This window comes from Stutzerimonas stutzeri, assembly GCF_018138085.1.
In the GTDB taxonomy this organism is placed as follows: domain Bacteria; phylum Pseudomonadota; class Gammaproteobacteria; order Pseudomonadales; family Pseudomonadaceae; genus Stutzerimonas; species Stutzerimonas stutzeri_AI.
Window position 1 is genome coordinate 1240306 of the sequence record NZ_CP073105.1, and the last position, 112503, is coordinate 1352808.

General features: G+C 63.2%; 107 protein-coding genes, 1 tRNA gene and 2 pseudogenes (2 of these 110 cut by a window edge). 65 read left to right on the top strand and 45 right to left on the bottom strand.

Annotated elements, in window-relative coordinates; genetic code table 11:
- Together pulA and KCX70_RS05890 are read right to left on the bottom strand one after the other, a co-directional pair.
- Nucleotides 1-885 carry the start of a pullulanase-type alpha-1,6-glucosidase gene (pulA, locus tag KCX70_RS05885; protein WP_102847480.1) on the bottom strand. It extends 2235 nt beyond the left edge of the window, so only the first 885 of its 3120 coding nucleotides appear in the window; it begins with the start codon at nt 883-885; its stop codon lies off the left edge, out of view.
- A gap of 256 nt (nt 886-1141) precedes the next feature.
- A complete protein-coding gene (locus tag KCX70_RS05890; RefSeq protein ID WP_021209571.1) occupies nt 1142-1612 on the bottom strand; it encodes a MaoC family dehydratase in 471 nt (156 codons plus the stop codon).
- Nucleotides 1613-1877: 265 nt separating this feature from the next.
- Between KCX70_RS05890 and fadD2 the strand changes: the two genes are divergently transcribed.
- From fadD2 to hrpA (KCX70_RS23460), 6 genes and pseudogenes are all read left to right on the top strand, one after another.
- Nucleotides 1878-3566: a long-chain-fatty-acid--CoA ligase FadD2 gene (gene fadD2, locus KCX70_RS05895; RefSeq protein ID WP_212619567.1), complete on the top strand. Its 1689-nt coding sequence runs from the start codon at nt 1878-1880 to the stop codon at nt 3564-3566.
- Between the two features lie 217 nt (nt 3567-3783).
- Complete coding sequence (gene fadD1 / locus KCX70_RS05900) at nt 3784-5472, top strand: long-chain-fatty-acid--CoA ligase FadD1 (RefSeq protein ID WP_102847422.1); 1689 nt, start codon at nt 3784-3786, stop codon at nt 5470-5472.
- A gap of 160 nt (nt 5473-5632) precedes the next feature.
- Nucleotides 5633-7318: a methyl-accepting chemotaxis protein gene (locus tag KCX70_RS05905; protein WP_212619568.1), complete on the top strand. Its 1686-nt coding sequence runs from the start codon at nt 5633-5635 to the stop codon at nt 7316-7318.
- A gap of 225 nt (nt 7319-7543) precedes the next feature.
- Nucleotides 7544-9148, top strand: coding sequence for a M28 family metallopeptidase (locus tag KCX70_RS05910; RefSeq protein WP_212619569.1), 1605 nt, complete (start codon nt 7544-7546; stop codon nt 9146-9148).
- 116 nt (nt 9149-9264) lie between these two features.
- Nucleotides 9265-11151: pseudogene (gene hrpA / locus KCX70_RS23455) on the top strand (ATP-dependent RNA helicase HrpA); the annotation flags it as partial.
- A 513-nt stretch (nt 11152-11664) separates the two neighbouring features.
- Nucleotides 11665-13785 (top strand): annotated as a pseudogene (hrpA, locus tag KCX70_RS23460) (ATP-dependent RNA helicase HrpA); the annotation flags it as partial.
- 114 nt (nt 13786-13899) lie between these two features.
- On the opposite strand, the gene KCX70_RS05920 reads toward hrpA (KCX70_RS23460), so the two are convergent.
- Nucleotides 13900-14496: a 2-hydroxychromene-2-carboxylate isomerase gene (locus KCX70_RS05920; RefSeq protein WP_212619571.1), complete on the bottom strand. Its 597-nt coding sequence runs from the start codon at nt 14494-14496 to the stop codon at nt 13900-13902.
- Between the two features lie 20 nt (nt 14497-14516).
- The gene (locus KCX70_RS05925; RefSeq protein WP_212619572.1) at nt 14517-15248 is read right to left on the bottom strand and encodes an SDR family oxidoreductase; all 732 of its coding nucleotides are present in this window, start codon (nt 15246-15248) and stop codon (nt 14517-14519) included.
- Between the two features lie 89 nt (nt 15249-15337).
- Between KCX70_RS05925 and KCX70_RS05930 the strand changes: the two genes are divergently transcribed.
- Complete coding sequence (locus KCX70_RS05930; RefSeq protein ID WP_102851363.1) at nt 15338-15892, top strand: TetR/AcrR family transcriptional regulator; 555 nt, start codon at nt 15338-15340, stop codon at nt 15890-15892.
- Nucleotides 15893-15981: 89 nt separating this feature from the next.
- On the opposite strand, the gene KCX70_RS05935 is transcribed toward KCX70_RS05930, so the two are convergent.
- Together KCX70_RS05935 and KCX70_RS05940 are read right to left on the bottom strand one after the other, a co-directional pair.
- Nucleotides 15982-18099: a TonB-dependent receptor gene (locus KCX70_RS05935; protein ID WP_212619573.1), complete on the bottom strand. Its 2118-nt coding sequence runs from the start codon at nt 18097-18099 to the stop codon at nt 15982-15984.
- A gap of 93 nt (nt 18100-18192) precedes the next feature.
- Complete coding sequence (locus KCX70_RS05940; protein ID WP_212619574.1) at nt 18193-19218, bottom strand: ribonuclease Z; 1026 nt, start codon at nt 19216-19218, stop codon at nt 18193-18195.
- Nucleotides 19219-19420: 202 nt separating this feature from the next.
- On the opposite strand from KCX70_RS05940, the gene KCX70_RS05945 reads away from it, so the two are divergent.
- From KCX70_RS05945 to KCX70_RS05955, 3 genes are all read left to right on the top strand, one after another.
- Entirely contained in the window at nt 19421-20203 is a 783-nt protein-coding gene (locus KCX70_RS05945) for a sulfite exporter TauE/SafE family protein (RefSeq protein WP_102851360.1), read from the top strand.
- A gap of 77 nt (nt 20204-20280) precedes the next feature.
- Entirely contained in the window at nt 20281-21024 is a 744-nt protein-coding gene (locus tag KCX70_RS05950) for a Mut7-C ubiquitin/RNAse domain-containing protein (RefSeq protein WP_212619575.1), read from the top strand.
- A gap of 50 nt (nt 21025-21074) precedes the next feature.
- Nucleotides 21075-21251, top strand: a complete 177-nt coding sequence (locus KCX70_RS05955) for a hypothetical protein (protein ID WP_021209556.1) — start codon at nt 21075-21077, stop codon at nt 21249-21251.
- Between the two features lie 13 nt (nt 21252-21264).
- Here KCX70_RS05955 and KCX70_RS05960 read toward each other — a convergent pair whose 3' ends face one another.
- Nucleotides 21265-21900, bottom strand: coding sequence for a cysteine hydrolase family protein (locus KCX70_RS05960; protein ID WP_212619576.1), 636 nt, complete (start codon nt 21898-21900; stop codon nt 21265-21267).
- 118 nt (nt 21901-22018) lie between these two features.
- Between KCX70_RS05960 and KCX70_RS05965 the strand changes: the two genes are divergently transcribed.
- Both KCX70_RS05965 and KCX70_RS05970 read left to right on the top strand, forming a co-directional pair.
- Complete coding sequence (locus KCX70_RS05965) at nt 22019-22966, top strand: helix-turn-helix domain-containing protein (RefSeq protein WP_212619577.1); 948 nt, start codon at nt 22019-22021, stop codon at nt 22964-22966.
- A 111-nt stretch (nt 22967-23077) separates the two neighbouring features.
- Nucleotides 23078-24670 (top strand): putative bifunctional diguanylate cyclase/phosphodiesterase, encoded by a 1593-nt coding sequence (locus tag KCX70_RS05970; protein WP_212619578.1) that lies wholly within the window; start codon nt 23078-23080, stop codon nt 24668-24670.
- Between the two features lie 53 nt (nt 24671-24723).
- On the opposite strand, the gene KCX70_RS05975 is transcribed toward KCX70_RS05970, so the two are convergent.
- From KCX70_RS05975 to KCX70_RS05995, 5 genes are all read right to left on the bottom strand, one after another.
- Nucleotides 24724-25158 (bottom strand): VOC family protein, encoded by a 435-nt coding sequence (locus KCX70_RS05975; protein ID WP_021209552.1) that lies wholly within the window; start codon nt 25156-25158, stop codon nt 24724-24726.
- Between the two features lie 19 nt (nt 25159-25177).
- Entirely contained in the window at nt 25178-25597 is a 420-nt protein-coding gene (locus KCX70_RS05980) for a YciI family protein (RefSeq protein ID WP_212619579.1), read from the bottom strand.
- A 113-nt stretch (nt 25598-25710) separates the two neighbouring features.
- The gene (locus tag KCX70_RS05985; RefSeq protein ID WP_249121702.1) at nt 25711-27231 is read right to left on the bottom strand and encodes a serine hydrolase domain-containing protein; all 1521 of its coding nucleotides are present in this window, start codon (nt 27229-27231) and stop codon (nt 25711-25713) included.
- 67 nt (nt 27232-27298) lie between these two features.
- Entirely contained in the window at nt 27299-28003 is a 705-nt protein-coding gene (locus KCX70_RS05990; RefSeq protein WP_021209550.1) for a glutathione S-transferase N-terminal domain-containing protein, read from the bottom strand.
- A gap of 113 nt (nt 28004-28116) precedes the next feature.
- Complete coding sequence (locus KCX70_RS05995; RefSeq protein WP_212619580.1) at nt 28117-29355, bottom strand: M20/M25/M40 family metallo-hydrolase; 1239 nt, start codon at nt 29353-29355, stop codon at nt 28117-28119.
- A gap of 186 nt (nt 29356-29541) precedes the next feature.
- On the opposite strand from KCX70_RS05995, the gene KCX70_RS06000 reads away from it, so the two are divergent.
- The 4 genes from KCX70_RS06000 (at nt 29542) to KCX70_RS06015 (ending at nt 32513) form a co-directional block, all read left to right on the top strand.
- Nucleotides 29542-29988 carry an HIT family protein gene (locus KCX70_RS06000; protein ID WP_212619581.1) on the top strand — a complete coding sequence of 149 codons (447 nt, stop codon included), beginning with the start codon at nt 29542-29544 and terminating at the stop codon, nt 29986-29988.
- Nucleotides 29989-30095: 107 nt separating this feature from the next.
- On the top strand, nt 30096-31103 hold the full coding sequence (locus KCX70_RS06005; RefSeq protein ID WP_392603547.1) for an ABC transporter substrate-binding protein: 1008 nt from the start codon (nt 30096-30098) through the stop codon (nt 31101-31103).
- Complete coding sequence (locus KCX70_RS06010) at nt 31100-31861, top strand: ABC transporter permease (protein ID WP_212619582.1); 762 nt, start codon at nt 31100-31102, stop codon at nt 31859-31861. Before KCX70_RS06005 ends, KCX70_RS06010 begins: the two co-directional genes overlap by 4 nt.
- On the top strand, nt 31854-32513 hold the full coding sequence (locus KCX70_RS06015) for an ABC transporter ATP-binding protein (protein WP_212619583.1): 660 nt from the start codon (nt 31854-31856) through the stop codon (nt 32511-32513). Before KCX70_RS06010 ends, KCX70_RS06015 begins: the two co-directional genes overlap by 8 nt.
- 788 nt (nt 32514-33301) lie before the next feature.
- On the opposite strand, the gene KCX70_RS06020 is transcribed toward KCX70_RS06015, so the two are convergent.
- Both KCX70_RS06020 and KCX70_RS06025 read right to left on the bottom strand, forming a co-directional pair.
- The gene (locus KCX70_RS06020; protein ID WP_212619584.1) at nt 33302-34567 is read right to left on the bottom strand and encodes a DUF445 domain-containing protein; all 1266 of its coding nucleotides are present in this window, start codon (nt 34565-34567) and stop codon (nt 33302-33304) included.
- Between the two features lie 115 nt (nt 34568-34682).
- Nucleotides 34683-35078 carry a hypothetical protein gene (locus KCX70_RS06025; RefSeq protein ID WP_212619585.1) on the bottom strand — a complete coding sequence of 132 codons (396 nt, stop codon included), beginning with the start codon at nt 35076-35078 and terminating at the stop codon, nt 34683-34685.
- A gap of 183 nt (nt 35079-35261) precedes the next feature.
- Between KCX70_RS06025 and KCX70_RS06030 the strand changes: the two genes are divergently transcribed.
- From KCX70_RS06030 to KCX70_RS06040, 3 genes are all read left to right on the top strand, one after another.
- Nucleotides 35262-35411, top strand: coding sequence for a hypothetical protein (locus tag KCX70_RS06030; protein WP_021209542.1), 150 nt, complete (start codon nt 35262-35264; stop codon nt 35409-35411).
- A 95-nt stretch (nt 35412-35506) separates the two neighbouring features.
- On the top strand, nt 35507-35728 hold the full coding sequence (locus KCX70_RS06035; protein WP_021209541.1) for a hypothetical protein: 222 nt from the start codon (nt 35507-35509) through the stop codon (nt 35726-35728).
- Nucleotides 35729-35798: 70 nt separating this feature from the next.
- Entirely contained in the window at nt 35799-36227 is a 429-nt protein-coding gene (locus tag KCX70_RS06040; protein WP_021209540.1) for a 3-isopropylmalate dehydratase large subunit, read from the top strand.
- Between the two features lie 39 nt (nt 36228-36266).
- Here KCX70_RS06040 and KCX70_RS06045 read toward each other — a convergent pair whose 3' ends face one another.
- Entirely contained in the window at nt 36267-38126 is a 1860-nt protein-coding gene (locus tag KCX70_RS06045; protein WP_212619586.1) for an SLC13 family permease, read from the bottom strand.
- Nucleotides 38127-38401: 275 nt separating this feature from the next.
- Here KCX70_RS06045 and KCX70_RS06050 point away from each other — a divergent pair, with 275 nt between their 5' ends.
- The 3 genes from KCX70_RS06050 (at nt 38402) to KCX70_RS06060 (ending at nt 41363) form a co-directional block, all read left to right on the top strand.
- Nucleotides 38402-39304, top strand: coding sequence for an alpha/beta fold hydrolase (locus tag KCX70_RS06050; protein WP_212619587.1), 903 nt, complete (start codon nt 38402-38404; stop codon nt 39302-39304).
- Between the two features lie 179 nt (nt 39305-39483).
- Nucleotides 39484-40209, top strand: a complete 726-nt coding sequence (locus tag KCX70_RS06055; protein ID WP_212619588.1) for an SIMPL domain-containing protein — start codon at nt 39484-39486, stop codon at nt 40207-40209.
- Nucleotides 40210-40340: 131 nt separating this feature from the next.
- Entirely contained in the window at nt 40341-41363 is a 1023-nt protein-coding gene (locus tag KCX70_RS06060) for a MerR family transcriptional regulator (RefSeq protein WP_212619589.1), read from the top strand.
- A gap of 90 nt (nt 41364-41453) precedes the next feature.
- On the opposite strand, the gene KCX70_RS06065 is transcribed toward KCX70_RS06060, so the two are convergent.
- From KCX70_RS06065 to KCX70_RS06075, 3 genes are all read right to left on the bottom strand, one after another.
- The gene (locus KCX70_RS06065) at nt 41454-42674 is read right to left on the bottom strand and encodes an MFS transporter (RefSeq protein ID WP_212619590.1); all 1221 of its coding nucleotides are present in this window, start codon (nt 42672-42674) and stop codon (nt 41454-41456) included.
- An 89-nt stretch (nt 42675-42763) separates the two neighbouring features.
- The gene (locus tag KCX70_RS06070) at nt 42764-43753 is read right to left on the bottom strand and encodes an aldo/keto reductase (protein ID WP_212619591.1); all 990 of its coding nucleotides are present in this window, start codon (nt 43751-43753) and stop codon (nt 42764-42766) included.
- 150 nt (nt 43754-43903) lie between these two features.
- A complete protein-coding gene (locus KCX70_RS06075; protein WP_021209532.1) occupies nt 43904-44434 on the bottom strand; it encodes an ankyrin repeat domain-containing protein in 531 nt (176 codons plus the stop codon).
- Between the two features lie 167 nt (nt 44435-44601).
- On the opposite strand from KCX70_RS06075, the gene KCX70_RS06080 reads away from it, so the two are divergent.
- Nucleotides 44602-44814, top strand: a complete 213-nt coding sequence (locus KCX70_RS06080) for a DUF3820 family protein (protein ID WP_212619592.1) — start codon at nt 44602-44604, stop codon at nt 44812-44814.
- A gap of 1 nt (nt 44815) precedes the next feature.
- Here KCX70_RS06080 and KCX70_RS06085 read toward each other — a convergent pair whose 3' ends face one another.
- A complete protein-coding gene (locus tag KCX70_RS06085; RefSeq protein ID WP_021209530.1) occupies nt 44816-45346 on the bottom strand; it encodes a hypothetical protein in 531 nt (176 codons plus the stop codon).
- A gap of 294 nt (nt 45347-45640) precedes the next feature.
- On the opposite strand from KCX70_RS06085, the gene KCX70_RS06090 reads away from it, so the two are divergent.
- The 3 genes from KCX70_RS06090 to KCX70_RS06100 all read left to right on the top strand — a co-directional run bounded on the left by KCX70_RS06090 (nt 45641) and on the right by KCX70_RS06100 (nt 49518).
- Nucleotides 45641-46762, top strand: coding sequence for a beta-ketoacyl-ACP synthase III (locus tag KCX70_RS06090; RefSeq protein ID WP_212619593.1), 1122 nt, complete (start codon nt 45641-45643; stop codon nt 46760-46762).
- 244 nt (nt 46763-47006) lie between these two features.
- Nucleotides 47007-48305, top strand: coding sequence for an OprO/OprP family phosphate-selective porin (locus KCX70_RS06095; protein WP_212619594.1), 1299 nt, complete (start codon nt 47007-47009; stop codon nt 48303-48305).
- A gap of 82 nt (nt 48306-48387) precedes the next feature.
- Nucleotides 48388-49518: a GNAT family N-acetyltransferase gene (locus KCX70_RS06100; protein ID WP_212619595.1), complete on the top strand. Its 1131-nt coding sequence runs from the start codon at nt 48388-48390 to the stop codon at nt 49516-49518.
- Between the two features lie 7 nt (nt 49519-49525).
- On the opposite strand, the gene metR is transcribed toward KCX70_RS06100, so the two are convergent.
- Entirely contained in the window at nt 49526-50452 is a 927-nt protein-coding gene (gene metR, locus KCX70_RS06105) for a transcriptional regulator MetR (RefSeq protein ID WP_102851334.1), read from the bottom strand.
- Between the two features lie 216 nt (nt 50453-50668).
- Nucleotides 50669-51259, bottom strand: coding sequence for an exopolysaccharide biosynthesis protein (locus tag KCX70_RS06110; RefSeq protein ID WP_212619596.1), 591 nt, complete (start codon nt 51257-51259; stop codon nt 50669-50671).
- Between the two features lie 157 nt (nt 51260-51416).
- On the opposite strand from KCX70_RS06110, the gene metE reads away from it, so the two are divergent.
- Together metE and ybaK are read left to right on the top strand one after the other, a co-directional pair.
- On the top strand, nt 51417-53717 hold the full coding sequence (metE, locus tag KCX70_RS06115; RefSeq protein WP_212619597.1) for a 5-methyltetrahydropteroyltriglutamate--homocysteine S-methyltransferase: 2301 nt from the start codon (nt 51417-51419) through the stop codon (nt 53715-53717).
- 116 nt (nt 53718-53833) lie between these two features.
- Nucleotides 53834-54304 carry a Cys-tRNA(Pro) deacylase gene (gene ybaK / locus KCX70_RS06120; protein WP_212619598.1) on the top strand — a complete coding sequence of 157 codons (471 nt, stop codon included), beginning with the start codon at nt 53834-53836 and terminating at the stop codon, nt 54302-54304.
- A 21-nt stretch (nt 54305-54325) separates the two neighbouring features.
- Here the strand turns inward: ybaK and mltF are convergent, their stop codons facing one another.
- Nucleotides 54326-55786 carry a membrane-bound lytic murein transglycosylase MltF gene (gene mltF, locus KCX70_RS06125; RefSeq protein WP_212619599.1) on the bottom strand — a complete coding sequence of 487 codons (1461 nt, stop codon included), beginning with the start codon at nt 55784-55786 and terminating at the stop codon, nt 54326-54328.
- A 267-nt stretch (nt 55787-56053) separates the two neighbouring features.
- On the opposite strand from mltF, the gene KCX70_RS06130 reads away from it, so the two are divergent.
- Together KCX70_RS06130 and KCX70_RS06135 are read left to right on the top strand one after the other, a co-directional pair.
- On the top strand, nt 56054-56350 hold the full coding sequence (locus tag KCX70_RS06130) for a GIY-YIG nuclease family protein (protein WP_021209521.1): 297 nt from the start codon (nt 56054-56056) through the stop codon (nt 56348-56350).
- Nucleotides 56351-56417: 67 nt separating this feature from the next.
- On the top strand, nt 56418-57356 hold the full coding sequence (locus KCX70_RS06135) for a glutathione S-transferase family protein (RefSeq protein ID WP_021209520.1): 939 nt from the start codon (nt 56418-56420) through the stop codon (nt 57354-57356).
- A 49-nt stretch (nt 57357-57405) separates the two neighbouring features.
- Here KCX70_RS06135 and KCX70_RS06140 read toward each other — a convergent pair whose 3' ends face one another.
- The gene (locus tag KCX70_RS06140; protein ID WP_212619600.1) at nt 57406-58203 is read right to left on the bottom strand and encodes an undecaprenyl-diphosphate phosphatase; all 798 of its coding nucleotides are present in this window, start codon (nt 58201-58203) and stop codon (nt 57406-57408) included.
- Between the two features lie 231 nt (nt 58204-58434).
- Nucleotides 58435-59442 carry a nucleoid-associated protein YejK gene (yejK, locus tag KCX70_RS06145; RefSeq protein WP_021209518.1) on the bottom strand — a complete coding sequence of 336 codons (1008 nt, stop codon included), beginning with the start codon at nt 59440-59442 and terminating at the stop codon, nt 58435-58437.
- Between the two features lie 142 nt (nt 59443-59584).
- Between yejK and KCX70_RS06150 the strand changes: the two genes are divergently transcribed.
- The 4 genes from KCX70_RS06150 to KCX70_RS06160 all read left to right on the top strand — a co-directional run bounded on the left by KCX70_RS06150 (nt 59585) and on the right by KCX70_RS06160 (nt 61691).
- Entirely contained in the window at nt 59585-60796 is a 1212-nt protein-coding gene (locus KCX70_RS06150; RefSeq protein WP_256437934.1) for an MFS transporter, read from the top strand.
- Nucleotides 60793-60918, top strand: coding sequence for a hypothetical protein (locus KCX70_RS23405; RefSeq protein ID WP_256066941.1), 126 nt, complete (start codon nt 60793-60795; stop codon nt 60916-60918). Before KCX70_RS06150 ends, KCX70_RS23405 begins: the two co-directional genes overlap by 4 nt.
- A 146-nt stretch (nt 60919-61064) precedes the next feature.
- Nucleotides 61065-61256 (top strand): hypothetical protein, encoded by a 192-nt coding sequence (locus KCX70_RS06155; protein ID WP_212619601.1) that lies wholly within the window; start codon nt 61065-61067, stop codon nt 61254-61256.
- Nucleotides 61257-61259: 3 nt separating this feature from the next.
- Nucleotides 61260-61691: a GNAT family N-acetyltransferase gene (locus KCX70_RS06160; protein WP_212619602.1), complete on the top strand. Its 432-nt coding sequence runs from the start codon at nt 61260-61262 to the stop codon at nt 61689-61691.
- Between the two features lies 1 nt (nt 61692).
- Here KCX70_RS06160 and rlmF read toward each other — a convergent pair whose 3' ends face one another.
- The 8 genes from rlmF to KCX70_RS06200 all read right to left on the bottom strand — a co-directional run bounded on the left by rlmF (nt 61693) and on the right by KCX70_RS06200 (nt 71495).
- Nucleotides 61693-62697 carry a 23S rRNA (adenine(1618)-N(6))-methyltransferase RlmF gene (gene rlmF, locus KCX70_RS06165; RefSeq protein ID WP_212619603.1) on the bottom strand — a complete coding sequence of 335 codons (1005 nt, stop codon included), beginning with the start codon at nt 62695-62697 and terminating at the stop codon, nt 61693-61695.
- 45 nt (nt 62698-62742) lie between these two features.
- The gene (locus KCX70_RS06170; protein WP_212619604.1) at nt 62743-63912 is read right to left on the bottom strand and encodes a YbfB/YjiJ family MFS transporter; all 1170 of its coding nucleotides are present in this window, start codon (nt 63910-63912) and stop codon (nt 62743-62745) included.
- Between the two features lie 115 nt (nt 63913-64027).
- A complete protein-coding gene (locus KCX70_RS06175; protein ID WP_212619605.1) occupies nt 64028-64324 on the bottom strand; it encodes a winged helix-turn-helix domain-containing protein in 297 nt (98 codons plus the stop codon).
- Nucleotides 64325-64383: 59 nt separating this feature from the next.
- The gene (gene nhaD / locus KCX70_RS06180) at nt 64384-65763 is read right to left on the bottom strand and encodes a sodium:proton antiporter NhaD (RefSeq protein WP_021209510.1); all 1380 of its coding nucleotides are present in this window, start codon (nt 65761-65763) and stop codon (nt 64384-64386) included.
- Nucleotides 65764-66080: 317 nt separating this feature from the next.
- Nucleotides 66081-68915 carry a valine--tRNA ligase gene (locus KCX70_RS06185; RefSeq protein ID WP_212619606.1) on the bottom strand — a complete coding sequence of 945 codons (2835 nt, stop codon included), beginning with the start codon at nt 68913-68915 and terminating at the stop codon, nt 66081-66083.
- 162 nt (nt 68916-69077) lie between these two features.
- Nucleotides 69078-69440: a DNA polymerase III subunit chi gene (locus KCX70_RS06190; protein ID WP_102847382.1), complete on the bottom strand. Its 363-nt coding sequence runs from the start codon at nt 69438-69440 to the stop codon at nt 69078-69080.
- A gap of 119 nt (nt 69441-69559) precedes the next feature.
- Nucleotides 69560-69979 carry a DNA polymerase III subunit chi gene (locus KCX70_RS06195; protein ID WP_102847478.1) on the bottom strand — a complete coding sequence of 140 codons (420 nt, stop codon included), beginning with the start codon at nt 69977-69979 and terminating at the stop codon, nt 69560-69562.
- Nucleotides 69980-70001: 22 nt separating this feature from the next.
- Nucleotides 70002-71495, bottom strand: coding sequence for a leucyl aminopeptidase (locus tag KCX70_RS06200; protein ID WP_102847381.1), 1494 nt, complete (start codon nt 71493-71495; stop codon nt 70002-70004).
- A gap of 187 nt (nt 71496-71682) precedes the next feature.
- On the opposite strand from KCX70_RS06200, the gene lptF reads away from it, so the two are divergent.
- Both lptF and lptG read left to right on the top strand, forming a co-directional pair.
- Nucleotides 71683-72804: an LPS export ABC transporter permease LptF gene (lptF, locus tag KCX70_RS06205; RefSeq protein WP_102847380.1), complete on the top strand. Its 1122-nt coding sequence runs from the start codon at nt 71683-71685 to the stop codon at nt 72802-72804.
- Entirely contained in the window at nt 72797-73858 is a 1062-nt protein-coding gene (gene lptG / locus KCX70_RS06210) for an LPS export ABC transporter permease LptG (RefSeq protein WP_102851321.1), read from the top strand. The genes lptF and lptG overlap by 8 nt, the downstream gene beginning before the upstream one ends.
- Before the next feature lie 40 nt (nt 73859-73898).
- Here lptG and KCX70_RS06215 read toward each other — a convergent pair whose 3' ends face one another.
- The 3 genes from KCX70_RS06215 to KCX70_RS06225 all read right to left on the bottom strand — a co-directional run bounded on the left by KCX70_RS06215 (nt 73899) and on the right by KCX70_RS06225 (nt 75228).
- The gene (locus tag KCX70_RS06215; RefSeq protein WP_102847378.1) at nt 73899-74396 is read right to left on the bottom strand and encodes an RDD family protein; all 498 of its coding nucleotides are present in this window, start codon (nt 74394-74396) and stop codon (nt 73899-73901) included.
- Between the two features lie 97 nt (nt 74397-74493).
- The gene (locus KCX70_RS06220) at nt 74494-74706 is read right to left on the bottom strand and encodes a cold-shock protein (RefSeq protein ID WP_014853413.1); all 213 of its coding nucleotides are present in this window, start codon (nt 74704-74706) and stop codon (nt 74494-74496) included.
- A 435-nt stretch (nt 74707-75141) separates the two neighbouring features.
- Nucleotides 75142-75228 (bottom strand) — tRNA-Leu (locus tag KCX70_RS06225).
- Between the two features lie 115 nt (nt 75229-75343).
- On the opposite strand from KCX70_RS06225, the gene queA reads away from it, so the two are divergent.
- The 6 genes from queA (at nt 75344) to KCX70_RS06255 (ending at nt 81360) form a co-directional block, all read left to right on the top strand.
- A complete protein-coding gene (queA, locus tag KCX70_RS06230) occupies nt 75344-76393 on the top strand; it encodes a tRNA preQ1(34) S-adenosylmethionine ribosyltransferase-isomerase QueA (RefSeq protein WP_102847377.1) in 1050 nt (349 codons plus the stop codon).
- Between the two features lie 14 nt (nt 76394-76407).
- Nucleotides 76408-77523: a tRNA guanosine(34) transglycosylase Tgt gene (gene tgt, locus KCX70_RS06235; RefSeq protein WP_180984070.1), complete on the top strand. Its 1116-nt coding sequence runs from the start codon at nt 76408-76410 to the stop codon at nt 77521-77523.
- 42 nt (nt 77524-77565) lie between these two features.
- On the top strand, nt 77566-77895 hold the full coding sequence (gene yajC, locus KCX70_RS06240; protein ID WP_021209500.1) for a preprotein translocase subunit YajC: 330 nt from the start codon (nt 77566-77568) through the stop codon (nt 77893-77895).
- A gap of 67 nt (nt 77896-77962) precedes the next feature.
- Nucleotides 77963-79831, top strand: coding sequence for a protein translocase subunit SecD (gene secD / locus KCX70_RS06245; protein WP_212619607.1), 1869 nt, complete (start codon nt 77963-77965; stop codon nt 79829-79831).
- A gap of 12 nt (nt 79832-79843) precedes the next feature.
- The gene (gene secF, locus KCX70_RS06250; RefSeq protein ID WP_102851316.1) at nt 79844-80752 is read left to right on the top strand and encodes a protein translocase subunit SecF; all 909 of its coding nucleotides are present in this window, start codon (nt 79844-79846) and stop codon (nt 80750-80752) included.
- A gap of 74 nt (nt 80753-80826) precedes the next feature.
- Nucleotides 80827-81360, top strand: a complete 534-nt coding sequence (locus KCX70_RS06255) for a glycine zipper 2TM domain-containing protein (RefSeq protein WP_102847373.1) — start codon at nt 80827-80829, stop codon at nt 81358-81360.
- Nucleotides 81361-81420: 60 nt separating this feature from the next.
- Here KCX70_RS06255 and suhB read toward each other — a convergent pair whose 3' ends face one another.
- Nucleotides 81421-82236: an inositol-phosphate phosphatase gene (gene suhB / locus KCX70_RS06260; RefSeq protein ID WP_021209496.1), complete on the bottom strand. Its 816-nt coding sequence runs from the start codon at nt 82234-82236 to the stop codon at nt 81421-81423.
- A 150-nt stretch (nt 82237-82386) separates the two neighbouring features.
- Here suhB and trmJ point away from each other — a divergent pair, with 150 nt between their 5' ends.
- The 19 genes from trmJ to der all read left to right on the top strand — a co-directional run bounded on the left by trmJ (nt 82387) and on the right by der (nt 98971).
- Nucleotides 82387-83163, top strand: coding sequence for a tRNA (cytosine(32)/uridine(32)-2'-O)-methyltransferase TrmJ (gene trmJ, locus KCX70_RS06265; RefSeq protein ID WP_031311191.1), 777 nt, complete (start codon nt 82387-82389; stop codon nt 83161-83163).
- Entirely contained in the window at nt 83163-83939 is a 777-nt protein-coding gene (cysE, locus tag KCX70_RS06270) for a serine O-acetyltransferase (RefSeq protein WP_021209494.1), read from the top strand. The genes trmJ and cysE (KCX70_RS06270) overlap by 1 nt, the downstream gene beginning before the upstream one ends.
- Nucleotides 83940-84117: 178 nt before the next feature.
- Nucleotides 84118-84609, top strand: coding sequence for a Fe-S cluster assembly transcriptional regulator IscR (gene iscR, locus KCX70_RS06275; protein WP_021209493.1), 492 nt, complete (start codon nt 84118-84120; stop codon nt 84607-84609).
- Nucleotides 84610-84639: 30 nt separating this feature from the next.
- Complete coding sequence (locus KCX70_RS06280) at nt 84640-85854, top strand: IscS subfamily cysteine desulfurase (protein ID WP_212619608.1); 1215 nt, start codon at nt 84640-84642, stop codon at nt 85852-85854.
- Nucleotides 85855-85895: 41 nt separating this feature from the next.
- Entirely contained in the window at nt 85896-86288 is a 393-nt protein-coding gene (gene iscU, locus KCX70_RS06285) for a Fe-S cluster assembly scaffold IscU (protein WP_021209491.1), read from the top strand.
- Between the two features lie 10 nt (nt 86289-86298).
- Nucleotides 86299-86622, top strand: coding sequence for an iron-sulfur cluster assembly protein IscA (iscA, locus tag KCX70_RS06290; protein WP_021209490.1), 324 nt, complete (start codon nt 86299-86301; stop codon nt 86620-86622).
- 7 nt (nt 86623-86629) lie between these two features.
- The gene (gene hscB, locus KCX70_RS06295) at nt 86630-87151 is read left to right on the top strand and encodes a co-chaperone HscB (protein WP_212619609.1); all 522 of its coding nucleotides are present in this window, start codon (nt 86630-86632) and stop codon (nt 87149-87151) included.
- A gap of 41 nt (nt 87152-87192) precedes the next feature.
- Entirely contained in the window at nt 87193-89055 is a 1863-nt protein-coding gene (hscA, locus tag KCX70_RS06300; RefSeq protein WP_102851313.1) for a Fe-S protein assembly chaperone HscA, read from the top strand.
- Nucleotides 89056-89060: 5 nt separating this feature from the next.
- Entirely contained in the window at nt 89061-89399 is a 339-nt protein-coding gene (gene fdx / locus KCX70_RS06305) for an ISC system 2Fe-2S type ferredoxin (protein ID WP_212619610.1), read from the top strand.
- A gap of 14 nt (nt 89400-89413) precedes the next feature.
- A complete protein-coding gene (gene iscX, locus KCX70_RS06310) occupies nt 89414-89611 on the top strand; it encodes a Fe-S cluster assembly protein IscX (RefSeq protein WP_021209486.1) in 198 nt (65 codons plus the stop codon).
- 157 nt (nt 89612-89768) lie between these two features.
- The gene (gene ndk / locus KCX70_RS06315) at nt 89769-90200 is read left to right on the top strand and encodes a nucleoside-diphosphate kinase (protein WP_021209485.1); all 432 of its coding nucleotides are present in this window, start codon (nt 89769-89771) and stop codon (nt 90198-90200) included.
- Nucleotides 90201-90220: 20 nt separating this feature from the next.
- Complete coding sequence (rlmN, locus tag KCX70_RS06320; RefSeq protein ID WP_021209484.1) at nt 90221-91369, top strand: 23S rRNA (adenine(2503)-C(2))-methyltransferase RlmN; 1149 nt, start codon at nt 90221-90223, stop codon at nt 91367-91369.
- A gap of 14 nt (nt 91370-91383) precedes the next feature.
- Nucleotides 91384-92142 carry a type IV pilus biogenesis/stability protein PilW gene (gene pilW / locus KCX70_RS06325; protein ID WP_031311190.1) on the top strand — a complete coding sequence of 253 codons (759 nt, stop codon included), beginning with the start codon at nt 91384-91386 and terminating at the stop codon, nt 92140-92142.
- Nucleotides 92139-93125 (top strand): RodZ domain-containing protein, encoded by a 987-nt coding sequence (locus KCX70_RS06330; RefSeq protein WP_212619611.1) that lies wholly within the window; start codon nt 92139-92141, stop codon nt 93123-93125. The genes pilW and KCX70_RS06330 overlap by 4 nt, the downstream gene beginning before the upstream one ends.
- Before the next feature lie 2 nt (nt 93126-93127).
- Entirely contained in the window at nt 93128-94240 is a 1113-nt protein-coding gene (gene ispG, locus KCX70_RS06335) for a flavodoxin-dependent (E)-4-hydroxy-3-methylbut-2-enyl-diphosphate synthase (RefSeq protein ID WP_021209481.1), read from the top strand.
- A 13-nt stretch (nt 94241-94253) separates the two neighbouring features.
- The gene (gene hisS / locus KCX70_RS06340) at nt 94254-95537 is read left to right on the top strand and encodes a histidine--tRNA ligase (RefSeq protein WP_212619612.1); all 1284 of its coding nucleotides are present in this window, start codon (nt 94254-94256) and stop codon (nt 95535-95537) included.
- A 40-nt stretch (nt 95538-95577) separates the two neighbouring features.
- Nucleotides 95578-96219 (top strand): YfgM family protein, encoded by a 642-nt coding sequence (locus tag KCX70_RS06345; RefSeq protein WP_021209479.1) that lies wholly within the window; start codon nt 95578-95580, stop codon nt 96217-96219.
- A 4-nt stretch (nt 96220-96223) separates the two neighbouring features.
- Nucleotides 96224-97372, top strand: a complete 1149-nt coding sequence (bamB, locus tag KCX70_RS06350) for an outer membrane protein assembly factor BamB (protein WP_212619613.1) — start codon at nt 96224-96226, stop codon at nt 97370-97372.
- A 105-nt stretch (nt 97373-97477) separates the two neighbouring features.
- The gene (der, locus tag KCX70_RS06355; protein WP_212619614.1) at nt 97478-98971 is read left to right on the top strand and encodes a ribosome biogenesis GTPase Der; all 1494 of its coding nucleotides are present in this window, start codon (nt 97478-97480) and stop codon (nt 98969-98971) included.
- A 6-nt stretch (nt 98972-98977) separates the two neighbouring features.
- On the opposite strand, the gene cysE (KCX70_RS06360) is transcribed toward der, so the two are convergent.
- Nucleotides 98978-99769, bottom strand: coding sequence for a serine O-acetyltransferase (gene cysE / locus KCX70_RS06360; protein ID WP_212619615.1), 792 nt, complete (start codon nt 99767-99769; stop codon nt 98978-98980).
- Between the two features lie 167 nt (nt 99770-99936).
- On the opposite strand from cysE (KCX70_RS06360), the gene KCX70_RS06365 reads away from it, so the two are divergent.
- On the top strand, nt 99937-101082 hold the full coding sequence (locus KCX70_RS06365) for a pyridoxal phosphate-dependent aminotransferase (RefSeq protein WP_212619616.1): 1146 nt from the start codon (nt 99937-99939) through the stop codon (nt 101080-101082).
- On the top strand, nt 101070-101864 hold the full coding sequence (locus KCX70_RS06370) for an amidohydrolase (protein ID WP_212619617.1): 795 nt from the start codon (nt 101070-101072) through the stop codon (nt 101862-101864). Before KCX70_RS06365 ends, KCX70_RS06370 begins: the two co-directional genes overlap by 13 nt.
- A gap of 28 nt (nt 101865-101892) precedes the next feature.
- On the opposite strand, the gene KCX70_RS06375 is transcribed toward KCX70_RS06370, so the two are convergent.
- From KCX70_RS06375 to leuA, 5 genes are all read right to left on the bottom strand, one after another.
- Complete coding sequence (locus KCX70_RS06375; protein ID WP_212619618.1) at nt 101893-102519, bottom strand: DUF2238 domain-containing protein; 627 nt, start codon at nt 102517-102519, stop codon at nt 101893-101895.
- A gap of 201 nt (nt 102520-102720) precedes the next feature.
- Entirely contained in the window at nt 102721-103452 is a 732-nt protein-coding gene (locus KCX70_RS06380; protein WP_102847630.1) for an endonuclease, read from the bottom strand.
- Nucleotides 103453-103557: 105 nt separating this feature from the next.
- Complete coding sequence (locus tag KCX70_RS06385; RefSeq protein ID WP_212619619.1) at nt 103558-104412, bottom strand: carboxylate/amino acid/amine transporter; 855 nt, start codon at nt 104410-104412, stop codon at nt 103558-103560.
- A 92-nt stretch (nt 104413-104504) separates the two neighbouring features.
- Nucleotides 104505-105563, bottom strand: a complete 1059-nt coding sequence (locus KCX70_RS06390) for an NAD(P)-dependent alcohol dehydrogenase (protein ID WP_249121703.1) — start codon at nt 105561-105563, stop codon at nt 104505-104507.
- Between the two features lie 225 nt (nt 105564-105788).
- A complete protein-coding gene (leuA, locus tag KCX70_RS06395; RefSeq protein WP_212619620.1) occupies nt 105789-107459 on the bottom strand; it encodes a 2-isopropylmalate synthase in 1671 nt (556 codons plus the stop codon).
- A gap of 288 nt (nt 107460-107747) precedes the next feature.
- On the opposite strand from leuA, the gene KCX70_RS06400 reads away from it, so the two are divergent.
- Nucleotides 107748-108152: a DUF2946 family protein gene (locus KCX70_RS06400; protein ID WP_336604813.1), complete on the top strand. Its 405-nt coding sequence runs from the start codon at nt 107748-107750 to the stop codon at nt 108150-108152.
- A 185-nt stretch (nt 108153-108337) separates the two neighbouring features.
- The gene (locus KCX70_RS06405) at nt 108338-110446 is read left to right on the top strand and encodes a TonB-dependent copper receptor (protein ID WP_212619622.1); all 2109 of its coding nucleotides are present in this window, start codon (nt 108338-108340) and stop codon (nt 110444-110446) included.
- A gap of 96 nt (nt 110447-110542) precedes the next feature.
- Here the strand turns inward: KCX70_RS06405 and KCX70_RS06410 are convergent, their stop codons facing one another.
- The 3 genes in view from KCX70_RS06410 to KCX70_RS06420 are tightly spaced (at most 41 nt apart) and all read right to left on the bottom strand, a layout consistent with a single transcriptional unit that may run on beyond the window.
- Nucleotides 110543-111847 carry a mechanosensitive ion channel family protein gene (locus KCX70_RS06410; RefSeq protein WP_212619623.1) on the bottom strand — a complete coding sequence of 435 codons (1305 nt, stop codon included), beginning with the start codon at nt 111845-111847 and terminating at the stop codon, nt 110543-110545.
- Nucleotides 111848-111888: 41 nt separating this feature from the next.
- On the bottom strand, nt 111889-112431 hold the full coding sequence (locus KCX70_RS06415) for a hydrolase (protein WP_212619624.1): 543 nt from the start codon (nt 112429-112431) through the stop codon (nt 111889-111891).
- Between the two features lie 20 nt (nt 112432-112451).
- On the bottom strand, nt 112452-112503 hold the final stretch of the coding sequence (locus tag KCX70_RS06420; protein WP_212619625.1) for a M23 family metallopeptidase. It continues 767 nt past the right edge of the window; 52 of the gene's 819 nt are visible here — the last part of the coding sequence; the start codon falls outside the window, past its right edge; its stop codon occupies nt 112452-112454.

Genomic DNA, 112503 nt, shown 5'->3' on the forward strand with positions numbered 1-112503 from the left:
CAGACGCACGCGCTGCGCCGTGGGCGCCCAGAGCTTGAAGGCGACGCCACGCGGGCCGACCTTCGCACCCAGTTCGCCGTCGTAGGCGAACAGCATGTCGAGTATGCCGGCGGTCTGTACCTGCGTCGCATCGATCACCTGATCGTCCGCATCGTAGGCGACCACCACCAGTTGGCTCGTCACTGCGCGGCGCAGGTCACGCGCTCCTGCCGCGACCTTGAACGCCGCGGCGCTGGCCAGGTGCGGATGCGTGCGCTTGAGCCCTTCGCGCAGGGCTCCCGGACGCAGGGGCAGCACGGTGCCGCCGCTGACCGTGCGCGCGTCGCCATCGATCCTGATGCTGGCGTCGGGTGAATAGCGCAACTCGACCCGACTGGCCCCGGGCATACCATCGACCAATGCGAGCGTAAACGGGTCCAGCCAATGCGCCCGTGCGCCCTTGATCGCCACGGCGGCGCCTTTCAGTGGTGTGCTGGATAGTTGCGCATTGCCGCTGAGGGAGAAGACGCGACGACCCAGCTGGTCGAAACGCCAGGTCAGGTCGGCGCCGCCCAGGTCCTTCTCGTCGCCCCTGTGCATGATCAGGTTCAGGCAACTGGCGTCGGCGGTCAGCGGGATACGGTAGAAAGCGCCATATTCCGGGTCGGTACCGGCCGCGGGCAGCGGCTGGTCCCAGCTCGTCTCGTTCAGGCTGCCGCTGCACGCCGCGGTGTTCCACAGGTGCGGTCCCCAGCCGTTGTAGTCGCCGTCGGCACGCTGGTAGTAGAGCAAGGCTTCGTCAGGGCCTGGGTCCAGCGGAGCCGCCGAAGCGGGTTGAAGGGTCAGCGAAAAGCCGCCGAGGACGAGCGCCGCCAGGCGCCGGTAAGCGATCGAGCGTGTGAGCATGGTGAGGTCCCGGTGTTGTTCTTGTTGTACCGCGAGCTCGATGGTCGGTGCATGGTGGGTGATGTGCATCCTCCATCGGCGCGGGAGGCGGGGCGTAGTCGAGGGCCGTAATAGCCTTGTGCTGGCAAGCCTTAACGGTGCACGCGCGGGATGGCAAAGCGGGTTGCGTTGACGCAAGGAGACAAGGTGCCGGAGGCGGCACCTTGATTTTGGTCAGTCCGTGAGGACTGACAAGTGTCGATCCGGCTGTCGCTGTTCAGCCGAAGGTGATGGGCGGCAGGTCTTTCAGTTCGACGGTCTCCTCGCGGCGCGGCGCCAGCACTTCGGCTTCGCCATCAACCACCTGTTCGTCGTTCTGATTGAAGACTCGGGTGGCGATGCGTACGCGGTTCTTCGGCATCTTCTCCAGGATCTCCAGGCGTACGGTGAGGGTGTCGCCCAGCTTCACCGGGCGGGTGAATTTCATCGTCTGGCCCAGATAGATGGTGCCCGGCCCGGGTAACGTGCAGGCGACCGCCGCGCTGATCAGGGCGCCGCTGAACATGCCATGGGCGATGCGCTCCTTGAAAGGCGTGCCGGCAGCGAATTCCGCGTCGAGATGGACCGGGTTGCGATCACCCGACATGGCGGCGAACAGCTGGATGTCGCGCTCCTCGACCCGCTTCTCGAAGCTTGCGGTCTGGCCAACCTCGAGGGCGGAGTAGGGCGTGTTGCTCAGCGTGCTCATGAGTAAACCTCTGGTGCGGATACGAACGAAGGACCGCTGCGGCGGTGCCCAGCCAGTCATGAATGGCGACCGTGGAGTCGCGACGTGACCGCATTCTAGAGCGCGGCGGGGCGATTGTCCCGGCTGGCGCTCATTTGCCGCCGTGGGGCGAGATTCACGTCGCTGATTTCGTGGTCGAGCTATTGCGTGGCAATGCGGAGCTGCTAAGTTCGCCACAGCCCGTCGAGCGCGGGTCAGACACTCTCAGGTAACGAGGCCAATAATAATGCAACCTGACTTCTGGAACGACAAACGTCCCGCTGGTGTGCCCAACGACATCGACATGGGGGGCTTCCGCTCGGTCGTGGAAGTATTCGAGCGCTCCTGCAAGAGCCATGCGAATCGCCCGGCCTTCAGCAACATGGGCGTGACCCTGACCTACGCCGACCTGGAGCGGTACTCGGCGGCCTTCGCGGCCTGGCTACAGAATCATACCGATCTGCAACCGGGTGACCGTATCGCCGTGCAGATGCCGAACCTGCTGCAGTACCCGATCGCTGTCTTCGGCGCCCTGCGGGCCGGGCTGATCGTGGTCAATACCAATCCGCTCTATACCGCACGGGAGATGCGTCACCAGTTCAAGGATTCCGGGGTGCGGGGGCTGGTTTACCTGAATACGTTCGGCAAGCTGGTGCAGGAGGTCCTACCCGATACCAGCATCGAGGTGCTCGTGGAGGCGCGCATCGGTGACATGCTGCCTTCGCTCAAGGGGCTGCTGGTCAACACCGCGGTCAAGCACCTGAAGAAGATGGTGCCCGAGTACAGCTTGCCGCAGGCCGTTTCTTTCAAGCAGGTGCTGCGTAGCGGCGGCCACCACAGCCTCAAGCCGGTGTCGCTGACGCTGAACGACACCGCGGTTCTGCAATACACCGGCGGCACCACTGGTGTGGCCAAGGGCGCGATGCTCAGCCACGGCAATCTCGTGGCCAACATGCAGCAAGTCCGGGCAAACATGCAGCAGCTGGACGAGCAGGGGCAGACCCTTATCAAGGAAGGGCAGGAGATCATGATCGCGCCCTTGCCGCTGTATCACATCTACGCCTTCACGGTTAACTGCATGTGCATGATGGTGACCGGCAACCACAACGTGCTGATCACCAATCCTCGCGACATCGATGGCTTCGTCAAGGAGCTGCAGAAGTGGCGGTTCACGGCCTTTCTCGGGCTCAACACGCTGTTCGTCGCGCTGATGGCGCATCGGGACTTCAACAAAATCGACTTCTCAGCGCTCAAGGGCACCAATTCAGGCGGCACGGCCCTAGTGTCCGCGGTAGCCGAGCGCTGGAAGAGCATGACCGGAGTCACCGTGACCGAGGGCTACGGGCTGACTGAAACCTCGCCGGTGGTCTGCGCCAACCCACAGGGCGACAAGTCGCGCATGGGTACCGTCGGGTTGCCGGTACCGGGGACGACGCTGAAGGTGATCGACGACGAGGGCAACGAGCTGCCGTTGGGCGAGCGCGGTGAGCTTTGCGTCAAGGGCCCACAGGTCATGAAGGGTTACTGGCATCGTCCGGACGCCACCGCCGAGGTGCTCGACGCCGAGGGTTGGCTGAAGACCGGCGACATCGCGGTGATCGATCCGGACGGATTCGTGCGGATCGTCGACCGCAAGAAGGACATGATCATCGTCTCCGGATTCAACGTGTATCCCAACGAAATCGAAGACGTGGTCATGGCTCACCCGAAGGTGGCGGCGTGCGCGGCGGTCGGCGTCCCGGATGAAAAATCGGGCGAAGCGGTGAAACTGTTCGTGGTGCGCAGCGACGCCAGCCTCACCGTAGAGGAGCTGCAAGCCTACTGTCGGGAAAACTTCACCGGCTACAAGGTCCCGCGACATTTCGTGTTCCGCGATTCCTTGCCGATGACGCCGGTCGGCAAGATCCTCCGCCGAGAGCTGCGCGATCAGGCCTGATCGACGCAGACTCCCGCATTCCGCCGAAAGCACAAGTGACTGAGCGGCGACTGTCAGTCACTTTGTGGTCTTTGTTCAGGTCTGAGCCCCTGTTCGGGCTGTTTCAAAACTGCTAACCTCGCCCCGCCTTTTGACCGGAATTGCCGTACAAAAGTTAACAAAACACAACAAAACAGCTGCTATATGCAGTAAAGCTGTCGCTTAGGAGTGGGGTTCAATGACCGATAACTTCTGGAAGGATAAATATCCTGTCGGGGTCGAAAGCGAGATCAATCCCGACGAGTACCGGAACGTCCAGGCTGTGCTCAAGGCCTCCTGCGAGCGGTTCGCGGACAAGCCAGCCTTCAGCAATCTCGGCAGAACCCTGACCTACGGCGAGCTCTACGAGCTGTCCGGCGAGTTTGCCGCCTATCTACAGCACCATACCGACCTCCAGCCAGGCGATCGAATCGCGGTACAGCTGCCCAACCTGCTCCAGTATCCGGTCGTCGTATTCGGCGCCCTGCGCGCCGGCCTGATCGTGGTCAACACCAACCCGCTGTACACCGCGCGGGAGATGGAACACCAGTTCAACGATTCCGGTGCCAAGGCTCTCGTCTGCCTGGCCAACATGGCGCACCTCGCCGAAGAAGTCGTGCCGAAAACCGGCATCCGGCATGTAGTCATCACCGAAGTCGGCGACATGCTGCCGACCGTCAAGCGCTTGCTGGTCAACGCAGTGATCAAGCATGTGAAGAAGATGGTGCCCAGCTACGACCTGCCCAAGGCCGTCAAACTGAACGATGCCTTGGCGCAAGGGCGCAACAAGCGGCCCAGCGAGGCCGATCCCGAGAGTGACGACATTGCCGTGCTGCAATACACCGGTGGCACCACCGGCGTTGCCAAGGGGGCCATGCTGACCCACCGCAACCTCGTCTCCAACATGCTCCAGTGTCGTGGGCTGATGGGGACCGAGCTGGGCAGTGGCTGCGAGACCATGGTCGCTCCGCTGCCGCTCTACCACATCTACGCGTTTACCTTTCATTGCATGACGATGATGCTGATCGGCGCACACAACGTGCTGATCACCAACCCGCGCGATCTGCCTGCCTTCGTCAAGGATCTGCGCAAGTACCGCTTCACCGGCTTTGTCGGGCTCAACACCCTGTTCGTTGCGCTGTGCAACAACGAGGAGTTCCGCAAGCTGGACTTCTCCGGGCTGAAGGCGACCTTCTCGGGCGGAATGGCGCTGCAGCTGGCCGCGGCAGAGCGCTGGCAGCAGGTGACCGGTTGTTCGATCTGCGAAGGTTTCGGCATGACCGAAACCAGCCCGGTCGTTTCGGTCAATCCGTTCAGCGGTATCCAGATCGGCACCATCGGCATTCCGATGCCGTCGACGCAATGCAAGGTCATCGACGATGAAGGCAACGAGTTGCCGATCGGCGCGACCGGCGAGCTTTGCGTGAAGGGGCCGCAGGTGATGAAGGGCTACTGGCAACGGCCGGAAGCCACCGCCGAAGTGCTCGACGGGCAGGGCTGGTTGAAGACCGGTGACATCGGCATCATCCAGGACGACGGCTACATGCGCATCGTCGATCGTAAGAAGGACATGATCCTGGTGTCCGGTTTCAACGTCTATCCCAACGAACTCGAAGACGTGCTCGCCACCCTGCCGGGTGTGCTGCAATGCGCGGCGATCGGCATTCCGGACGAGAAATCCGGCGAGGCGATCAAGCTGTTCGTGGTCGTCAAGCCGGGCGAAAGCCTGACCAAGGAGCAGGTCATGCAGCACATGCATGACAATGTCACCGGCTACAAGCGGCCCAAGACCGTCGAGTTCCGCGACAGCCTGCCGACCACCAACGTCGGCAAGATATTGCGCCGTGAGCTACGCGATGAAGAGCTGAGAAAGCTCGGAAAGAAATAGCAGCCGCGGCTGTACGAGAGCCCCGCTTCGGCGGGGCTTTTTCGTTGTTTCGGCGCCGTTTATTTCTTATAGCTGCTGCGGCGTTCGGGCTGTTCCCGTTGCGCTGGGGAGCTGACACAATGCTGGTATTAATCCGCACAAAAAATGGGGTTTTGCCGAAATGTTGTCGAAGCTGCGTTTGCGAGGAAAGTTGCTGTTACTGGGAATGGCGCCGACGTTACTTCTCGCCGTTCTGCTCAGCGGGATTGCCGTCTACGAACTGCGAGACCTGGCGATCCGGCAGGAGGCTCAGACGCGCGAAAGCCTGACCCGAGATCGCCGCGCCGAACTCAAGCATTACGTCGAGGTGGCGCGCACCGCGATCGGGCCGCTTTACGACCGCTCCGCCGACGGCGACATGGCGGCGCGCGCCGAGGCGGTGCGGCTGCTCGAAGCGCTTTCCTATGGCGAGGGTGGCTATTTCTGGGGTTACGACGAGCAGGCGGTGCGGGTGCTGCAAGGCAACACGCACGACAAGATCGGCCAGAGTTTCTACAGCTATCAGGACCCCAACGGGGTCTACGCGATTCGTGATCTGGTCAAGGCCGGCCAGGACGGGACTCACTACGTCCAGTACAGCTTCGAGACGCCGGGCAGCAAGGCGCTCGTGCCGAAGATCGGTTACGCCGAGTACCTGCCGAAGTGGAAGCTGGCTTTCGGCAGCTCTTTGAACCTCGATGGTGTGGAGCGTGATGTCCAGGCGGCGCGCGAGGTGTTCCAGCAACGCATCGATCGGCTGACAGGCATCATGATCGGCTCTGCCGCCGCGCTGTTGGCACTGGTCGTCGGGCTTGCCCTGTTCATGAGCAGTGCGATTCTGCGGCCACTGTTGCAGGTCAAGCACAACCTCGATGACATGGGGGCCGGCGACGGTGACCTGACCCAGCGGCTGCCAGTGGCCAGCCGCGACGAGCTGGGTGAACTGGCCGCATCGTTCAACCGCTTCGTCGAGAAGATTCACTCACTGGTGCAGCAGGTCGCCGGCACCACCACGCAGCTCACCGGACTGGTGGGCGCGGTGGCCGGTCAAGCGCAACGCTCCGAACAGGCGATGGCCGATCAGCGCCACGAGACCGATCAGGTCGCCACCGCGATCAACGAGATGTCCGCCGCTGCCCACGAGGTGGCCATGAGTGCCCAGCGCGCCGCGGAAGCCGCTCAACAGACCGACCAGCAGGGCTTGGCAGCCAAGCAGGTGGTGGATCGCAGTATCGAGCAGATCCATGAGCTGGTAGGCGAGCTGCGGGAAAGCGGTACGTCGCTCGCCGGGCTGCAGCAGGACGTACACGGCATCGTCGGCGTCCTCGACGTGATTCGCGCAATTGCCGAGCAAACCAACCTGCTGGCGCTCAACGCCGCAATCGAAGCGGCTCGTGCCGGGGAAGCTGGACGAGGTTTCGCCGTGGTCGCCGACGAAGTGCGGGCTCTGGCCAGCCGTACCCAGCAGAGCACCGGCGAAATCCAGAGCATGATCGATCGCCTGCAAACGGCCACCTCGCACACCGTGGCGACCATGTTGCGTGCCGGCGAGAAAGGCGAAGCGACCCGCCGGCAGGCCAATCAGGCGGGCGAATCGCTGGACGCCATCGCGGCGTTGATCGGCACGATCAATTCGATGAACGCCCAGATCGCCAGCGCCGCCGAGGAGCAGACCGCGGTGGCCGAAGAGATAAACCGCAGCGTGCAGCACATCGCCGATGCGGTCGACGGCGTGGCTAATGATGCGGCCGAGGGCGCCCAGACCGCGCGCGAACTCAATGGACTGGGCGAACGTCTGCAACGGCTGGTCGGGCAGTTCCGCGTTTGAGCACATGGGGCGCCCGGGCGCCCCGCAGCTAGGTTCGGCTGAAGTGCTCGTACGGCGCTTCAGGCCGAGCGACCAACGGTAGAGCAACCGTCGTCCGACAGCGAACCCCTGAGCAGGCGCAGCGGTCTAGTCCCCTATGGCCGCGTCCACTTTGTGCAGTAGGGGACGATGGCGCATGCCATTTCGCGGCCTGCCCATCAATCTCGTTGCAAGGATGAGTTACCCATGCAGAAGAAAAACAATGCACGTCGGGTAGTTGCTTCTTTCGCTTTATTCGCCTCGACCGCAGCCCTGGCTGCACCTGCCGCCGAGCCCGCCGCGTTCAACGAATACTGGTCTCCCGGCAAGCCCGATTCCCGCATCTGCAAATCACCGCTGCTGGTCGGGACGCCACTCGGACTGCCTCGTTGTATGCAGGCGAGCAATATCGTGACGCACCTGCAGAACCTGCAGGACATCGCCTCCCTGAATCAGGGCAATCGAGCGTCCGGCCTGTCGGGTTATCAAGCCTCGGTGGGCTACGTGCGCAGCACGCTCGAGCGCGCCGGTTACCGGGTCAGGGTCCAGGCATTCCCGTTCCTGGCGTTCTATCCCGCAGGACCGGGCACGCTGGCGGCGGTGACGCCGCAGCCGGTGCAGTACACCTTGGAAGAGGATTTCACCTACGCCGACCAGACCGATCCGGGCAACGTCACCGCGCCGGTGGTGCCCGTCGATCTGGCGCTGGGGTTGGGAAACACCTCGACCAGCGGCTGTGAGGCGTCGGATTTCGCCGGCTTCCCGGCAGGTGCCATTGCGTTGATGCAGCGCGGCACCTGTCCATTTGGCGACAAGGCCACCAACGCGGCGGCAGCCGGCGCGGCGGGGGCGATCATCTTCAACCAGGGTGACACCGAGGACCGCAAGGGTCTGCTGGTCGCCACCCTGGGCGAGGACTATCAGGGCGGCATTCCGGTGATGTTCGCGACCTACGATAACGGCGTTTCCTGGTCGCAGACCGATGGGCTGCAACTGAGCATGAGCGTCGATGTCGTCCGCAAGCAGTCGGAAACCTACAACGTGCTGGCCGAAACCCGTCGGGGCAATCCGAACAACGTGGTGATGGTCGGTGCGCACCTGGATTCGGTCTTCGAAGGGCCGGGTATCAACGACAACGGCTCCGGCAGCGCCGCCCTGCTGGAAATGGCCACACTGATGAGCAAGGCCCATCCGTTGAACAAGGTACGCTTCGCGTGGTGGGGCGCGGAGGAGTCGGGGCTTGTGGGTTCGACTTACTACGTCAACCAGTTGCCGGAGGAGGAGAAGCGGCAGATCAAGGCCTATCTGAACGTCGACATGATCGGCTCGCCGAATTACGCCAACTTCATCTACGACGGCGACGGCTCCGACTTCGGTCTGCAAGGCCCGCCCGGCTCGGGTGCCATCGAGCGTCTGCTGCGCACCTACTTCCAGCTGCGCAACGCGCCATCCGAAGGCACCGAGATCGACTTCCGCTCCGACTATGCCCAGTTCTTCGACGACGGCATCGCCTTTGGCGGGCTGTTCACCGGCGCCGAGGACATCAAGAGCGTGGAGCAGGCGCAGCGTTATGGCGGTACGGCCGGGGAGGCGTATGACCCGTGCTACCACAGCGCCTGCGACAACCTCGGCAACATCTCCACCGAGGCGTTGGAACTGCACGGCGATGCCTTGGCCTTCGCCACCAGCTGGCTGTCCCTGTCGACCAAGATGGTTGACGATGAGATAGCGGCAGCAGCCGAGCAAAGCATCGGCACACTGCGCGTCCAGAAGGTACAGGAGAAGTCCCGCTGGGGTCATTGGATCCGTTGATCGCCTGATCGCCGCGCCGGTTCGCCGGCGCGGTCCTTCCGCCAATCCCTTTCCTTACGGCCAGCCGGGCAAATCTGCGACAATCGCGCCCTTCACGAAATCGCATACGGCTGTCCATGACCGACGCAACGCCCTCGTTTGAACAACTCCTGAAAAACCTCGACCAGGCGATGTTCGCTGACCGCCATCGCTTGCGTCGTCAGCTGCACGACCTGCGCAAGAAGGCCGGCGATGCGCCGATCGACGCCGAACGCCTCGCCCAGTGGCTTGAGCGTTTCCAGGCATCGGTGGCCAAGGTCGAGGCGCGGCGCCAGAGTGTGCCGGTCATGCGCTACGACGACAGCCTGCCGATTGCCGCCAAGCGCGACGAGATCAAGGCCGCGCTGGAAAAGCATCAGGTGCTGGTGATCGCCGGTGAAACCGGCTCGGGCAAGACCACGCAGTTGCCGAAGATCTGCCTGGAAATCGGACGGGGTGTGCACGGGCTGATCGGCCACACCCAGCCGCGCCGGTTGGCGGCGCGCAGCGTCGCCACGCGCGTGGCCGAGGAGATCGGCACGCCGCTGGGTGAGCTGGTGGGTTATCAGGTGCGCTTCGAGGACCAGAGCAAGGACAGCTCGCTGATCAAACTGATGACCGACGGCATCCTGCTGGCCGAAACGCAGCACGACCGCTTCCTGGAAAAATACGACACCATCATCGTCGACGAGGCCCACGAGCGTAGCCTCAACATCGACTTCCTGCTCGGCTACCTCAAGACCCTGCTGCCGCGCCGTCCCGACCTGAAGGTGATCATTACCTCCGCGACCATCGACCTGGAGCGCTTCTCCGAGCATTTCAGCGGGGCCGGCCGTCCGGGGGCGCCCATCGTCGAAGTGTCGGGCCGTACCTATCCGGTTGAAACCTGGTATCGACCGCTGTCGGCGGAAGTCGACGAAGACGGCAACCGCGTCGAGGACGATCTCACTGTCGACCAGGGCATTCTCGCGGCGCTGGACGAGATCGACGCCCATGAAAAGAGCATCGGCAAGCGCCCAGGCGACGTGCTGGTGTTCCTGCCCGGCGAGCGCGAGATTCGCGATGCCGCCGAAGTGCTACGCAAGGCCAACCTGAAATTCACCGAGGTGCTGCCGCTGTATGCACGGCTGACGCCGGCCGAGCAGCAGAAGATTTTCCAGCCGCGGCCGGGCCGCAAGATCGTGCTCGCCACCAACGTCGCGGAAACCTCGCTGACTGTGCCCGGTATTCGTTACGTGATCGACTCCGGTACGGCGCGGATCAGCCGCTACAGCTACCGCGCCAAGGTGCAGCGACTGCCGATCGAGGCGGTGTCCCAGGCCAGCGCCAACCAGCGCAAGGGCCGTTGCGGGCGGGTCGAGCCCGGGATCTGCATTCGCTTGTACAGCGAGGAGGATTTCCTCGGTCGGCCGGAATTCACCGATCCGGAGATCCTGCGCACCAACCTCGCTGCGGTCATCCTTCAGATGCTGCATCTGCGCCTTGGTCAGATCGAGGATTTCCCCTTCATCGAGCCGCCGGACGGCAAGGCCATCAGCGATGGCTTCAACCTGTTGCAGGAGCTTTCGGCGGTCAATCGCGAGAACCAGCTGACGCCCTTGGGCCGCCAGCTGGCGCGCTTGCCCATCGATCCGCGTCTCGGGCGCATGCTGCTCGAAGCGGCAAAGTTGGGGAGCATGGCCGAGGTGTTGATCGTCGCCAGCGCGTTGTCGGTGCAAGACGTGCGCGAGCGGCCGGCCGACCGTCAGCAACAGGCCGACCAGGTGCATGCGCAATGGAAGGACCCGGATTCGGACTTCGCAGCGCTGATCAACCTCTGGCGTGGCTTCGAGAAGCAGCGCCAGGCGCTAGGTTCGAATGCCTTGCGCACCTGGTGTCGGAAAAACTTCCTCAACTACCTGCGTCTTCGCGAGTGGAGGGATGCGCATCGCCAGCTGACCCTGATCGTGCGGGAACTCAAACTCGACGCCCAGCTACGCGCCGAGCACGAGCGAAAGGGCGCGGAAGCAACAGCTCGCGGTCAAGTCCGCTCCCACAAAGGCACCGACACTCCCGGTGGGAGCGGTCTCGACCGCGAAGAGGGCGGCACCGGAGCAAAAGATCGCGGTCAAGACCGCTCCCACAAAGACACCTCAGCTCCCCGTGGGAGCGGTCTCGACCGTGAAGAGGGCGGCACCGGAGCAAAAGATCGCGGTCAAGACCGCTCCCACAAAGACACCTCAGCTCGTGGGAGAGATCTTGACCGCAAAGAGGGCAGCGCTGGAGCAGAAGATCGCGGTCAAGACCGCTCCAACAAAGGCACCGACACTCCCGGTGGGAGCGGTCTCGACCGCGAAGAGGGCGGCACCGAAGCAGAAGATCGTGGTCAAGACCACTCCAACAAAGGCACCGACACTCCCGGTGGGAGCGGTCTCGACCGCGAAGAGGGCAACGCCGAAACGAAGGCGGACACCCAGGAAAAGGACCGCGCCCATGCCGAGGGGTCTGTGCGCACCACGGACAAGCGAGTCAATGCCAAGCTCGCCCAGCAAGCCGAAGCCAGCGAGGCAGCCGTACGCGCCAAAAGCTACGCGGCGGTGCACAAGGCCATCCTCTCCGGCCTGCTCAGCCAGATCGGACACAAGACCGAGGAAGGTGATTTCCTCGGCGCGCGCCAGCGGCGCTTCTGGGTGCATCCGTCCAGCGTGATCGGGCGCAAAAAGCCCAACTGGATCATGGCCGCCGAACTGGTTGAAACCACCAAGCTCTTCGCGCGCATGGTCGCCAAGATCGAGCCGGACTGGATCGAGCCGCTGGCCAAGCACCTGATCAAGACCAACCATTTCGAACCACACTGGGAGAAGAAGCGCGGGCAGGTGGTCGCGTTCGAACAGGTCACCCTGTACGGCATGATCGTGGTCGCCCGCCGGCCGGTGCATTTCGGCCCCATCGACCCGCTTGCCGCGCGTGAACTTTTCATCCGCGAGGGGCTGGTGCGTGGCGAAATGCACAGCCGCGCCAAGGCGCTCACCGCCAACCGCGAACTGCTCGAGTTGTTCGACGAATTGGAAGCCAAGGCCCGTCGCCGCGACATCATCGCTGACGAGGACACGCTGTTCGCCTATTACGACGCGCGCCTGCCGCAGGACATCTACCAGACCGCCAGTTTCGAGACCTGGTACAAGCGCGAAAGCCCCAAGAACCCGCAGCTGCTGGTCATGCGTGACGAGGATGTGCTGGCGCGAGACGCCAGTGAAGTCACCGCTGCGCAGTACCCGGACCATTTGCGTATCGGCGAACTGCAACTGCCGCTGGAATACCATTTCGAACCCAACCACCCGCGCGACGGCGTGACGCTGCGAGTCCCCGCGCCGCTGCTGCCGCAACTGCGTGCCGAGCGGCTCGCCTGGCTGGTGCCGGGGCTGATCGAGGCCAAGGCGGTGGCGCTGGTGCGCAACCTGCCCAAGGCGATTCGCAAAAACTTCGTCCCGGTACCGGATTTCGTCAAGGCTGCGCTCTCGAAGATCACCTTCGGCGAGGGCGCGCTGCCGGATGCGCTGGGCCGCGAGCTGCTGCGCATGACCGGTGCGCGCGTGCCGGACGAAGCCTGGGCGGAAGCGGCCCTGGGGCTGGAGAGCCATCTGAAGATGAATATCGAGGTGGTCGATGCCCGTGGAAAATTCCTTGGCGAAGGTCGTGATCTGGCCGAGCTGACGGCGCGCTTCAGCGAAGCCAGCCAGGCCGCATTGGCGCCGCCGCAGCAGAAGGCCGAACAGAAACCGGTCGAGGCCAAGGGCTTTGCACAGGTGGCGGAAAAGGCTCAGGCGAAGATGGCCGGCTTGTCGATGACGGTCTACCCGGCACTGGTCGAAGAAAATGCAGTGGTCAAGGAAGGTCGTTTCCCGACCCAGGCCGAGGCCGACTACCAGCATCGCCGCGCCTTGCAGCGCTTGCTGCTGCAGCAGTTGGCCGAGCCGGCGAAATACCTGCGCAACAAGCTGCCAGGCCTTACCGAGCTGGCGTTGCTCTATCGCGACATGGGCAAGGTCGATGCGTTGGTCGAGGACATCCTGCTGGCCAGCCTCGACAGCTGCATCCTCGACGGCGAAGCGCAACTGCCGCGCGACGGCGCCGCCCTGGCGTCACTGGCCGAACGCAAACGCGGTGACTGGGCGACGCACGCCGAACGCTCGGCGCGCCTGACGCTGGATATTCTCAAGCTCTGGCATGGCCTGCAGAAGCGCTTCAAGGGCAAGATCGACCTGGCCCAGGCGGTGGCGCTTAACGATATCAAGGCGCAACTGGGCAATCTGGTCTATCCCGGCTTCGTGCGCGAAACGCCGACCGAATGGTTGAAGGAGTATCCACGCTATCTCAAGGCCATCGAGCAGCGCTTCGAAAAGATCGGCGCGCAACTGCAACGCGACCGTGTCTGGTCCGGCGAACTGACCGGCTATTGGGAGCAGTACCAGGCGCGGCTGAACAAGCATCAGCAGGAGGGCAAGCGCGATCCGGAACTGGCGTTGTACCGCTGGATGCTGGAGGAATATCGCGTATCGCTCTGGGCCCAGCAGCTGGGGACGAAAATGGCGGTGTCGGACAAGCGGCTGAACAAGCAGTGGAGTCAGGTCGAGGCTTGATGTTTTTGGGGGCGGGCCGGGACGAACGGACCGTCCATCGGCGCGCTGGCGCGCTCGTTCGCCAACCGCGCCGCCCCGCTTTCGGTGCTCCCTGAGGCCTACAGAGTGCCTGCGCTATTTGCTGGTCAGCGCGCCTGCGACGAATTCCAGGCGATCCTGCCCGAAGAACATCTCCTCACCCACGAAGAAGGTTGGCGCACCGAACACGCCGCGTTGCACGGCTTCTTCGGTGTTCGCCTTGAGCGCATTCTTGACCTGATCATCGGAGATCAGAGCGCGGAATTGCTCGGAATCGAGCCCGGCTTCCGTCAGCACAGCCGCCAGTACCGCCTCGTCGCCGAGGTTGCGCTGATCGATCCAGAGCGCGTTGAACAGGGCTTCCAGGTAGCGCGCAAAGTCTTCGGGTCGTTGCATCTGATAGCCGATTGCGCCGCGCATCAGCGCCAGGGTGTTGATCGGGAAATGCGGATTGAAGGCGAACGGCACACCGTAGCGACGCGCATGGCGCAGCAGATCGGTGGCCATGTAGCGGCCTTTGGCTGGAACAGCGGCCGGCGACGAATTGCCCGTGGCTTGGAATACTCCACCGAGCAGCATCGGCCGATAATGCAGCGTCGCGCCTGTGCTCGAGCACAGTGCCGGTAGCTGGGTCCAGGCGAGGTAGCTCGCCGGGCTGCCGAGATCGAAGAAAAACTCGAGGGTCTTGGTCATCTATGTCGCTCCGGTTGGGTTTACCAGCGCTCGGTCCAGGGGCGCAGGTCGAGTTCGAAGGTCCAGGCGTCGCGTGGCTGGCTGTGCAGATGCCAGTAGTTGTCGGCGATATGCGCTGGGTTGAGGATGCCGTCCTGGTCTTTCAGGGCATAACGCTCGGGAAAACTGTCACGGATGAATGCCGTATCGATCGCCCCGTCGACCACGATGTGCGCGACGTGGATGTTCATCGGGCCCAGTTCGCGCGCCATGCTTTGCGCCAGCGCACGAATGCCATGCTTGGCCCCCGCGAGCGCGGCGAAACCGGCTGAGCCGCGCAGCCCGGCAGTGGCACCGGTGAACAGGATGGTGCCGCGGCCGCGAGCCACCATCCGCTTGGCCACCGCCTGGCTGGTCAGGAAGCCAGCGAAACAAGCCATCTCCCAGATCTTGAAATATTTGCGCGCGGTCTCCTGGAGGATGCTGCACGGTACGTTCGCGCCGATGTTGAAGACCATCACCTCGATCGGGCCGATGTCGCGCTCGATGGTTTCGATCAGCTCGGCTACCTGATCTTCCTTGCGCGCATCGGAGGCGAAGCCATGGGCGCGACCGCCCTCGGCGATGATGCTGTCGACCAGCGGCTGCAGCTTGTCGGCGCTACGCCGGGTGACGCAAGCCACGTAGCCTTCGCGGGCGAAGCGTCGTGCGATGGCAGCACCGGTAGAGTCCCCGGCGCCGATGATCAGGGCGACGCGATTGTTATTCTCCATGGGTTCGCTCTCTTGCTAAACGGTCGTTAGGTAAGCGGACGTTATGTTAAGCTTCGCGACTCGTCAAGGTCGCCATGAGGGCGTGTCGCATGCGTTACTCCGCCAGCCATAAAGAGCAAACCCGACAGCGCCTGATCGAAAGCAGCGGCGCGATCGCCAAGCGCGGCGGCTTCGCCACGACCGGCGTCGATGGCCTGATGAAAGCCATCGGCCTCACCGGTGGCGCGTTCTACAGCCATTTCCCGTCGAAGGGCGACCTGTTCACCGAAGTCGTCCGGCGCGAGTTATCGCAAAGCCCGATCCTTGCGCGAGACGGAGTGGCCGATCGGACCCGGCTGGAACGCTGCCTGGACGCTTACCTGAGCATGGCGCACCTGCACAATCCGGAAGCGGGCTGCGCGATCCCGGCGCTGGGTGCGGAAATCGCCCGTGCCGAGACGCCGGTGCGCGAGGAGGCCGAACATTGGTTGCGCGCCTTGCAGCAGGCCTGGGCGCAGACGCTCGGTGATGGCGAGCTGGCCTGGGCGTTGATCGCGCAATGCGTCGGCGCGTTGCTCGTGGCGCGCATGCTGGCTAGCGAAGAGACCCAGCGGGAGGTGCTCGACGCGAGCAGAAGCATGCTTCATTCGGCTTTGTCGCAATGACGTGGCGGCAGGTAGGCACCCGAGCGAATGCGGGGCGGGGCGGGTGCGCGAGGCACCCAATATAGGGCGCCTCGCTTGTTGCTTAGAAACTAGAACCGGTAATTGGCGCTCAGCTCGAGTGTCCGTGGCGCGCCCGAGGTGATCAGGTCGACCGAGCCGTGGGCCGAGGCGTAGTACTCCTTGTCGAAGACGTTGAACAGGCGCAGTGCCGCGTCCCACTTGGGTTGCTGATAGAACAGCGCTGCATCGACCGTGGTGTAGCCAGGCATCTCGGTTTCGTTATCCAGCGCGGTATATCGGCTGCCGACGTAGTTGGCGCCCATGCCGACGCGCCAATCGGTATCGAGTGAGCGCACCGCCCACAGGTTGGCGCTGTGGCGCGGCGTAAGCGTCGGCACCTGCCCTTCGTTGTCGACACCGTTGGTCTTGCTGTTCGACTTGGTGATCTCGGCGTCCAGGAAGGCGTAGCCGCCATAGAGCTGCCACTTGTCCGAGAGCTGGCCCATGAAGGTGGTTTCGAACCCGTCGGTGCGCTGCTCGCCCGCCAGCACCAGCTTGGCCGGATTGATCGGGTCGGTGGTCTTGATGTCGGTGCGCTCGAGGCGGAATGCCGCGGCGGTCAGCATCAGCCGGTCCTGCAACAGGTTCCATTTGGCGCCGATTTCGTAGTTTGTGGTTTGCTCCGGCTCCAGCTCGACGTTGGTCGCGCTGACCTGGAACATCTCGCCCGATGGCTGATAGGAGCGGCTGATCGACAGGTAATAGGACTGCGCGTCATCCGGCTGCCAGACCAGGCCTGCGCGTGGACTGAGTGTGTAATCGGTCCGCTCCAGCTCGGCCTTGCCGTTGAGATCGTCGCGGAAGGACTGGTCGAACTCGTCGTAGCGCACACCCAGCAGCGCCTTCCAGTGGGGCGACAGTTCGATCAGGTCCTGCACGTAGAGGCCTGTGGTTTCCTGGGTGTTGAGGCCATCACCGGTCTTCTGATTGGCCTGGGACGGCACCGGCAGCAGCGTATCGCCATAAACGGGCACCCGCGCGACATCGTTCTGGTTGTAGAACTGCTGGTCCTTCTCCTGGCGACCGAACTCCACGCCGTAGAGCAACTGATGATTCAGGCCGGCGATCATGGCGTTCTGCTTGAGTTCGGTCTGGTTGAACCAGCCGTCCTCCTTGCGCTGGACATTGCCGCGCTTGAGCTTGACCAGCAGCGTGCCGTCCGGCGCGGTGACGAAGCGGTTGGCATCGGTGTGCGCCAGGGTGTTGTTCCGATCCAGGTCGTAGTGGTAGTAGCGGCTGGTGTTGCTCAACGTGAAGGTATCGTTGATGCGGTAATCGATGCCGGCCGTCAGCGAGAAGATTTCGCTACGGGTGTAGTCCTGATCCGCGTCGGCAGAACCGAAGCGCTTGTCGCGGTCGACGTCGACGGGGCGGCCGTTGAGGGACGGGATACCGAAGTCGATCAGGCGCTTGTCGTACAGGTACGACGCGCCGAGGTTGATCTCCAGGTCATCGGAAAGCTGGAAGTAGGCAGATGGCGCCAGCGCCTTGCGTTCCAGAAAGCCATCTTCACGGAAGGTGTCGCTGTCTTCCAGCGCGCCGGTCACGCGAAACGCCTTGTTTTTCTGCTCTTGATCCGCCCAGCCGGTATCGAACTGGGTACGGCGCTTGCCTTCGCTGTCGAAGCTGACGCCCACCTCCTGCACCGGTGCGAAGGTTGGCTTCTTCGTCACGCTGTTGATCAGCCCGCCCGACGAACCGCGGCCGTAGAGAACCGCCGCCGGCCCCTTGATCACTTCAACGCGCTCGATGTTCGACATGTCCCGGAAGTAGAGCGCGTCGTCACGAACGCCATCGATGTACTGGTCGCCAATGGCGCTGAAGCCGCGGATGGTGACCTGGTCGCGTTGCCCGTCGCCGTTGCTCAAGCCGATGCCCGGAACGTTCTTCAGCGCGTCTTCCAGCGAGTCGGCGCCCTGATCGCGTAGCACGCTTTGTGGCACCACGTTGATCGATTGCGGAATGTCGCGCAGGGGGGCGTCGATCTTCAGCGCAGCCTTGCTCTGCTCGGGCTTGTAGCCGGATTCCTCACGACTACCGGTCACCGAGGTGACGGGAAGTTCGATCGGTGAGGCGGGCTGGGCATATACGACGGGAGTCGCCAGGGCGGTGAGCAATGGCAAGAGGCGGGTTGCGTTTGATGGCACGGTGTCATCCTCCAGGGAAAGGGAGGCGACAATAGCTGTATGTAAATTGAATGTAAATGATACGAGTTATCATTAGCGTTCATTTATTCGAGCTCATGCGTGCGGTGCCCTGAGCGAAGCCGAGCCCGGCGCTGTCGCCGCTGTATCGGCGTTGGCGAAGCGGTCCATTCGCTGCAGCTGCCCGGCCTTGTCGAGCCTGAGTCGCAGCAAGTCCTCGGCGAGTATCAATTGCCCATCGTAGTGGCGGGCCGCCTCGGCGCGGATGTCCTCGACAGAAAGTCCGCGTCCCGGGATGTTCTGGTAGCGCGCGCTGAAATGAGTCAGTACCAGGTTCGGAACGCCGATTTCGGCTGCGAATGCGGCCACCTGCGCGGCGGTGCTATGACCAAACTCTGCCTTGCCGGCCTCTGCGACCGTTTGCGTGTAGGTGGCCTCGTGGATCAGCAGTTGCGCACCCTGGCAAGCCTCGCGGAGCAGTTCGGGACGGTCGTTGTCGCCGCCGACGACGATGTGCCGCGACGTACGGGTCGGCAGCAGATAATCCTCGCTGTGCAGGATGCGTCCCGCCAGCTCGACGTCGTTACCGCGCATCAGCGCACCCCAAAGCGGGCCACGCGGGACGCCCTCGCGATCGAGCCTCTCCACGTCCAGGCGTGGGTCCGGGCGGGTTTCGGTGAAGCTGTAGCCCCAGCTCGGCACACGGTGGGAGAGGGCGGTGGCTTCGACGCGCATCTGCTGATTGCGCCAACTGTCCAGGGTCTCGACGGCATGGAAGCGCAATTCGTAAGGCAGCCCGCTCTGACTCATGGCCAGGGTCGTGCGTACCCAGCCTTCGATCGCAGCGGGCGCGATGATGTCCAGCGGCTGCTGTCGCCGGGCCATGCCGGCGCTGGCGAGCAAGCCAGGCAGGCCATAGCAGTGATCGCCGTGAACGTGGGTGATGAAAATCGCCCGCAGCCCGTGAAGCGTCAGTGGCGTACGCAACACCTGATGCTGCGTGCCCTCGCCGCAATCGACCAGGTACCAGCCCTTGCCGCTGTCTTCGAGCAAAGCAAGGCCGGTAACGTTTCGGGCCCGGGTCGGAGTGCCGGATGAGGTGCCGAGAAACAGCAAGTCCACGTGCGAGCTCCTCTCTAATCGGGACGTCGGATGGCGAGACAGAATGCCGCAGATGAGGCTGCGAGAGGCTGAACCGCCGCAGTTCGCCTGCTTATGCTTTTAAGCTACTAAGAAAGTACAAACTTATATTAAGAATAGCTAACTCATGCCGTTATGCTGGCCGCCTTCGATACGGCCGCTGGCCCTTTATCAGGATCGCATGATGGAGTTTGGTGTTCTTGGCTTTGTGATAGCAGGCCTTGTGGTCGGGTTCATCGTCGGCATGACCGGGGTTGGCGGCGGCTCGTTGATGACGCCGATCCTGCTGTGGTTCGGTGTCAATCCCGCTGCGGCTGTCGGAACCGATCTGCTCTATGCGGCAATCACCAAGGCCGGTGGCGTGTGGGTGCACCAGAAACAGCGCAACATCGACTGGCGGATCACCGGCTACCTCGCCGCCGGCAGCTTGCCGGCAGCGGCGTTGATGCTCTGGGTGCTCAAGGGGCTGCACTCCGACCAGGAGGCGCTCAATGCGATCATCAAGCAGTCGCTGGGTGTCGTTCTGGTGCTCACGGCGTTGGCTGTACTGTTCAAGAAGCGCCTGCTGGCGATCGCATCACGTCTGTCCGGACCCACCCCGCGCCTCTCGCCACGTGGCTTGGATGTGCTGACCGTCGTGGTCGGTCTGGTGCTCGGGGCGATGGTGACGCTGACCTCCATCGGTGCCGGTGCGCTGGGCACCGTGGCCTTGTTCTTCCTCTACCCGCTGCTTACCACCCGTCGCCTGGTGGGCACCGAAATCGCTCATGCCGTGCCGCTGACGCTGGTGGCCGGCCTCGGTCATGCAGGCATGGGCAACATGGACTGGACCATTCTGGCCTATCTGCTGATGGGCTCTTTGCCGGGTATCTACCTGGGCAGCAACCTGTCCGGTCGCGTGCCGGACGCTGTGTTGCGCCCATGCATGGCGGTGATGTTGGCGATGATCGGCTATAAGCTGATCTGACCGCAGCCTTTTAGGGAGGCGCGACGCTGCGCGCGCTCCGTCATGGATCTCGTCGCGATCGGCGTTGCCGTACCAGCATGACGACCGCCACGTTCCGCTTCTACGCCAGACTCAACAGCTTCCTTTCGGCCGAACGCCGCGGGCAATCCTTCGCTTGCCCCTGCGCGCGTGCAGCCACCACCAAGCACATGATCGAAGCCCTCGGCGTGCCGCATACGGAGGTGGCGCTGGTGCTGGTCAATGGCGAGCCGGCTGACCTCGAGCGGGCTATCGCCGATGGCGATCGGGTGGCCGTTTACCCCAGATTCGAGCAGTTGGACGTCAGTTCGCTGAGCGACTTGCAGTCTTTGCCGTCCGGCCCGCCGCGCTTCGTTGCCGACGCCCACCTCGGCGGCCTGGCGCGGCTGCTGCGCATGGCCGGTTTCGACACGCTGTACGACAACGGCTACGAAGATGCGGCCATGGTGGAGCTGGCCAATCGGGACGCCAGGGTCTTGTTGACCCGTGACCGTCCGCTGTTGATGCACCGGGCGGTGCGCCATGGCTGCTATGTACATGCGATCAAACCCCAGGCTCAGCTGCGTGAGCTTTACCAGCGCCTCGATCTGGCCGCCCATGCCCGGCCGTTCAGCCTGTGCATGAACTGCAACGCGCCGTTGCATCCGGTGGACAAGGCCTCGGTGCTCGATCGCCTGCCATCCAGGGTGCAGGCGCGACATCAGCGCTTCCTCGGTTGCGATCGATGTGGGCGGATCTTCTGGGAGGGCTCGCACTGGCAGGACATGCGCGCCTTGCTCGAATCAATGACGTTCGTTGACTAGCGCGCGGTTCCTGTCGGTAAATGCCCCCGCTAATTCCTTTGGAGTCGCCCATGCAACGCCACCCAATGTCCTATATCGCACCGGCTGTCCCGCTGCTTGCCTCCGGGGTTGTCTGCCTCGCGATTGGCCTTGCCTCGCACGTGACCACCTTCGTATGGATGGCGCCCGGCTTCCTGCTGACAGGCGGGGTGCTGATGTGGCTGGGGTTGCGTCGCCGGGCCCGCTGATCGAACGAACGGATCATTGCCGCAGCGTGCCACGCCCCGCGGCGCGCTGGTTGGAGTGGTAGATGTTGTCCGGAGCAAGCGCCTGTCCATCCCGGACGGCTTGCAACCACTCGTCCGTGCTCGCCACCGCGGCGAAGCCGGTGTTCATCACCACGGTAAAGGCTCGGTGGATCTCCTCGGCGCTGGCCTTGCCGGCTGCGTTCTCGTACGGCAGCGAGCCGCTGGCGTCGTGCAGCAGCTCCACTTTCCAGCCCTCGTGGTGCGCCTGAAGCACGGTCGAGGTGTCGCAGTTGTGGGTCATGTAGCCGACGACCGTCAGGGTGTCGATCTGCCGCTCGCGCAACCAGGTGCCGAGGTTGGTCTTCGTCAGGGCGCTGGCCAGGGATTTCTCCACAAGAAGATCGAATGGGCGCTCGGCGACGGTCGGGTGCAGCTCGGCCTGCTGGCTGCCACGGGCGAACAATGGCGAACTTTCCGGAGCGATGTGCTGCACGGCCACCACCGCAATCCCTGCGGTGTGAGCGGCGTCCATGGCTCTGGCGATATTGCCCAGCGATAGCTGCACGTCGGGATATTCGATGCGCAGGTTGCCGGTGACGTATTCGTTCTGCACATCGATGACGATGAGTGCGCGTTTGGGCTGGTTCATGAAGCGGTCCTTTTGCCGGTGGATGTGCAGCGATTGTGTCGTGCATGGCGCGCATCGGTGAGTGGCCCGCAAGACATCTTGCGTTAGGATCGGGCCAACTCATCCGTCAGGACTCGCCATGCAGCCGCACCGAATCGCCGTGGTCGCCTTCGACCAGATCAGTCCGTTCCACCTGTCCGTGCCTTGCCTGGTGTTCGGCGGTGAAGGCTCGGAGGAGCTGGGCTATGTCGTTGACGTGTGCGCCGCCGAGCCAGGCGCCTTGCGCACCACGGCAGGGTTCGCGCTGCAGGTGGCGCATGGACTGGAAGCGCTGGAACGGGCGCAGACGATCATCGTGCCGAGCTGGCGCCATGGCGATGACCCGCCGCCGTCCGCTCTGCTCGATGCGCTGGTCGCCGCCCACGCCCGCGGGGCGACCCTCGTCGGCCTCTGCCTGGGCGCATACGTGCTGGCCGCCACCGGCTTGCTCGATGGGCGTCGCGCGACTACGCACTGGGCCTGCGTCGAGCATTTCACGACGCGCCATCCTGCGGTGATCGTGGATGCCGACGTGCTCTATCTCGACGACAACAACCTGCTTACCTCGGCAGGCACCGCGGCGGCCCTGGATTGCTGCCTGTATCTGCTGCGCAAGCATTGGGGCGCGGTGGTGGCCAATCGGGTGGCCAGACGCTTGGTGATGTCGCCGCACCGCCAGGGCGGTCAGGCACAGTTCATCGAACAACCGATGCCGGCCCGTCGCCGCGATACGCGCCTGGGCGAGCTGCTGGATTGGGCGCGGGCCAGCCTGCACCTTCCACACACGCTGGACAGCCTGGCCGAGCGGGTGGTGATGAGCCGGCGCACCTTCACCCGGCATTTTCGTCAGCACACCGGTACCACGGTCGGCAACTGGTTGCTGGCGGAGCGGCTGGCGCTGAGCCAGCGGCTGCTGGAAAGCACCGACCAGCCCATCGACACCATCGCCTCGCTGGCCGGATTCGGCTCCTCCGCCTCGCTGCGTCAGCACTTCAGCAAGGCCTTTGGTGTATCGCCGCGGCATTACCGGCAAGTGTTCCGCGGGTGACCGGCCGGTCACCGTTGCGCCTGATAGGCGGTCGTCAAGCTCCCGCTCGGTATGTCGATAGCTAGCGAAATGAATTCGTCAGCCCAATCGGCTGGGTACAGGTACCGTGGAATGCTCGACAACATCACTTTTCGCCTGTTTCGTCTAAGCCAGAGCAGCATCGACCTGCTCGTTATCGCGGTTATCGGCATCGCCGCGTTGGGGCTGTTCGTTGAAATCGAACTCTATGAAACGATCAACCGGTTCCACGCCACCCATGAGGCATGGGAGGCGGACGAAATATTCATGGCGTTGCTGGTGCTCGGCTGGTGCGGCTTCGCGTTCGGCGCGCGCCGTGTGATCGAGCTCAAGAAGGAGATCCGCAGCCGCAGGCAGGCCGAGCTGGCAGCGCACCTGCTGGCCACCCACGACTCGCTGACGACGCTACCCAACCGGCGCGGGCTGGAGCTGAGTTTCGCTGGAAACATGCGATGCCTAGACGAGCCGTTTTTCGTAGTCCTGTTCGACCTCGACGGCTTCAAGGCGGTGAACGACGTCCACGGCCACGCGATTGGCGACCAGTTGCTGCAGACCATTGCCCAGCGCCTGGGTATTGCCTTGCCCGAAGGCGACTTCGCCTGCCGGCTGGGCGGCGATGAATTCGCCCTGGTGTTACGCTCGACCAAGACGCCGGCAGCTGCACTACAGCTGATCGAGCAACTGGCGGGCATCATCTCCCAGCCGGTCGTTCTCGACTCGGTGCGGCTGGTGGTGCACTCGACTTATGGCGTTGCCCAGTTTCCTCAGGATGGCCAGGCGCTCGACGAGCTGATGCGCCGCGCCGACCTGGCGCTGTACCAGGGAAAACACGGCGGCAAGAAGGTCATCCGTTTCTTCGACAATACCACCGACCAACACTTGGAAGAGCAATCCCGGGCGGCGCAGCTGGTGCGCGAGGCCCTCGACAATGGCTACCTGCGCACTGTCTATCAGCCCATCGTGAGCCTGGCCGATCAGCAGGTGGTGGGCTTCGAGGCACTGGCACGGCTGCATCATCCGGTTCATGGCGAAGTCTCGCCGGTGCAATTCATTCCTGCCGCCGAGCAGAGCGGGCTGATCCGAGAGTTGACGTCGAGGCTGCTCGAAATCGCCTGCACCGATGCGCTCGCCTGGCCGGCGCAGCTGCACCTGTCCTTCAACCTCAGCGCGCACGACCTGCAGGATATCGATCTTCCGGAGCGCATCATGACGATCCTCGAGCGGGTCGGTTTCCCGCCTCAGCGGCTGGAGGTGGAAGTCACCGAAACGGCCATCGTCAAGGACATTCCCCTGGCCCGCAAACACCTCGACACGCTGCGGGCACTGGGCATTCTCATCGTCATCGACGATTTCGGAACGGGTTATTCGAGCCTGGCGCAGATCAGTCGCTTCAGCTTCGACAAGCTGAAAATCGACCGCGAGTTCATCAGCGCCATGTGCGACAGCGACAAGGACGGCAAGATCGTGCGCTCGATGATCCACCTCAGCGACGGTTTGGCCATGCCAGCCGTCGCCGAGGGGATCGAGAACATCGGCCAGTTGGAGTGGCTGCACCGCGCAGGCTGTCATTTCGGCCAGGGCTATTACTTCAGCCGTGCGGTCGATGCCGAGGCGGTGCAGGCCTTGTTGGCCGAGTCGGCAAGCGACAGGCTCGGGGGCAAACGTCCGGGCCATGCCGCTGGCTAACACGGCTGAGCGCTTGGGCCAGCCGATGCGTGGAGCACGCTGTAGAAGAGGTGTCAGACCGGCGCGTCATGCTCGCAGTTGACCATCCAGGACACACCGAAGCGGTCGACGAACATGCCGAAACGCTCGGCCCAGAAGGTTTTTTCCAGCGGCATCACGACCTGTCCACCTTCGGCCAACCCGTTGAACACGCGCTCACCCTCGGCAACGCTTTTCGGATGCAGGGATATCGAGCAACCCTTGATGCCCTCGTACGGGCCGCCACCACAGGCCGCGTCGCCCGGCATGGTGTCGGACGCCATCAACTGATAGTCGCCGAGGTTCAGGCAGACGTGCATGATCCGCTCCCGATGCTCGGCGGGGAAATGCTCGGACTCGGGCGCCTGGGCGAAAGTCATCATCTCCAGCGTGCCGCCCAGTACCTTCTGGTAGAGCGTGAAGGCGTCGCGGGCCTGGCCGTCGAAGGTCAGATAAGGGGTGATTTTCATATGTTCTCTCCTGTTCGGGTTACTGGCTGATCCGTGCGCGCAAACGATCTTCCTGCTCGCGCAACTCGGGGGTGAATTCGGCGCCGAAGTCTTCGGCTTCGAAAATCTGCCGGATTTCGATTTCAGAATCGCCGATGGCGGATGTCGGGCAACGTTTCACCCAGTCGATGGTTTCTTGCAGCGATCCGGTCTGGAACAGCCAATAGCCGGCAATCAGCTCGCGGGTTTCGGCGAACGGACCGTCAACCACCGATGTCTGCCCGTCGCTGAAGCGCACCCGTGCGCCCCGGCTGCTCGGATGCAAGCCTTCGCCGCCCAGCATGACACCGGCATTCACCAGCTCCTCGTTGTACTGGCCCATGGCTGCGAGCACCTCCTCGCTGGGCATCACGCCCGCTTCGGTGTCCTGGTTGGCCTTGATCATCACCATGAATCGCATCGTGCGGCTCCTCTGTCATCTGCAAGAACAGCCTAGTCGGTGCTGCTAGATCCGCTGGCTCTGTTCATTGGTCGATTCAGGGTCGAAGGAATCGACACAGGCATGCGATTTTTTTAGCGAATCCAGCCGCAGCAGCGCGTAGATGCCAGATGGCCAACCGGCGCGTCGGCGGGACCGAACCAGCCATCGGGCGTGCGGTGAGGGTGATCCGAGGCGGGCGCAGGGCGCGGTTCGCCGCGCCGCAGCTGGATCAGTGTTGGTCGCTTTTGCATCAGGTGGTCGGCCAGCGCCTGATAAGCCGGCAACGACGTGGGGTCGTTATCAGCGTTTTTAGCCGAAGGGTGCGACGCGAATCGGGCAATCACCGTCTGCGCGGTTGGATCGATGTAGAGGGTTTGCCCATGCACACCCCGTGCAGCGAAAGCGCCATGGTCGTTATGCAATATCCACCACATGGCACGGTAACTGCCGCCGGGTAGTGTGCTGTAACCGGCCTTGGCGAATAGCTGCTTGTCCCCGCCCGCGCGAATGGTCCGTACGGCTTCGGCGGGAAACAATCGTTCGCCGTTGTGCAGGCCTTCATCGAGCATCAATTGCCCGAGCCTGGCCATGTCCCGCAAGCCGGCGCTCAGACCGCCGCCTGCGAATGGCGTACCCAGTGCGTCTACGGTGTAGTAGGCGTCCTGCTCGGTACCCATGCGTTGCCACAGGCGTTCGGAAACCAGCTCGCTCACCGCCTTGCCGGTCACGCGGGCGATGATCCAGCCAAGGACGTCGCTGTTGACCGTCTTGTAGCCAAACGCCTCGCCATGTGTGCCAGCTTTGGCGACCGTCTGCAGGTAGGCGTAATACCCGATCGGGCCCTGGTAGTCGGCCGGTTTCGGGAGCGGATTGGCCGCGGCGCTGTAGGTCCAGATCTGCGCTTCGGGGTTGGCGTAGTCCTCGCTGAAATCAAGCGCCGTCGTCATGTCCATGACCTGTCGGACGGTGGCGTCACCAAAAGCGCTGGAGGCGAGCTCGGGGATGACCGCTGCTACTTTTGCCTGATCATCGAGGCCGCCCTCTGCAACCAGCACCTCGGCGAGCAGGCCGGTGAGTGATTTGGTCATCGACATCGCCGCATGTTTGCCACGCTCGTCGAGGCAGCCGAAATAGCGTTCGTAAACGACTCGGCCCTGATGCAGCACAACGATGCCGTCGGTGTAGTTCGCTGCCAGCGACTGTTCCCAAGTCATCGATTTGCTCGAGCCGAGCGGCGTGAACCTCACGGCATCGATGCTGCTGTCGAGCGCTTGGCGCAACGGCGCCGGCGCATCCAGGCCCCGACTGACGGCCTCGGTGGGCAGCAGCTCGCGGATGTGGCAAACCGACCAGCGAAGTTTGGGGAAACTGAAGTAGTCCGAGTCCGGCTGGCCGATCAGCTTATCTGCCGGAGGCGGGAAGCCCTGCATCCAGCCCAGCTTGATTGGATCGGACTGCGCCGCCGTCAGTTGCTGAGCGTCGGCCGGTGCGTACAGGCTGGCCAGGCAGATCACCGCGCCGAACCGCCTGAACCACACGCCATGGCGGTGTAGCCGACTTTGCGAACAGGTGACTGCGCAGGGCAGCCGGAGTGATGCGCTTTCGCCTGCCATGCCGTCACCTCTCGTTTTCTATGTGGTGCCTTCAGCCACTAGGCGATGGGGTTCCAATCCGGGTTCGTCAGCCGCGTGGCGGGATGTTCAGCCCCTTGGCCACCGCCGGCCGCGCGACGAAGGTGTCCAGTACCCGCTGCACATTGACGAAGCGCTCGAATTCCACCAGCTCGCGTGCTTCGTAGAAGCCCACCAGGTTGCGCACCCACGGGAAGGTGGCGATGTCGGCGATGCTGTAACGGCCGCCCATGAGCCATTCGCGGCCTTCCAGGCGCTTGTCCAGCACGCCCAGCAGGCGTTGGGCTTCGGCGACGTAACGGTCGCGCGGACGCTTGTCTTCGTAATCCTTGCCGGCAAATTTGTTGAAGAAGCCCACCTGGCCGAACATCGGCCCGATGCCACCCATCTGGAACATCAGCCATTGGATCGTCTCGTAGCGAGCCGCGGCGTCCTCGGGTATGAACTGACCGGTCTTGTCGGCCAGGTACAGCAGGATCGCACCGGATTCGAACAGCGCCAGCGGCTCGCCGCCGGGGCCGTCCGGGTCGAGAATTGCCGGAATCTTGTTGTTCGGGTTCAGCGACAGAAATTCTTCGGAGAGCTGGTCGTTGGTTTCGAAATTGACCAGGTGGGCCTCGTAGGGCAGGCCGGTCTCTTCCAGCATGATCGATACCTTCACCCCGTTGGGCGTGGGCAGCGAATACAGTTGCAGGCGATCCGGGTAGCTGGCAGGCCATTTCTGGGTGATGGGGAACTTGGAAAGGTCGTGCATGGGCTTCTCCGCAAATGAATCGGACCTTGAGGATAGCGGGTACTTGGCGAAGCGGTCATCGCTCGGCGAGACGCCATCTCCGTCGCCCCTCGCCGAATGCGCGCGCCGGCGCGCTATTTTGCAGTCGACAAAGTCTTGATCATCGCCACCGTCAGGTACAGGCGCGGTGCGATGCTGGCCAGCTCCAGATATTCCTCGTCCGAATGCAGGCCAGCGCCGACCACGCCCATGGTTTCCAGCACCGCTGGCGTCTCGCTGTCCGGGACGTAGGCGTAGCCGGCATCGGTGCCGAAACGCATGGCAATGGGCTCGATATCCTTGCCGATCTTGCCGTAGAGCTCCTGCGCTTGCTTGGCCAGTGCTTCGGAACCGGCATTTTTCGCCAGCGGCGGACGGCCTTTATTGATGTGCACCTCGACTGTGGTCCCGTCGATCAGCTGTTTCTCGACGATGCGCTTGGCATCGGCCAGCACCCGGTCGTACTCGCTGAGATCCGAGTAGCGCATGTCCGCCTCCGCTTTGGCGCTGGAGGGGATGATGTTGCGCTTCTCGCCGCCCTCGATCATGGTCCAGTTGACCGTGGTGCCCTTGCTCGGATCGCCCAAATCACGCAGCTGCACCAGTTGGTGGGCCAGCTCCATCACGGCGTTGCGGCCTTCTTCCGGCGCCGAACCCGCATGGGATGATTTGCCCTTTACCTCGAGCATCACCGCGTTGATGCCGTTGGTGGCCGTGGTCACCGCATCCTTGTCCGGCGGCTCGTAGGAGAAGACGTAGTCATGCTTGCGCGCCAGCTCGGCGATGATCTTCTTCGAGCCCGAGGAGCCCATTTCCTCATCCGGGTTGAACAGCACGGTAATGCTGCCGTAGCCATCGAAGCCCTCGCGCTTGAGCATTTCCAGCGCGTGCAGAATCATCGCCACGCCGCCTTTGGCATCCGCGACGCCCGGGCCGTAGGCGCGCTGCTCGTCCATGCGGAACGGGCGCTTGGCGGCGGTGCCTTCGCCGAACACCGTGTCGTAGTGGACCATCAACAGGAAGTTCTTGCTGCCCGAGCCCTTCAGCGTGCCGACGATGTTGTCGCCTGCCGAAGGCGTCGCGGGCGTGGTCGTGACCTTCGCCCCCAAGGCTTCGAGGCGCTTGACCAGCATCTGGCTGACGGTCGCCAGGCCCTTTTCCAGCCCGGTGCCGGTATCGACGGCGACCAGTTCTTTAACCGTTTCCAGGTAGGGCTTCTGCTCGGCCTCGGCCTGCTTGAGCAGCTCGTCGGGTTTGAGCTCGGCGGCGAGGCTGGTCAGGGAGAAGAAGCACAGGGCAACGGCGGCCGCGAGCGGGGAGGGACGAGCGCGCATTGGGAGACCTCGATTCGGATGGGTGTGAGATTGAGAGCACTCTCCAGGCTGCATCGTTCCGGTGCGTATGCTTCGAACGCGTGCGTCGGCGCCACTGGTCGCCCGCGCGGCAGCAACCTGCTGCTGGCTCTGCACGGTCGGCTCCCGCTATGGTTGTGCTTCCCCCACAGTCATGGAGCGCTGCACGTGTCGCTGACCACTTCCTACGATCCGCAAAACATCTTCGCCCAGATCATTCGAGGCGATGCGCCTTGCTACAGGCTTTATGAAGATGACGACGTGCTCGCCTTCCTCGATCTGTTTCCGCAGTCCTTTGGCCATGCCCTGGTGATTCCGAAGCGCTCGGCGGCGTGCAATATCCTCGATGTGGATACCGAGGCGCTGTGCAAGGTGATGGCCGTCGTGCAGAAGCTGACCCGGGTGATCGTCGACGAGTTGCAGCCCGACGGCGTGCAGATCGCGCAATTCAACGGCGCGCCGGCGGGGCAGACGGTGTTCCATATTCACGTGCACATCGTTCCCCGCTATGCCGGCGAGGGGCTGGGCGTTCATGCGGCGGGCAAGGCTGAGCCGGCCGAACTTGAAAAGCTGCAGGCGCGCCTGGTGGAGGCGATTGCCCGCTCGGGCATCTAAGCCCTTCGTAAGCCCTTCGCGTTCGGCTGCCGGGCGCGACCATCGGAGCAGCCAACGGGCACCAAAGTACTATTCGTGGGTGACTGGCGGCTTCGTACCCTGCGGGCATGATGCCTGCCTCGTGGTTCCTCACCCGGTTCTTCGCCCGCGCCTTCCGTGCGGCGTGGCGCTGCCTGCCTGCGGTTTTGGTGGCCTTGGTCCCGCTGCTTGCGCACGCGCAAAGCGAACAAGCGCTGCCAGTGCTGACACTAAGCGTGTTGCAGTTCGGCACGCCGCATTGGGAGCTCGATCACCTCAAGCGCCACGGGCTGGACAAGGCCAACGGCTTCGAGCTCAGGGTGCGGCTGGTCGCCGATCTGCCGGCGTCGCGTCTGGCGCTCAGCAGTGGCAGCGTCGATGGCGCGGTGAGCGACCTGCTCTGGGCGCAGCAACGCTACGAAGCCGGCAACGCCTATCGTTACGTGCCGTTTTCCTCGCAGATCGGTGAAGTGCTGGTCGGTGCCGACAGCGATATCCGTACCTTGGCGGACCTGCGCGGCAAGCGCATCGGCGTGGCCGGCGGCCCGGATGGGCTCGGCTGGTTGCTGTTGCAGAAGGCGGCTGCGGCGCAGGGAGTCGAGCTGGCGCGCGAGGCGACCGTGCAATACGCCGCGCCTCCTTTGCTCGGCCAGGCGCTACGCCGCGGCCAGTTGGATGCTCTGCTGACGTTCTGGCATTTCTCGGCGCGCATGCGCGGTGAGGGCGGGGTGCGCAGTGCGTTTCGCCTGGCTGATCTGGCCCGCACGGTCGGTCTCGACACTGATCTGCCGATCCTCGGCTACCTGTTTGCCGATGCCTGGGCGCGCGAGCATCCGGACCTGCTTCAGGGCTTCGCCCGCGCGCTACGCCAGGCCAAGCGCCAGCTGACCGCCGAGCCCGAGCAATGGCAGGCGATCCGGCCGCTGATGCGCGCAGACAGCGACGCGGTATTCGCCGCGCTGCGCGACAGTTTCGTCGAAGGAATTCCCCAGCCCCTCGACAAGGCCCGCATCGATGCGCTGCAGCGGCTGCTGATCCTAAGCGGAGCCGAGCGGACCGCCGTAATTCCCGCCGCACTGTTCCAGAGCGAGCCGTGAACGGCTCTCGCTGGACCTGCTGGCTGGCATTACCGGTACTCGTGGTGGTCTGGGGAGTCGCGGCGCTGCTGGTCGATACGCCGCTGCTGCCATCGCCGGCGGCCGTGCTGCGCAGCTTCTGGCTGGCCGTGCAGAGCGGCGAATTGCCCCATCATCTGCTGGTCACGTTGCGCCGGGTGTTGATCAGCTTCGGGCTTGCGATGGCCCTGGGCGCAATGTTGGGCGTCTGGATGGGCCGTTCACGGGTGGCCAACGCCGTGCTCGATCCGCTGCTGGTGCTATTTCTCAACCTGCCGGCGCTGGTCACTATCATCCTGCTCTACGTCTGGTTCGGCCTGGTGGAGGCAGCCGCCGTGCTGGCCGTGGTGGTGAATAAAGTGCCGAATGTGGCGGTGACCCTGCGCGAAGGCGCACGCAGCCTGGATCCCAAACTCGAACAGATGGCCAGGGTGTATGGCTTCAGCCGCCGCCAGCGCGTCGTGGACGTCTGGCTGCCGCAGCTGTTTCCGTACCTGATGGCGGCGACCCGCGGCGGCCTGGCGCTGATCTGGAAGATCGTCCTGGTGGTCGAGCTGCTGGGCCGCTCCGATGGCGTCGGCTTTCAGCTGCATATGGCGTTTCAGGTGTTCGACGTGGCGAGCATCCTCGCCTACAGCCTGGCCTTTATTGCGGTGGTGCAGTTGATCGAACTGGCCGCGTTGCAACCCCTCGAACGGCGCGCGTCGGCCTGGCGTGAAGCGGGTCTGCAGCATGCTTGAGTTGCGGATCGACGGCGCCGCGGCGACTCATCCGGTGCTAGGGTCGATTGACGTCAAGGTGGCGGCGGGCGACCGCATCTGCCTGCTCGGCCCCTCGGGCGTCGGCAAGACGACCTTGCTCAACGCCATCGCCGGGCTGGATCCGCGACTGGCTCCGAGCGCTAGCACGGGTTCACGTCCACGGGTTGGCTACCTGTTTCAGGAACACCGCCTGCTGCCCTGGCGCACGGTGCGGCAGAACCTGGCCATGGTCGGAGCCGGCGCTGTCGAGATCGACCGACTGCTGAGTGCGGTCGGGCTGCTCGAGGCGGCTGATCGGCTACCCGATCAACTGTCTTTGGGCATGGCCCGCCGCGCGGCGCTGGCGCGTAGCCTGGCGATCAAACCGGATCTGCTGTTGCTCGACGAACCCTTCGCTTCGCTGGACCCGGATCGTGCCGCCGAGTTGCGCGAGCTGATCGCCCGGCTGCTGGACGAGCAGCCGCGGATGGCGATGATCTGCGTAACCCACGATGCGCGCGATGCCGATCAGCTGGCCAACCGGCTCTGGTACCTCTCCGGTCGGCCTGCAACGCTGCGCTGGGATCGGCCGCTAACCGATGGCGCCTGTGCGAGCCTCATCAGTGAAGAGCTGCGCTTGCTCGGCGTATAGCGGGCGATAAACCCATCCAAAAAAGCCCAGCGAAGTTTGAGCCCGTGCGAGCGGCCCTGTTCGCGGTCAAGACCGCTCCCATAGGGTCAGGCAGGCCAGAGCAAGCATTCGGGTCGGCCATGCCAGACCAGGCGTTTGACCAGGATCGTGGGAGCGGTCTCGACCGCGAATGGGCACGGATCAGCAGTGGCGCACTGCTGATCAGGCCCGCCCGCGACACAGACTTACCAGAGAAAAAGGGGGCGATCATTCAGGGATACGGCAGGCATGACCATTTTCGCGGTCAAGACCGCTCCCACAGGGTCCGGCATGCCAGCGCAGGCATTCAGGTCGTCCATGCCAGGTCAGGCGTTTGACCAGTATCGTGGGAGCGGTCTCGACCGCGAACGGGCACGGCTCAGCGTTTGGCGCATTGCTGACCGGGCCTCGCCCCGACAGGGAAAAAGCGGCGAACATCAGGGATACGGCAGGCATGAGCGGCCGTTTTCGCGGTCAAGACCGCTCCCACAGGGCCGGGCATGCCAGAGCTGGCGGTCAGGTCGGCCATGCCAGATTAGGCGTACGACCAAGTCCGTGGGAGCGGTCTCGACCGCGAACGGGCACGGCTCAGCGTTTGGCGCATTGCTGACCGGGCCTCGCCCTCGACAGGGAAAAAGCGGCGAACATCAGGGATACGGCAGGCATGAGCGGCCCTTTTCGCGGTCAAGACCGCTCCCACAGGGTCAGGCATGCCAGAGCAGGCGTTCAGGTCGTCCGCGACGACTCAGGCGCCGGCTCCTCGGTCGTCTCTAACCGATGGCCGCCTGGGTCAGCGCATGCAGGACCAGCCCGACCAGGCCACCGACCAGCGTGCCGTTGATGCGGATGTATTGCAGGTCCTTGCCGACGCTCTGTTCCATCTGCTCGACCAGTTCGCGGCTTTCCCAGTTCTCCACGCGCTGGGCGATGTACTTGCCGATCTGCCCGCGGTAGCGCTCGAGCATCGCGGGTGCGGCAGCCATCAGTTGCTCGTTGATCCAGGTGCGCATCGCGGTGTCGGCGGCCAGCGAGTCGCCCAGGCCCTGGGTCAGGCGCACGATCCGCTTGCCGATGCGCGAATCCGGGCTGTCCAGATCGGTCTCTAACCATTCGGTCAGCTCACGCCAGAGCGTTTGCAGGTAGTCGGTGGTGGCCGGATGCTCCAGCAGCTGAGCGACGATGCGCTCGACTTCCAGTCGATAGCCGGGGTCATATTTGAGCCGCTCGATGTATTCGCTGACATGCTCGTCGAAGCGTTCACGCAGTGGGTGCTCCGGATCGTTGGCGACCTCGGCGATCACGGCGGAAACCCCATCGACGAATTTGTTCGCCGACCAGCCGCCCACCGCTTTGCCCAGCCCCAGGTAGCGCAAGGTGCGCACCTCGGCCGTGATGGCATCGGCCACCAATGCGCGGGTGTCGTCGTCCTGCAACAGGGCGTCGAGCTTGATCAGCCCTTCATCGAGCATCGCCTGATGCTTGCCCTGGCGGGTAAGCATTTCCAGCACCTGACCGCAGACCGGTGCGAGGTCCACCTTGCGCACGCGGTTGACCAGTTTTTCCCTGACGAACTGCTGCACCCGCTCGTCATGCAGGGACTCGACGCCGAACCGCGCCATGCCGGTGAGCTGGCGCCCGACCGCGGCGGCATTGGCCGGATGACGCAACCAGTTGGCCAGGCGCCCGCCGATATCCAGCGCCTCGAGTTTGGCCAGCACCAGCGGCGTCGAGAGGAAGTGGGTAGTGATGAAGGTCGACAGGTTCTTCCCGATGCGCGCCTTGCTGCGCGGGATGATCGCCGTATGCGGAATCGGCAAACCGAGCGGGTGGCGAAACAGCGCGGTGACGGCGAACCAGTCGGCAATCGCGCCGACCATGGCGGCTTCGGCGAAAGAGGAGAGGTAACCCCAGGCCGGATGATGCGGCTCCATCGCGGTGGCCACGACGTAGAGCAGGGCGGCGAGTAGCAGAAGAAGACCGGCCACCAGTTTCATGCGGGTGACCGGTGATTGCCAGTGGCGTTGCAGAGGGCTCATGCGATTCCTCTTGGGCGTGGCGGATGGAGGCAGTGGCAGTCATGAACGAGACGGGCCTGCCTATACAGCAGACCCGTTGCAGGCGGTGCGGGTTCGACCGCGGTGTGGTGCAGGCTCAGTCCTCGGCGTCGTCTTCTTCGCGCAGCAGCACGTAGGTGCCGTCCTCGAGGCGCTCACAGACGTAGTACATGGCAATGGTGCCGTCCGGCTCGGTCACGGCGGCGTAGTCGTCCGCCTCGACGGAAAAGTAACCCTTGGAGTCGGCCCCGGCTTCGCTGGCGAACATGGCAGTGAAGAAGGCGTCTTCCGGCATGCCGTCGAAGTAGTCGGCGCGCTCCTTGGCGTCCCACTCCTGCGGCGCTTCGAACGGGCCGGTAATGACGACGCGGGCATCGCCCATGTCGCGCTCCTCGCCATCCGGATCGGTTTCATGGGCGCGGTAGATGGTGCATTCCAGCGCATCGGGGTGAGCCAGGATCGTCTCGCGCGAGGGTTGTTCGGTGGCAGGCATGGGGCAACTCCGGTGGCAGGTTGGATTGGCGGCAGTGTGGTGGAGTCCTGTTGCGGCTGCAATCGCAACGTGCAGGCGTTGGCGGTCGCTCGGTCGCGATCGGACCGCCGGCAAGCGAGGCAGCGAACGCCGCAGGGCCGGAGCGGTTCCAATTCGTTGACACCCTCCTGAAGTGAGCCCGCCATGACCCCGATTCCAGAAGACCCGCCCAAGTACGACACACCCGACGACGAGCAGCCGGACGTCACCATGACCGACAGCGGCGAGAAGGAGCCGGGCGAGGACCCGGACTTCGACGACACCGAAATCGAGGGAGACGATGACCGCACTTGATCCGAGCGCCCCGGCGCACTGCCCGATGGTTGTTCTGCCAATCGGGCATCGACACGCGGCACACCGCCAATCCGCGCCACTCACAGGAGCCTCACATGGATAAATATCACGTCAATCCGACCCCTTCGGGCTGGGCGCTGACCGACCAGCAAACCGGGGAGACGGTGCTGCGCACCCTGACCAAGGACGAGATGTACACCGGGCTGGACAGTTTCATGGCGGGCAAGACCGCCTCGGTCGAGGTCTACGGTCGCCATGGCAATCTCGAAGAGGAGCGGCCCTATCCGGGCAGCAGCCATCCGATTTCGACTCGCTAGCGCGTTCCTTCGGCACGGCAAGCGAACCTGGCATACCATCACCGCTTCGCTGACCGACCGGAGACTCCCTATGCGCCCCATGCTCGCCCTCATCCCGTTGCTGGCCCTGGCCGGTTGCTCGTCCTGGCAGGCCGACCCGGCGGACATCAAACCGGTGCCCGAGGAGCGGTTGCGTGGCTATCAGGTACCTGTGGCCAACGGCGGTGAGCTGGTGGTGACCCGTGACTTCGGCCTGCGCGGCGGTGGTTGCTACGTAGCGGTCAAGGTCGACCGCCAGCTGGCGGCGCGTATTCACGTCGGCGAACAAGTGCACTTGCAGGTGCCGGCCGGGATGCACATCGTCAGCATCGAGTCCGACCCGGAAGACGACACCCTGTGTGGCAAGGGCAGTCTGTTACGCGAGAGGACTGCGCAGGTCGAGCAGGGCGCCACGCTGCAGTTTCGCATCAGCGCCGACAACCGCATCGGTTTCGATATCCAGCAAGTGGACGCCGAATAACGGCGTCGCGCTTGGCCATATTGGGGGGCGGCGGTATCGCTACAGCGGCCAGACCCAGAGAATCACCGGCACGGCGACCAGCAGCACCAGAATCGACAGCGGCAGCCCCAGGCGCCAGTAGTCACCGAAGCGGTAGCCGCCCGGCGCCATCACCAGCGTGTTCGACTGGTGGCCGATCGGCGTCAGGAATGCGCAGGACGCACCGATAGCCACGGCCATCAGCAGCGGATCGGCCGAAGCCTCCATACCGCGTGACAGGCTGATCGCCACGGGCGCTGCGAGCACCGCAGCGGCCGCATTGTTGACCACGTTCGACAGCAGCATCACGCCGGCCATGAGAATCGCCACCGTCGCCGCCGGTGGTGCCGCCTGGCCAATATTCAGCAATGCATCGGCGATCAGGCGCGAGCCACCGGTAGTTTCCAGCGCTTCACCGATCGGCAGCATGGCGGCGATCAGGACGATGACCGACATGTCGATGCTCTTGTAGATTTCACCACTGGGGACCAGGCCGGCCAGCACCATCACCAGGGCTGCGCCCACCAGCGCGATGGCCGCCGGAACCATGCCCAGCGCGATGAGCGCCAGCGCGGTGGCGAAGATGCCGCTGGCCAGCCACACCTGGCGAGGCGCCGTGATCCGTAGGCCACGCGAGGCGAGAGGTAAGCAGCCGAGGTTGTTCAATATTGGCTGCAACTGCTCCTCGCGGGCCTGCAACAGCAGAATGTCGCCGGCGGCGTAGCGGATATTGCTCAATCGCTGACGCAGCCGCTGGCCCTGACGGGCCACGGCCAGCACGTTCACGCCATGCCGTTCGCGTAGGGCCAGACCGGTCGCGGTAGTGCCTACCAGCGACGAGCCGGGCGTGACGATGGCCTCGACCAGCGCTCGCTCGCCATGACGGTCACTGCCGGAATCGCCTGCCGTGCGCGGCTTGTCCGAAGCGCCGCGCTTTGCCGCCTGCTTGTCCTGCTCGGCTTTCTGCTGCGCTTGCGCCTTGCTGTCGGCCTCGGCAGCCAGCGTCAGATGCGTCTTGTCGAGAAAGCCCTTGAGGCTGTCGGAGTCGGCCTCGACCAGCAGCACGTCATCGCCATGTAGCACTTCGTACGTCGAAGGCATCGGCTGATAGCGGCCGCCGCGCACCAGGGCGATGACCACCACCTCCGCGTCATCACCCCCGGCGACGATCAGTTCATGCAAGGTGCGGCCGGCATATTTGCTGCCGTCCGGCACCTTCAGTTCGGTCAGGTAGGCGCTGATTTCGAACAGCTCCTGATCGGAACCCTGGTTTTCCCGGCGCGGTATCAGGCGCCAGAGAAGGCCGATGAGCAGCACGCCGGCGACGGTGATCACCAGGCCTACCGGAAGGAAGTCGAACATGCGAAACGGGGCCTCGCCGACCTCGCGCCGGTAGCCGGCGATGATGATGTTCGGCGGGGTGCCGATCAGTGTCAGGGTGCCGCCGAGCAGCGAGCCGAAGGCCAGCGGCATCAACAGATACGATGGTGAACGGCCGCTTTGGCGCGACATCCAGACGGCGACCGGCATGAACAGTGCGAGCGCACCGACGTTGTTCATGAAACCGGAACACAACGCGACGATGGCCGAGAGCAACAATACCTGGGCCCAAGGGCGGTCGCCGACCTTGGTCAGGTGGCGCGCCAGTGAATCCACCACGCCGCTGTTGAGTAGCCCGCGACTGACCACCAGTACCGCCGCCACGGTGATCACGGCCGGATGCCCGAGGCCCATGAAGGCCTTTTCCGGGGGCACGATGCCAGCCAGGGTAACGACCAGCAGGGCGCCGACGGCGACGACGTCGTAGCGCCATCGATTCCATACGAACAAACCCAGTGTCGCGGCCAGCACGGCGAATACGATCAATTGATCGCTTTGCATGATCACTCCGATGGACAGGCGCGCCGCGATCAGCCGGGAGGGCCGTGAGCGGAGCGGTGGGTGGAAGCAAAGGTTGTCGGGCAGGGCACCGCAGCGCGGCTACGGTAGCCCGATGATGGACCTCCGGGCCAGTGGCGGGTTCGCTGCCGGCGTGCGCCCGTGGTGGTGCTGAAGGCGCCTGTGGTGCCGCGCGACTCCGGATCGCTCGCGGTGCTGGCAAAAAAACGAGGCAGCGGGCATGGTTACAAGCGCCCTCAACGAACCGGCAACCGTCCATGCCACAGACTATTGTTCTGCCATGCCGCGATGGCTATCCGCTTGCGGCGCAGCTCTGGCTGCCCGCCGGCCAGGCGCGCGGCTCGGTGGTCGTCAGCAGCGCGACCGGTGTCCTGGCCCGCTACTACGCGCGGTATGCCGGTTTCCTTCGTGAGCACGGGTATGCAGTGCTGACCTACGACTACCGTGGCATCGGCGGCTCGCGGCCGGTGAGTCTGCGCGGCTTTCGCATGCGTTGGCGGGACTGGGGTGACTACGACTTCGACGCCGCCGTGCGCTGGATGCGTGCGCGTGATCCGGACGGGCTGCTAGTGGCGGTTGGGCACAGCATCGGCGGCTTCCTGCCCGGTTTTGCCGCGGCGGCTACCGAGGTCGACCGCTTTCTCAGTGTCGGCGCGCAATACGCCTACTGGCGCGATTACGCCGCCGAGCAGCGCTGGCGGATGTTTGCCAAATGGCATCTGTTCATGCCGGCGGTGACAGCGCTATACGGGTATTTCCCTGGCCGCCGGCTGGGCTGGCTGGAAGACCTGCCGGCCGGTGTCGCGCGGGAATGGGCGTTTCGACGCGCGCAGCTGGAACACAGCTATCCTGCCGACGACCGTGAGTGGATCCTGCAGCGGTTTGCCGCCGTCCGCGCGCCGATACTGGCCGTGAGCATGACCGATGACGAATACGGCACACTGCCGGCCATCGAGCGCGGACTGAGCTACTACCGCAACAGTCGCTGCGCTCACGTGCGTCTCAGCCCCGGTGAGTTGGGGCTGGAGCGTGTCGGGCACTTCGATCTGTTTCACGAGCGCCATCGCCAAGGCTTCTGGCAGGCAACTCTGGCGTGGATAGGCGAAGGCCGCAATCCATGGCCGACCGCAGCTGCTGGTTCGCCGGGGCAGACTGGCTGAGGCAGCGCTGAAGCCTATCCGGTGGCTGCCGCAGCCGAGCGCTGCTCTTCACCTACCATTTGCAGATCCGGTGCGGCTCGCCTCGAAAGCTTGCTGCCGTGCACCGGCGCCGACGGGTTTTGTTAGAGCCTGGGATTGTCGGTAGCATCGACCGCCTTATCTCTCCGAGGAGCATCATCGTGACTACAGCGCGCATCGGTTTGCTACCCGCCGTGTTGATTGCGGTTTCGGTTGCCTTCGCCGGCTGGTCGGTGGGGCAGGGCGTGGAGCGTTTTCGAATGGCCGATCGCTCGGTGACGGTCAAAGGGCTGGCAGAGCGCGACGTGCAAAGCGATTTTGCCGTCTGGACACTCGGCTTCCGTCGCGCCGGCAATGATTTCGCCAGTGTTCAGCAGAGTCTGTCCGAGGATCGCGCCCGGGTGGTCGCCTTCCTGCGCGAGCAGGGCTTCGACGATGACGAGATCGAGGTGCGCCCGCTGCAGGTGCAGGATCTGCTGGCGCGCGAATGGGCGCCGCAGGAAATTGCCCTGCGCTTCAACGGCAGCGGCCAGGTAGTCGTGAAGTCGGCGCGAGTCGAAGCGGTCGGCAAGGCTGCCAACGGTGTCGATCCGCTGATCCAGGCCGGTATCCAGCTCGATACCGAACAGAGCGGCTTCAGCGGGCCGCGCTATCAGCTGCGTGGCTTCAATGACCTCAAACCGGCCTTGCTGGAAGACGCCACCCGCAATGCCCGTGAGCAAGCGGCGAAGTTCGCCGAAGACGCGGGCGCCCGTCTGGGTGAGCTGAAGACTGCTAATCAGGGCGTGATTCGGGTGCTCGACGATGACGGCAGCGACATGGACACCGGCCGCACGCCGGGCAAGCGCCTACGCGTGGTCAGCACCTTCGAGTTCGCCCTTCAGTAGGCGCCGCAGGGCAGCGATCCGCCTGAAAATCGGGGCGGGTCGCGCTGCGAGAAAGATGCGTTGACCTACCTTGACCCTCACGTTGCGTGAGGCCCGACCATCTCTCCCGCACGGAACAGGAGCGCATCGCGATGCAGTTGAGAGTAGGTGAATTGGCCCGGCGTTGTGGTTTGACCGTCAGGACACTGCACCACTACGACGGCATCGGATTGCTGCGTCCGTCCGCGCGCTCCGACGCTGGCTATCGGCTGTACGACCGCGACGATGTCGCACGGCTACAGCAGATCCAGGCGCTGCGTAGCCTGGGGGTTTCGTTGGCTGACGTCGGGGCGATTCTCGACCGGCCTGAATCGTCGGTTGCCACCGTGATCGAGCAGCAGCTGAGCCTGCTCGACCAGCAGATCGCGCGGCAGGTTCGCCTGCGCGACCGCCTGGCGCATCTGCACCGGCAGTGCGTCGCAGGGCAGCAGCCGGCGCTGGCCGACTGGCTGGAGACATTGGAGTTGATGGGCATGTACGAACGTTATTTTTCACAAGATGAACTGCGTCAGTTGCCGTTCTACAACCGCAACGCAGCAAGCGATGCGCGTTGGGCCGAGTTGGCCGAGGAGGGCGCGCGGCTGCTGCACGAGGAAGTCAGCCCGCAGGACGAACGGGCCCAGGCGCTGGCGCTGCGCTGGATGCAGCAACTGGAGCAGGACACCGCAGCCGACCCCGCACTGCTGGCCAAGCTCGACGCCATGCATCTGGGCGAGCCCGCGCTGCAACAGCAGACGGGCATCACCCGCGAGGTCAGCGACTATGTGCTACGCGCCTTCGCCGAGACCAAGCTGGCGGTGTACCGGCGCTACCTCGACCCGGACGCCATGCGCTTCATGCGCCGGCATTATCTGGAGAGCATGCGTCAGTGGCCGGGATTGATCGCTGAGTTGCGTCAGGCGCGGCGCGATGGCCTGGCGGCGGATGCCGAGCCGGTGCAGCAGCTCGCCCGCCGCTGGCTGGCGCTGTTTCGCGCCTATGCCGGCGACGACCCGCAGACGCAGCAGAAGATCCGCGAGGCCAACCAGCGCGAGCCCAGCCTGATGCAAGGCACCTGGGTTGACGAAGACCTGCTGCACTATCTCGGCCAGGCCGTCGCCGCACTGCAAGCCTGATCGCCGTCAGGCACGGCCTGTGAGCGGGCTGCGACGGCTAACCGCGAGCGGCAGGTTCGCTCGCGGTGGCGGTTGCGCGGGATCCGCCGATCAATCGCAGGCCGTCGCCACGGGGCCGGGGGCCTCGGTCTGGTGACGTGCTGTCCAGGCCCACCAGAACACCAGCAGGCCAACGGCTCCCGTCGCTGCGCCGATGTAGCCGGTCGACGTCCAGCCCAGGCCCGCACTGATCGCCAGGCCCCCGAGCCAGGGGCCGAGCGCGTTGGCGACGTTGAATGCCGAATGGTTGGAGGCGGCCGCCAGCGTCTGTGCATCGGCGGCGACATCCATCAGGTGCGTCTGCAAGGCCGGCGACAGCGAGACCATGGTGCCGACGGCAAAGGCGGCCGGCAGGATGGTCCACAGCGAATGCGCGGCAAACGGGAACACCAGCAGCACGCAAATGCTCCACAGCAGCAACCAGGCGATGGCCTTGAAGCGCAGTTTGTCGAACAGCCAGCCGCCAAACAGGTTGCCGACAATGCCACCGAGGCCGAACGCCGCCAGCCCCACCGGAATCCAGCCTTCACCGACGCCGGTGACCTCCAGTAGCGTCGGTGCCAGGTAGCTGAACACGCAGAACATGCCGGCAAAGCCGATCGAGCTGATGGCCAGTGCCAGCCACACCGGCTTGCGATTGAAATCGCGCAGTTCGCGCATGGGGTTGTTGCGTGGCTCGTCGCGATCGAGCGGCAGGAAGATCGCCACCAGCAGGACCGTCAGCAGTGCGATCAGGCCGACCAGACCGAACGCCCAGCGCCAGCTCAGCCACTGCCCCAGCCAGGTCGCGATGGGATTGCCGATCAGCATGGCGATGGTCAGTCCGGCCAGCACCCGGCTGACCGCCTTGGCGCGTTGGCCCGCCGGAACCATCGAAGCGGCCACTAGCATGGCGACGCCGAAGTACGCGCCGTGAGGCAGGCCGGCGATGAAGCGAAACACCATCAACGAGTGATAATCCGGCGCCACCGCGCTGGCGAAGTTGCCTAGGGCGAAAAAGCTCATGAGCAACAGCAGCAGGTGGCGGCGAAACAGGCGCGAACCGAGGATCGCCAGCAACGGGGCGCCAACCACCACGCCCAACGCGTAGGTGCTGATGACGTGGCCGACCTGCGGCTCGCTGATGCCCAGCCCCTGAGCGACGTTGGGCATCAGGCCCATGATGGCGAACTCGCCGGTGCCAATGGCGAAGCCGCCCATGGCCAGCGCCAGTTCGATCAGGAGGATGGCACGGGTCGACAACGTCGGCTGGCCTGTACTGGCGTGGGTCATGAATGCCTCGAATATCTGAAACGATGTGCCGTGCGATCGGCACGGCGAAATGTCAGGGTGGCCGGACACGCGTTCCGGCCGGTTGCCGATCAGCCTTTGCGCGTGGGTGGCGCCATGAACTCCGGCCCCACCGGGTCGGTGATGTGCTCGGCCAGTAGCCGGTCGATATCCTGCAGGTCCTGCGGTGAAAGGGTCCAGCCGAACGCCTCGTCGATACCGTCCAGCTGGTCCGGTCGGCGCGCGCCCCACAGGGCGATGGTCGGCCCCTGGTCGAGTACCCAGCGGATCGCCAAGGCCAGCACCGACTTGCCATGACGCTCCCGCGCCAGGTTTTTCAATGCCTCGACCGCAGCCAGGTATTGGGCGAAACGGGGCGCCTTGAACTTCGGATCAGATTTACGCAGGTCGTCGCCATCGAAGGTGGTGCTGCTGTTCATCCGGCCGGAGAGCAGCCCACGGCATAGGGCACCGTAGCCGAGTACGGCGAGGCCGTTGTCACGCGCGTAGGGCAGCACGTCGGTTTCGATCGCGCGCTCGAACAGGTTGTAGGGCGGCTGCACGCTGGCCAACGGTGCGGCCTTGCGGAACGCATCCATCTGTTCGGTGGAGTAGTTGCTGACGCCGATGGCGAGGATCTTGCCCTCCTGGCGCAGCTTCTCCAGCTCGGCGGCGGTCTCCTCGATAGGCACCAACGGGTCCGGCCAGTGCACCTGATACAGGTCGATACGGTCGGTGCGCAGGCGCCGCAACGAGTCTTCGATTTCGTGACGGATACGGGCCGGGGTCGAGTTGCGCCGCGGGCCGCCGTCGCTCCAGTCCAGGGCCACCTTGGTGGCGATCACGGCCTGGTCGCGGACGCCTTCGAGCGCCTTGCCGACCACCTCTTCGGAATGACCGAAGCCGTACACCGGGGCGGTGTCGATCAGGTTGATGCCCCGTTCGAGGGCCGTGCGGATGGTGGTCACTGAGCGCTCGTCATCCGCGCCGCCCCACATCCAGCCACCGATGGCCCAGGTGCCGAGGCCGATGCGTGAGATGGGTGTGGCGATGCCCTCGATGGAGAGTGTTTCGATGGTCATGGGTGCTCCTCGTCTGTCCGGTGTCGGCCGGCCTTGCAGTAAGCCGGGCAAAGGGTACTGACAGCATCGGCGCGCAGGCGTGCGAGGCGGTGGCCGGGGCATCGGGCACGGGCCGACGCGCCATATGTGAGCGATGCCTGGCGGTCCGCCTCAGTGGCGTGCCAGGGCATCGGCGATCAATCGCGGCGTATCCCGGGCGCCCATGGTCTGGGCGGCGGCAAGCGGCGTGACGCCATTGATGTCGGCGCGGCTTGGGTCGGCGCCGCGCTCGAGCAACAGCTCGACGATGTCGCTGCGGTCGAACATGGCGGCCATCATCAGGGCAGTCTTGCCATCGGGCGAAGCGCTTTCGACGTCGGCGCCGTGGTCGAGCAGCAGGCGCGTCATCGCCAGATTGCCCTTGAAAGCGGCGCCGGCCAGTGGGCTCTGCCCCTTGTCGTTACACAACTGCGGGTCGGCGCCGTTCTCCAGAAGCACGCGCGAGGCATCGATGTGGCCGTGATAGCTGGCGAGCATCAGCAGGCTGTCACCGTTGTGGTTGCGAATATTGGCCGGCAGACCGCGCCGGAGCAGATCCGCCAGGCGCGCGGCGTCTCCCTTGCGGGTGCTGTCGAATACCTGCTCGGCGAACGCCAGCGCGGCGTCGTCCAGTTCGGGTTTGGGGCTGGATGGGGCCGTCATCTCTGGTCCTCGGCTGTTCTGAAATTGGCGAAGCGCCGTCATTGTGCCAAAACGAACGCTGTGCTCCGGCTTTCTATCCGACCGATAGGTAACCCCAATGTGCGAAATGGCAATGGCCATCCACGCTATGGCAGTATCTGCGGCCTGTCCGCTATCGGTCCGTTGCGATGAAGCCCGAAGATCTCGAGCGCCTGGTGACTCAGGCGATGCCCTACGGCAAATACAAGGGCCGGTTGATCGCCGATCTTCCGGGCAACTACCTGAGCTGGTTCGCCCGGGTCGGTTTCCCGCCCGGAGAGATCGGCCAGTTGCTGGCGCTGATGCAGGAAATCGATCACAACGGCCTGTCACCCTTGCTCGACCCGTTGCGCCGCCGCTGACTCAAGCCTGGCTTTCGGCCTGCCGCGTCGCCAGCGCAGGGGCGGCATAGATGCCGACGTCCACTGCCAGGGCCATGACCCGCTCCAGGTCGCAGGTATAGACGAGCACGGCCTGCAGCTCGTCATCGAGCGGCTCGCTGAAGTCCACCAGCACGTAGCCGCCCTTTTCCGGGTAGAGGCTGCTGAGCTGGGTCTGGATGCGGTTGAGCGCTTTCAGCGGTTCGGTTTTCGCCAGTTGCTTGGATTTGAGGACGAAATTCACGTCCGGGCCGAACGAGCCAACGATCTGCTCGAACAGTGTCTGGTAGTCGTCGGCCTGGAACAGCACGGTGTCCGGCAGGCTGCCGACGATCATCCATTCGCCGAGGGGGATGGGGAAGTCGTCGTCATAGATGATGTCCGGATTGGCCTGCAAGAATCCTTGCGGGTCCGCGTAGGCCTGCGCCGCTTCGTCTGCCAGCCGGTTGATCTCGTCGTCGCTCATGCAGCCCGAGCTGATCAGGCGGATCAGTTCGGCGAGTGGGTCTTTCATCGGGCGGTCCTGGCTGGTTGGGGCTGCAAGGATAACCGAAAGCCGCCCAGCGCTGCCGGCCAGGCGTGCGCGCCAACCACCGCGCCTCGCGGCGCCGTCGTTCGCCTCGCGGCGGCGCCTGCTTTATGAGCGGTTTGTCCGCCTTTCAACGCGCAACTGCGGTTTCTCTCCGGTTTTCGTGCACAATAGCCGCCATATAAACAAACGCGGCATGAACGATGGCGAACGGCGTAGACCAGCCTCGCTTTCGTTCCGGCGCAGAGAACGATCAGCCAATATTCAAGAGGAACGACCGTGCATAACGTCGTCATCAGCGGTACCGGCCTGTATACACCTGCCAACAGCATTTCCAACGACGAGTTGGTCGAGTCCTTCAATACCTATGCTCGTCGTTTCAACAGCGAACATGCCGCGGCCATCGAGGCGGGCGAAGTTCAGCCCGTGCCCGAGTCCAGCTCTGCCTTCATCGAAAAGGCGTCGGGTATCAAGAGCCGTTTCGTCACCGACAAGGCTGGCATTCTCGACCCGGATCGCATGGTTCCGCGCATCCCCGAGCGCAGCAATGACCAGTGGTCGATCCTCTGCGAAATGTCCGTCAAGGCCGCCGAGCAGGCGCTGGAGCGCGCTGGCAAGACGGCCGCCGACATCGACGGCGTGATCGTTGCCTGTTCGAACCTGCAGCGTGCCTACCCGGCGATCGCCATCGAAGTGCAGGCAGCACTGGGCATCAAGGGCTTCGGCTTCGACATGAACGTGGCGTGTTCCTCGGCCACCTTCGGAATCCAGAATGCCGCCAACTCGGTGCAACTGGGCCAGGCGCGCGCGGTGCTGATGGTTAATCCGGAGATCTGCACTGGCCACATGAACTTCCGCGACCGCGACAGCCACTTCATCTTCGGCGACGCCTGTACCGCGGTGATCATCGAGCGCGCCGACCTGGCGACGTCGCCGTACCAGTGGGACGTGGTCAGCACCAAGCTGGCGACCGAGTTCTCCAATAACATCCGCAACAACTTCGGCTTCCTCAACCGCACCGCCGAGGAATACATGACCAACCCGGACAAGCTGTTCGTCCAGGAAGGCCGCAAGGTGTTCAAGGAAGTCTGCCCGATGGTGGCCGAGCTGATCGGCGAGCACCTGAAGGAAAACGATATCGAGGTCAGCGCGGTCAAGCGCTTCTGGCTGCACCAGGCCAACCTCAACATGAACCACCTTATCGTGCGCAAGCTGCTGGGTCGCGACGCCAGCCCGGAAGAGGCGCCGGTGATTCTCGACACCTACGCCAACACCAGTTCGGCCGGCTCGGTGATTGCCTTCCACAAGCATCAGGACGATCTCCCCGCGGGCAGCCTCGGCGTGCTCAGCTCGTTCGGTGCGGGTTATTCGATCGGCAGCGTGATTCTGCGCAAGCGCTGATCCCGCGGGCGCAAGCCTTGAAAGGGTGGGCTTCGGCCCACTTTTTTTTGCCGGCGATTGCCGGTCGTCATGCAGGATTACGGTCTGAGGAGAAGCGCATAAGGACGGTCTTTCTAAGTTCCCTTTGTCATAAAACCTTTATGGAATAGCCACTTGGCTGACACACGCGCTGGCCAAGATGCCGGCAGCACAAAGAGCCACTAGCTGTGTGTTTTCCAACGCTAAACCAAAAGGGGAATTTTCGATGATCCGTAAGCACTTCGCCGGTTTCGCCGCCAGCGTCCTCGCTCTGGCCGTTTCCGCCCAGGCTTTCGCCGGCACCGTCACTACTGACGGCGCTGACATCGTAGTCAAGACCAAGGGTGGCCTGGAAGTCGCCACGACGGACAAGCAGTTCAGCTTCAAAATTGGCGGGCGCCTGCAGGCCGACTACAGCACCTTCGACGGCTTCTACTCCCAGAACGGTGACAACGCCGATGCCGCCTACTTCCGTCGCGCGTTCCTGGAAATCGGCGGCGTAGCCTTCCAAGACTGGAAATACCAGTTCAACTACGACTTCGCCCACAACGCCGGCAGCAGTGAAGACGGCTATTTCGACGAGGCGTCCATCCAGTATTCGGGCTTCAACCCGGTCAACATCAAGATGGGTCGTTTCGATCCCGATTTCGGTCTGGAAAAAGCCACCAGCTCCAAGTGGGTCACCGCGCAGGAGCGTAACGCGGCCTACGATCTGGTCGACTGGGCCAACGGCCACCAGAACGGTCTGGGTATCCAGGTCAACGGCACCGCTGGGGAGTCCCTGTACGGCTCGCTCGGCCTGCATGCCAAGGACCAGAACGACGTCGACGGCGAAAGCGTCAAGCAAGTCAACGCCCGTGCGGTCTTCGCACCAATGCACGAAGCCGGAAACGTCCTGCACTTCGGTGTCAACTTCGCTCAGCGCAACCTGGATGACACCGCTGTCGACGGCCGCATCCGCAGCCGCCTGGGCATGCGTGGTGTCAGCACTGCCGGTGGCAATGATGCCGGCACCAACGGCAACCGCCTGCTGCTGGGTGGTGCCAACAACGCACCGGCAGGTTCTTACGGGGACGACACCGCTTTCGGACTGGAAGCTGCCTGGGCCATGGGCCCGCTGTCGGTACAGGGTGAATACATCACTCGCGAAATGGACTCCGATTCCGCCGCGTACGAAGACGTCGATGCCAAGGGCTACTACGCCCAGGTTGCCTACACCCTGACCGGCGAAGCCCGCGGTTACAAGCTTGGCCGCTTCGACCAGCTCAAGCCGGAAAACAAGCAGATCGGCGCCTGGGAAGTCTTCTATCGCTACGATCACATCGAAGCCGAGGATGACAGCGTCGGTCTCGTTGCGACCAACGACGTTGAAGGCAAGGTCCACAACCTGGGTGTGAACTGGTACGCCAACGAGAACGTCAAGCTCAGCGGCTACTACGTCAAAGCCAAGGTCGACAATGCCGAGAACGCCAACGGCGACGACGATGGCGATGGCCTGGTGTTCCGCGCTCAGTACGTGTTCTAAGCCACCTCGCTCCTCGAGTGCTCTATTGGCCCCGCTTCGGCGGGGCTTTTTTTCGTCAGTGTTAAAGGCCAGACTGGCGCACATGCCTATTCAGACCCTTTTTCGCCTGGCCGAGATCAAGCCCGCCCGTTGGGACGCGTTGCTCGGCGACGATCCGCAGCCCTTCGTTCGACACGCCTTTCTCTCTTCCCTGGAAGACAGTGGCAGCGTCGGCGGTCGCACCGGCTGGCGCGCGCAACATCAACTGCTTGAGAGCGTCGCCGGTGAGGCGGTCGCCGCCTTGCCGCTGTATCGCAAGACTCACTCCAATGGCGAATACGTGTTCGACTGGGCCTGGGCCGATGCCTGTCATCGCGCCGGCATCGAGTACTACCCCAAGCTGCTCTGTGCGGTGCCGTTTTCACCGGTGACAGGCGCGCGCTTGCTGGGTGACCGCGAGGCGGCGGGGCAGCTGCTCGATGAGCTTAGCGAAGCGCTGGTGGAGCAAGGTTATTCCGGGCTGCACGTCAATTTCACCCAGCCGGACGCCGATACGGTCTTCCGCGGCCGCGAGGGTTGGCTGGAGCGCATCGGCTGTCAGTTTCATTGGCACAATCGCGGCTACCGCGATTTCCAGGATTTTCTCGATAGCCTCACCTCGCGTAAGCGCAAGCAGCTGCGCAAGGAGCGCGAGCAGGTGATGGGGCAGGGGATCGCCTTCGAGCGGCGCGAAGGCCATCAGCTCAGCGAAACGGAATGGGATTTCGTCTACGCCTGCTATGCCAATACCTATCATGTGCGCGGCCAGGCACCTTATCTGACCCGCGACTTCTTCAGCCTGCTGGCCGAGCGAATGCCAGCGTCAATTCGCGTCGTGCTGGCCGAGCAGAACGGCCGCCCGGTGGCCATGGCGTTCAGCTTGATCGGCGGCGACGGCCTCTACGGGCGCTATTGGGGCTGCCTGGACGCCTTCGATCGATTGCATTTCGAGACCTGTTTCTACCAGGGCATCGAGCAAGCAATCGCAGCCGGCCTGTCGCGTTTCGACGCTGGCGCGCAAGGGGAGCACAAGCTGATTCGCGGCTTCGAGCCGGTCATCACCCGTTCATGGCATTACCTGGCTCACCCTGGGCTGCGAGCGGCAGTGAGCGACTTTCTGGCCCAGGAGCGCCTGGGCGTCCTGCGCTACGCCGAGGCGGCGCGGGAGGCGCTGCCCTATCGGCAACCAGGCTGAGCGGGGATCATTTCATCTTCGGTGCCGCGCTGACGCCTTCCAGGGTGGCGAATGAGGTGTCCTTGGCGGTGAGCAGGAAGTCGCGCATGAAGGGCGAATCGAGCATGTCGGCGCGAATCCCGGCATAGAGCGTGGCGAACAGTCCTTTCTCACCCAGGCGCTTGGCGGTGACGTAGCCGCGTGTGCTGTATTCGTGCAACGCCCAGTTGGGCACGCTGCACACGCCGCGACCCGATGCCACCAGTTGCATCATCATCACAGTCAGTTCGGATGTGCGTACCTGCGCCGGCTCGACGTCGGCCGGCTCGAGGAAGCGGGTGAAAATATCCAGTCGATCACGCTCTACCGGATAGGTGATCAGGGTTTCACTGGCCAGGTCCTCGGCGCGCACATACGGCCGGGACGCCAACGGATGTTGATTGGCGACGGCCAACAAGGCTTCGTAGGTGAACAGCGGGACGTAGGTGATGCCCGGCAGGTCGATCGGATCGGACGTGACCACCAGATCGAGGTCGCCTCGCGCCAGCGCCGGCAGCGGGGCGAAGGAGAAACCCGAGGCCAGGTCGAGCTCGACTTCCGGCCAGGCGTCGCGAAACTGATCGATGGTCGGCATCAGCCACTGGAAGCAGCTATGGCATTCGATGGCCATGTGCAGGCGTCCGGCGGTGCCACCAGCGAGCCTGGCCAGATCGCGTTCGGCGCTACGCAGCTGTGGCAACAGGCTGTCGGCCAGTTGCAGCAGGCGCAAGCCGGCACTGGTGAAGCGCACCGGACGCGTCTTGCGTACGAAGAGCTGGAGCCCCAGTCGTTCTTCCAGTTCCTTGAACTGGTGCGACAGGGCCGACTGGGTCAGATGCAGGCGTTCGGCGGCTTCGACGAGGCTGTCCGTTTCGCGCAATGCATGAAGCGTTTTCAGGTGACGGATTTCCAACATGCTACGGCTTCCTGCTGTTTTCGCGGTCGGGCCTTGAATCGCGAAGAATCCGGCCCGCAAATGCCCGAGTGACTTGAGCACCGTTCATCTGCCGCCAAGTGTGTTCCAGCGAGGTAGCGATTGTCGAGCGAGCCGAGCGGGAGTCGAGGCGAGTGCCTGACAAGGCGGGCGGATGGCCGTCCGGTCAGACGGTGCCGTTCGCTTGGAATCCGAGTGTTACAGCCAGATACGGCCCACCAGATACGTCAGCGCGCCGATAAACAGTAGCGCGACGATGATCAGCGCGCCGTCGCGCGCCATCATGCCCAGGCCGAGGACGCTCAGGGCGGCGCCAGCAATGGAGTTACCGAAGGGAATCAGTTCCAGCGGCGGCATGCTGGCAGCGATGAGCAGGCACAGCAGGGCATTGATATACACCGCAACACCTTCGGTGAGAAAGGTCAGGCGATGCCGCAGCATTCGATCGACGAACCGCGCCGGTCGCTGGAGAAAAGTGATCGCGCGGTCATATTTCTTGCGACTGGCGCAGCGCCGGAGCAACCAGCCAGGCAACCAGAAATGCCGGCGTCCGAGTAGCAACTGCAACGCGATCAGGCCCACCATCAGGGCGAAAAAGGTCGGCAGCCCAGGGATGCCCGACAGTGGCGAGAACACCAGCAGTCCGGGGACCAGCAGCAGTGCACCGAAGCTGCGTTGGCCGGTCGCTTCGAGCATGTCCTGGATGGTGACGGGCGCGTCGGGCTGGCCGGCCTGCGTCAGGTGCTCGAGCAGGGTTCGCAGGTTCTGCGGCGGGTCTTGGACAGTCATCGGCTTTTCTCCAACGGTCCGCTGTTAGAAAACCGTGGCGTGAAAATATTCACCATGAATAGTTTTAATGTTCAAAGAAAATTACATGAGGTTGTTTCAATAATGGCCCGCACGGACAATCTCGCTCATCGAAAAGCGAGACGAATTGGAGATCGTGATGGCTGTTGCTCATTCCCTGGGGTTCCCACGCATTGGTGCCGACCGCGAACTGAAGAAATCACTGGAGGCGTACTGGAAGGGCGATCTGGCAGAAGACGCACTGCGGCGAGTCGGTACCGAGCTGCGCGCGGCTCATTGGCAGCTGCAGGCAGATGCTGGCATCGAATTGCTGCCAGTCGGCGACTTCGCCTGGTACGACCAGGTGCTGACGCATTCGCTGATGTTCGGCGTGGTGCCTGAGCGGTTTCGCCCGGCCGACGGCGTGCCGACCCTCGATACCTTGTTCGCCATGGCCCGCGGCGTCACCCAGCATTGCTGCGGCGGTACGCAAGCGCAGGAAATGACCAAGTGGTTCGATACCAACTACCACTACCTGGTGCCGGAATTCGCTGCCAACCAGCAGTTCAAGCTGTCCTGGACCCAGCTGTTCGAGGAGGTCGAGGAGGCCAAGGCGCTAGGGCACGCCGTCAAACCGGTGCTGATCGGCCCGCTGACCTATCTTTGGCTGGGCAAGGCCCGTGGGGGGGCGTTCGACAAGCTGGAGCTGCTCGAACGACTGCTGCCCGTATATGGCGAGGTGCTCGAGCGTTTGGCGGCGCAGGGCGTCGAATGGGTACAGATCGATGAACCGATCCTGACCCTCGACCTGCCACAGGATTGGAAGAACGCATTCGAGCGCGCCTACAACCTGTTGCAGCGCGCGCCGCTGAAGAAGCTGGTCGCGACCTATTTCGGCGGCCTCGAAGACAATCTGGGCCTGGCTGCCGCGCTCCCGGTGGACGGCCTGCATATCGACCTGGTGCGTGCGCCGGAGCAATACCCGGTGATCCTTGACCGCTTGCCGGCGTACAAGGTCCTTTCGCTCGGGCTGGTCAACGGGCGCAACGTCTGGCGTTGCGATCTGGACAAGGCGCTGGAGGTCCTGCGGCATGCTGACGAGCGGCTCGGCGAGCGCCTCTGGGTCGCGCCGTCCTGTTCCCTGTTGCATACCCCGGTGGATCTGGCGCGCGAGGACCAGCTGGACACCGAGCTAAAGAGCTGGCTCGCCTTTGCCGTGCAGAAGTGCGCCGAGGTTTCGATCCTGGCGCGGGCGCTGAGTATGCCGGACGACGATCAGGTGCAGACGGCACTGCAGCATAGTCGCAGGGTGCAGGCCAGTCGCAGCGCATCGCCGCGTATCCACAAGCCGCAAGTGCAGGCGCGGCTGGCTGCGATCGAACCGCGCCATCTCCAGCGCCAGTCACCGTTCAGTGAACGGATCGAGAAGCAGCGTGCGCACCTGGCGTTGCCCGCCTTCCCGACGACCACTATTGGCTCGTTCCCCCAGACGCCGGCTATCCGCCGTGCGCGCCAGGCCTTCCGGCAGGGCAAGCTGGCGGTGAACGACTACACCGCGGCGATGCAAGCCGAAATTCGCCACGCGGTGGCGATACAGGAACAGCTGGGGCTGGATGTACTGGTACATGGCGAGGCTGAGCGCAACGACATGGTCGAGTACTTCGCCGAGCAACTGGACGGATACGTCTTCACCCGTTTTGGCTGGGTGCAGAGCTACGGCTCGCGCTGCGTCAAACCGGCGGTCATCTATGGTGATCTCAGTCGTCCGGCACCGATGACCGTGGAGTGGATACGCTACGCTCAGCAGCAGACCGGGAAGATCGTGAAGGGCATGCTGACCGGGCCGGTGACCATGCTGATGTGGTCCTTCACCCGCGAAGACATCAGCCGCGAACAGCAGGCGCAGCAGCTGGCGCTGGCGATTCGCGACGAGGTCTGCGATCTCGAGGCGGCTGGCACTCGTATCATCCAGATCGACGAAGCGGCGTTCCGCGAAGGCCTGCCGTTGCGCCGGTCGCAATGGCGTCAGTACCTGGATTGGGCGGTCGCGGCGTTCCGCCTGTGTGCCAGCGGCGTACGCGACGAAACGCAGATCCACACGCATATGTGCTACAGCGAGTTCAACGACGTGATCGAGGCGATCGCCGCCATGGATGCCGATGTCATCACCATCGAGACCTCGCGGTCGCAGATGGAGTTGCTCGAGGCCTTCCGCGCCTTCGATTACCCCAACGACATCGGGCCCGGCGTCTACGACATCCATTCGCCGCGGGTGCCCGATACTAGTGAGATGGTTCAATTGCTGGAGCAAGCCTGCGAGCGCATCCCGGCCGAGCGGCTATGGGTCAATCCCGATTGCGGTCTGAAAACCCGCGGCTGGCCGGAAACCGAAGCGGCGCTGGTCAACATGGTCGCTGCCGCCCGGCAGCTTCGCAGCGCCCGGCGAGACCTGGTGGCCTAAGCGATTGCCGAGGGCCTCGTACCGGCAGGCCAGGCCAAGACAGGCGGCCTGCACGGTGCGGGTCGCGCCATTTTTGGCTACTGTAGCGGGCCCCATTCCATGAATCCTCATGAGCCATGACACCCGCCATCGATCTGCTGAAGAAGGCCAAGGCCGAGCACCGCATCCACAGCTACGAACATGACCCCAAGTCCGCCTCCTACGGGCTCGAGGCCGCCGAGAAACTGGGGCTCGAGCCGGCCCGCGTATTCAAGACACTGTTGGCCTGTAGCGAGAAGAACGAGCTGCTGGTCGCGGTGGTGCCGGTCACCGGCAGTCTCGATCTCAAGGCGCTGGCACACGCGGCGAAGGTAAAGAAGGCGGATATGGCAGACCCTGCCGCGGCGCAGCGGGCGACTGGCTATCTGGTCGGCGGGATCAGCCCGTTGGGACAGAAGAAACGGTTGCGCACCTTCATCGACAGTTCAGCGCAGGCCTTGCCGAGCATCTTCGTCAGTGCCGGACGGCGAGGGCTGGAAGTCGAGCTGGCGCCAGAAGTGCTCGCTGAGCACACCGCCGGCAGCTTCGCGTCGATCGGCCGAGGCTGAGCGCCTGACGCGGCGACATGATCAGAGCGGCGGCAGTATCTCGCCGAGATCGGTGGCATTGATGCCGGGGGTGTGGAACTCGTTGTTCACCAGCTGCTGGCCTTCCATCTGCGGCTGGGTCACCCAGGTCAGGATGTCGTAATAGCGGCGGATGTTGGCCACGAAATGGACGGGCTCGCCACCGCGTGCGTAGCCGTAGCGGGTCTGGGTATACCACTGTTTCTGCGACAGGCGCGGCAGCATCTGTTTGACGTCGAGCCACTTGTTCGGGTCCAGTCCTTCGCGCTCGGCCAGCTTGCGCGCATCTTCGAGATGACCACCGCCGATGTTGTAGGCGGCCAGGGCAAACCAGGTACGGTCGGGCTCCTGGATGCTCTCGGGAAGGCTGTCCCGCACCTGGACGATGTATTTTCCGCCGCCCTGGATGCTCTGAGCCGGATCGAGACGATTGGACACGCCCATGGCCTTGGCAGTATTGAGCGTCAGCATCATCAGGCCGCGCACTCCGGTTTTCGAGGTGGCCTCGGGTTGCCAGTGGGATTCCTGGTAACCGATCGCGGCCAGCAGACGCCAGTCGACGCCGTGCGTCTTGGCCGTTTCACGAAAGATCTTTTCGTAACGCGGCAAGCGCTGCTGCAGGTGTTTGGCGAAGGCGTAGGCGCCGACGTAGCCGAGCACGTCGACATGGCCGTAGTAGCGTTCGCGCAGGCGCTGCAGGGTGCCGTTCTCCCGAGCCATGTCGAGGAACTGGTTGGCGGCTTCGATGACGCTGTCGTCTTCGCCCTTGCCGAAGATCCACGCCAGGCTGTTCTGCCCGCCCAGATCGAATGCGGCCCGCGCGTTGGCGAAGTACACCTGATTGAGCGCCAGTTCGTTGGACTCGACCAGCGTCAGGTCGATCTGGCCCTCGTCGACCATGCGCAGCAGGTCGACCACCTCGACCGCGTCGGATTCGTCGTAGCGCAAATCAGGCAGCTCGGCCTGCAGCGCCTGGAGCTGTTCTGCCTGGTTGCTGCCCTTGAGTACCAGAATGCGCTTGCCGACCAGATCCTCGGGCTGGGTCGGGCGGCGCTGGCCGCGGCGATAGACCACCTGAGTGGTTACATCCAGGTAGGGCTTGGTGAAACGCGCCAGGTCCTTGCGGCTTTCGCTGGCGACCAGGCCGGCCGCCGCCAGGGTCGGGCCGCCTGGGCGGTTGAGCCGGGCGAAGATGTCTTCGATGCTGTCTGCGGTCTCGATCTGCAGTTTGACGCCGAGGTGACTGGCGAAACGCTTGACCAGCTCGTATTCGAAACCGGCTTCGCCGTTGCGGTCCTGGAAATAGGTGGACGGACTGTTACGGGTGATCACGCGCAGTACACCTTCCTCCTTGATACGCTCGAGCGCGCTGGGCGGTTCAGCGCAGCTGCCGAGCATCAGGAAGAGTCCGGTCGCCAGCAACCAGGAGGTGCAGCGCTTTCGGAACGCGGATTGGGCAAACATCGGCGCAGTATACGCAAAGGCGAACCGCCACCATATCTCGACAGGATCGACGGACTTTGCTAAGCGAAACGGCGGGGCCGCTGCTCCGTGTTGCGGATCGCCCCGCGCCGGCGTTGGTGACCGCTCTGTTTGACCGCTGTCGGCGACTAACGCGTCGTACCGGCCGCCAGGCTTGCCGGGCATCCATGAGCGCGGGAAAATCCCGGCCCCGTTACGGGCCGTCAGGCGCCCCGTGTGGCCATTCATCCCACCGAGAGAGTCCGTTGCATGAGCGTCGCTTGCGTGAAGCCGTGGTTCGTTTATCTGGTGCGTGCCGCCAACGGCGCGCTGTACTGCGGGATAAGCGACGATGCGCAACGTCGTTTCGCCGCGCACCAGAGCGGGCGGGGCGCACGCTTCTTTCATTCGAGCCCGGCGGTCGCACTGGTCTATGTCGAAACCTGCGGCAGTAAAGGTGATGCGTTGCGCCGCGAACGGGCGATCAAGCAGATGAACAAACCCGCCAAGGAGGCCCTAGTGTCGGCTCAGCGCAGCGATTCGGTGAATGGTCAGGCAATCAGCTGAACGGGTAGGCCGCTTTCTCCGTCGCGAGTAAGCTTCCGATCTCCCCACAAGACTGACGGAGCCCGCAATGCACGAAATCATTCTGCACCACTATCCCACCTCGCCATTCGCCGAAAAAGCGCGGCTGATGCTGGGCTTCAAGCAGTTGTCCTGGCGCTCGGTGGCCATTCCGCCCGTCATGCCGAAACCGGACCTCACCGCGCTGACCGGCGGCTATCGGCGCACCCCGGTATTGCAGATCGGCGCGGACGTATATTGCGACACCGCGCTGATGGCCCGTCGGTTGGAGGCTGAGAAAAGCACGCCGGCATTGTTCCCGGAAGGGCAGGAGTTCGTCGCCGCGACGCTGGCTCAATGGGCCGACTCGGTGCTGTTCCTGCACGCGGTCAGCTTGGTATTCCAGCCCGAGTCCATGGCCGTGCGCTTCGCTCAGGTGCCCAAAGAATTCGTCCAGGTATTCAGCAAGGACCGCACCGAGCTGTTCAGCAGCGGCTCGGTGACACGCATTCCGCTGGAGCAGGCCAAGAACCACTGGCCGGTATTGATGGCGCGTCTGCAGCAACAACTGGCGCGCGGAAACGGCGAATTCCTGCTGGGGAGCGCACCTTGCATCGCTGACTTCGCCGTAGCGCATTGCCTGTGGTTTCTCAAGGGCACGCCGGTCACCGCACCGTTGGTCGACGATTACCCAGAAGTGGCGGCGTGGCTGGGCAAGGTCCTCGGCGTCGGGCATGGCTCGCATAGCGAACTGTCCGCAGAAGACGCCCTGACGTGCTCCCGTGAGGCGACGCCGGCCCCGTTGCCGGACGAAGCCTTCTTCGAGCCCAACGGTTTCCAGGCCGGCCAGTCGGTCACCGTCTGCGCGGTGGATTACGGAACGGATCCGGTGGCTGGCGAGCTGGTGTTCGCCGGTGTTGAAGAGTTGATCCTGCGCCGTGAGGACGAGCGTGCCGGAGTGGTGCACGTGCACTTCCCGCGAATCGGCTATCGCATCGAGGCGAACTGATACCCGGATCCGCGGCGTGGTGGCACGCCGCGGACTCAGGTCTGTCTGTTTACAGCGCGATGAACAGCAGCGTCACGCCCAGCAGCAGTCGGTAGATCACGAAAGGCAGCATGCCCAGCGCATCCAGCGCTTTGAGGAACAGCTTGATGCAGAGGAAGGCCGCGACGAAGGACAGCGCCGCGCCGATGAAAATGTCATTCCACTGCGCCGCCTCTCCCGATTGCACTAGTTCGACGGCTTTCAACCCACCCGCCGCGAGAATTAGCGGTATCGACAGCAGGAAGGAGAAGCGCGCGGCGGTCTGCCGGGTAAAACCCAGCAGCAGCGCGGCGGTCATGGTGATGCCCGAGCGCGACGTGCCGGGAATCAGCGCCAGCGCCTGGGCGAAGCCGATGATCAGTGCGCTTTTCCAGGTCAGTTGATCCATTTCGGCAACCCGCCGTCCCTTGACGTCCGCATACCAGAGCAGCAGGCCAAAGATGAGGGTGGTGGCGGCGATGAACAGCATCGAGCGGGTGTATTGCTCGATGTAGTCCTCGAGCAGCAGTCCGAGGGTCGCGGCCGGTAGTGTGCCGATGATGATCGCCCAGCCCAGACGGCTTTCGGCGCTGGCCTGCCGGGTGAATACATGCGCCAGCCAACCCCGAGCGGTGGCGATGACTTCATGACGGAAGCAGATCAGTACGGCCAGCAGCGTACCGACGTGCACCGCGACATCGAATGCCTGCCCCTGATCGGGCCAACCCAGCACCTGGGAGGGCAGGATCAGATGAGCGGAAGAGGAAATGGGGAGAAACTCGGTGATGCCCTGAACCAGGGACAGAATAATCAGGTGCAGCCAATCCATTGTGAATCCTTAACCAGAACGGGTCTTGCGCGGGCGCGGCGGTGATAGAGCAGCCATGAGACTCGCCAACCGGCATTTCATTTCATCGGCGATGGGCAAATTTCGTTCTGCTTGGGCGCTGTGCCCGCATTGGCAGGACGTCATGCGCCGTCACGACACGAACACCGTCTCGACGAAGCGCCCCTTGCGCCATATGCCCCAAGGTTGCTGCAGAAACGCGCCTGCCGCGGTTCAGTCCTTGCGGCGCTTGAGCTGGTCTGTCAACTGGGTCGGCAACTGGCGGATGATCAGCATGTTGCGCGCTTCGTCGTATTCGATCTTCGAGCCCAGCAGGTGGGATTCGAAGCTGATCGACAGGCCCTCGGCGCGCCCGGTGAAGCGCTGAAACTGGTTGAGGGTGCGCTTGTCGGCCGGAATCTCCGGTGAGAGGCCATAGTCCTTGTTGCGAATATGGTCGTAGAAAGCGCGCGGATGCTCCTCGTCGATGACCCCGGACAGCTCCTCCAGCGACATCGGCTCGCCGATCTTGGCCTGGCTGCTGGCGTAACCGACCAGGGCGCTGGTTTTCTCGCGTGCCTTCTCTTCCGGCAGGTCCTCGCTTTCGACGTAATCGCTGAACGCCTTGAGCAGCGTGCGCGTCTCGCCGGGGCCGTCGACGCCTTCCTGGCAGCCGATGAAATCGCGGAAATACTCCGAGACCTTCTTGCCGTTCTTGCCCTTGATGAAGGAAATGTACTGCTTGGATTGCCGGTTGTTCTTCCACTCGGACAGGTTGATTCGCGTGGCGAGGTGCAGTTGCCCGAGATCGAGGTGCTTGGCCTCGGCCACATCCAGCGAATCGGTGACCGTCACACCATTGCTGTGGTGCAGCAAGGCGATGGCCAGATAGTCGGTCATGCCCTGCTGGTAGTGCGCGAACAGCACGTGCCCGCCGGTGGAGAGGTTGGATTCTTCCATCAGCTTCTGCAGGTGCTCCACCGCCTGTCGGCTGAACGCGGTGAAATCCTGATTGCCCTCCATGTACTGGCTCAGCCAGCCACTGAACGGATAGGCCCCCGACTCCTCGTGAAAGTAGCCCCAGGCCTTGCCCTGCTTGGCGTTGTAGCTCTCGTTGAGATCGGCCAGCAGATTCTCGATGGCCTGGGATTCGCCCAGCTCCGAATCGCGGGCGTGGAGCACGGCCGGGGTGCCGTCCGGCTTTTTTTCGATCAGGTGAACAATGCAGTGGCGGATGGGCATGGGTTACTCGCATCGGGTGAGGCAGACGGGCGGCAGTTTACCCGAGCCGTCATGTCCGTCGCAGAGCAAAAAAGTGGATGCGGGTGAGTGGGGGGATGCGAGTAAGATGGATCCCCCCTCATTTTTGCTAAGTGTGTCGGCGATGAATGCGATATGGCGCAACAGTGTCTGGATTCTGTTGGGTGGCTCTCTGATCCTGGCCGTTTCCCTGGGTACGCGACATGGCTTCGGCCTCTTCCTGCCGCCGATGAGTGCGGAGTTCGGCTGGGGGCGTGAGGTGTTCGCGTTCGCCATCGCGCTGCAGAACCTGATCTGGGGGCTGGCGCAGCCGGTCACCGGTGCACTGGCCGATCGCTTCGGCGTCGCGCGAACTGTGCTGATCGGCGGTGTGCTCTATGCCGTGGGCCTGCTGCTCATGGCAGGTGCGGATTCGCCGCTGTCGCTCTCGCTGAGCGCCGGTCTGCTGATCGGCTTGGGGCTTTCCGGTACCTCGTTCTCGGTGATCCTCGGTGCCGTCGGGCGTGCCGTACCGGCGGAAAAGCGCAGCATGGCGATGGGTATAGCCAGCGCCGCGGGCTCGTTCGGGCAGTTCGCCATGTTGCCCGGCACGCTTGGTCTGATCGGTTGGCTGGGCTGGTCTTCAGCCCTGCTGGCGTTGGGGCTTCTGGTCGCGCTGATCATGCCGCTGGCGCTGATGCTGCGTAGCGGCCCGGCGGCTCCGGTAACCGGGCCGCAGCAGTCGCTGGTCGAGGCGCTGCGTGAGGCTGCCGGTCATCCAGGCTTCCGTTTGTTGGCCTTGGGTTTCTTCGTCTGCGGCTTTCAGGTGGTGTTCATCGGTATCCATCTGCCGGCTTATCTGGTCGATCAGGGCTTGCCGGCAATGGCGGGCACCACGGTGTTGGCGCTGGTTGGGCTGTTCAATATCGTCGGCACCTATACCGCTGGGTGGCTGGGCGGTTGTTACTCGAAACCCAAGTTACTGACGGCCCTGTACCTGTTTCGGGCGGTGGTCATCAGTGCGTTCTTCTTCGCGCCACTGACGCTGTGGACGGCTTACGCCTTCGGCATTGCCATGGGTCTGCTGTGGTTGTCGACGGTGCCGCTGACCAATGGCACGGTGGCGACGCTGTTCGGCGTGCGCAACCTGTCGATGCTCGGAGGCATCGTCTTTCTGTTCCATCAGATCGGCTCGTTCTTCGGTGGCTGGCTGGGCGGCTGGGTGTACGACCACACCGGTAGCTACGACCTGGTCTGGCAGATCTCCATCGCCCTCAGCCTGATGGCGGCCGCCTTGAACTGGCCGATTCGCGAGCAGCCGGTCGAGCGCGTGCGCCTGGCGGCAGGCGCGGCATGATGCACAACGGGTGGCGCTACGCCGGCGCTGCGCTATTGCTCGCGCTGCTGCTGGCCGCTGCCTGGTGGGGATGGCAGTGGGGTGGGCTGGCCCTGCTGCAACTTGGCGTGGGGATGTGCTGAAACGCTGTTTCGCTGTTTATCCCCGCATGCAGGGAATCAATTCGTCACCGATGGCTCCAACAAGCGAGACGCATGCGGTTTGTCGCAGAACCGTAACCAAAGCCCTGTAAAAAGCTGCGGCATGCAGTTATCTGGAGCCAACCAACATGTCCACTCTTACCGAACTAGCCCAACAGATCGCCCAGTTGTATCCCTTGCAGGACAAGCGTGTCGGCAAGCGCTACCGCGTCGTGGGTGAGCTGGCGGGTATGACCGAGTTGGAAGAGATCAATGGTGAACCGCGCTACATCCAGACCATGGTGCTGAAGAACAAGCAGCTCTGGGATCTGGCGGTCTGATGCATGTCCCGGGTGCGCGAAGCACGCCTGGACGACGCCGTGCCGCTGGTGCGGCTGCTGGGTGAGCTTGGCTACCCGGGAAGTGACGCCTTCATCGACCGCCGGCTACGGCAGCAACTAGGTCACGCCGATGCCTGCCTGCTGGTGGCCGAAGGGGAGGATGGGCAGCTGCTCGGCTTCATCTCCTTGCACTTCATCGTTCAACTGGCCCTCGATCGCGATTTCTGCCGGATAAGCTACCTCTGTGTCGATGCCACCGCGCGTGGTCAGGGGATAGGCGAGCGGCTGGTGCGGGCCGCCGAGCAATATGCTCGCGCGCGTGGCTGTGATCGCCTGGAGTTGCACTGCGATGAACGTCGCACGGCAGCCCACCGCTTCTATACGCGGCTGGGCTACCAGGAAGCTCCCAAATACTTTCGCCGCTCGCTTGACTGACTCAGCCCGGCTGGGGTTTCCAGCGTGTGGCTCGCCACGCGCTGCGCTGCTCATCGGTCAGATAGGTCCAGGCGACGAAGCGGCTGCGCTTCTGCCCTTGCGACATGTCCGACACCTGCACGTGTTGAGCGCCGAGCTTCTTCAGGCGCGCCTGCAGGGGCTGGACGTTGCCCGCTTTGGACACCAGGGTGGTGAACCAGCAGACCTGCTGGCCCACTTCGCGGCTTTCGTCGGCGAGGCGGGCAATGAAAGCCGCTTCACCGCCTTCACACCAGAGCTCCGCGGCTTGACCACCGAAATTCAAGGTCGGTAGCTTGCGCTTCGGATCGAGCTTGCCGAGATTGCGCCACTTGCGCTGGCTGCCGCTGCTGGCCTCGGCCTGGGAGGCATGGAAGGGTGGGTTGCATAAGGTCACGTCGAAACGTTCGTCTGGCTGCACCAGACCAGCGAAGACATGTCGTGGATCGGACTGCTGACGCAAGGTGATGCTTTTGCCGAGCGTGTTGGCCGCGACGATGGTGCGTGCCGACGCCAGGGCAATCGCGTCGATATCCGAGCCCGTGAAGCGCCAGCCATATTCCCGTAGGCCGATCAGCGGATAGATGCAGTTGGCCCCGGTACCGATGTCCAGCGCCCGGATATGCCCGCCACGGGGGATTTCGCCTGCGTTGTCGAGCGCCAGCAGATCGGCGAGGCCGTGCACGTAGTCGGCGCGGCCCGGGATCGGCGGGCACAGATAGCCTGGCGGGATGTCCCAGTGGGCGATGCCATAGAACTGCTTGAGCAGCGCACGGTTGAACACCCGTACGGCGTCTGGGTTGGCGAAGTCGATGCTCTGCTTGCCGTAAGGGTTGATGATGACGAACGCTGCCAGCTCCGGGCTGCCGGCTATAAGCGCCGGGAAGTCGTAGCGCCCGGTATGACGGTTGCGCGGATGCAGGGTGGGCTTGCCGGCGTCCGGTTTGTCGGGGCGCGGCGACGCTTTGAAGGTTTTCGGAGCGGACATGTTCGACTGTCTGTAGCGATCAAGGTCGATATTGTCCCACAGCTTTCAGCGCGGGCGTGGCACCAACAGCATCCATATCAGCCCCCAGAGCAGCGCGCCGGCGCCCAGCCAAAAGGCGCTATGCAGGGTTCCGCCCATGTTCAGCCAGATGCCCGTCAGCCACGGCCCTGCCAGTTGGGTCAGGCTGTAGAGCGCAATCAACGCGGCCGACAGGCGTGGCCCCTGGTGGGGATGCAATGTGCGCGCAAGCCGCTGGGTGAGCAGTACCGTGCCGAGGAAGGTGCCGCCGACCAGGACGGCGCACAGCAGGATGCCAGGCGCGCCCGGTAGCAACAGCGCTGCCAGCACGCCGATGAGCTGCGTGACGTAGCTGAAGCGTAGCGCCAGGGTATCGCCGAGCAGGGCACCGAGCCGATTCCAGAGCCATGGAGATGGAAGGGTGGCAAGTGCCACCAACAGCCAGCTGCTTTGGATCAGCGGACTGCCTGGCTCCACCTGCAGGCGCACCACCATCGGCAGGAACGTCATGGGCAGGATATAGCCCATACCGGCGCCAGCGTAGGAGAGAAACAGCGGCGTGCTGGCGCGATCCAGCAGCCGTCCGCTGTGCGCGGGGGCGTCGTCTGCGCTGGCCGGGTCGTCGGGTATGTCCAGGTGTGCCAGCTGCCGCCAGCCCCACCAGGCCAGCGGAATCGATAGCAGCGCAGCGGGCCACCAGCGCTCGGCGCCTTGCAGCATACCGTTGCTCAGACTGGCCAGCAGGCTGGAGAGGATCAGTCCGACACAGGCGCCGAGATACACCAGCCCACTGGACGATACCCGCCGGTGACGGGCGAGCCATTCGAGAATCAGCGAAGGTGCCTGGACGAACACCAGCCCATTGCTGATGCCGTTGAGCAGACGCAGCATGGCCAGCGAGTCCGCCGACTCCGCCTGGGTTTGCCCCAGCGTCGTCAGTACATGCAGCACCAGCGCCCAGGGCAGGCTGCGGCGGATCTGAGCCACGCGATGCCAGCGCAACGCCAGCAGCGCACCGATCAGGTAGCCGAGGTAATTCCAGCTGGCGATGCTGGCGCCCTGCTGCACGGTGAGCACACCGTCTTCCACCAGCCAGGGCAGCAACGGTGTGTAGATGAAGCGGCCGAGTCCATGGACGACGAGCAACAGGGTGGCGCCGGCCAGCAGTACCGGAAACAGGGCGGGGCGTGAGGGCATCGAAGGCGAACCATGCAGGCAGGGTGGCCTTACAGCTTAGCGACACGTGCGACCAACGACCACGCTACTGATGGCCAAGGCGGTGTCGACGCGACGTCGATCGGACCTAAGCCGCTCAGGGATAGGCCAGAACCGCCTTGATCTGCGCCAGGTTGCGCTCGATCCACTGCCGGTCGATCGCGCCCCAGTCGTCAATGCGGTAGTGCCCGCCATTGTGTCGCTCGCCGGCCTCCTGCACGAAACGGCAGTCGATATCCAGATCGGCCAGCGCGGCCAGCGTGTCTTGAGCCGTGCGCCGCGGCATGCTGGTCGCCTCGACGATGGCCGGGACGCTGACAGCGGTGCCGCTGTCGATCAGCCAGGCGACATAGAGCCGGCGGTAGAAACTGCTTTTGGTCTTGCTGACCGTCATGTGATGCTTCCAGTCGGAGCGCGCCTGCCGTTAGCGGGCGCGCGGAGAGGGCAACGGTGTCATTGCAGCGCCAGCATCGCCATATAAGCGACAGCGCCAGCGGTATAGCCAAGAAACGCGAGCAGGCTGACCCGCTTGACGTACCAGGTGAAACTGATCCTTTCCATGCCCATGGCGGCCACGCCGGCAGCGGAGCCGATGATGAGGGTGCTGCCGCCGGTGCCCGCGCAGTAGGCGAGCATCTCCCAGAAATGCCCGTCGACGACGAATTGCGAAAGCCAGTCGGCATCCTCCGGCGAAGCCGCGGCCACCATTGCCGGATCCGCCAGCGGATACATCTTCATCGCGCCGGCCACCAGCGGCACGTTGTCGACCACTGCCGACAGCAGTCCGATGCTGTAATTGATCGGATAGATATGCCCCAGCGACTCGCGCAGCAGCAGGGCAATCTGGGTCAGATGCCCGGCGGTCGCCAGCGCGGCGACGGCCAGCAGGATGCCGAGGAAGAACAGCACGCTGGGTGTATCGACCTTGCGCAGCACGCCGACCACCGACAGCGGATGCTTGTGCTCGTCTTCCTTGTCGCGGTGGAGAAACTCTGTCGCGATCCAGAGCACGCCGAGGCCGAACAGGATGCCCATGTACGGCGGCAGATGCGTGACGGTCTTGAACACCGGGACGAACACCAGGGCGCCCAGGCCCAGCGCCAATACGGTATTGCGCTCGAATGCGGTGGTTTCCGGCGGTTGATGCTCGCCCAGGTGGGTCCGCGCACGGGGCCGCGGTGCCTCGCCACGCAATCGGAAGCTGAGCACCAGCAGGGGCACCAGCAGGCAGATCAGGCTTGGCAGGAACAACCCGAAGATGACCCCCGAGGCGGTGATCTGGTTGCCGATCCAGAGCATGGTGGTGGTGACGTCGCCAATCGGCGACCAGGCGCCACCGGCATTCGCCGCTATCACCACGACGCCGACGAACAGCCAGCGCTCGGGCCGCCCGCGGATGAGCTTACGCAATAGCGAGACCATCACGATGGTCGTGGTCAGGTTGTCCAGCGCGGCGGAGAGGAAGAAGGTCAGTAGCCCGACGATCCAGAGCAGGTGGACGCGCCGACGGGTCTGGATGCGGTCGGTGATGACCTTGAAGCCCTCGTGCGAGTCGATCAGTTCGACGATCGTCATCGCGCCGAGCAGGAAGAAGAGGATTTCCGATATTTCGCCCAGATGGTGGCGCAAGGCTTCGATGACCAGCTCCGCTGGCCCGCCCGGGGCGTGTGCGGCCGCTTGTGGCGAGATGATCGAATCGGCACCGAGCACCAGCACTGTCCAGCAGAACACGGCGGTCAGGATCGCCGCGGCGGCCTTGTCGATTTTCAGCGGATGTTCCAGGGCTATGCAGAGATAACCAAGGACAAACACAACAGCCATGAATACATACATCTACGAGGTCCCTTTTTATTTTGATCACCGTACCGGCCATGCTCGGGGTGGCGAGCCGGTAGAAGCGTGGTGTCCGCATGCGTGCAGTCGGCGAGCTGGCGATCCTGAGCTCAGAACGGCCGACCGCGGCACCTGCTGAGCAGGCTGCGTTGGGCGTGGGTCAGGTCAGGAGCAGCGTTTGGACCGGCGCGCCGGCATTTTTTCCTCTTGGTGGATCCGGATAATCACTCGGCCGGCCCGCTCGTGGCTTGTCATCGATCAAGCGGAAAAGGCCTGAAACAAAAAGGCCAGCACATCGAGTGCTGGCCTTTGGCTTGTTACAGGCTCGCGATGCGCTCGCGCTGCTCGAGCAGTCGCGCCTTGGCCTGTTCGGCCTCGGCCAGCTTGGCGCGCTCCTTCTCGATCACCTCGGCGGGGGCCTTGTCGACGAAGCCGGCGTTGCCGAGTTTGCCGCCGACACGCTTGACCTCGCCATCGAAACGGGCGATTTCCTTGTCGAGGCGGGCGAGCTCCGCGTCCTTGTCGATCAGGCCCGCCATCGGCACCAGTACCTGCAAGTCGCCGACCAGTGCGGTGGCGGAGAGCGGTGCTTCCTCGCCTTCAGCGAGCACGCGGACGCTTTCCAGCTTGGCCAGTTTCTTCAGCAGCGGCTCGTTGTCGGCCAGGCGACGGCGGTCGGTTTCGCTCGCATTGCCCAGCACCACGTCGATGCGCTTGGCCATGGAGATATTCATTTCACCGCGGATCTGACGGATGCCGAGCATGAACGCCTTGACCCACTCGATATCGTCCTCGGCGGCCTCGTCGAGGCGCTCCGGGTTGAACTCCGGCCAGGGCTGCAGCATCAGCGTAGGCCCGGACTTGCCGGCCAGCGGCGCGACGCGCTGCCAGATCTCTTCGGTGATGAAGGGCATGAACGGATGTGCCAGGCGCAAGGCGGTTTCCAGCACGCGGACCAGGGTACGGCGGGTGCCGCGCTGGCGTTCGGCACTGGCGCTTTCGTCCCAGAGCACCGGCTTGACCAGCTCCAGGTACCAGGCGCAGTACTCGTCCCAGATGAACTCGTAGAGCGCCTGGGCGGCGAGGTCGAAGCGGAAGGCTTCGAGCTGGCGATTGACTTCGCACTCGGTGCGCTGCAGCGCGGAGATGATCCAGCGGTCGACCGAAGACAGCTCTACGGCTTCGCCGTTGACGCCGGTGTCCTTGCCCTCGGTGTTCTCGAAGACGAAGTTCGCCGCGTTCCAGATCTTGTTGCAGAAGTTGCGATAACCCTCGACGCGGCCCATGTCGAACTTGACGTCGCGGCCGGTGGAGGCCAGCGAGCAGAAGGTGAAACGCAGGGCGTCGGTACCGTAGCTGGCGATGCCTTCAGGGAATTCGTTGCGGGTCTGCTTGGCGATCTTCTCGGCGAGCTTGGGCTGCATCATGCCGCTGGTGCGCTTTTGCAACAGCTCGTCGAGTGTGATGCCGTCGACGATATCCAGCGGGTCGAGCACGTTGCCCTTGGACTTGGACATCTTCTGGCCCTGGCCATCGCGAACCAGGCCATGTACGTACACCGTCTTGAACGGGATCTGCCCGGTCAGGTGGGTCGAGAGCATGATCATCCGGGCAACCCAGAAGAAGATGATGTCGAAGCCGGTGACCAGCACGTCGGTGGGGTGGAAGGTCTTGAGGAAATCGGTCTGTTCCGGCCAGCCGAGAGTGGAGAAGGTCCACAGGCCGGAGCTGAACCAGGTGTCCAGCACGTCATCGTCCTGGCGCAGCTCGACCTCGTTGCCGAGGTTGTAGCGGGTCCGTGCTTCCATTTCGTCGCGGCCGACATAGACGTTGCCCGCTTCGTCGTACCAGGCCGGGATGCGATGGCCCCACCACAGCTGACGGCTGATGCACCAGTCCTGGATGTCGCGCATCCAGCTGAAATACATGTTCTCGTACTGCTTGGGTACGAACTGGATATCGCCATTCTCCACGGCCGCGATGGCCTTTTCCGCCAGCGGCTTGGTGGAGACGTACCACTGATCGGTCAGCCAGGGCTCGATGATGGTGCCCGAGCGATCGCCACGCGGCACTTTCAACGCGTGGTCGTCGATCTTCTCCAACAGGCCCATGGCCTCGAACTCGGCGACGATGGCCTTGCGCGCATCGAAGCGATCCATGTGCGCGTAACCGTCCGGCAGGCTGGCGTCGACCTTGTCGTTCGGCGTGCCGTCGATGTTGAACACCTGCGCGCGGCCCAGTACCGCGGCGTTGCGATCGAAGATGTTGATCAGCGGCAGACGATGGCGCTTGCCGACCTCATAGTCGTTGAAGTCATGCGCCGGGGTGATTTTCACGCAGCCGGTGCCGAATTCGAGGTCGACATAGTCGTCGGCAACGATGGGAATCAGGCGATTGACCAGCGGCAGCATGATGTGGCGGCCAATCAGATTCTTGTAGCGCTCGTCTTCGGGATGCACGGCGACCGCGGCGTCACCGAGCATGGTCTCCGGGCGGGTCGTGGCGACGACCAGGTAATTCTTGCCATCGGCCGTCTTGCAGCCATCGGCCAGCGGGTAGCGCAGGTGCCAGAGGTGGCCTTTCTCGTCGTGGTTCTCCACCTCCAGGTCGGAGATGGCGGTGTGCAGCTTGGTGTCCCAGTTGACCAGGCGCTTGCCGCGGTAGATCAGGCCGTCTTCATGCAGACGGACGAAGGCTTCCTTCACGGCGTTGGACAGACCGGCGTCCATGGTGAAGCGCTCGCGCGACCAGTCGACCGAAGAGCCCAGCCGCCGAATCTGGCGGGTGATATTGCCGCCGGACTCCTCCTTCCATTCCCATACCTTGTCGAGAAACTTCTCGCGGCCCAGATCATGACGGTTGACACCCTGAGCGCCGAGCTGGCGCTCGACCACCATTTGCGTGGCGATGCCCGCGTGATCGGTGCCCGGCTGCCAGAGGGTGTTACGCCCCTGCATCCGGCGCCAGCGAATCAGGGCGTCCATGATGGCGTTGTTGAAGCCATGGCCCATGTGCAGGCTGCCGGTGACGTTCGGCGGCGGGATCATGATGGTGTAGGGCTCGCCCGACCCCTGGGGTGCGAAGTAGTTGTTCGATTCCCAGGTCTGGTACCAGGAGGTTTCGATGGCGTGCGGCTGGTAGGTCTTGTCCATGCGGCGGGACCCTTAGAACGGCTGATCGGAAAAGCCGGCAAGTATAAAGGCAAAGTGCGCGAGGGGCCGAATCGCAATGCCGCTTTTATGCGCCCGATAGGCGAAATACCGCTCTGCGTAGGCACCGAGCATGCCGGCGACGCCCGGTGCAGTGTGCCGACGTCAAGTACGGTGCGATTTGATCAGCTGCTGCGCGCGAGCCTCCAGGCGGTTGCGTAGTTCGGCTTCGATCTGCGGGACGAAGTCGTCGATGACATCCTGCAGGATAAGCTGCGCCGCGGTGCGCAATTCGTGGTCCAGATGGCGCTCGGCGAGCGTGCGAAACGCGGTGCGTACCGCTGGCTCTCGCGTTTCGGATTGTGCCGCGGCGTGCGGCGCGGGCTCGACGATTTCCGACAGCAGCGGAATGCTGTCCGGATCCAGGGACTCGCCCGATAGCGGCGGGTCCTGGTCGCCTAGCAGGGCGCGGATCGATTCCAGGTCGTCGAGAAGATGGGCGGCTTTATTGGGTGGTGTTTGCGTCATGTACGGTGCATTCCGGGAATTAAGCGTCCAGGCGGGTGATGGCGCTCCTGAAAACGGGCCGTGGTCGGACGGCCAAAGGGGCATGGCGGCGCGGGAGCGTTCGCTGCTGCCCGTGCTCGCTACAATTCGACCCTCTTCGGATCATAGCCGCGCTGCCGGTAGAGGCGAAAATTGTCCCGGCAGACGGTCAATAGCTCCGGCTGCTGGTTGACGATCTCGATCACACGGCTGAACTGATCGATATGCGCTGATATCGAGGTGGTCAGATTGATCAGCAAGCCTTGAGCGGTAGCCGGCGGCTGTTCCGTGCCGATCACCACCGGTGCGAGGGGATCGTCCTCGTGAAGCTCGTGCGGAATGAAGCGCTCGGCGCGAAAGCTCCACAGCAGCTCGGCCAGCTCCGTGCACTGATGGTTGTCCTGGCAGCGAATGAATACCGGCATGCCGTGCTGCCAGCCCTTGCTCGCCAGCTGGCAGGCCGCTCTGGCGCGGCCTGCCGGTTCGCGGTCGGGCAACACGTAAAATTCGATACGCGTCATGCCCGGGTCCCACTCATCCATCTCATGCCTGTTCGACCCGGTCCAGTAGATACTGGGTCAGCAGGGGAACGGGGCGCCCCGTTGCGCCTTTTTCCTTGCCGCCGCTGATCCAGGCGGTGCCGGCCACGTCCAGGTGCGCCCAGGCGAATTCCTTGGTGAAACGCGAGAGGAAGCAGGCCGCGGTAATGGTGCCGGCCTTGGGCCCGCCGATGTTGGCGATGTCGGCAAAGGGGCTGTCCAGTTGCTCTTGGTACTCGTCGAACAGCGGCAATTGCCAGGCGCGATCGTCGGCCTTCTGGCCAGCACCCAGCACTTGCTGCAGCAGCTCGTCGTTGTTGCCCAGCAATCCGGAGGTCTGGCTACCCAGCGCAACGATGCAGGCACCGGTCAGCGTGGCGACGTCGATCACGGCACGCGGCTTGAAACGCTCGGCATAGGTCAGCGTATCGCAGAGCACCAGGCGCCCTTCGGCGTCGGTATTGAGGATCTCGACGGTTTGTCCGCTCATGGTGGTGACGATGTCGCCGGGACGGGTGGCATTGCCGCTGGGCATGTTCTCCGCGCAGGCGAGCAGGCCGACGAGGTTGATTGGCAGTTGCAGCTCCAGAGCGGCGCGGAAGGTGCCGAGCACACTGGCGGCGCCGCACATGTCGTATTTCATTTCGTCCATGCCCTGGCCGGGCTTGAGACTGATTCCGCCGGTGTCGAAGGTGATGCCTTTACCGACCAGCGCGTAGGGCTGTTCGCCCTTCCTGCCGCCGTTGTACTGCATCACGACGATGCAGCCGGGTTGGGCGCTGCCCTGGGAGACGGCGAGAAACGCGCCTGCGCCCAGCTCGCGCAGCTTCTTCTCGTCGAGCACCTCGACCTTCAACCCCTTGAACGTCTTGCCCAGCTGCCTGGCCTGGTCCGCCACGTAGTTCGGGTGGCAGACGTTCGGTGGCAGGTTGCCCAGGTCACGAGCGAAGCTCATGCCGGCGGTTATCGCCGCGGCGTGGCGGATCGCCTGTTCAACTTGCGCCTGGTCGGCCTTGTCGCAGAGCAGGGTGATCTTGCCGAGTTTGGAGGCGTCGTTCTTTTTGCTCTTGAACTGCTCGAACAGGTACTGACCGTCGACCAGCACTTCGACCAGCATGCGGGCCCGCGCATAGGTGTCACGGTCTTTGACTTGCACATCCTGCACGGCGAAGGTCGCATCGCTACCGCCAAGACCCTTGATGACGCCGAGCGCAGCGCCCGCAGCCTTGCGCCATTGGCGCGCATCGAGCTCGCCCGCCTTGCCGGTGCCGACGAGCAGGACGCGTTCGGCTTTGAGGCCTGGCACGCTGTGCAGTAATAAGGTCTGGCCCGGCTTGCCGGACAGATCGCCGCGCTTGAGTATCGTGCTGATGACACCGCCGCTGGCCTGGTCCACGCTTTGCGCTACGGGGCCCAGCTGTTGGTTTTCATTGACAGGCAGAACCAGCGTCGCGGTTTTTGCCGCAGCGGCTTTGGTGTTTTTTACAACAAATTCCATGGCGTCGAGTCCCCAAGACAAAGAGTCGGGTTTGCAGGATAATGCCGGGCTTGTTTTCCGGTGGTTCGACCACCGGGGCGTTGGGGGCGTGCTGCGTGAAGCCCCAATGCCCTGTTGCGGGCGGACCGGCTATTGGCGGCTAGTTTGAGCGTAGCCGCCGGAGCCTGACAACCCTGGAGTGTCCGGTTTGATCGTCTTTCGTTATCTGTCCCGTGAGTTGCTGGTGACCTTGAGCGCGGTAAGTGCCGTGCTGCTGGTGATCATCATGAGTGGCCGTTTCATCAAATACCTGGCGCAGGCGGCGCAGGGGCTTCTCGATCCGGGTGTGCTGCTGATGATCATGGGGTTCCGGCTGCCGGGCTTCCTTCAGCTGATTCTGCCGCTGGGGTTGTTTCTCGGCGTCCTCTTGGCCTACGGGCGACTCTATCTCGATAGCGAAATGACCGTGCTGTCCGCTACGGGCATGAGTCAGCGTCGTCTGCTGGCCTACAGCCTCGCCCCGGCCGCTCTGGTCGCAGGTCTGGTTGGTTGGCTCAGCCTCGGCCTGGCGCCGCAGGGTGTGGCCGAGGTCGACCGCATCCTTAATGAACAGCACTCGCTGACCGAGTTCGATACGCTGGTTCCCGGTCGTTTTCAGACCCTGCGCGACGGCACCCGTGTGACCTATACCCGTGAGCTGACTGCCGATCGCACCGAGCTTTCCGGCGTGTTTATTTCCGAAACCAATCTGTCCAGTGCCACTGGTGAGAAGCGCGGGCTCTCGGTGTTGGTGGCCGAAAGCGGCCGTCAGGAAATCCAGCCGGACGGGAGTCGCTACCTGATCCTGGAAAACGGCTATCGCTACGACGGCAATCCGGGCCAGGCCAATTATCGGGCGATCCAGTACGACACCTATGGGGTGTTGTTGCCCAAACCTGAAGTCAGCGTCGAGTTGAGCGCGCGCGAGGCGATGCCGACCCGCGAACTGTTCGGCAGCGACAACATTCGGCTGCAGTCCGAGCTGCAATGGCGGCTGTCGCTTCCTCTGCTGGTCTTCATCGTCACACTGCTGGCCGTGCCGTTGTCGAAGGTGAACCCTCGTCAGGGGCGCTTCCTCAAATTGCTGCCCGCCATTCTGCTGTACATGACCTACCTGGCGCTGCTCATCGCGGCCCGTGGTTCGCTGGACAAGGGGCGCATCCCCCCGTCCCTGGGCCTCTGGTGGGTGCACGGAATCTTCTTTTCGATAGGAATGCTGATGCTTTACTGGGAACCGCTGAGGCTGGCTTTCGACAAGCACCGAGCCAGGTCGGGGGCTGCTCATGCGTAAGCTCGATCGTTATATCGGCAGCCATGTGTTGCTGGCGATTCTCACGGTGCTCGGCATCATCGTCGGCCTGGCGCTGCTGTTCGCTTTCATCGACGAGCTCGGTGATGTGAAGGGCAGTTACGGCACGCTGGATGCTGCGGTTTACGTACTGCTCACGACGCCGTCGCGGATCTACGAGATGTTGCCGATGGCTGCCCTGATCGGTTGCCTGGTCGGTCTGGGTACTCTGGCCAGCAGCAGTGAACTGACCATCATGCGCGCTGCGGGCGTCTCGCTCGGGCGCATCGTGCTCGCAGTGATGAAGCCGATGCTGTTGCTGATGCTGGTCGGTGTGCTGATCGGCGAATACGTGGCGCCCTGGAGCGAGAACATTGCACAGGCCAACCGCTCCGCGGCACAGGGCGCAGGTGAGGCGCAAAGCAGCAAGCGCGGCCTCTGGCACCGTCAGGGCGACGAATTCGTTCATATCAATGCGGTGCAGCCAAGCGGGGTGCTGCTGGGCGTCACCCGGTATCGCTTCGATGAGCAGCGCCAGCTGTTGTCGGCGAGTTTTGCGCGTCGCGGCCGTTACGAGGGCGACCAGTGGCTGCTCAGCGATGTGTCCACCACCCATTTCCGGGGGGATCACACCGAGGTGACGAAGGCGGCCGAAGAGCATTGGGATGTACAGCTGACGCCGCAGCTGGTCGGTACGGTGGTGATGGAGCCGGATGCCCTGTCCGTCACAGGGCTGTGGCGCTATATCCATTACCTCGGTGAACAGGGCCTGAATAACAGTCGCTATTGGCTGGCGTTCTGGACCAAAGTCTTGCAACCGGCGGTGACGGTTGCGCTGGTCTTGTTGGCGATCTCGTTCATTTTCGGGCCGCTGCGCTCGGTCACGCTTGGCCAGCGGATCTTCACCGGGGTCATCGTCGGCTTCGTGTTCCGCATCCTGCAGGATCTGCTGGGGCCGGCCAGCCAGGTCTTCGGTTTTTCGCCGTTACTGGCTGTGGCGGTGCCTGCGGCCATCTGCGCGCTGGCGGGTGTCTTGCTGCTGCGGCGGGCTGGCTAAGGCGGCGCTTGCTGAAAGGGGCGATCTGGCCCCTTTCGCGTCATTTCTTATGGATGTTCTTCGGGAGCTGAACGACCTGGCTCTCGGAATAGATGTCATGCCAGGTGCGATGTTGCTTGTCCCAGAGCATCCACCAGTAGCCCAGTCCCAGGGCGAGCCAGGACATGATAGCGAGCAAAAAACGCAGCAGCGCCTGCCAGAGGTCGATGGCCGTCCCGTCGGCATTTTGTATCCGCACCCCCCAGACCTGCATGCCGAGCGTCTGGCCGTTGTGCGTCCAGAACTTGGCGAAGAAGGCGAAGACGGTAAACAGCAGGAGCGTCGAGAGGATCGGGTCGATATCCAGGCCGCCAGATTCGGCCAGTAGCTTGAGCGCATCACCGCCATACAAGGCTCGCAAGATGACCTGTTGGTAGAACAGCGTGACGACCATCATCAGCGCGATCGAAAGAAACGAATCGTAAAACAGGGCGGCCAGGCGGCGGAGCAGGCCGGCGGCAGGAAACTGGCCCTGCGGGTTAAGCTGATGGTTGCTCATGCGTGGAGTCTCGCTGGAAAGGCAGTCGCGCATTCTACGGAATCGCGCGCATAAAAAAGCCCCTGATGGTGACATCAGGGGCTTTTCGGTACGGGGCTTATTCCTGGATTTGAACCTGGTCAGCCTGCATGCCTTTTTGACCTTGCACAGCGATGAAGCTGACCTTCTGGCCTTCTTTCAGGCTCTTGAAGCCGTTGCCTTCGATCGCGCGAAAGTGCACGAACAGATCCGGACCGCTTTCAGGAGTGATGAAACCAAAACCTTTCTCGTCGTTAAACCACTTGACGGTACCGTTCTGACGATTCGACATAGCGTTGTATCCTTGAAACTCAATAGTGGAACGCCGCTGCGTAAGGGCAGCAGGCGGAAACTGGTTGCAAGGAGTAAAGAGTCGAACGGGATGTAGCGGATCTGAAGATCTACTGCATCAGGTCACGATTCAACGGCGACCCATGCAAACACAGTGGGCACACTCTACGATAACTCGCCGGCCGATGCCAAGCCCTCGGAGTCATAGAGTCGCCCACGGCGTAGGACGCCTGTTTTGGCGTGTTTGGGTGTCGCTGATCCGCTCGTCTGCCGCTACCGCAAGGGCGGGCGGAAAGAACCGCCTGGTTTGGCGTGACTCGGTGGAGTCTGTTGAGCCTATTCGATGCCTGAAGGCATCCTGCTGTGGGGTGATGCCGCTACTGCTGTGCGGTTCCCCTGTCCCAGAGGCTCTCGACTGCCTGTGGGTGCTGATTCATGGTGCCTCGAGAGAGACTCGAACTCTCACGTTGTTACCAACGGCGGATTTTGAATCCGCTGCGTCTACCGATTCCGCCATCGAGGCACAGTGGGCGCGCAGTATAGGGATGCGATGCGGGGCGGTCAATCACCTGGCGTGGTCAGAATGAGGTGTTTCCGCTAAGCTTTGCGCCCCCGAAGCTCCGTGCTGATCTCTTTTAATGCAAGTCTCCGATTTTTCCTTTGAACTACCCGATTCGCTGATCGCCCGTCATCCGCTGCCCGAGCGCCGTGCCAGCCGTTTGCTGGTGCTCGACGGCCCGAGCGGTCGATTGGAGCATCGCCGCTTTGCCGAGTTGCTCGATTACCTGCGGCCTGGCGATCTCATGGTGTTCAACGATACCCGCGTCATTCCGGCGCGCTTGTTCGGCCAGAAGGATACCGGCGGCAAGGTCGAGATGCTGGTCGAGCGCGTGCTCGATGCGCGTCGCGTGTTGGCGCATCTTCGTTCGAGCAAATCGCCGAAGCCCGGTGCGAAAATTCATATCGACGGTGGCGGTGAAGCGCTGATGCTGGCGCGCCATGAGGCACTGTTCGAGCTGGAATTCGGTGAAGACGTCCTGCCTTTGCTGGACCGTGTCGGGCATATGCCTTTGCCACCTTATATAGATCGTCCCGATGAAAGTGCCGATCGGGAGCGCTACCAGACCGTTTATGCACAGCGTGCCGGTGCGGTGGCTGCGCCGACGGCGGGTTTGCATTTCGATGCGCAGCTGTTGGATGCGCTGGAGCAGAAAGGGGTCGAACGCGCGTTCGTGACGTTGCATGTGGGTGCCGGCACGTTCCAGCCGGTGCGCGTCGAGCGAATCGAAGAGCACCATATGCACCGGGAGTGGCTTGAGGTGGGGCAGGGCGTGGTCGATGCCGTGGCAGCCTGTCGCGCACGTGGCGGGCGGGTGATCGCGGTAGGTACCACCAGCGTGCGCTCGCTGGAAAGTGCGGCACGCGACGGCGCGCTCAAAGCATTCAGCGGCGATACCGACATCTTTCTTTACCCGGGCAAGCCTTTTCATGTGGTCGATGCCCTGGTCACCAATTTCCACCTGCCCGAATCCACCTTGTTGATGCTCGTCTCCGCGTTCGCCGGCTATCCGGAAACCATGGCGGCTTACGCCGAAGCCATCGCCGAGGGTTACCGCTTCTTCAGCTACGGTGATGCCATGTTCATCACACGCAATCCGGCCCCGCGTGGCCCCGAGGATTCCCAATGAGCCGTACTTGCCACATGTCCTTCGAACTGCTCGCGACCGAGGGGCGAGCGCGTCGTGGGCGCTTGACCTTCCCGCGCGGTACGGTGGAAACGCCAGCGTTCATGCCAGTGGGTACTTACGGCACGGTCAAAGGCATGTTGCCGCGCGATATCGAGGCAATCGGTGCGCAGATCATTCTTGGCAATACCTTTCATCTCTGGCTGCGGCCCGGTACCGAGGTCATCAAGGCGCATGGCGACCTGCATGATTTCATGCAATGGCAAGGACCGATCCTGACCGATTCCGGTGGCTTTCAGGTCTTCAGTCTGGGCGCGATGCGCAAGATCAAGGAGGAGGGCGTCTATTTCGCCTCGCCAGTCGACGGCGCCAAGGTGTTCATGGGACCGGAAGAGTCGATGCAGGTGCAGCGCGATCTGGGCTCCGACATCGTCATGATCTTCGATGAATGCACGCCGTATCCGGCGGATGAAGAGGTTGCGCGGCGCTCGATGGAGCTATCCCTGCGCTGGGCGCGACGCTCCAAGGATGCACACGGCGACAGCCCTGCCGCTTTGTTCGGTATCGTCCAGGGTGGCATGCACGAGTCGCTGCGCATGCGGTCGCTCGAAGGGCTCTGCGAAATCGGCTTCGATGGTCTGGCTATTGGCGGGCTTTCGGTCGGCGAGCCCAAGGAGGAGATGATTCGCGTGCTGGATTTCCTCCCGCCGCAGATGCCGGCCGACAAGCCACGTTACCTGATGGGGGTAGGTAAGCCGGAGGATCTGGTCGAGGGTGTGCGACGCGGTGTCGATATGTTCGACTGCGTGATGCCGACCCGCAACGCGCGCAATGGCCATTTGTTCACCGACAGTGGAGTCGTCAAGATCCGCAACGCCGTGCACCGTTTCGACGATGCTCCGCTGGAAACGGGGTGCGACTGCTACACCTGCCAGCATTTCTCGCGCGCTTATCTGCATCATCTGGATAAATGCGGCGAAATGCTGGGCAGCATGCTGAATACGATCCACAATTTGCGACATTATCAGCGGCTCATGGCTGGTTTACGCGATGCTATCCAACAGGGTACATTGGCGGCCTTTGTCGACGCCTTCTATGCCAAGCGCGGCCTGCCAACCCCGCCGCTTGCGTGACGAATCCACACAACTAACCGATCCTTGCAACAGGAGTGCTACATGAGCTTTCTGATTCCCGCCGCCTACGCCCAAGAGGCTGCCGCCGGTCCCGCTGGTAGCGGCTTCGAGTGGTTGTTCCTGGTCGGCTTCCTGGTCATCTTCTATCTGATGATCTGGCGTCCGCAGGCCAAGCGCGCCAAGGAGCACAAGAATCTGATCGGCGGCCTGCAGAAGGGCGACGAAGTCGTTACTTCCGGTGGGATCGCCGGCAAGGTCACCAAGGTCTCCGATGACTTCGTCGTGATCGAGGTTTCCGACTCGGTGGAGCTGAAGTTCCAGAAGGTGGCGATTGCGGCAACGCTGCCCAAAGGCACGCTGAAAGCCATCTGAGCTGACTTCTACTCAATACCAACGACGGGGCGCGCAAGGCGCCCCGCGTCATTGCACGGGCTGCGTCATGCTCAATAGATTCCCTCTCTGGAAATACCTGCTGATTGTGGTGGTGCTTGGCATCGCCTGCATTTATTCGGCACCCAATCTGTATCCCGATGACCCGGCTGTTCAAATAACCGGCGCTACGACTTCCCTCAACGTCACCGAGGCCGATCTCGATCGTGCCAGCAAGGCGCTGGCTGCCGCTGGTATCGAAGTCGAGGCGACGAGCCTGGACGAGCAAGGCCGTGGTGGTCTGTTGCGGCTGATCGATCAGAATGACCAGCTGCCGGCTAAGGATGTAGTGCGACGGGCGCTGGGCGATGCCTACGTGGTTGCGCTGAACCTGGCCCCAACCACGCCGGAGTGGCTGCGCGCCCTGGCCGCGAGTCCGATGAAGCTTGGTCTGGACCTGTCGGGCGGTGTGCACTTCCTGCTGGAAGTCGACATGGACAAGGCCGTCGAGACCCGTCTCAACGTGTACGAAGGCGAGGTCAAGTCGCTGCTGCGCAAAGAGCGCGTCCGTTATCGTAGTTTGCCGCAGGCCAACAACGGCATTCAGCTCGGTTTTGCCGACGAGGCCACCCTGTCCGCAGCTCAGTCGCTGATACGCAAGAACTTCAATGATTTCGACCTGACTACCACTGAGCGCAACGGTCTGCAGGTGCTCCGCCTGGCGATCACCGAGGCCAAGCTTGCCGAGATTCGCGAATACTCGATCAAGCAGAACCTGACCACCGTGCGCAACCGCGTCAACGAGCTGGGGGTTTCCGAGCCGCTGGTTCAGCGTCAGGGTGCCAACCGCATCGTTGTCGAACTCCCGGGCGTGCAGGACACGGCCGAGGCGAAGCGTATCCTCGGCAAGACGGCCAACCTCGAGTTTCGTCTGGCTGCCGAGGCGGACGCGCCCCGCGCGACCACCGAGACGTTCGAGTTCCGCGAGCAGGGACGTCCACCCGTGCAGCTGGAGCGCAACCTGATCATCACGGGTGACCAGGTGACCGACGCGCAGGCCAGCTTCGATGAAAACGGCAGGCCGCAAGTGAACATTCGTCTCGATGGCCATGGCGGCGACCTGATGAATCGGGCGACACGCAGCAATGTCGGTCGCAGCATGGCCGTGATCTTCATCGAGCAGCGCCCGACCACTCGCTATGTCAAGCAGATGGTCGACGGTGTCGAGCAGGAGGTTCGAGTCGAGACGTTTCAGGAAGAGAAGAAGATCATTAGCCTGGCGACCATTCAGTCCGCGCTCGGCAGCCAGTTCCGCATCACCGGTCTCGATGGCCAGGGCGAATCGTCCGAGCTGGCGCTGCTGCTGCGCGCCGGCGGTCTGGCGGCGCCGATGTACTTCGCAGAAGAACGCACCATCGGTCCGAGCCTGGGCGCCGAGAATATTGATCTGGGCATCAACGCCGCGCTGTGGGGCTTCCTCTTCGTTGCGGTCTTCATGGTGCTGATCTACAAGTTTTTCGGCTTGCTGGCCACGGTTGCCCTGTTGTTCAACATGGTGGCCCTGACTGCGCTGATGTCGATGCTGGGGGCAACGCTGACCCTGCCAGGTATCGCCGGTATCGTGCTGACCATGGGGATGGCGGTCGACGCCAACGTGTTGATTTTTTCGCGCATCCGTGAAGAGATCGCCAATGGCATGGCCATTCAACGGGCGATACATGAAGGCTTCGATCGGGCTTTTTCGGCGATCGTCGACGGCAACCTGACCACGCTGCTGGTTGGGGGGATTCTGTTCGCCATGGGGACGGGGCCGATCAAGGGGTTCGCCGTGACGCTCTCACTCGGCATCATCACCTCGATGTTCACCGCCGTCATCGTGACTCGCGCCATGGTCAACCTGATCTATGGTGGCCGCGATCTCAAGAAATTGTGGATTTAAGGGGCTAGCTCGATGAAACGCGTAATCAACTTCATGGGCGTGCGTCATCTGGCGTTTGCCATGACCGTCGTGTTGACGCTTGCCTCGCTCGCCAGCCTGGCGATCAAAGGGCTCAATTTTGGTCTGGATTTCACCGGGGGGACGCTGATCGAGCTGTCCTATGAGAAGCCGGTGGCTCTGGACCAAGTCCGCGCTCAGCTGTCGCGTTCCGACTTCGGCGCGGCGGTTGTGCAAAGTTTCGGTGCCACGACCGATGTGCTGGTGAGGATGCCGGGCGACGATCCCTTGCTCGGCGAGCGCATCGCAGAGGCGTTGCGCAGTGGCGAAGATGCTGCTGCCGTCACCGTCAAGCGCGTCGAGTTCGTCGGGCCCGCCGTTGGCGAAGAGCTGCGTGATCAGGGCGGGTTGGGCATGTTGCTCGCTCTGGGTGGCATCCTGGTATACGTCGCCTTCCGCTTTCAGTGGAAGTTCGGCCTGGGAGCGGTGCTCTCGCTGTTCCACGACGTGATCCTGGTGCTCGGCGTCTTCTCGCTGTTCCAGATAACCTTCGATCTGACTGTGTTGGCAGCGGTATTGGCAGTCATTGGCTACTCGCTCAACGACACCATCGTTATCTTCGACCGGATTCGCGAAAACTTCCGCATCCTGCGCAAGGCGGAGCTGCTGGAGAACATCAACATCTCCACCACGCAAACCCTGCTGCGTACCCTGGCGACTTCCGTGTCCACGCTGCTGGCGGTCGGTGCGCTGATGGTCTTCGGTGGCGAGAACCTTTGGGGTTTCTCGCTGGCCTTGTTGATCGGCGTCGGTGCGGGCACCTACTCGTCGGTGTACGTCGCCGGGATGTTGCTGGTCTGGCTGAATCTCACCCGTGACGACTTGATCCCGCCTGTTGTCGAGGAGGTCGACGAGCTTCCCTGAGCGAATGAACTTCTGACGGCTCGCGATGCCTAACGGGGGCCGCGAGCCTGGCTCGTCAGAAGAAGGGAAAAGGCATGAACAAGTCGATGCTGGTTGGTAGTGTCCTGGGGGCTGTGGTCGTCACAGCTGGTGGTGCGTTCGCCACCTATACCCTGGTCGATCGGGGGCCGAAATTCGCTGAGGTACTGGCGGTCGAGCCGGTCAAGGAAACCATCAAGACGCCGCGCGAGGTTTGTCGCGAGGTGACCGTGACGCGGCAGAAGCCCGTGCAAGACTCCAACCGTATTGCCGGTACCGCCGTGGGAGCGGTAGTCGGCGGTCTGTTGGGCAATCAGGTCGGTGGCGGCAATGGCAAGAAGATCGCCACCGTGGTCGGCGCGGTGGGTGGCGGTTACGCTGGAAATCAGGTGCAAGGCCGAATGCAGGCGAATGACACCTATACCACCACCGAAACCCGCTGCAACACGGTCACCGACAGCCACGACAAAGTGGTTGGCTATGACGTCAAGTATCAGTTGAACGGTGCCGTCAGTACGGTCCGAATGGATCGGGATCCTGGGAGCCAGATTCCGCTTCGTGATGGACAGTTGGTGTTAACTCAGCAGTGAGTTGGCTGGTTAACGAAAAAACGCCCTGTCGGGCGTTTTTTTTGCGTCTGATTTGTTGTGTCAGCGCTTCAATGCAGGGGTCAGGTGCGGCTGGATTGCGGTCAGCACGGCTTTGAAGCATTTGGTGTTGCCCGCCACGATCTGGCCCTTCTCGAGGAATTCGTGGCTACCGCTGAAGTCGCTAACCAGTCCGCCCGCTTCCTGGATCAGAAGGGCGCCTGCGGCCATGTCCCATTCCGATAGCCCGAACTCCCAGAACGCGTCGTAGCGGCCGGCTGCTACATAGGCGAGATCCAGGCTGGCAGCGCCGGCGCGACGCAGCCCCGCTGTTTGCCCGACCAGGCTGCGGAACATGTTCAGATAGCTGTCCAGGTTGTCCATTTGGCCGTCGCGGAATGGGAATCCGGTACCGAGCAGGGCGCCTTCCAGGCTTTTGCGCGCGCTGACACGCAGGCGGCGACCGTTCAGTGCCGCGCCACGGCCGCGGCTCGCGGTGAATTCTTCCTGGCGTACCGGGTCAAGCACTACCGCGTGTTCGAGGCGGCCCCGGTATTTGCATGCGATGCTGACCGCATAGTGGGGGACGCCGCGCAGGAAGTTGGTCGTGCCGTCCAGCGGGTCGATCACCCACAGGTAATCCTTGCCGTCGCCACTGCCTTCCAGCAGTCCGCCTTCCTCGCCAAGGATGCCGTGGTTGGGATAGGCCTTGCGCAATGCGGCAATGATGAGCTGTTCGGCGCTGCGGTCGATCTCCGAGACGTAATCGCGCGCGTCCTTTTCGCTAACCGAGATCACGTCCAGGCGCTCGGTGGAACGAACAATCATTTCGCCAGCGCTACGGGCGGCGCGCAGCGCGATATTCAGCATGGGCTGCATCGATCAAATACCTGGTCGTTTAAAGAAAGCCGGCAATTCTATCAGAAAGCTCGCTCGGGTGTTACGGGGTTGGAGACCATCGGAGCGGCAATGGCGAAGGCGTAAGTCCTTCCTGTAAGCTTTCGCTTTGCTTTTTGGTCGAGAACAACAGTGTCGCTTCAGAACATTCGCGTGGTGCTGGTCAATACCAGTCATGCCGGCAACATTGGTGGCGCGGCCAGGGCCATGAAAAACATGGGCCTGTCCCGTCTGGTACTGGTCGATCCAGAGGATTTTCCGAGTCCGGACGCGGTCGCCCGTGCCTCGGGCGCCTCGGATGTTCTCGATTCGGCGCAAGTCGTTGCGACGCTGGAGGAGGCGTTGGTGGGGTGCAGTCTGGTGCTGGGAACCAGTGCGCGCGACCGGCGTATTCCCTGGCCGCTGCTCGATCCCCGCGAAACCGGTTCGGTCTGCCTGGAGCAGGTCGAGCGAGGAGGCGAGGTTGCGCTGGTGTTCGGGCGCGAGTATGCGGGGCTGACCAACGAGGAGCTGCAGCGCTGCCAATACCATGTGCACATCCCCTCCGACCCGCAGTTCAGCTCGCTGAATCTGGCTGCTGCCGTACAGGTGCTCGCATATGAGGTGCGCATGGCTTGGCTCGCGGCGAACAATCAGCCGAGCAAGCAGGAAAAGCTCGAAACCACCTCGATGCTCAATGCGCAGCCGGTGACGGCCGATGAGTTGGAGCACTACTACGGGCATCTCGAGGAAACCCTGGTCGAGATCGGTTTTCTCGATCCGCAAAAACCCCGGCACCTTATGCCTCGGTTGCGCAGGCTTTATGGCCGCAGCGGTATCAGCAAGCTGGAAATGAATATCCTGCGCGGCATCCTCACAGAAACCCAGAAGGCCGTCCGCGGCGAACCCCACAAGCGGAGATCTGATTGATGTTCGATCGCATGCGCGAAGATATCCAGAGCGTTTTTCATCGCGATCCGGCGGCGCGTAACGCGTTCGAGGTTGTCACCTGCTATCCGGGGTTGCATGCAGTCTGGTTTCATCGGGTTTCGCATTGGCTGTGGCAGAACGACTGCAAGTGGCTCGCGCGAATGAATTCGAACCTGGCGCGCTGGCTGACCGGGATCGAGATTCATCCGGGCGCGCAGATCGGTCGTCGTTTCTTCATCGATCACGGCATGGGTATCGTAATCGGCGAGACCGCGCAGATCGGTGACGATGTGACGCTCTATCACGGCGTGACGCTGGGCGGCACCAGCTGGAACAAGGGCAAGCGCCATCCGACCCTCGAGGATGGGGTGATCGTCGGTGCCGGGGCGAAGATTCTCGGGCCGTTCACGGTGGGCGCGGGCGCCAAGGTGGGTTCCAATGCCGTCGTGACGCGTGCGGTGCCGGCTGGCGCCACCGCGGTGGGTATTCCGGGGCGGGTGATCGTCAAGGCCGATGACGAGCAAGAGGCCAAGCGCAAGGCGATTGCCGAGAAGATCGGCTTCGACGCTTATGGCGTGACCGAGGATATGCCTGACCCTGTGGCGCGGGCCATCGGCCAGTTGCTCGATCACGTCCAGGCGGTTGAGGAGCGCATGGAGGGCATGTGCAAGGCGTTGACCGCACTGGGTAGCGATTACTGCGCCAAGCAGATGCCTGAACTTCGCGAAGAAGATTTCGCCGAGGTCAAGAGCGTCGGTGACGAGCCGCGCGCCTGAGTGCGGCAGGCGGAGCGTGCTGCTATCATGGACGGCCTCGTAGCGCCGTGGCGGGTCTTCGTCCGGCAATCCCGCTCCGCCTACAGCCAAAGTCCGAGTAATTCGATAGGTCTTATAGTTGATCTAAATAGTCGGGTATTGCATACTTGCCTCAAACCATGATGCTTGGTGCGAACCGATGCGATTGACTACCAAAGGCCGTTACGCCGTCACTGCGATGCTCGACCTTGCGCTGCATGCGCAACACGGGCCGGTGTCCCTTGCGGATATTTCCGAGCGGCAAGGCATCTCGCTTTCCTATCTTGAGCAACTGTTCGCCAAGCTGCGCCGTGGCAGCCTGGTTACCAGCGTTCGAGGGCCGGGTGGTGGTTATCAATTGTCCCGTGAAATGGCGGGCATACAGGTTGCGCAAGTAATCGATGCGGTCAATGAATCAGTCGATGCCACCCGTTGCCAAGGGCTGGGCGATTGCCATTCGGGCGATACCTGCCTGACCCATCATCTGTGGTGCGATCTGAGCCAGCAGATCCATGAGTTCCTGAGTGGTATCAGTCTGGCGGATCTGGTGATGCGTCGCGAGGTTCAGGAAGTGGCTCTGCGCCAGGACATGCGTCGCGCCAATGGTCAGACTTCGCAACTGGATAAGATTGAAGCGTCCGCCGTCGAATGAGCAGGACGACAGCCTGATAGGAGATACCTGATGAAGTTGCCGATATACCTGGATTATTCAGCTACCACACCGGTCGATCCTCGCGTTGCCGAGAAAATGATCGAATGCCTCACTGCCGAAGGTAACTTCGGTAATCCAGCATCTCGTTCCCACGCCTTTGGCTGGCGCGCCGAGGAGGCGGTCGAGAACGCTCGTCGCCAGGTCGCTGAGCTGGTCAACGCCGACCCGCGTGAAATCGTCTGGACCTCCGGGGCGACCGAGTCGGACAACCTGGCGATCAAAGGTGCCGCCCACTTCTACGCCTCCAAAGGCAAGCACATCGTCACCAGCAAGATCGAGCACAAGGCTGTTCTGGATACGGCCCGCCAGCTGGAGCGTGAAGGCTTTGAAGTGACCTACATCGAGCCGGGCGAAGATGGCCTGATCACGCCGGCGATGGTCGAAGCCGCGCTGCGCGACGACACGGTGCTGGTGTCGATCATGCACGTGAACAACGAGATAGGCACGATCAATGACATCGCCGCCATTGGCGAGCTGACCCGTGCGCGCGGTGTGCTGTTTCATGTCGATGCTGCTCAATCGACCGGCAAGGTCGAGATCGACCTGGAGAAGATGAAGGTCGATCTGATGTCCTTCTCGGCCCATAAGACGTACGGCCCGAAAGGTGTCGGTGCGCTGTACGTGCGCCGCAAGCCGCGCGTGCGTCTTGAAGCGCAGATGCATGGCGGTGGCCACGAGCGCGGTATGCGCTCGGGAACGCTTGCACCGCACCAGTCGGTGGGCATGGGTGAGGCGTTCCGCATCGCCAAGGAAGAAATGGCTGCGGAGAACGAGCGAATCGCCAAGCTGCGCGACCGTTTCTTCAAGCAGGTCGAGCACCTGGAAGAGCTTTATGTGAACGGCAGCATGACCTCGCGGGTGCCGCACAACCTGAACCTGAGCTTCAACTACGTCGAGGGCGAGTCGCTGATCATGGCGCTCAAGGACCTGGCGGTTTCCTCTGGTTCAGCTTGCACGTCCGCTTCGCTGGAGCCGTCCTATGTGTTGCGTGCACTCGGTCGAAACGATGAGTTGGCGCACAGCTCGATCCGTTTCAATTTCGGTCGATTCACCACAGAAGAAGAAGTCGACTACGCCGCGCAGAAGGTCAGCGAGGCGGTTACCAAGCTGCGTGAGCTTTCGCCCTTGTGGGACATGTTCAAGGATGGCGTCGACATTTCGCAGGTCGAGTGGGCTGCCCACTGATCCGTCGAGTCTCACATACCTGATTCAATGAGGATTGCACCATGGCATACAGTGACAAGGTCATTGACCATTACGAAAATCCCCGCAACGTCGGCAAGTTCGACGCTGAGGATCCCTCCATCGGTACCGGTATGGTCGGTGCTCCGGCGTGCGGCGACGTGATGCGCTTGCAGATCAAGGTCAACGAGCAGGGCATCATCGAAGATGCCAAGTTCAAGACCTACGGCTGCGGTTCGGCCATCGCTTCGAGCTCTCTGGCCACTGAGTGGATGAAAGGCAAGACGCTGGAAGAAGCGGAAACCATCAAGAACACCCAGTTGGCTGAAGAGCTGGCATTGCCGCCGGTGAAGATTCACTGTTCGGTGCTGGCCGAAGACGCGATCAAAGCGGCCGTTCGCGATTACCGTGAGAAGAAAGGGTTGCCTCAGGCCTAAGGGGGTATCGATGGCTATCAGCATGACGACCGCCGCTGCCAATCACGTGCGCCGTTCGCTGGAAGGGCGCGGCAAGGGGCTTGGCGTTCGGTTGGGTGTACGCACCACCGGCTGCTCCGGGCTGGCGTATGTCCTCGAATTCGTCGATGAGGCAGCTGCGGAAGACTCGGTCTTCGACAGCCACGGCGTGAAGGTCATCATTGATCCCAAAAGCCTGGTGTACCTCGACGGGACGGAGCTCGACTTCGTCCGTGAAGGGTTGAACGAAGGTTTCAAGTTCAATAACCCCAACGTACGTGGCGAATGCGGCTGCGGCGAGAGCTTCAATATCTGAGGACGCTGTGGGAACTCTTTGTCACTTTGCGCTGTTCGAGTTGCAGCCCGCTTTCGATCTCGATCAGGACATGCTTTCGGCTCGTTATCGCGAGCTCGCCCGCAAGGTCCACCCCGATCGGTTCGCCGACGCGGGCGAGACGGAGCAGCGACACGCCATCGAGCGCTCGGCGAACCTGAATGAGGCCTATCAGACCCTGAAGATGCCTTCGCGGCGGGCCCGTTATCTGCTTACGCTGCAGGGACGGGAAATGCCGCTGGAGGCAACCGTTCAGGATCCGGCCTTCCTCATGCAGCAGATGCAGTGGCGCGAGGAGCTCGAAGAGTTGCAGGACGATGCGGATATCACCGGCATCGCTTCGTTCAAGACTCGCCTCAAGTCGGCCCAGCAGGCGCTCAACGACTCGTTCGCGCGCATCTGGCAGGACGACTCGCAGCGCGAAGAGGCGGAGCGGCTGGTGCGGCGTATGCAATTTCTCGACAAATTGTCGCAGGAAGTGCGCCAACTGGAAGAGCGCCTCGACGACTAACCCTGCGCAGCGCAAAGCGTTGCGCCCGATATCAGACAGACATGGCCTTACTTCAGATAGCTGAACCCGGACAAAGCCCGCAACCTCACCAGCGTCGTTTGGCAGTTGGCATCGATCTGGGGACCACCAATTCACTTGTGGCAGCCCTGCGTAGTGGCGTCACCGCGCCGCTGGCCGATGCTGATGGCGAAGTGATACTGCCTTCCGCGGTGCGTTATCACGCTGATCGCGTCGAAGTGGGGCATGGCGCCAAGCGTGCCGCCGCCACTGATCCGTTGAATACCATCCTGTCGGTGAAGCGTCTGATGGGGCGCGGTATCGGTGATGTGAAGCAGCTGGGTGGTCAACTGCCCTATCGTTTCAGCGAAGGCCAATCACAGATGCCGTTCATCGAGACGGTCCAGGGGGCCAAGAGTCCGGTGGAAGTCTCGGCTGAAATATTGCGCACGCTGCGCGAGCGCGCCGAAGCCGTGCTTGGCGGTGAGCTGGTGGGGGCCGTCATCACGGTGCCGGCTTACTTCGACGAGGCTCAGCGGCAGGCGACCAAGGATGCCGCCCGACTGGCCAATCTGAATGTGCTGCGCCTGCTCAACGAACCTACCGCCGCGGCTGTCGCCTATGGTCTGGATCGCGAGGCGGAGGGCGTCGTGGCGATCTATGACCTGGGTGGTGGCACCTTCGATATTTCGATCTTGCGTCTGACCCAGGGCGTGTTCGAGGTGCTGGCTACCGGCGGAGACACGGCGCTGGGCGGCGATGATTTCGATCATGCCATCGCTGGCTGGATCCTGGCGCAGGCGGGCGCCTCGCAGGACCTCGATCCTGGCGCGCAGCGCGAAGTGTTGAAGATCGCGTGTGATGCGAAGGAAAAGCTCAGCGATGCGGACGCCGTCGAGGTGCGCTATGCCGATTGGCAGGGCGCACTGACTCGCGAGATATTCAATGAACTCATCGATCCGTTGATCGCCTTGAGCCTCAAGTCATGCCGGCGCGCCCTGCGCGATTCGTCGGTCGAGCTGGACGAGGTCCATGCCGTCGTCATGGTCGGTGGCTCCACTCGGGTGCCTCGAGTGCGCGAGCGGGTCGGCGAGATGTTCGGTCGCGAGCCGCTGACCGATATCGATCCCGATCAGGTGGTCGCCATTGGCGCGGCGATTCAGGCCGAGACACTGGCTGGCAACAACCGCGATGGCGAGGAGCTTTTGCTGCTCGATGTGATTCCGCTGTCGCTGGGTCTGGAAACCATGGGTGGGCTGATGGAGAAGATCATCCCCCGCAACACCACGATTCCCGTTGCCCGCGCGCAGGACTTCACCACCTACAAAGACGGCCAGTCGGCCATGATGATCCACGTGCTGCAGGGTGAGCGCGAGCTCATCGCCGACTGCCGCTCGTTGGCGCGTTTCGAGTTGCGCGGTATTCCGCCGATGGTCGCCGGCGCCGCGAAGATCCGTGTGACCTTCCAGGTCGATGCCGATGGATTGCTGAGCGTATCGGCGCGCGAGCTGGCGTCCGGCGTCGAGTCGAGCATCCAGGTCAAGCCGTCCTACGGTCTGACCGACGGTGAGATTGCGCGCATGCTGGAAGACTCTTTTCACAAGGCCAGCGAAGACAAGGCCGCCCGCGCCCTGCGCGAGCAGCTGGTCGATGCGCAACGGCTGCTCGAAGCGGTCGAGGGCGCCCTGGCGGTCGATGGCGAGCGCCTGCTCAGCGATGAGGAGCGCGCAGCCATCGAGTCGCAAATGCAGGGTCTGCGAGAACTGCTCGACAGCGAAGATGGCGTCGCCATCGAGCGGCAAATCAAACGCTTGAGCCAGATTACCGATGCCTTTGCCGCGCGCAGGCTGGACTCCACCGTCAAGGCTGCACTGGCCGGGCGGCGGCTTAACGATATCGAGGAATGACCTAGATGCCGCAAATTGTATTCCTGCCCCACGCTGATTATTGCCCGGAGGGAGCGGTGGTGGAAGCGCAGCCCGGTGAGACGGTACTTGACGCCGCGCTGCGGAACGGCATCGACATCGAGCATGCCTGTGAAAAATCCTGTGCCTGCACTACGTGTCATGTCGTGATCCGCGAGGGCTTCGCTTCGCTGGAGGCGTCGGACGAGTTGGAAGATGACATGCTGGACAAGGCGTGGGGGCTCGAGCCCACCTCTCGGCTGTCTTGTCAGGCCGCCGTCGCGGATGTCGACCTGGTCGTCGAGATCCCTAAGTACACCATTAACCAAGTTTCCGAAGGCCATTGAGGGCGAGGTGTAGCATGGCGCTGAAGTGGGCTGACGTATTGGATATCGCGATAGAACTGGCTGAGCGCAAGCCGGACGTGGATCCGCGTTATGTGAATTTTGTCGAACTGCATCGCTGGGTCGTCGAGTTGCCGGATTTTGCAGACGACCCGCAACGTGGCGGTGAAAAAGTCCTCGAAGCGATCCAGGCGGCCTGGATAGAGGAACGCTAGGGCTCGGTTTCGATATGCGACATGCGCATGCTGCCGGTCCTGCCCGGGTGATGCTGCGCTAAGCGGCGCATACCCACTCTTATAATTTCAATCGGGACCCGCGTATAATTCGCGGGTTTACTCGTTCGCTTTAACCCCATCCTTTTCGGAGTTTTAAATGGCCCTGCAACGCACTTTCTCCATCATCAAGCCTGACGCCGTCGCCAAGAACGTTATCGGCGAAATCACTTCCCGTTTCGAAAAAGCAGGCCTGCGCGTCGTTGCTTCCAAGATGGTTCAGCTGTCCGAGCGTGAAGCCGGCGGTTTCTATGCCGAGCACAGCGAACGCGGCTTCTTCAAGGACCTGGTTGCCTTCATGGTGTCCGGTCCGGTCATCGTCCAAGTGCTCGAAGGTGAAGACGCCATCGCCAAGAACCGTGAGCTGATGGGCGCAACCAACCCCAAGGAAGCGGCTCCGGGCACGATTCGCGCCGATTTCGCGGTCTCCATCGACGAGAACGCTGTTCACGGTTCGGACTCCGAAGCTTCCGCGGCTCGCGAAATCGCTTACTTCTTCTCCGCCACCGAAGTGTGTGCCCGCATTCGCTAATCAGGCGAAGGTGAATCCAGATGACCGCTATGACCGGTAAAGTAAATCTGCTGGGGCTGACCCAGCCTCAGTTGGAAAGCTTCTTCGATTCGATTGGGGAGAAGCGTTTTCGCGCCGGCCAGGTGATGAAATGGATTCACCATTTTGGCGTCGATGACTTCGACGCCATGAGCAATATTGGCAAGGCCTTGCGCGAGAAGCTCAAGGCCTGCGCCGAAATTCGCGGCCCCGAAGTCGTCAGCGAGGACATTTCCACTGACGGCACCCGTAAATGGGTCGTGCGTGTGGCTTCGGGTAGCTGTGTAGAGACCGTCTATATTCCGCAAGGTGGGCGAGGGACGCTTTGTGTTTCTTCCCAGGCTGGCTGTGCGCTGGATTGCAGCTTTTGCTCGACCGGCAAGCAGGGTTTCAACAGCAACCTTACCGCCGCCGAGGTGATCGGCCAGGTGTGGATCGCCAATAAGTCCTTCGGCACCATCCCGGCCAAGGTCGATCGCGCCATCACCAACGTCGTCATGATGGGCATGGGCGAGCCGCTGCTGAACTTCGACAACGTCGTCGCCGCCATGCAGATCATGATGGACGACCTCGGTTACGGTATCTCCAAGCGCAAAGTGACGCTTTCGACATCCGGTGTGGTGCCGATGATCGACGAGCTGTCCAAGGTGATCGACGTCTCTCTGGCGCTTTCGCTGCATGCGCCTAACGATGCGCTGCGCGACCAGTTGGTACCGATCAACAAGAAGTATCCGTTGGATGTGCTGTTGGCGGCCTGCCAACGCTACATTTCCAACCTGGGCGAGAAGCGAGTTCTCACCATCGAATACACGCTCTTGCAGGGCGTCAACGACCAGCCAGAGCATGCCGAAGAGATGGTCGCATTGCTGGCGAAGATTCCCTGCAAGATCAATCTGATTCCGTTCAACCCCTTCCCGCATTCCGGATATGAGCGGCCGAGCAACAATGCGATCCGTCGTTTTCAGGACATCCTGCATAAAGCCGGGCACAATGTGACGGTGCGGACCACCCGTGGCGAAGACATCGACGCCGCGTGCGGCCAGTTGGTTGGGCAGGTGCTGGATCGAACACGCCGAAGCGAGCGCTACATCGCGGTGCGGCAGCTGCAATCCGAGCCAGTGCCGGCACCCGTCGCTACGAATCGTTCCTGAGGGGGATGTTGTTGATGATCCTGCGCGTTGCGCTGCTGTTCTTGCTCGCCGGCTTCATGGCTGGCTGTGTATCTTCGGGATCGGGCAATCCGATGCGTACTTCCGAAGGCCGCGACGAGGCGCGAGACGCCTACATCCAGCTGGGTATCGGCTATTTGCAGCAAGGTGAGTCGTCGCGAGCAAAGACGCCGCTGCGCAAGGCGCTGGAAATCGATCCCAACAGCGCCGACGCGCATGCGGCCCTGGCCCTGGTGTTCCAGAACGAAATGGAGAACCAGCTGGCCGACGAGCATTACCGCAAGGCGTTGTCGAGCCGCAACGACGCGCGCATCCTCAACAACTACGGTAGTTTCTTGTTCGAGCAGCAACGCTACGAAGAGGCCATGGAGCGCTTCTCCAAGGCCGCCGAAGACAACCTTTACTCCGGTCGTTCACATGTCTTCCAGAACATGGGCATGACCGCCCTGAAGCTCGGCCAGCGTGAACAGGCCGAGACCTACTTTACCCGTGCCCTGCGTCTCGACAGCCGGCAGCCACGCGCGCTTCTCGAGCTGGCGATATTGGCGTACGAAGACAAGGAGTACGTTCCGGCGAAGCGTTATTACGATGGGTTCAGCAGCCTGTCCGAGCAAACTGCACGCAGCCTGCTGCTGGGCATTCGTCTGGCGAAAATCCATCAGGACCGGGACCAGGCGGCGAGCCTGGGATTGCAGCTCAAGCGCCTCTACCCAGGCACGCCTGAATATCAACAGTTTCTTTCGGAGCAACGATGATAGCGCCCCATTCCGAGACCGCTGCCCCGACGCCCCTGGGCAATCCAGGCGAGACCCTTCGTGCCGCCCGCGAGAGCAAGAACTGGTCGCTTTCATCGGTGGCCAAGCAGCTCAACCTGTCGGAGCGCTCACTCAGTCAGATCGAGGCAGGCGACTTCAGCCAGATGCCAGGGCATACCTTTGCCCGGGGCTATGTCCGGGCCTATGCCAAGTTGCTGGGGTTGGATCAGAATCGGCTGGTGCAGCAATTCGATCAACATACCGGTACCGATGCGACCGGCAGCAGCGTCAACAGCCTGGGGCATATCGATGAACCCGTGCGCCTTTCGCGCAGCATGGTGCGTTTTTTCACCTTGTTGCTGACGCTGGTGATCGCGGTGGGCGCTTACCTCTGGTGGCAGGATCGTACCGCGCGCAATGCGGCAGGACCTTCGGTTACGGCTCTCGAGCGGATCGAAGTCGAGGCGGCTGACGGCACGACCGAGATCCATCTGTTGGATCGTGCGGACGAGGCGGACGAGGCGGATGAACCTGCCGCAGACGAGTCGGTCGGCTCGCCTGCAGAGCCGGTGGATCAAGCCCCGCAGCCCACCGATGACATGAACCTGCCGCAGGCGCAGCAGCCTGCAGCCAGTGCACCGGAGCAACCGGCCGAGGCGGCACCCGCTCCCGTGGCCGAGCCCGAACCTGCCGTGACGGAGACCGCCGCCGCTCCCGCCGAGCCAGAACCTGTCGCTCCGGGCGAAGGACGACTAATGCTGGACTACACCGCTGACTGCTGGACACGTATCACCGACGCTGACGGCAAGGTGCTCTATAGCGGCCTGGCCAAGGCTGGTAGCAGCCGCACGCTGGTTGGCAAGACCCCTATGGACGTGCATCTGGGCTTTGCCTCCGGAGTGCAGGTCAGCTTCAACGGCGAAGCCGTCAGTCTTTCTGGCAAAAAGCGCGGCGAAACTGCGCGTCTCAAGCTCGGACAGTAATCATGCATAGCGAGTCCCCTATCAAGCGCCGGCCCACTCGAAAGATCTGGGTCGGCAATGTTCCGGTCGGTGGCGATGCGCCTATCGCGGTGCAGAGCATGACCAACACCGAAACCTGCGATGTCGAGGCGACCGTCGCCCAGATCGAGCGCCTGCAGCATGCCGGCGCCGACATCGTGCGTGTCTCGGTACCGTCGATGGAAGCCGCCGAAGCCTTCGGTAAGATCAAGCAGCGGGTCGGCCTGCCGTTGGTGGCCGATATCCACTTCGATTACCAGATCGCGCTGCGGGTCGCTGAACTCGGGGTCGATTGCCTGCGCATCAACCCCGGCAACATCGGCCGCGAGGACCGTGTACGAGCGGTCGTCGAAGCGGCACGCGATCGCGGTATCCCGATCCGCATTGGCGTCAATGCCGGCTCGCTGGAGAAGGATCTGCAGAAGAAATACGGCGAACCGACGCCCGAGGCGCTGGTGGAGTCCGCGTTGCGGCATGTCGAGCATCTCGATCGGCTGAATTTCCCTGACTTCAAGGTCAGCGTGAAAGCCTCGGACGTGTTCATGGCGGTCGCGGCCTATCGTTTGCTGGCGGACAAGATCGAACAACCACTGCATCTGGGCATCACCGAAGCGGGCGGCTTGCGCTCGGGCACGGTGAAGTCGGCGGTCGGGCTGGGTATGCTGCTTGCCGAGGGCATCGGCGACACCATCCGTATTTCGCTGGCGGCCGATCCGGTCGAGGAAATCAAGGTCGGTTTCGACATCCTCAAGTCGTTGCGTCTGCGCTCGCGCGGCATCAATTTCATCGCCTGTCCCAGCTGCTCGCGGCAGAACTTCGACGTGGTCAAGACCATGAACGAACTGGAAGGGCGTCTCGACGACCTGCTGGTTCCGATGGACGTTGCCGTGATCGGTTGCGTCGTCAATGGCCCGGGAGAGGCCAAGGAAGCGCATATCGGGCTGACTGGCGGTACGCCTAACAACCTCATCTATATCGATGGCAAACCCGCGCAGAAGCTGAATAACGAAAACCTGGTCGACGAGCTGGAGCAGCTGATCCGCCGCAAGGCCAGCGAAAAGGCTGAAGCCGACGCCGCGCTGATCCTGCGTAGCTGATTAAGGAACCGATTTGAGCAAGTCCCTGCAAGCCATCCGTGGCATGAACGACATCCTGCCGGCCCAGACGCCGGTCTGGCGCTACCTGGAAACCACCCTCGCGCAGTTGCTCGACAGTTACGGGTATAGCGAAATCCGCTTGCCCATCCTCGAATTTACCGATCTGTTCGCACGCGGCATCGGCGAGGGCACCGATGTGGTCGACAAGGAGATGTATACCTTCCTCGACCGTAACGAAGAATCCCTGACGTTGCGTCCCGAAGGCACCGCCGGTTGCGTGCGCGCCGTGCTCGAGCATGGCATGACCGGTGGCGGTCAGGTGCAGAAGCTCTGGTACGCGGGGCCGATGTTTCGCTACGAGAAGCCGCAAAAAGGGCGGTACCGTCAGTTCCATCAGATTGGCGTGGAGGTCTTCAATCAGCCGGGCCCGGATGTCGATGCCGAGCTGATCGTGTTGACCGCGCGGCTTTGGAAGCGCCTTGGGATGGCCAGCGCGGTCACGCTGCAGCTCAATAGCCTGGGTTCCAGTGAGGCTCGCGCGACCTACCGAGACGCGTTGGTCGGTTATCTGCGCCAGCACTTCGAACAGCTCGACGAAGACAGCCAGCGCCGACTGACCACCAACCCGCTGCGCATTCTGGATAGCAAGAATGCCCAGACCCAGGCGTTGCTGGTCGATGCGCCGACGCTGCATGACTACCTTGATGACGAGTCGCGGGCTCACTTCGAAGGCCTCAAGGCGCGTCTCGAGGCGGCCGGGATCAACTATCAGATCAACCCGAAGCTGGTGCGCGGCCTGGATTATTACGGTCGTACCGTCTTCGAATGGGTCACCGACAAGTTGGGCGCGCAGGGGACCGTCTGTGCAGGTGGTCGCTATGACGGCCTGGTCAGCCAGTTCGGTGGCAAGCCCACGCCGGGTGTCGGTTTCGCCATGGGGATCGAGCGTCTGGTGCTGCTGCTGGAAACCTTGGAACTGGTTCCGGAGGAGCTGAATCAACCGGCGCATGCGTTCATTTGCGCCTTCGGCGAGGCTGCCGAACTCGCGGCCCTGGGCCTTGCCGAGCGGCTGCGCGATGCCTTGCCGGGCCTTCGCCTACTGGTCAATGCCGGTGGCGGTAGTTTCAAGAGCCAGTTCAAGAAGGCCGACAAGAGCGGTGCGCGTTATGCACTGATTCTGGGTGACGACGAACTGGCAGGGCGCGTGGTAGGTTGCAAGCCGCTGCGTGACGACAGCGAACAACAAAGCATTGCCTGGGATGCTCTACCCGAGCGTCTGGCTGCCTGTCTGGCTTGAGCGGACTGGCCTGAATTCAGCGATTGTAAGGAGTGACAGTGTGACCTCGGGTACCGAAGAAGAACAGCTGGCGCAAATCAAGGAGTGGTGGCAGCGCAACGGCAAGCCCTTGCTGTTAGGGGGCGCACTTGCGCTGGTGGTGGTGTTTGGCTGGCAGTTCTGGCAGAAGCATCAGCTCAACCAGGCCCAGGCGGCCTCGGCGCTGTATCAGCAATTGCTTAACGTCGCGCTGGCCGAGAGCGGGGCTGATACGGCCGAAGTCTCACGACTGGGCAATCTGTTGCAGAAGGAGTTTTCCGGTTCGCACTACGCTCAGTACGGCAGTCTCTTCTTGGCCAAGGTAGCGGTGGAGACAGGTCGCCTCGACGAGGCTGCAACGAACCTGCGCAGTGTGCTGGACAGCCCTGCCGACAAGACGCTCGAAGAGCTCGCCCGCCAGCGTCTGGCTCGTGTACTGGCTGCGCAGGACAAGGCCGAAGAGGCGCTGGCGCTGCTGAAGGGCGATGCCGTGAAGGCGTTTGCTGCCAGCCGCGAAGAACTCAGAGGCGACCTGCTCGTCCAGCTGAATCGCCCGGATGAAGCTCAGGCGGCCTATTCCAAGGCGAAAGATTTGCTGTCGCAGGATGCCGCAATCGGCGGCCTGCAGTTGAAACTGGACGACCTGGCTCGTGGAGAGGCGTGAACTGATGCGTTGGAAAACTGCAGCACTGCTGACCCTGGCCGTCCTGGCTGCTGGTTGTAGCAGCAATGGCAAGAAAGAACCTGAGCCGGCCGAGCTGGTCAAGTTCGACGCCGAGATTCAGCTGAAAGAAGAGTGGAGCCGCTCGATCGGCGACGGACAAGGCGAGACCTATAACCTCCTGACCCCTGTCGTATACGGCAACGAGATTTTCGCCGCCGACGTCGACGGGCTAGTGGTGGCCATGGATCGCACGACCGGCAAGGTCAACTGGAAGCAGGATCTGGACGTGCCGATCTCGGGCGCGGTTGGCGCCGGCTACGGCCTGGTTCTGGTCGGCACCTTGCGCGGTGAAGTGCTGGCGCTGGATGTCTCGACCGGCGAAGAACGCTGGCGCAGCCAGGTCAGCAGCGAAGTGCTCGCCGCGCCTGCCGTCAATGGCGATGTGGTTGTGGTTCAGACCCAGGACGATAGGGTCATCGCGCTCGAAATCGACACCGGTGCCCAGCGCTGGAGCTACGAAAGCTCGCCTGCGGTGCTGACGTTGCGTGGAACCGGTGCGCCGCTGCTGACCAATCAGCTGGCGGTAGCCGGCCTGTCCAGCGGCAAGGTGGTGGCCCTCGATACCCGCCGCGGCCTGCCGGTTTGGGAGCAGCGCGTCGCCGTTCCCCAGGGCCGTTCGGAGCTCGAGCGTGTCGTTGATATCGACGGCGGGCTGCTGCTCTCCGGTGGCACGCTTTACGTTGCGTCCTTCCAGGGCCGCGCTGCCGCACTTGATCTGGAGAGCGGGCGGATTCTCTGGCAGCGAGATGCGTCGACGGCGACCGGTGTTGCGCTGGGCTATGGCAGCGTATATGTCAGCCAGGCGGATGGCACCGTGCTGGGCATCGACGAGCGTTCGACTACTGTGCTCTGGAGTAACGACTCGCTGTTGCGCCGACAGTTGTCGGCGCCAGCGGTGTTCTCTAGTTACGTGGTGGTGGGCGATAAGGAAGGCTATCTGCACTTCCTCAGCCAGGTCGACGGCCGTTTCGTCGCTCGTACCCGAATCGACAGTGACGGTGTCCGTGCGCGGCCGGTCGTCGAAGGGGACTGGCTGTATGCCTATGGTAATGGCGGCAAGCTGGTCGCCTTGACCATTCGCCAGGCGGACTGACAGCTCCATTGACGCCTGCCGTTCCGCCGTGGCGGAGCGCTTGATATACGGCCGCTGCCTTGCAGCGGCCTTCGTGTTTTCTGAAATATCGCAGTGGAGAGCCGCATGGTTCCCGTAATCGCCCTGGTGGGTCGCCCTAACGTTGGCAAATCCACCCTGTTCAATCGTCTGACCAAGAGCCGTGACGCCATTGTCGCGGAGTACGCCGGTCTGACTCGTGATCGCCAGTATGGCGAGGCCAAGTGGCAAGGTCGCACCTACATTGTCATCGATACCGGAGGGTTGACCGGAGACGAAGAAGGCATCGACGCCAAGATGGCTGAGCAGTCGCTACAGGCGATGCAGGAAGCCGATGCGGTGATGTTCATGGTCGATGCGCGTGCCGGCATGACTCCGGGCGACCAGATGATCGCCGAGCACCTGCGCAAGATGAACAAGCGCCACTTCCTCGTCGCCAACAAGGTCGACAGCATTGACCCGGATATTGCACGGGCCGAGTTCAGTCCGCTGGGGCTAGGCGATGCCTTGCCGATTGCCGCTGCTCACGGTCGTGGCATCAGCCATATGCTGGAGCAAGCGCTCGGTGCCTTTCCCAAGGACAACGCCGAGGCAACCGAAGCCGAAGGCGAAGGTGAGGCCGAAGAGGGCGAGGTGGTCGCCGAAGGGCAGGAGCTCAAGCGCATCCCCGGGCCGAGCGAAAAGGACGGCATCAAGATCGCCATCATCGGCCGGCCCAATGTCGGCAAGTCGACCCTGGTCAACCGCATGCTCGGCGAAGAGCGGGTCATCGTCTACGATCAGGCCGGCACGACGCGCGACAGCATCTATATCCCGTTCGAGCGGGGCGACGAGAAATACACCCTGATCGATACCGCTGGCGTGCGTCGCCGCGGCAAGATCTTCGAGGCGGTGGAGAAGTTCTCCGTGGTCAAGACGCTGCAGGCGATCCAGGACGCCAACGTGGTGATCTTCGTCATGGATGCGCGCGAAGGCGTGGTCGAGCATGACCTCAACCTGCTCGGCTTCGTCCTCGACAGCGGCCGGGCTCTGGTGATCGCGCTGAACAAGTGGGACGGCATGGAGCCGAGCGAGCGCGACTACGTCAAGACCGAGCTCGAGCGCCGGTTGTTCTTCGTCGAGTTCGCCGACATCCATTTCATCTCCGCCAAGCACGGCACCGGCGTCGGCAATCTATACAAGTCGGTGCAGGCCTCGTTCACTTCCGCCGTCACACGCTGGCCCACCAGCCGTCTGACGCAGATTCTCGAAGACGCCGTGCGCGAGCATGCACCGCCGATGGTGGCCAGCCGTCGCATCAAGCTGCGTTACGCTCACCTGGGCGGCGCCAACCCGCCGCTGATCGTGATTCACGGCAACCAGGTCGACGCCATCCCCAAGTCCTACACGCGCTATCTGGAGAACACCTATCGGCGTGTGCTGAAGCTGGTGGGTACGCCGATCCGTATCGAGTACAAGGGCAGTGAGAACCCGTTCGAGGGCAAGAAGAACACCCTCACTGACCGCCAGGTGAACAAGAAGCGCAGGCTCATGTCGCACCACAAGAAGGCCGAGAAGAAGCGTCGCGACAAGAAGCGCTGATTGGATTCAGCCTTCGTCGAGCGTCTGGTCCATATCCAGCGCCGGGCGCGCATGCTTTGGCTTGCCGGCCTGGCGTGCCGGATTTCCCACCACCGTAGTGTGGGGCGGCACGGGTTGCAGCACGACGCTGCCGGCGCCGACCTTGGCGCCTTCGCCGATTTCGATATTGCCGAGTATCTTCGCGCCCGCGCCGATCATCACCCCACTGCGGACCTTCGGGTGGCGATTCCCGCTTTCCTTGCCGGTCCCTCCCAAAGTCACGCCCTGGAGGATCGAGACGTCGTCGCCCACCTCGGCGGTTTCCCCGATGACGATGCCTGTCCCGTGGTCGAGCATTATGCCGCTGCCTATCCGGCTGGCCGGGTTGATATCGATGGCCAGCCGTTCGTTGCAGCGTGCCTGGATGAACAGGGCCAGCAAACGCTCTCCGCGCTGCTGCAGGTGATGGCCGACTCGGTAGGCCTGCAGCGCAAGGAAGCCCTTCGAGAACAGGAACACCTCCAGCGCCGTATCGAAAGCAGGGTCGCGGCTGACGATCGCCTGCAGGTCACGCCAAGCCTGTTCGGCCAGCGACGGGGCCTGACGATGGGCGCTGGCGAACCGCTCGAACAGCGTTTCCGGCCGCTCCGATGCGCCGGCCAGCACTTTGCTGATCCGATGGGCCAGCGCGCAGCCAAAATCCGGCTGCTGGACGATGGTCTGTCGAAAGAGCTCGGCGAGGGTTGGTTCGGTCTGGATGGCACGGTCGGCCTGGTTGCGCAGTTCGTCCCAGCGGGTGTCGGTGGCTTGGGTCGGCATAGGGGCTCCTTCGCGGCATCGAGGCGCGAGACCTGTAGAGGGCTCGTTTCGGCATCACTGTAACAGCCGGTGGTGCGGCTCGGGCCGGCTCGTATTGAGCCGCCGTGATCGGCTATCCTGTTTTGCCCTGCCGCAGCCCCGTACGGCAGGCTTGTTGGAAGGCGGCCATGCTCAGTAAATTGCCCAATGTCGGCACCACCATCTTCACCACCATGTCACAGCTGGCCATGCAGACCGGCGCGCTGAATCTGTCCCAGGGTTTCCCTGATTTCGATGGGCCCGATGCGCTGCGTGAAGCGGTGGCTCGGCATGTCATGGCAGGCCACAACCAGTACGCTCCGATGACCGGGCTACCGGCGCTGCGCGAGCAGGTCGCTGCCAAGGTGGCATCGCTCTATGGTCGACAGGTCGACGCCGATGCGGATGTCACCATCACGCCGGGCGCGACCCAGGCGATTTTCTGTGCGATCCATGCCGTGGTTCGTCCGGGCGATGAGGTGATCGTCTTCGACCCCTGCTATGACAGTTACGAGCCCGCCGTGGAGCTGGCTGGCGGGACCTGCATCCACCAGGCGCTGAGCCTGCCGGATTTCGTCATCGACTGGCAGCGGCTGGCCGATGCGATCACGCCGCGCACGCGGATGATCGTCCTGAACACACCGCATAACCCGAGCGGCGCGCTGATCGACATGGCGGACCTGCAAAGGCTGGCCGAGCTGATACGTGACCGGGATATCTACCTGCTCAGCGATGAAGTCTATGAACATCTGGTGTTCGACGGGCGCGAGCACGCCAGCGTGTTGCGTCATGACGAGCTTTATCAGCGAGCCTTCGTTGTCAGCTCGTTCGGCAAGACCTATCACGTCACCGGCTGGAAGACGGGTTATGTGGTCGCGCCGGCGGCGTTGAGCAGCGAGCTGCGCAAGGTTCATCAGTACGTCAGCTTCACCGGCGTTACGCCGCTGCAATGGGCGCTGGCCGACTTCATGGCCGCGCACCCCGAACACCTCAGCGAACTTCCAGGTTTCTATCAGGCCAAGCGCGACCTGTTCTGCAATCTGCTGGCCGGCTCGCGTTTCAGTTTCACCCGCGCGGCGGGCACCTATTTCCAGTTGGCGGACTATTCGGCGATTCGACCCGATCTCAGCGATGTTGCCATGGCCGAGTGGCTGACCCGCGAGCATGGAGTGGCGAGCATTCCGATCTCCGTGTTCTATCAGACGCCGCCTGAGGAATCGCGGCTGATCCGCTTCTGCTTCGCCAAACGAGAGGAGACGCTGCGTCAGGCAGCGGAACGACTATGCGCGATCTGAACAACCTTCCCGACCTCGAGTTGGCGCTGATCCAGACCTCGCTCGTCTGGCAGGACGCCGCAGCCAACCGCGAGCGATTCGTCGATCTGATGGAGCGCGCTCGCGGCGCTGACCTGATCGTCCTGCCGGAAATGTTCACCACCGCATTCTCAATGAGCTCCGCCGAACTGGCCGAGCCCGAGGAGGGGCCGACCTACGTGTGGATGCGCGAGCAGGCGGCGCGTCTGGATGCGGTGGTGACCGGTAGCGTGATCATCGAGGCGGCAGACGGCAGCCATCGCAACCGTCTGCTCTGGGTGCGGCCGAACGGCGAGATTTCCCACTACGACAAGCGTCATCTGTTTCGCATGGCCGGCGAGCACAAACACTACACCGCGGGCGAGCAACAGGCGCTGTTCGAACTCAATGGCTGGCACGTACGTCCGCTGATCTGCTACGACCTGCGTTTCCCGGTCTGGAGCCGCGACCCGCATGACACCGACCTGCTGCTCTACACGGCTAACTGGCCTGCCGCTCGCCGTAACGCCTGGAACCGCCTGCTGCCGGCGCGAGCGATCGAGAACCTGTGCTACGTCGCAGCGGTTAACCGGATCGGTGAAGACGGCAAGGGCTATCCCTACAGCGGCGACAGCCAGGTGCTGGACTATCTCGGCGACCCGCTGCTGGAAGCAGGGGACGGCGACGGTGTCTTTCGAGCGACGTTGCGGGGTCGAGACCTGGCCGCGTATCGCAGCAAGTTCCCGGCCTACCACGACGGTGATGCCTTCGAGCTAACGCTCTAGCCGTGCCGGATAGACGTTAGCGCGACGGCTAGCGTACCGAGTCGGCCTTCGCCAGGCGGACGATCTGGCGATCCTGCAGGCCTGCCAGCGCGATGACGGAGAGCAGGGCGCCGAGCAGCGCCATCAGCATGTCCGACTGGGTATCCCAGGGGTCGCCCTGGGTGCCGAGGAAATCCTCCGCCCCCTGGCCGGCCAGCAGCGCCACCCACCATTCGATCAGTTCGTAGAAGGCGCTGAATGCCAGGGCGACGCAAATCGCCAGGAACCCGAGCATCTTGCCCGGTACGACGAAGCCGCGGCGCAACAGTACTTCCCGGGCCAGCAGGGCAGGCGTCACGCCCTGGAAGAAATGCCCGAGCTTGTCGTATGGATTGCGGCTGAGCTCGAACAGGTCCTGTACCCAGAATCCCGGCGGCACCCGGGCATAGGTATAGGCGCCGCCGAGGATCAGCACCAACGCATGCAGCGCAATGATCACGTAAAGCAGGCGGGTCAAGGCGAAGCGCTGGTAGGTCCATAGCAAGAGCGGAAAGGCGATCAGCACCGGTGCGACTTCCAGCAGCCAGGTGGCTCGGTCGTAGGGGGCTATCCCGGAGACGACGAGCGCCAGGAGCACGATCAGCGCCAAGGTGCAGTGGAGGGACTTGTCTTGCATGGTAGAGAGCCGTCGCGTTGAGATGGCCCAGCATGCAGCGTTCCGCCGTCGACGTGCAATCGTTGCAATAACCGCGGTAAGCGTTGCGTCGCGCGTGTGCGCATCGCTATGCCAAAGGCGTGTCCGTGTTTCCGGGCAGGCGCGGCGAGATGCCTCCGGTGGGTTGGAAACTCGTGCGAGGCTGGCACGGCGTTGGTCCGGTCAGCTCCTTCCGGCGCGTTTAGCGGGCGCACGAGCCACCGAACTGGCGCAACGGCCGAGATCCACCGGCCCGACGAACGTGTTGGCGTTGCCCTGCACGCAGGCCACGCTGCGGTTGCGCCAGCGCTCCCACTCGCTGACCGGATACTGGCGGTTCCAGATGTCGTACAGCCGCCGATCCTGCTTCGACAGGCGCAGGCCATAGCGCTCGCTCATGTACAGGTAGGTCCGCGCGATGGCGCCCCGGCTGTAAATGGCAGGCATGGCGGTGCGCTGCTTGAAGTTCACCACAAAGGGACAGGCGCCGTATTGGGTCGGCTTCTCGCTGAGCATGCCGAACCCGTAGTTGCTGCGGTCGCCATTGACCTCGCCGACCACAGGGACGAGGTTGTGCAGATCGGCCTCGGCCTTGCTGAACACCGGATCGCTCGAGGTGCAGTGCTTGCGCCCACCCTGCTGCCAGCATTGGCGCTGATGGCCGATCACCCAGGCTGGGACGATGTGTTCCCATTCCACGCGCGCAGCGCGTTTGGGCTGCTTGCGCGGGACGTAGCCGCAGCTGCCCAGGTCTATCCGTTTGCCCTCGAAGCGGCAGCCGCAGTAGAAATCGACTGGCCGTTCGGCATAGATCTGCCAGGCCAACCGCTTCGCTTCGCGGAAGGTGCGTGGGGCATCGGCATGAGCGGAGGAAGCGAAAAGCAGGACGAGCAGAAACAGGCTGGTGCGGCGCATGGAGATCTCGACGACGAACTGAGAAAAGCATCCATGCGGGGCGTCGAGATCTTACCGATACGAAGACAACTAATCACTTGCAAAACAAAGAGTTACGCCGTTTTTTCAAGCCGTTCGTCGGCCCAGTCGATTGATCCGCAGCGAGGCGAGGATGATCAGCCCGCCGAGGGTCAGGCGCAGCAGATCGGCATCGGTATCCCAGAACAGCAGATTGAGAATCAGCCCGACCGGCACCGCCATGTTGTTCATCACGGCCAAGGTGCCGGCGTCGACCAGCGTGGCGCCCTTGTTCCAGCAGAACTGCCCCAGCGCCGTGGCCAGCACGCCCATCCACACCAGCACGCCCCACTGGCTGGGGGTCGTTGGCAGTTTCTCGGGATTGCCGAACAGCAACCAAGCCGGCAATACGATCACCAGCGCGCCGAGGAAGAAGTAGCCGAAGCGGCGATGCAGCGGAATGTCCGATGGATAGCGTCGCGCCAGATGCTTGTAACCGACCTGGCCGGCGGCGAAGGTGAAGTTTGCCAGCTGCATCAGCAGGAAACCGCCGAGGAAGTCAGCGGAGACGCCGTCGTAGCGAATCAGCCCGGCGCCGAGCACCGCCACGGCCGCGGCCACCAGCGCCCAGGGATTGAAGCGGCGGTTGAGCGCGTCGTCGATCAGCGTGACGTGCAGCGGCGTCAGCACCGTGAACAGCAGCACTTCGGCCACCGTCAGTACGTTGAAACTCAGATAGAGGCAGAGATAGGTGACGCCGAACTGCAGGGCGCCAACCAGCGTGACGCCTCCGATGAAGCCCGGCGCCACGCCGCGCCAGCGCGTCAATGGCAGAAACACGAGGCCGGCGAGGACGACTCGCGTGAGCACGGCGAAATAGCTGTCCACCTGGCCGGCGAGGTAGGCACCGATCAGGTTGAAGGAATAGGCCCAAAGCAGGGTGACGAAGACCAGGTAGCGCATGCCGGCTCCTCAACAGAAGGCCGGCGACCATAGCCGCTTGGATGCAAAGAAGGAAGGCCTGCCCCCACGCAGCGCAGGGGCAGGCCGCCGGGTCAGGCAGACTTGAGCGAGGCCATGTCGATGACGAAACGGTACTTCACGTCGCTCTTGAGCATCCGCTCGTAGGCGTCGTTGATGTCCTGGATGTTGATCATCTCGATGTCTGACACGATGCCGTGCTCGGCACAGAAGTCGAGCATCTCCTGGGTCTCCTCGATGCCACCGATCAGCGAGCCGGCGATGCGGCGACGCTTGAAGATCAGGCCGAACACGCTGGGCGAGGGGTGCGGCGATGCCGGCGCGCCGACCAGTGTCATGGTCGCGTCACGCTTGAGCAGCGCGACGAAGGCATCGAGGTTGTGCGGCGCTGCGACCGTGTTGAGGATGAAGTCGAAGCTGTTCAGGTGTGCGGCCATCTCGTCCGGGTTCTTCGACACCACCACTTCGCTGGCGCCGAGGCGCAGCGCGTCTTCCTTCTTGTCCGGTGAGGTAGTGAACAGCACCACGTGGGCACCCATGGCGTTGGCGATCTTCACCGCCATGTGGCCCAGGCCACCGAGGCCGACCACGCCGACCTTCTGGCCGGGCCCGACCTTCCACTGGCGCAGCGGCGAATAAGTGGTAATGCCGGCGCACAGTAGCGGCGCGACGGCGGCCAGGCTGGCTTCGTCGTGCGAGATGCGCAGGACGAAATGCTGGTCCACCACGATGTTGTCCGAGTAGCCGCCCAGGGTGTTCTCGCCGCCGCCGAATGCCGGGCCGTTGTAGGTGCCGGTGAAGCCGTTCTCACAATATTGCTCCAGCCCTTCGCCGCAGGACGGGCAGGTCCGGCAGCTGTCGACCAGGCAGCCGACGCCGGCGATGTCGCCGACCTTGAAGCGGCTGACCGCCTCACCGACGGCGGTGACTCGCCCGACGATCTCGTGGCCGGGGACCGAGGGGTAGAGCGTGTTGTTCCATTCGTTGCGGGCGGTATGCAGATCGGAGTGGCAGACGCCACAGTAGAGAATGTCGATCTTCACATCGTTCGGCCCGACATCGCGGCGGGTGAAGGAATAGGGAACGAGCGGCGTGCTCGGATCGTGGGCGGCATAACCGATGGCATTGCTCATGGCGGCTCCAGGGCTGGTCTGACGGAAGAGCCAATCCTAGTGCCGCAGGGCGCGGAGCGGTTGCACGATTCTGCTGGTGAATGATGCGTTCCTGCAGGAACGGGGGAGAGCAGCCATGGATAACGGCTGCTCGTGACGCCGGCTGGTACCGTTGCGCGCGCGTACGGGCACAAAACGTCGAAGCGCCGACGAGCCCATTCAGGCTCGCCGTGCGCTCTTAGCGGCTCAAGCGGCTTTGGAGGTCGCTTCGCGCAGGGCCCGGTTCAAGGCGCTGAACAGCGCACGGATGCTCGCGGTGGTGATGTTCTCGTCGATGCCGATGCCGTGCAACGGTCGCTCGCCGTCCAGACGCACCTCCATATAGGCCGCGGCGCGTGCATTGCTGCCGGCGCCGATCGAGTGCTCGTGGTAGTCCATGATCTCCAGCTTGACCGGCAGGCCGGCGACCAGTGCCTCCAGCGGGCCCTTGCCAATGCCACGCCAATGCATGACCTCGCCCTCGCTGGCGACTTCGACGTCGACCGCGCTGGTGCCGTTTTCTTCCTGCAAGCGGTGGCTCTTCAGCGTGTACGGGGCGGTGGCCTGCAGGTACTCGCTCTCGAGCAACGCGTAGATCTGCTTGGCGCTCATTTCAAGGCCGAGGCGATCGGTTTCGCGCTGCACCACCTGGCTGAACTCGATCTGCATGCGGCGTGGCAGGCTGATGCCGTACTCCTGCTCGAGCAGATAGGTGATGCCGCCCTTGCCGGATTGGCTGTTGACGCGGATCACCGCCTCGTAGCTGCGGCCGATGTCGGCCGGATCGATCGGCAGGTAGGGCACTTCCCACATACCGTTCGGATCCTGCTGGCTGAAACCCTTGCGGATCGCATCCTGGTGCGAGCCGGAGAAGGCGGTGTGGACCAGGTCGCCGACATAGGGATGGCGCGGGTGCACCGGCAACTGGTTGCATTCCTCGACCACCTTGCGCACGGCGTCGATGTCGGAAAAATCCAGTTGCGGATCGACGCCTTGGGTATAGAGGTTCAGGGCCACGGTCACCAGGTCGACGTTGCCGGTGCGTTCGCCGTTGCCGAACAGGCAGCCTTCGACGCGATCGGCCCCGGCCATCAGGCCCAGTTCGGTGGCGGCGACTCCGGTGCCACGGTCGTTGTGGGTGTGCAGGCTGATCAGCACGCTGTCGCGTTTGTTGACATGGCGCCCGAAGTACTCGATCTGGTCGGCGTAGATGTTCGGCGTCGCCGCTTCGATTGTCGCCGGCAGGTTGAGGATCAGCTTTTGCGCAGGCGTCGGCTGGAATACCTCGATCACGGCGTTGCAGACCTCGACGGCGAAGTCGGTCTCGGTGGAGCTGAACACCTCGGGCGAGTACTCGAAGCGCCAGTCGGTTTCAGGCGCTGCCGCGGCCAGGCGCTTGATGACCTGCGCCGCGCTCACGGCGATGTTCACCACGCCGGCCTTGTCCTGGTTGAAGACGATGCGGCGGAAGCTCGGTGCGGTCGCGTTGTAGTAGTGGACGATGGCCCGCTTGGCGCCCTTGAGCGATTCGAAGGTGCGGCTGATGAGGTCCTCGCGGGCCTGGGTCAGCACCTGGATGGTCACGTCATCCGGAATATGGCCGCCTTCGATCAGCTCGCGGACGAAATCGAAATCGGTCTGCGACGCCGAAGGGAAGCCCACTTCGATTTCCTTGAGACCGATCTGCACCAGGGTCTTGAAGAAACGCATCTTCTTGCCCGCATCCATCGGCTCGATCAACGACTGGTTGCCATCGCGCAGATCCGAACTCAGCCAGATCGGTGCCTGGGTGATGGTCTTCGACGGCCAGGTGCGATCCGGAATGTCGATCGCCGGAAAGGCGCGATATTTCGTCGAGGGATTCTTGAGCATGGTCATGGTGTTTCTCCGTCGGTGGCGTGGGCGAGAGAGGGCCGCTCTCGCGTACAGCAGTCGTTGATGGTGCAAAACTAGTTCGTCGCCGGGATGTATTGCAAGAAGTGTTTTAAAGTTGGAATAAATCTCCAATTATCGATTTTTATGGCAATAAATATCGTGAAACGGCTTCGTTGAGGGTGCTCGCTTGCCCACTGCGATTGCGGCCTCATGTCGCATCGATGGAAACGATGGGCGTGCGATCATCCGGCCGCTCCGCTGGAGCTTGTGTTTGAAACAAGGAATGCAGTCGTGACACGCAAAGGGCTTTCGACATCGAGCATCTGGCTTGGCCTGTTCGCCATGCTGATGATCCATGTCGGCCCCTTGTATTCCGCTCTGCAGGCCGGCGCAGCGCAAACACCTCTCGCCGGCGAACCTGTGCATATGCACGGGCACCTGGGCGAGCAGGAGCCTGCCGCCGCACCGATCCATCACGGTGCAGGCAAGGCGGAGGGTCCCGCCTGGCTGAACGCGTTGAAGTTCTGCGGTTATTGCGAACTGCTGACGCTCAATCCGCCGCTGACCCTCTCGCTGGTCCTGGCACTGCCGCTGCTGCGTCCCGTCTTTCTCCAGGCGCTGCCTGCCAAGCCTCTGCTCCCGGCCAGACGCCGCAGCAGCGGGCACCCCCGTGCACCGCCCCATCTGCCTGACTGACGCTCCAACTGCCGCTACGCAGAGAATGGAACGGCTGCGCTCGGTCAGGCTGCGTTAAAAACAGGCTCGATCACCCTTTTTCGCCTGTTCTTACGGGACGCCTAGTCCTTGCCTGACCTTCGCTGGCTACGTTTTCGCGCCCTGCACTGGCGGCCCACCAGACAACGCAGATTTGGAAGACACTCATGTCCAGGCACACTTGCTCGGCGCGCTCGCGCCTGCCCTTTACCTTCTCGCTTCGCCCTGGCTGCCGACGCTGGCAGCTGGCCCATGGCGCCTTGCTGACCATGCTGGCTGGCACCGCACTGGCGGCCGAACCTGCCGATCCGCACGATCACGCCGCGCATAGCGCCGCCGCGTACGAGCTGGCGCCGATGGTCATTACCGGCGTCGCGCAGCAGTCGCCGCTGACCGTGGTCACCGACCCGAAGATCCCCCGCCAGCCGATGCCGGCCAGTGACGGCGCCGATTACCTGAAGACTATTCCGGGCTTTTCCGCGGTGCGTAACGGCGGGGTGAACGGCGACCCGGTATTTCGCGGCATGTTCGGCTCGCGCCTGAAACTGCTCAGCAACGGAGGCGAGATGCTCGGTGCCTGCCCCAACCGCATGGATTCGCCCAGCTCGTACATCAGCCCGGACACCTACGACAAACTGACCGTGATCAAAGGGCCGCAGACCGTGCTCTGGGGCCCCGGCGCCTCGGCCGCCACCGTCCTGTTCGAGCGTGAGCCGGAGCAGTTCAGCGAGCCTGACTATCGCATCAACGGCAGCCTGCTGGCGGCCTCGAACGGCCGCTTCGACCGCAACCTCGATGCCGCCGCCGGCAACGCCCAGGGTTATGCGCGGCTGATGGCCAACAGCTCGCAGGCCGACGATTACGCCGATGGCAATGGCGATACGGTGCCGTCCCGTTATGACAAGTGGAACAGTGACGTCGCCCTCGGCTGGACGCCCGATGACGACACGCTGCTGGAGCTGACGGTGGGCCGCGGCGACGGCGAGGCGCGCTATGCCGGGCGCGGCATGGACGGCAGCCAGTTCAAGCGCGAGAGCGCCGCCCTGCGGTTCGAGCGGACCAACCTCGGCGATGTGCTGCAGAAGATCGAGGCGCGCATCTACTACAACTACGCCGACCACGTCATGGACAACTTCAGCCTGCGCATGCCGTCTGGCACCGGCATGATGGCCAACCCCATGGCAGCCAACGTCGACCGGCGCACCCTCGGTGGCCGGCTGGCCGCGACCTGGCAGTGGGACGACTACAGCCTTGTGTCCGGGGTCGATGCCCAGCGCAACGAACATCGCCAGCGCAGCTCCCGCTACGACATGATGACCGGTACCTACACCGCGCATGACCAGTTCGCCTGGAACAAGGATGCGGACTTCCATAACTACGGCGTGTTCGGCGAGCTCACCCGTACGCTGGACGATGACAATCGCGTGATCGGCGGCGCGCGCCTGGATCACGCAACCGCGCAGGACTATCGCCGCACCGGCCCTTCGGCTGGCGACAGCCGCAGCGACAACCTGCCGAGCGGCTTCATGCGCTACGAATACGACCTGCAATCGCTTCCCGCGACGGCCTACGTGGGCCTCGGCCACGCCGAGCGTTTCCCCGATTACTGGGAACTGTTCTCCGGCGGCGCCAGCGCCTTCTCCAACGTGAAACCGGAAAAGACCACCCAGCTCGATGTCGGCCTGCAATACAGCCAGGGCCCTCTCGATGCCTGGGTCTCGGCTTATGCGGGCCAGGTGCGGGACTTCATCCTGTTCAGCTACGGGACCAATATGATGGGCATGTCGAGGTCCAGCGCCGACAACGTCGACGCGCGCATCATGGGCGGCGAGCTCGGCGCCACCTACCGCCTGAATGCGAACTGGAAAACCGACGCCAGCCTGGCCTATGCCTGGGGCAAGAACAGCTCGGATGGCGAAGCGCTGCCGCAGATGCCGCCGCTGGAAGGGCGCCTGGGCCTGGGTTACGAGCGCGGCGACTGGAGCGCGGCGGGCCTGTGGCGCCTGGTCGCCGCGCAAACCCGCGTAGCCGAAGGGAAGGGCAACGTGGTCAGCAAGGACTTCGACGAGAGCGCAGGGTTCGGGGTGTTCTCCCTCAACGGCGCCTATCGCCTGAACCGCAATCTGAAGCTGAGTACCGGCATCGACAACCTGCTCGACAAGGCCTACAGCGAGCATCTCAATCTTGCCGGTAACGCCGGGTTTGGCTTGTCATCCGATGAGCGCATCAACGAGCCGGGCCGCACCTACTGGGCGCGCGTCGACCTGAGCTTCTGAGAAAAGGCGTTGGCAAGCGGAGCAGGGTGCGTCCCCGCTCCGGCTTGCTTGCGCCAGACGCTGTGCTTCTTCGCCCGGCGCCTGCGGTTGCGGCCGCTAGGGCCGGCTGGCGTCGCGCTCCGGAGCGGGCGGCTTCGACTCCCGTTCTCGCATAGCCGGCTCGCCGCGCTGCCCCAGCGAGGCGCACCAGTCGCGCATGTCGCCGCCGCTCGGGTGCTGGAACACGCGCAGGCCAAACTCCGGAAGAATCGCCAGCAGGTGGTCGAAGATGTCTGACTGAATCGCCTCGTATTGCGTCCAGGCCACGGTGTTGGTGAAGCAGTAAATCTCCAGCGGCAGGCCGTCGGCAGTCGGGCTGAGCTGGCGCACCATCAGGGTCATGCCCTGATGAATCCCGCCGTGACTGCGCAGATAACGTTCAACGTAGGCGCGAAAACTGCCGATATTGGTGATGCGCCGGGTGTTGACCGGCTCCTTGCCGCGCTCTTCGAGCTTGGCATTCCAGGCGTCGATCTCGCGGCGCTTCTCGGTGAGGTATTCGTCCAGCAGGTTGAAGCGGTGCAAGTGCTCGCATTCCTCACCGCTCAAAAAGTGCACGCTCTGCTGATCGAGGAACAGGCTGCGCTTGATCCGCCGCCCACCGCTTTCCTGCATGCCCCGCCAGTTCTTGAACGAGTCGCTGATAAAGCGCTTGGTCGGGATATTGGTGATGGTCTTGTCCCAGTTCTGCACCTTCACCGTATGCAGCGCGATGTCGATCACGTCGCCGTCCGCGTTGAGCTGCGGCATCTCGATCCAGTCGCCGACGCGGATGATGTCGTTCGAGGAGATCTGCACGCTGGCCACCAGCGAGAGGATGGTGTCCTGGAAGATCAGCAGCAGAACCGCCGCCATGGCACCGAGGCCTGACAGCAGGATCAGCGGCGAGCGGTCGATCAGCGTGGCGATGATGAGGATGGTGGCGATCGCATACACGACGATCTTGACGACTTGCAGGTAGCCCTTGATCGGGTGCACGTGCGCATCGGCTCGTCGCCGATAGATCATGTTGATGATGTCGAGCAGCGCACCGAGTGCGAGGGCGATGGTCAACACGATGAAGCCGCCGCAGACGTTGCGCACCACCGTGACAGCCGCTTCCGGCAGGCCCGGGACGGTATTCACACCGATCGATAGAATCAGCGCCGGCACGATGTTGGACAGCCGGCGGATGATGCCGAAATCCTGCAGTTCCGTTTCGCGCGAACTGCGCACCAGCTGGTAAACGCCGCGGACAAGGATGCGTTTGACTATCCAGTTGGCGAGCCAGGCGGCGAATATCAGCGCCGCGCTGGCCACCAGGGTCTGCAGCTCCGGATGGTTTCTGAGCCAGTCCAGCCAAATGCCCATTTCGTCTTGCATGAAAGTGCTCCGCCAGATACCTGTTGCTGCTTGGACGCGTCCTAGCGAATGAATTCGCGGCTGATCGAGCGGAACAGGTCGGTCCCGGCCTGTTCCATCCACTCGAACGCGACCATTTCCCTGGAGACGATGCTAGCGCCGGCCTGTTGCATGCGGGTCAGGCCGAGCGCCTTGTCACTAGCGCGACGCGAGCCGACCGCTTCTTCGACCACGAATACCTGATTGCCGCGCGCCAGCAGATCGAGCACGGTCTGCAATACGCAGATGTGCGTTTCGATGCCGCTGACGATGAACTGCTTGCGCTCGCCACCGGGGCGCTTGAACAACTCACCGTCACGTGCCGCGGAGAAATGCAGCTTTTCCAGGATCGACTCGTCGCCCATGCCTTCGCGCAATGCGGCGATCGTCGGGCCCAGCCCCTTGCTGTATTGCTCGGTGAGCAACACGGGGACGCCGATGCGCCGGGCCACCTGGATCAGCCAGGCGCTGTGCTCGGCCAGTGCGGTGTGGTTTTCGATGGCGGGGAACAGCCGTTCCTGGATGTCGATGATCAGAAGGGTCGATTCCTGCGCGTTGATGAGCATGGCGATTCCCGGGAGGTTGATCAGGGCTTGAAGGCACCGATGAAGATGGACGGATCGATGCGTGCGTCGTTG

Excerpts from the sequence above, each read along its gene's own strand:
- KCX70_RS06330 (WP_212619611.1), top strand. The coding sequence starts at position 92,139 with ATGATAGCGCCCCATTCCGAGACCGCTGCCCCGACGCCCCTGGGCAAT.
- KCX70_RS06410 (WP_212619623.1), bottom strand. The coding sequence starts at position 111,847 with ATGCAAGACGAAATGGGCATTTGGCTGGACTGGCTCAGAAACCATCCG.
- KCX70_RS06095 (WP_212619594.1), top strand. The coding sequence starts at position 47,007 with ATGATCCGTAAGCACTTCGCCGGTTTCGCCGCCAGCGTCCTCGCTCTG.
- KCX70_RS05965 (WP_212619577.1), top strand. The coding sequence starts at position 22,019 with ATGCAGCCGCACCGAATCGCCGTGGTCGCCTTCGACCAGATCAGTCCG.
- KCX70_RS06170 (WP_212619604.1), bottom strand. The coding sequence starts at position 63,912 with ATGCCCTCACGCCCCGCCCTGTTTCCGGTACTGCTGGCCGGCGCCACC.
- KCX70_RS05980 (WP_212619579.1), bottom strand. The coding sequence starts at position 25,597 with ATGCGATTCATGGTGATGATCAAGGCCAACCAGGACACCGAAGCGGGC.
- lptG (WP_102851321.1), top strand. The coding sequence starts at position 72,797 with ATGCGTAAGCTCGATCGTTATATCGGCAGCCATGTGTTGCTGGCGATT.
- KCX70_RS06040 (WP_021209540.1), top strand. The coding sequence starts at position 35,799 with ATGCGCCCCATGCTCGCCCTCATCCCGTTGCTGGCCCTGGCCGGTTGC.
- KCX70_RS06195 (WP_102847478.1), bottom strand. The coding sequence starts at position 69,979 with ATGACGCGTATCGAATTTTACGTGTTGCCCGACCGCGAACCGGCAGGC.
- KCX70_RS05930 (WP_102851363.1), top strand. The coding sequence starts at position 15,338 with ATGCGTTACTCCGCCAGCCATAAAGAGCAAACCCGACAGCGCCTGATC.
- metE (WP_212619597.1), top strand. The coding sequence starts at position 51,417 with ATGGCTGTTGCTCATTCCCTGGGGTTCCCACGCATTGGTGCCGACCGC.
- suhB (WP_021209496.1), bottom strand. The coding sequence starts at position 82,236 with ATGCAGCCCATGCTGAATATCGCGCTGCGCGCCGCCCGTAGCGCTGGC.
- KCX70_RS06385 (WP_212619619.1), bottom strand. The coding sequence starts at position 104,412 with ATGCGCTACCTGGTCTTCGTCACCCTGCTTTGGGCCTATTCCTTCAAC.
- KCX70_RS06080 (WP_212619592.1), top strand. The coding sequence starts at position 44,602 with ATGAAGCCCGAAGATCTCGAGCGCCTGGTGACTCAGGCGATGCCCTAC.
- leuA (WP_212619620.1), bottom strand. The coding sequence starts at position 107,459 with ATGACCATGCTCAAGAATCCCTCGACGAAATATCGCGCCTTTCCGGCG.
- KCX70_RS05955 (WP_021209556.1), top strand. The coding sequence starts at position 21,075 with ATGCAACGCCACCCAATGTCCTATATCGCACCGGCTGTCCCGCTGCTT.
- KCX70_RS06110 (WP_212619596.1), bottom strand. The coding sequence starts at position 51,259 with ATGACTGTCCAAGACCCGCCGCAGAACCTGCGAACCCTGCTCGAGCAC.
- fdx (WP_212619610.1), top strand. The coding sequence starts at position 89,061 with ATGCCGCAAATTGTATTCCTGCCCCACGCTGATTATTGCCCGGAGGGA.
- ndk (WP_021209485.1), top strand. The coding sequence starts at position 89,769 with ATGGCCCTGCAACGCACTTTCTCCATCATCAAGCCTGACGCCGTCGCC.
- pilW (WP_031311190.1), top strand. The coding sequence starts at position 91,384 with ATGATCCTGCGCGTTGCGCTGCTGTTCTTGCTCGCCGGCTTCATGGCT.
- rlmF (WP_212619603.1), bottom strand. The coding sequence starts at position 62,697 with ATGTCCGCTCCGAAAACCTTCAAAGCGTCGCCGCGCCCCGACAAACCG.
- KCX70_RS05975 (WP_021209552.1), bottom strand. The coding sequence starts at position 25,158 with ATGAAAATCACCCCTTATCTGACCTTCGACGGCCAGGCCCGCGACGCC.
- KCX70_RS23405 (WP_256066941.1), top strand. The coding sequence starts at position 60,793 with ATGATGCACAACGGGTGGCGCTACGCCGGCGCTGCGCTATTGCTCGCG.
- KCX70_RS06220 (WP_014853413.1), bottom strand. The coding sequence starts at position 74,706 with ATGTCGAATCGTCAGAACGGTACCGTCAAGTGGTTTAACGACGAGAAA.
- bamB (WP_212619613.1), top strand. The coding sequence starts at position 96,224 with ATGCGTTGGAAAACTGCAGCACTGCTGACCCTGGCCGTCCTGGCTGCT.
- cysE (WP_021209494.1), top strand. The coding sequence starts at position 83,163 with ATGTTCGATCGCATGCGCGAAGATATCCAGAGCGTTTTTCATCGCGAT.
- nhaD (WP_021209510.1), bottom strand. The coding sequence starts at position 65,763 with ATGTATGTATTCATGGCTGTTGTGTTTGTCCTTGGTTATCTCTGCATA.
- KCX70_RS06380 (WP_102847630.1), bottom strand. The coding sequence starts at position 103,452 with ATGCGCCGCACCAGCCTGTTTCTGCTCGTCCTGCTTTTCGCTTCCTCC.
- metR (WP_102851334.1), bottom strand. The coding sequence starts at position 50,452 with ATGTTGGAAATCCGTCACCTGAAAACGCTTCATGCATTGCGCGAAACG.
- ispG (WP_021209481.1), top strand. The coding sequence starts at position 93,128 with ATGCATAGCGAGTCCCCTATCAAGCGCCGGCCCACTCGAAAGATCTGG.
- KCX70_RS06085 (WP_021209530.1), bottom strand. The coding sequence starts at position 45,346 with ATGAAAGACCCACTCGCCGAACTGATCCGCCTGATCAGCTCGGGCTGC.
- secF (WP_102851316.1), top strand. The coding sequence starts at position 79,844 with ATGAAACGCGTAATCAACTTCATGGGCGTGCGTCATCTGGCGTTTGCC.
- der (WP_212619614.1), top strand. The coding sequence starts at position 97,478 with ATGGTTCCCGTAATCGCCCTGGTGGGTCGCCCTAACGTTGGCAAATCC.
- cysE (WP_212619615.1), bottom strand. The coding sequence starts at position 99,769 with ATGCCGACCCAAGCCACCGACACCCGCTGGGACGAACTGCGCAACCAG.
- rlmN (WP_021209484.1), top strand. The coding sequence starts at position 90,221 with ATGACCGCTATGACCGGTAAAGTAAATCTGCTGGGGCTGACCCAGCCT.
- KCX70_RS06060 (WP_212619589.1), top strand. The coding sequence starts at position 40,341 with ATGCAGTTGAGAGTAGGTGAATTGGCCCGGCGTTGTGGTTTGACCGTC.
- KCX70_RS06130 (WP_021209521.1), top strand. The coding sequence starts at position 56,054 with ATGAGCGTCGCTTGCGTGAAGCCGTGGTTCGTTTATCTGGTGCGTGCC.
- KCX70_RS06365 (WP_212619616.1), top strand. The coding sequence starts at position 99,937 with ATGCTCAGTAAATTGCCCAATGTCGGCACCACCATCTTCACCACCATG.
- KCX70_RS06030 (WP_021209542.1), top strand. The coding sequence starts at position 35,262 with ATGACCCCGATTCCAGAAGACCCGCCCAAGTACGACACACCCGACGAC.
- secD (WP_212619607.1), top strand. The coding sequence starts at position 77,963 with ATGCTCAATAGATTCCCTCTCTGGAAATACCTGCTGATTGTGGTGGTG.
- KCX70_RS05950 (WP_212619575.1), top strand. The coding sequence starts at position 20,281 with ATGACGACCGCCACGTTCCGCTTCTACGCCAGACTCAACAGCTTCCTT.
- KCX70_RS05960 (WP_212619576.1), bottom strand. The coding sequence starts at position 21,900 with ATGAACCAGCCCAAACGCGCACTCATCGTCATCGATGTGCAGAACGAA.
- KCX70_RS06405 (WP_212619622.1), top strand. The coding sequence starts at position 108,338 with ATGTCCAGGCACACTTGCTCGGCGCGCTCGCGCCTGCCCTTTACCTTC.
- KCX70_RS06065 (WP_212619590.1), bottom strand. The coding sequence starts at position 42,674 with ATGACCCACGCCAGTACAGGCCAGCCGACGTTGTCGACCCGTGCCATC.
- KCX70_RS06020 (WP_212619584.1), bottom strand. The coding sequence starts at position 34,567 with ATGAGCCCTCTGCAACGCCACTGGCAATCACCGGTCACCCGCATGAAA.
- KCX70_RS05945 (WP_102851360.1), top strand. The coding sequence starts at position 19,421 with ATGGAGTTTGGTGTTCTTGGCTTTGTGATAGCAGGCCTTGTGGTCGGG.
- yejK (WP_021209518.1), bottom strand. The coding sequence starts at position 59,442 with ATGCCCATCCGCCACTGCATTGTTCACCTGATCGAAAAAAAGCCGGAC.
- KCX70_RS05990 (WP_021209550.1), bottom strand. The coding sequence starts at position 28,003 with ATGCACGACCTTTCCAAGTTCCCCATCACCCAGAAATGGCCTGCCAGC.
- KCX70_RS06185 (WP_212619606.1), bottom strand. The coding sequence starts at position 68,915 with ATGGACAAGACCTACCAGCCGCACGCCATCGAAACCTCCTGGTACCAG.
- KCX70_RS06045 (WP_212619586.1), bottom strand. The coding sequence starts at position 38,126 with ATGCAAAGCGATCAATTGATCGTATTCGCCGTGCTGGCCGCGACACTG.
- fadD1 (WP_102847422.1), top strand. The coding sequence starts at position 3,784 with ATGACCGATAACTTCTGGAAGGATAAATATCCTGTCGGGGTCGAAAGC.
- KCX70_RS05985 (WP_249121702.1), bottom strand. The coding sequence starts at position 27,231 with ATGGCAGGCGAAAGCGCATCACTCCGGCTGCCCTGCGCAGTCACCTGT.
- KCX70_RS06215 (WP_102847378.1), bottom strand. The coding sequence starts at position 74,396 with ATGAGCAACCATCAGCTTAACCCGCAGGGCCAGTTTCCTGCCGCCGGC.
- ybaK (WP_212619598.1), top strand. The coding sequence starts at position 53,834 with ATGACACCCGCCATCGATCTGCTGAAGAAGGCCAAGGCCGAGCACCGC.
- KCX70_RS06050 (WP_212619587.1), top strand. The coding sequence starts at position 38,402 with ATGCCACAGACTATTGTTCTGCCATGCCGCGATGGCTATCCGCTTGCG.
- KCX70_RS06390 (WP_249121703.1), bottom strand. The coding sequence starts at position 105,563 with ATGAGCAATGCCATCGGTTATGCCGCCCACGATCCGAGCACGCCGCTC.
- KCX70_RS06155 (WP_212619601.1), top strand. The coding sequence starts at position 61,065 with ATGTCCACTCTTACCGAACTAGCCCAACAGATCGCCCAGTTGTATCCC.
- KCX70_RS05910 (WP_212619569.1), top strand. The coding sequence starts at position 7,544 with ATGCAGAAGAAAAACAATGCACGTCGGGTAGTTGCTTCTTTCGCTTTA.
- hscA (WP_102851313.1), top strand. The coding sequence starts at position 87,193 with ATGGCCTTACTTCAGATAGCTGAACCCGGACAAAGCCCGCAACCTCAC.
- KCX70_RS05920 (WP_212619571.1), bottom strand. The coding sequence starts at position 14,496 with ATGACCAAGACCCTCGAGTTTTTCTTCGATCTCGGCAGCCCGGCGAGC.
- KCX70_RS05905 (WP_212619568.1), top strand. The coding sequence starts at position 5,633 with ATGTTGTCGAAGCTGCGTTTGCGAGGAAAGTTGCTGTTACTGGGAATG.
- iscR (WP_021209493.1), top strand. The coding sequence starts at position 84,118 with ATGCGATTGACTACCAAAGGCCGTTACGCCGTCACTGCGATGCTCGAC.
- iscU (WP_021209491.1), top strand. The coding sequence starts at position 85,896 with ATGGCATACAGTGACAAGGTCATTGACCATTACGAAAATCCCCGCAAC.
- mltF (WP_212619599.1), bottom strand. The coding sequence starts at position 55,786 with ATGTTTGCCCAATCCGCGTTCCGAAAGCGCTGCACCTCCTGGTTGCTG.
- KCX70_RS06160 (WP_212619602.1), top strand. The coding sequence starts at position 61,260 with ATGTCCCGGGTGCGCGAAGCACGCCTGGACGACGCCGTGCCGCTGGTG.
- tgt (WP_180984070.1), top strand. The coding sequence starts at position 76,408 with ATGTCCTTCGAACTGCTCGCGACCGAGGGGCGAGCGCGTCGTGGGCGC.
- KCX70_RS06200 (WP_102847381.1), bottom strand. The coding sequence starts at position 71,495 with ATGGAATTTGTTGTAAAAAACACCAAAGCCGCTGCGGCAAAAACCGCG.
- yajC (WP_021209500.1), top strand. The coding sequence starts at position 77,566 with ATGAGCTTTCTGATTCCCGCCGCCTACGCCCAAGAGGCTGCCGCCGGT.
- KCX70_RS06025 (WP_212619585.1), bottom strand. The coding sequence starts at position 35,078 with ATGCCTGCCACCGAACAACCCTCGCGCGAGACGATCCTGGCTCACCCC.
- KCX70_RS06280 (WP_212619608.1), top strand. The coding sequence starts at position 84,640 with ATGAAGTTGCCGATATACCTGGATTATTCAGCTACCACACCGGTCGAT.
- KCX70_RS06035 (WP_021209541.1), top strand. The coding sequence starts at position 35,507 with ATGGATAAATATCACGTCAATCCGACCCCTTCGGGCTGGGCGCTGACC.
- KCX70_RS06175 (WP_212619605.1), bottom strand. The coding sequence starts at position 64,324 with ATGACGGTCAGCAAGACCAAAAGCAGTTTCTACCGCCGGCTCTATGTC.
- KCX70_RS05925 (WP_212619572.1), bottom strand. The coding sequence starts at position 15,248 with ATGGAGAATAACAATCGCGTCGCCCTGATCATCGGCGCCGGGGACTCT.
- KCX70_RS06190 (WP_102847382.1), bottom strand. The coding sequence starts at position 69,440 with ATGACGCAAACACCACCCAATAAAGCCGCCCATCTTCTCGACGACCTG.
- KCX70_RS06255 (WP_102847373.1), top strand. The coding sequence starts at position 80,827 with ATGAACAAGTCGATGCTGGTTGGTAGTGTCCTGGGGGCTGTGGTCGTC.
- KCX70_RS05890 (WP_021209571.1), bottom strand. The coding sequence starts at position 1,612 with ATGAGCACGCTGAGCAACACGCCCTACTCCGCCCTCGAGGTTGGCCAG.
- KCX70_RS06415 (WP_212619624.1), bottom strand. The coding sequence starts at position 112,431 with ATGCTCATCAACGCGCAGGAATCGACCCTTCTGATCATCGACATCCAG.
- KCX70_RS06375 (WP_212619618.1), bottom strand. The coding sequence starts at position 102,519 with ATGCAAGACAAGTCCCTCCACTGCACCTTGGCGCTGATCGTGCTCCTG.
- KCX70_RS06070 (WP_212619591.1), bottom strand. The coding sequence starts at position 43,753 with ATGACCATCGAAACACTCTCCATCGAGGGCATCGCCACACCCATCTCA.
- iscX (WP_021209486.1), top strand. The coding sequence starts at position 89,414 with ATGGCGCTGAAGTGGGCTGACGTATTGGATATCGCGATAGAACTGGCT.
- KCX70_RS06015 (WP_212619583.1), top strand. The coding sequence starts at position 31,854 with ATGCTTGAGTTGCGGATCGACGGCGCCGCGGCGACTCATCCGGTGCTA.
- KCX70_RS06370 (WP_212619617.1), top strand. The coding sequence starts at position 101,070 with ATGCGCGATCTGAACAACCTTCCCGACCTCGAGTTGGCGCTGATCCAG.
- KCX70_RS05970 (WP_212619578.1), top strand. The coding sequence starts at position 23,078 with ATGCTCGACAACATCACTTTTCGCCTGTTTCGTCTAAGCCAGAGCAGC.
- queA (WP_102847377.1), top strand. The coding sequence starts at position 75,344 with ATGCAAGTCTCCGATTTTTCCTTTGAACTACCCGATTCGCTGATCGCC.
- KCX70_RS06075 (WP_021209532.1), bottom strand. The coding sequence starts at position 44,434 with ATGACGGCCCCATCCAGCCCCAAACCCGAACTGGACGACGCCGCGCTG.
- KCX70_RS06100 (WP_212619595.1), top strand. The coding sequence starts at position 48,388 with ATGCCTATTCAGACCCTTTTTCGCCTGGCCGAGATCAAGCCCGCCCGT.
- fadD2 (WP_212619567.1), top strand. The coding sequence starts at position 1,878 with ATGCAACCTGACTTCTGGAACGACAAACGTCCCGCTGGTGTGCCCAAC.
- KCX70_RS06150 (WP_256437934.1), top strand. The coding sequence starts at position 59,585 with ATGAATGCGATATGGCGCAACAGTGTCTGGATTCTGTTGGGTGGCTCT.
- KCX70_RS06140 (WP_212619600.1), bottom strand. The coding sequence starts at position 58,203 with ATGGATTGGCTGCACCTGATTATTCTGTCCCTGGTTCAGGGCATCACC.
- KCX70_RS06135 (WP_021209520.1), top strand. The coding sequence starts at position 56,418 with ATGCACGAAATCATTCTGCACCACTATCCCACCTCGCCATTCGCCGAA.
- KCX70_RS05995 (WP_212619580.1), bottom strand. The coding sequence starts at position 29,355 with ATGCGCGCTCGTCCCTCCCCGCTCGCGGCCGCCGTTGCCCTGTGCTTC.
- iscA (WP_021209490.1), top strand. The coding sequence starts at position 86,299 with ATGGCTATCAGCATGACGACCGCCGCTGCCAATCACGTGCGCCGTTCG.
- KCX70_RS06005 (WP_392603547.1), top strand. The coding sequence starts at position 30,096 with ATGATGCCTGCCTCGTGGTTCCTCACCCGGTTCTTCGCCCGCGCCTTC.